This is a genomic window from Rahnella inusitata, assembly GCF_003263515.1.
Taxonomy (GTDB): Bacteria; Pseudomonadota; Gammaproteobacteria; order Enterobacterales; family Enterobacteriaceae; genus Rahnella; species Rahnella inusitata.
Window position 1 is genome coordinate 115,344 of the sequence record NZ_JYDE01000004.1, and the last position, 87,004, is coordinate 202,347.

The 87,004-nt window shown below is 53.4% G+C and carries 73 protein-coding genes, 3 tRNA genes and 1 pseudogene; 34 read left to right on the top strand and 43 right to left on the bottom strand.

Going from position 1 to position 87,004, the window contains the following annotated elements:
- Positions 1 to 366 precede the first annotated feature (366 nt).
- A complete protein-coding gene (cutC, locus tag TU92_RS02755) occupies positions 367 to 1,125 on the bottom strand; it encodes a copper homeostasis protein CutC (protein ID WP_112164432.1) in 759 nt (252 codons plus the stop codon).
- A gap of 121 nt (positions 1,126 to 1,246) precedes the next feature.
- On the opposite strand from cutC, the gene TU92_RS02760 reads away from it, so the two are divergent.
- Positions 1,247 to 2,395, top strand: coding sequence for a MalY/PatB family protein (locus TU92_RS02760; protein WP_112164433.1), 1,149 nt, complete (start codon positions 1,247 to 1,249; stop codon positions 2,393 to 2,395).
- Here TU92_RS02760 and TU92_RS02765 read toward each other — a convergent pair.
- On the bottom strand, positions 2,392 to 2,952 hold the full coding sequence (locus TU92_RS02765) for a VOC family protein (RefSeq protein ID WP_425272526.1): 561 nt from the start codon (positions 2,950 to 2,952) through the stop codon (positions 2,392 to 2,394). The genes TU92_RS02760 and TU92_RS02765 overlap by 4 nt on opposite strands.
- A 297-nt stretch (positions 2,953 to 3,249) precedes the next feature.
- Between TU92_RS02765 and argS the strand changes: the two genes are divergently transcribed.
- Positions 3,250 to 4,983 (top strand): arginine--tRNA ligase, encoded by a 1,734-nt coding sequence (argS, locus tag TU92_RS02770; protein ID WP_112164435.1) that lies wholly within the window; start codon positions 3,250 to 3,252, stop codon positions 4,981 to 4,983.
- A gap of 68 nt (positions 4,984 to 5,051) precedes the next feature.
- Here argS and murJ read toward each other — a convergent pair whose 3' ends face one another.
- The 4 genes from murJ to rimJ form a co-directional block, all read right to left on the bottom strand.
- On the bottom strand, positions 5,052 to 6,587 hold the full coding sequence (murJ, locus tag TU92_RS02775; protein WP_112164436.1) for a murein biosynthesis integral membrane protein MurJ: 1,536 nt from the start codon (positions 6,585 to 6,587) through the stop codon (positions 5,052 to 5,054).
- Between the two features lie 167 nt (positions 6,588 to 6,754).
- Positions 6,755 to 7,666 carry a Gfo/Idh/MocA family protein gene (locus TU92_RS02780; RefSeq protein WP_112164437.1) on the bottom strand — a complete coding sequence of 304 codons (912 nt, stop codon included), beginning with the start codon at positions 7,664 to 7,666 and terminating at the stop codon, positions 6,755 to 6,757.
- Positions 7,667 to 7,678: 12 nt separating this feature from the next.
- Positions 7,679 to 8,332: a DUF480 domain-containing protein gene (locus TU92_RS02785; RefSeq protein WP_112164438.1), complete on the bottom strand. Its 654-nt coding sequence runs from the start codon at positions 8,330 to 8,332 to the stop codon at positions 7,679 to 7,681.
- 10 nt (positions 8,333 to 8,342) lie between these two features.
- Positions 8,343 to 8,930 (bottom strand): ribosomal protein S5-alanine N-acetyltransferase, encoded by a 588-nt coding sequence (gene rimJ, locus TU92_RS02790; protein WP_112164439.1) that lies wholly within the window; start codon positions 8,928 to 8,930, stop codon positions 8,343 to 8,345.
- A gap of 212 nt (positions 8,931 to 9,142) precedes the next feature.
- Between rimJ and mdtH the strand changes: the two genes are divergently transcribed.
- The 3 genes from mdtH to TU92_RS02805 all read left to right on the top strand — a co-directional run bounded on the left by mdtH (position 9,143) and on the right by TU92_RS02805 (position 11,861).
- Positions 9,143 to 10,348, top strand: a complete 1,206-nt coding sequence (gene mdtH, locus TU92_RS02795) for a multidrug efflux MFS transporter MdtH (protein ID WP_112164440.1) — start codon at positions 9,143 to 9,145, stop codon at positions 10,346 to 10,348.
- Between the two features lie 155 nt (positions 10,349 to 10,503).
- Positions 10,504 to 11,151 (top strand): glutaredoxin 2, encoded by a 648-nt coding sequence (gene grxB / locus TU92_RS02800; RefSeq protein ID WP_112164441.1) that lies wholly within the window; start codon positions 10,504 to 10,506, stop codon positions 11,149 to 11,151.
- Positions 11,152 to 11,297: 146 nt separating this feature from the next.
- A complete protein-coding gene (locus TU92_RS02805) occupies positions 11,298 to 11,861 on the top strand; it encodes a lipoprotein (protein WP_112164442.1) in 564 nt (187 codons plus the stop codon).
- Positions 11,862 to 11,934: 73 nt separating this feature from the next.
- On the opposite strand, the gene TU92_RS02810 is transcribed toward TU92_RS02805, so the two are convergent.
- The 4 genes from TU92_RS02810 to TU92_RS02825 form a co-directional block, all read right to left on the bottom strand.
- The gene (locus tag TU92_RS02810; RefSeq protein ID WP_112164443.1) at positions 11,935 to 12,519 is read right to left on the bottom strand and encodes a TorD/DmsD family molecular chaperone; all 585 of its coding nucleotides are present in this window, start codon (positions 12,517 to 12,519) and stop codon (positions 11,935 to 11,937) included.
- Between the two features lie 60 nt (positions 12,520 to 12,579).
- Entirely contained in the window at positions 12,580 to 13,320 is a 741-nt protein-coding gene (locus TU92_RS02815; protein WP_112164444.1) for a phosphatase, read from the bottom strand.
- 66 nt (positions 13,321 to 13,386) lie between these two features.
- Positions 13,387 to 14,328 carry a glyoxylate/hydroxypyruvate reductase GhrA gene (gene ghrA, locus TU92_RS02820; RefSeq protein ID WP_112164445.1) on the bottom strand — a complete coding sequence of 314 codons (942 nt, stop codon included), beginning with the start codon at positions 14,326 to 14,328 and terminating at the stop codon, positions 13,387 to 13,389.
- Between the two features lie 125 nt (positions 14,329 to 14,453).
- Positions 14,454 to 15,935, bottom strand: coding sequence for a peptide MFS transporter (locus TU92_RS02825; RefSeq protein ID WP_112164446.1), 1,482 nt, complete (start codon positions 15,933 to 15,935; stop codon positions 14,454 to 14,456).
- A gap of 395 nt (positions 15,936 to 16,330) precedes the next feature.
- Between TU92_RS02825 and TU92_RS02830 the strand changes: the two genes are divergently transcribed.
- A tRNA-Ser gene (locus TU92_RS02830) sits at positions 16,331 to 16,420 on the top strand.
- Positions 16,421 to 16,481: 61 nt separating this feature from the next.
- Here the strand turns inward: TU92_RS02830 and TU92_RS02835 are convergent.
- Genes TU92_RS02835 through TU92_RS02845 form a run of 3 tightly spaced genes read right to left on the bottom strand, consistent with a single transcriptional unit; the run spans position 16,482 to position 19,533 of the window.
- Positions 16,482 to 16,784 (bottom strand): PTS sugar transporter subunit IIB, encoded by a 303-nt coding sequence (locus TU92_RS02835; RefSeq protein WP_112164447.1) that lies wholly within the window; start codon positions 16,782 to 16,784, stop codon positions 16,482 to 16,484.
- Positions 16,785 to 16,796: 12 nt separating this feature from the next.
- Positions 16,797 to 18,101 (bottom strand): PTS sugar transporter subunit IIC, encoded by a 1,305-nt coding sequence (locus tag TU92_RS02840; RefSeq protein ID WP_112164448.1) that lies wholly within the window; start codon positions 18,099 to 18,101, stop codon positions 16,797 to 16,799.
- Positions 18,102 to 18,114: 13 nt separating this feature from the next.
- The gene (locus TU92_RS02845; RefSeq protein ID WP_112164449.1) at positions 18,115 to 19,533 is read right to left on the bottom strand and encodes a glycoside hydrolase family 1 protein; all 1,419 of its coding nucleotides are present in this window, start codon (positions 19,531 to 19,533) and stop codon (positions 18,115 to 18,117) included.
- 383 nt (positions 19,534 to 19,916) lie between these two features.
- Between TU92_RS02845 and TU92_RS02850 the strand changes: the two genes are divergently transcribed.
- Positions 19,917 to 20,006, top strand: a tRNA-Ser gene (locus TU92_RS02850).
- Positions 20,007 to 20,095: 89 nt separating this feature from the next.
- Here the strand turns inward: TU92_RS02850 and astE are convergent.
- Genes astE through TU92_RS02875 form a run of 5 tightly spaced genes read right to left on the bottom strand, consistent with a single transcriptional unit; the run spans position 20,096 to position 26,246 of the window.
- On the bottom strand, positions 20,096 to 21,076 hold the full coding sequence (astE, locus tag TU92_RS02855) for a succinylglutamate desuccinylase (protein WP_112164450.1): 981 nt from the start codon (positions 21,074 to 21,076) through the stop codon (positions 20,096 to 20,098).
- A gap of 18 nt (positions 21,077 to 21,094) precedes the next feature.
- Positions 21,095 to 22,438, bottom strand: coding sequence for an N-succinylarginine dihydrolase (gene astB / locus TU92_RS02860; RefSeq protein ID WP_112164451.1), 1,344 nt, complete (start codon positions 22,436 to 22,438; stop codon positions 21,095 to 21,097).
- A 10-nt stretch (positions 22,439 to 22,448) separates the two neighbouring features.
- The gene (gene astD, locus TU92_RS02865) at positions 22,449 to 23,927 is read right to left on the bottom strand and encodes a succinylglutamate-semialdehyde dehydrogenase (RefSeq protein ID WP_112164452.1); all 1,479 of its coding nucleotides are present in this window, start codon (positions 23,925 to 23,927) and stop codon (positions 22,449 to 22,451) included.
- Positions 23,924 to 24,997, bottom strand: coding sequence for an arginine N-succinyltransferase (gene astA, locus TU92_RS02870; RefSeq protein WP_112164453.1), 1,074 nt, complete (start codon positions 24,995 to 24,997; stop codon positions 23,924 to 23,926). The genes astD and astA overlap by 4 nt, the downstream gene beginning before the upstream one ends.
- Positions 24,998 to 25,025: 28 nt before the next feature.
- A complete protein-coding gene (locus TU92_RS02875) occupies positions 25,026 to 26,246 on the bottom strand; it encodes an aspartate aminotransferase family protein (RefSeq protein WP_112164511.1) in 1,221 nt (406 codons plus the stop codon).
- Between the two features lie 776 nt (positions 26,247 to 27,022).
- Between TU92_RS02875 and TU92_RS02880 the strand changes: the two genes are divergently transcribed.
- The 6 genes from TU92_RS02880 (at position 27,023) to TU92_RS02905 (ending at position 33,915) form a co-directional block, all read left to right on the top strand.
- Positions 27,023 to 28,009 (top strand): autoinducer 2 ABC transporter substrate-binding protein, encoded by a 987-nt coding sequence (locus TU92_RS02880; RefSeq protein WP_112164454.1) that lies wholly within the window; start codon positions 27,023 to 27,025, stop codon positions 28,007 to 28,009.
- Positions 28,010 to 28,167: 158 nt separating this feature from the next.
- A complete protein-coding gene (locus TU92_RS02885) occupies positions 28,168 to 29,685 on the top strand; it encodes a sugar ABC transporter ATP-binding protein (RefSeq protein ID WP_112164455.1) in 1,518 nt (505 codons plus the stop codon).
- On the top strand, positions 29,678 to 30,667 hold the full coding sequence (locus TU92_RS02890) for an ABC transporter permease (protein ID WP_112164456.1): 990 nt from the start codon (positions 29,678 to 29,680) through the stop codon (positions 30,665 to 30,667). Before TU92_RS02885 ends, TU92_RS02890 begins: the two co-directional genes overlap by 8 nt.
- Before the next feature lies 1 nt (position 30,668).
- On the top strand, positions 30,669 to 31,622 hold the full coding sequence (locus tag TU92_RS02895; protein ID WP_112164457.1) for an ABC transporter permease: 954 nt from the start codon (positions 30,669 to 30,671) through the stop codon (positions 31,620 to 31,622).
- Positions 31,623 to 31,651: 29 nt separating this feature from the next.
- On the top strand, positions 31,652 to 33,292 hold the full coding sequence (locus TU92_RS02900; RefSeq protein WP_112164458.1) for an FGGY-family carbohydrate kinase: 1,641 nt from the start codon (positions 31,652 to 31,654) through the stop codon (positions 33,290 to 33,292).
- 14 nt (positions 33,293 to 33,306) lie between these two features.
- Complete coding sequence (locus TU92_RS02905; protein WP_112164512.1) at positions 33,307 to 33,915, top strand: KpsF/GutQ family sugar-phosphate isomerase; 609 nt, start codon at positions 33,307 to 33,309, stop codon at positions 33,913 to 33,915.
- Here the strand turns inward: TU92_RS02905 and TU92_RS02910 are convergent, their stop codons facing one another.
- A complete protein-coding gene (locus tag TU92_RS02910) occupies positions 33,916 to 35,337 on the bottom strand; it encodes an aminotransferase-like domain-containing protein (protein WP_112164459.1) in 1,422 nt (473 codons plus the stop codon).
- Positions 35,338 to 35,703: 366 nt separating this feature from the next.
- On the opposite strand from TU92_RS02910, the gene spy reads away from it, so the two are divergent.
- The 4 genes from spy to TU92_RS02930 all read left to right on the top strand — a co-directional run bounded on the left by spy (position 35,704) and on the right by TU92_RS02930 (position 39,633).
- Complete coding sequence (spy, locus tag TU92_RS02915; protein ID WP_112164460.1) at positions 35,704 to 36,213, top strand: ATP-independent periplasmic protein-refolding chaperone Spy; 510 nt, start codon at positions 35,704 to 35,706, stop codon at positions 36,211 to 36,213.
- A 309-nt stretch (positions 36,214 to 36,522) separates the two neighbouring features.
- Complete coding sequence (locus TU92_RS02920) at positions 36,523 to 38,607, top strand: carbon starvation CstA family protein (protein WP_112164461.1); 2,085 nt, start codon at positions 36,523 to 36,525, stop codon at positions 38,605 to 38,607.
- Positions 38,600 to 38,905, top strand: a complete 306-nt coding sequence (locus tag TU92_RS02925) for a YbdD/YjiX family protein (protein WP_112164462.1) — start codon at positions 38,600 to 38,602, stop codon at positions 38,903 to 38,905. The genes TU92_RS02920 and TU92_RS02925 overlap by 8 nt, the downstream gene beginning before the upstream one ends.
- A gap of 356 nt (positions 38,906 to 39,261) precedes the next feature.
- A complete protein-coding gene (locus TU92_RS02930) occupies positions 39,262 to 39,633 on the top strand; it encodes a phage holin family protein (protein WP_112164463.1) in 372 nt (123 codons plus the stop codon).
- Between the two features lie 238 nt (positions 39,634 to 39,871).
- Here TU92_RS02930 and TU92_RS02935 read toward each other — a convergent pair whose 3' ends face one another.
- The gene (locus tag TU92_RS02935) at positions 39,872 to 41,953 is read right to left on the bottom strand and encodes a glycosyl hydrolase family 18 protein (RefSeq protein ID WP_112164464.1); all 2,082 of its coding nucleotides are present in this window, start codon (positions 41,951 to 41,953) and stop codon (positions 39,872 to 39,874) included.
- 511 nt (positions 41,954 to 42,464) lie between these two features.
- Here TU92_RS02935 and TU92_RS02940 point away from each other — a divergent pair.
- From TU92_RS02940 to TU92_RS02955, 4 genes are all read left to right on the top strand, one after another.
- A complete protein-coding gene (locus tag TU92_RS02940; protein WP_112164465.1) occupies positions 42,465 to 42,905 on the top strand; it encodes a winged helix-turn-helix domain-containing protein in 441 nt (146 codons plus the stop codon).
- A gap of 19 nt (positions 42,906 to 42,924) precedes the next feature.
- The gene (locus tag TU92_RS02945) at positions 42,925 to 43,476 is read left to right on the top strand and encodes a glycoside hydrolase family 108 protein (RefSeq protein WP_112164466.1); all 552 of its coding nucleotides are present in this window, start codon (positions 42,925 to 42,927) and stop codon (positions 43,474 to 43,476) included.
- Between the two features lie 196 nt (positions 43,477 to 43,672).
- The gene (locus TU92_RS02950) at positions 43,673 to 44,617 is read left to right on the top strand and encodes a LysR family transcriptional regulator (protein WP_112164467.1); all 945 of its coding nucleotides are present in this window, start codon (positions 43,673 to 43,675) and stop codon (positions 44,615 to 44,617) included.
- 188 nt (positions 44,618 to 44,805) lie between these two features.
- Positions 44,806 to 46,593 carry a chitinase gene (locus TU92_RS02955; RefSeq protein WP_112164468.1) on the top strand — a complete coding sequence of 596 codons (1,788 nt, stop codon included), beginning with the start codon at positions 44,806 to 44,808 and terminating at the stop codon, positions 46,591 to 46,593.
- Between the two features lie 72 nt (positions 46,594 to 46,665).
- On the opposite strand, the gene nac is transcribed toward TU92_RS02955, so the two are convergent.
- Entirely contained in the window at positions 46,666 to 47,592 is a 927-nt protein-coding gene (gene nac, locus TU92_RS02960) for a nitrogen assimilation transcriptional regulator NAC (protein WP_112164469.1), read from the bottom strand.
- Positions 47,593 to 48,051: 459 nt separating this feature from the next.
- Here nac and TU92_RS02965 point away from each other — a divergent pair.
- Both TU92_RS02965 and TU92_RS02970 read left to right on the top strand, forming a co-directional pair.
- Positions 48,052 to 48,127, top strand: a tRNA-Asn gene (locus TU92_RS02965).
- A 140-nt stretch (positions 48,128 to 48,267) separates the two neighbouring features.
- Positions 48,268 to 48,966 carry an RluA family pseudouridine synthase gene (locus tag TU92_RS02970; protein ID WP_112164513.1) on the top strand — a complete coding sequence of 233 codons (699 nt, stop codon included), beginning with the start codon at positions 48,268 to 48,270 and terminating at the stop codon, positions 48,964 to 48,966.
- A 9-nt stretch (positions 48,967 to 48,975) separates the two neighbouring features.
- Here the strand turns inward: TU92_RS02970 and TU92_RS02975 are convergent, their stop codons facing one another.
- A complete protein-coding gene (locus TU92_RS02975) occupies positions 48,976 to 49,515 on the bottom strand; it encodes a DUF2058 domain-containing protein (RefSeq protein ID WP_112164470.1) in 540 nt (179 codons plus the stop codon).
- Positions 49,516 to 49,707: 192 nt separating this feature from the next.
- Here TU92_RS02975 and TU92_RS02980 point away from each other — a divergent pair, with 192 nt between their 5' ends.
- Positions 49,708 to 51,156, top strand: coding sequence for an AMP nucleosidase (locus TU92_RS02980; protein WP_112164471.1), 1,449 nt, complete (start codon positions 49,708 to 49,710; stop codon positions 51,154 to 51,156).
- A 113-nt stretch (positions 51,157 to 51,269) separates the two neighbouring features.
- Positions 51,270 to 52,700 carry an EmmdR/YeeO family multidrug/toxin efflux MATE transporter gene (locus tag TU92_RS02985; protein WP_112164472.1) on the top strand — a complete coding sequence of 477 codons (1,431 nt, stop codon included), beginning with the start codon at positions 51,270 to 51,272 and terminating at the stop codon, positions 52,698 to 52,700.
- A gap of 54 nt (positions 52,701 to 52,754) precedes the next feature.
- On the opposite strand, the gene TU92_RS02990 is transcribed toward TU92_RS02985, so the two are convergent.
- A complete protein-coding gene (locus TU92_RS02990; protein ID WP_112164473.1) occupies positions 52,755 to 53,237 on the bottom strand; it encodes a DUF805 domain-containing protein in 483 nt (160 codons plus the stop codon).
- A 51-nt stretch (positions 53,238 to 53,288) separates the two neighbouring features.
- Positions 53,289 to 54,359 (bottom strand): LacI family DNA-binding transcriptional regulator, encoded by a 1,071-nt coding sequence (locus tag TU92_RS02995; RefSeq protein ID WP_112164474.1) that lies wholly within the window; start codon positions 54,357 to 54,359, stop codon positions 53,289 to 53,291.
- 280 nt (positions 54,360 to 54,639) lie between these two features.
- Here TU92_RS02995 and TU92_RS03000 point away from each other — a divergent pair, with 280 nt between their 5' ends.
- Positions 54,640 to 55,896 (top strand): maltoporin, encoded by a 1,257-nt coding sequence (locus TU92_RS03000; protein WP_112164475.1) that lies wholly within the window; start codon positions 54,640 to 54,642, stop codon positions 55,894 to 55,896.
- Positions 55,897 to 56,165: 269 nt separating this feature from the next.
- Here TU92_RS03000 and TU92_RS03005 read toward each other — a convergent pair whose 3' ends face one another.
- The 6 genes from TU92_RS03005 to TU92_RS03030 form a co-directional block, all read right to left on the bottom strand.
- On the bottom strand, positions 56,166 to 56,483 hold the full coding sequence (locus tag TU92_RS03005) for a PTS sugar transporter subunit IIB (RefSeq protein ID WP_112164476.1): 318 nt from the start codon (positions 56,481 to 56,483) through the stop codon (positions 56,166 to 56,168).
- Between the two features lie 73 nt (positions 56,484 to 56,556).
- Entirely contained in the window at positions 56,557 to 58,620 is a 2,064-nt protein-coding gene (locus TU92_RS03010) for a beta-galactosidase (RefSeq protein ID WP_112164477.1), read from the bottom strand.
- A 67-nt stretch (positions 58,621 to 58,687) separates the two neighbouring features.
- A complete protein-coding gene (locus TU92_RS03015) occupies positions 58,688 to 59,899 on the bottom strand; it encodes a glycoside hydrolase family 53 protein (protein WP_112164514.1) in 1,212 nt (403 codons plus the stop codon).
- 5 nt (positions 59,900 to 59,904) lie between these two features.
- A complete protein-coding gene (locus TU92_RS03020; protein WP_112164478.1) occupies positions 59,905 to 60,756 on the bottom strand; it encodes a sugar ABC transporter permease in 852 nt (283 codons plus the stop codon).
- A gap of 14 nt (positions 60,757 to 60,770) precedes the next feature.
- Entirely contained in the window at positions 60,771 to 62,072 is a 1,302-nt protein-coding gene (locus TU92_RS03025) for a carbohydrate ABC transporter permease (protein ID WP_112164479.1), read from the bottom strand.
- Positions 62,073 to 62,159: 87 nt separating this feature from the next.
- Positions 62,160 to 63,386 (bottom strand): extracellular solute-binding protein, encoded by a 1,227-nt coding sequence (locus TU92_RS03030; protein WP_112164480.1) that lies wholly within the window; start codon positions 63,384 to 63,386, stop codon positions 62,160 to 62,162.
- 276 nt (positions 63,387 to 63,662) lie between these two features.
- Here TU92_RS03030 and TU92_RS03035 point away from each other — a divergent pair, with 276 nt between their 5' ends.
- Positions 63,663 to 64,766: an ABC transporter ATP-binding protein gene (locus tag TU92_RS03035; RefSeq protein WP_112164481.1), complete on the top strand. Its 1,104-nt coding sequence runs from the start codon at positions 63,663 to 63,665 to the stop codon at positions 64,764 to 64,766.
- An 80-nt stretch (positions 64,767 to 64,846) separates the two neighbouring features.
- Here the strand turns inward: TU92_RS03035 and TU92_RS03040 are convergent, their stop codons facing one another.
- Together TU92_RS03040 and TU92_RS03045 are read right to left on the bottom strand one after the other, a co-directional pair.
- Positions 64,847 to 65,179: a DUF496 family protein gene (locus TU92_RS03040; protein ID WP_112164482.1), complete on the bottom strand. Its 333-nt coding sequence runs from the start codon at positions 65,177 to 65,179 to the stop codon at positions 64,847 to 64,849.
- 169 nt (positions 65,180 to 65,348) lie between these two features.
- Entirely contained in the window at positions 65,349 to 66,446 is a 1,098-nt protein-coding gene (locus tag TU92_RS03045) for an FUSC family protein (protein ID WP_112164483.1), read from the bottom strand.
- A gap of 225 nt (positions 66,447 to 66,671) precedes the next feature.
- Here TU92_RS03045 and sbcB point away from each other — a divergent pair, with 225 nt between their 5' ends.
- Entirely contained in the window at positions 66,672 to 68,099 is a 1,428-nt protein-coding gene (gene sbcB, locus TU92_RS03050) for an exodeoxyribonuclease I (RefSeq protein ID WP_112164484.1), read from the top strand.
- Positions 68,100 to 68,236: 137 nt separating this feature from the next.
- Here the strand turns inward: sbcB and TU92_RS03055 are convergent, their stop codons facing one another.
- Together TU92_RS03055 and TU92_RS03065 are read right to left on the bottom strand one after the other, a co-directional pair.
- A complete protein-coding gene (locus TU92_RS03055) occupies positions 68,237 to 69,613 on the bottom strand; it encodes an APC family permease (RefSeq protein WP_112164485.1) in 1,377 nt (458 codons plus the stop codon).
- Between the two features lie 463 nt (positions 69,614 to 70,076).
- A complete protein-coding gene (locus tag TU92_RS03065) occupies positions 70,077 to 71,501 on the bottom strand; it encodes a glutamine synthetase family protein (protein ID WP_112164515.1) in 1,425 nt (474 codons plus the stop codon).
- A 377-nt stretch (positions 71,502 to 71,878) separates the two neighbouring features.
- Here TU92_RS03065 and puuD point away from each other — a divergent pair, with 377 nt between their 5' ends.
- From puuD to TU92_RS03080, 3 genes are read left to right on the top strand one after another with little or no spacing between them, the layout of a single operon-like run.
- Positions 71,879 to 72,682 carry a gamma-glutamyl-gamma-aminobutyrate hydrolase gene (gene puuD, locus TU92_RS03070; RefSeq protein ID WP_112164487.1) on the top strand — a complete coding sequence of 268 codons (804 nt, stop codon included), beginning with the start codon at positions 71,879 to 71,881 and terminating at the stop codon, positions 72,680 to 72,682.
- Positions 72,683 to 72,686: 4 nt separating this feature from the next.
- The gene (gene puuR, locus TU92_RS03075) at positions 72,687 to 73,244 is read left to right on the top strand and encodes an HTH-type transcriptional regulator PuuR (RefSeq protein WP_112164488.1); all 558 of its coding nucleotides are present in this window, start codon (positions 72,687 to 72,689) and stop codon (positions 73,242 to 73,244) included.
- 50 nt (positions 73,245 to 73,294) lie between these two features.
- Entirely contained in the window at positions 73,295 to 74,608 is a 1,314-nt protein-coding gene (locus TU92_RS03080) for an NAD(P)/FAD-dependent oxidoreductase (RefSeq protein ID WP_112164489.1), read from the top strand.
- A 27-nt stretch (positions 74,609 to 74,635) separates the two neighbouring features.
- On the opposite strand, the gene TU92_RS03085 is transcribed toward TU92_RS03080, so the two are convergent.
- Positions 74,636 to 74,830 carry a hypothetical protein gene (locus TU92_RS03085; RefSeq protein WP_112164490.1) on the bottom strand — a complete coding sequence of 65 codons (195 nt, stop codon included), beginning with the start codon at positions 74,828 to 74,830 and terminating at the stop codon, positions 74,636 to 74,638.
- Between the two features lie 194 nt (positions 74,831 to 75,024).
- Here TU92_RS03085 and TU92_RS03090 point away from each other — a divergent pair.
- A pseudogene (locus tag TU92_RS03090) lies at positions 75,025 to 76,751 on the top strand (potassium/proton antiporter).
- A gap of 94 nt (positions 76,752 to 76,845) precedes the next feature.
- Here TU92_RS03090 and osmE read toward each other — a convergent pair.
- Positions 76,846 to 77,178 carry an osmotically-inducible lipoprotein OsmE gene (gene osmE / locus TU92_RS03095; protein WP_112164491.1) on the bottom strand — a complete coding sequence of 111 codons (333 nt, stop codon included), beginning with the start codon at positions 77,176 to 77,178 and terminating at the stop codon, positions 76,846 to 76,848.
- 237 nt (positions 77,179 to 77,415) lie between these two features.
- Between osmE and TU92_RS03100 the strand changes: the two genes are divergently transcribed.
- The gene (locus tag TU92_RS03100; RefSeq protein ID WP_112164492.1) at positions 77,416 to 78,015 is read left to right on the top strand and encodes a cupin; all 600 of its coding nucleotides are present in this window, start codon (positions 77,416 to 77,418) and stop codon (positions 78,013 to 78,015) included.
- Positions 78,016 to 78,111: 96 nt separating this feature from the next.
- On the opposite strand, the gene TU92_RS03105 is transcribed toward TU92_RS03100, so the two are convergent.
- The 7 genes from TU92_RS03105 to TU92_RS03135 all read right to left on the bottom strand — a co-directional run bounded on the left by TU92_RS03105 (position 78,112) and on the right by TU92_RS03135 (position 85,867).
- Entirely contained in the window at positions 78,112 to 78,795 is a 684-nt protein-coding gene (locus tag TU92_RS03105; RefSeq protein WP_112164493.1) for a hypothetical protein, read from the bottom strand.
- A 425-nt stretch (positions 78,796 to 79,220) separates the two neighbouring features.
- Positions 79,221 to 79,715 carry a GNAT family N-acetyltransferase gene (locus TU92_RS03110; RefSeq protein WP_112164494.1) on the bottom strand — a complete coding sequence of 165 codons (495 nt, stop codon included), beginning with the start codon at positions 79,713 to 79,715 and terminating at the stop codon, positions 79,221 to 79,223.
- A gap of 113 nt (positions 79,716 to 79,828) precedes the next feature.
- Positions 79,829 to 80,485, bottom strand: a complete 657-nt coding sequence (locus tag TU92_RS03115; protein ID WP_112164495.1) for a hypothetical protein — start codon at positions 80,483 to 80,485, stop codon at positions 79,829 to 79,831.
- A 175-nt stretch (positions 80,486 to 80,660) separates the two neighbouring features.
- Positions 80,661 to 81,731, bottom strand: a complete 1,071-nt coding sequence (locus tag TU92_RS03120; RefSeq protein WP_112164496.1) for an ABC transporter ATP-binding protein — start codon at positions 81,729 to 81,731, stop codon at positions 80,661 to 80,663.
- On the bottom strand, positions 81,724 to 83,493 hold the full coding sequence (locus TU92_RS03125) for an ABC transporter permease (RefSeq protein ID WP_112164497.1): 1,770 nt from the start codon (positions 83,491 to 83,493) through the stop codon (positions 81,724 to 81,726). The genes TU92_RS03120 and TU92_RS03125 overlap by 8 nt, the downstream gene beginning before the upstream one ends.
- A 194-nt stretch (positions 83,494 to 83,687) precedes the next feature.
- Positions 83,688 to 84,776: an ABC transporter substrate-binding protein gene (locus tag TU92_RS03130; protein WP_112164498.1), complete on the bottom strand. Its 1,089-nt coding sequence runs from the start codon at positions 84,774 to 84,776 to the stop codon at positions 83,688 to 83,690.
- A 200-nt stretch (positions 84,777 to 84,976) separates the two neighbouring features.
- The gene (locus TU92_RS03135; RefSeq protein ID WP_112164499.1) at positions 84,977 to 85,867 is read right to left on the bottom strand and encodes an SDR family oxidoreductase; all 891 of its coding nucleotides are present in this window, start codon (positions 85,865 to 85,867) and stop codon (positions 84,977 to 84,979) included.
- 119 nt (positions 85,868 to 85,986) lie between these two features.
- Here TU92_RS03135 and TU92_RS03140 point away from each other — a divergent pair, with 119 nt between their 5' ends.
- Positions 85,987 to 86,907, top strand: a complete 921-nt coding sequence (locus TU92_RS03140) for an AraC family transcriptional regulator (protein ID WP_112164500.1) — start codon at positions 85,987 to 85,989, stop codon at positions 86,905 to 86,907.
- Positions 86,908 to 87,004 lie beyond the last annotated feature (97 nt).

Sequence of the window (87,004 nt, forward strand, 5' to 3'; positions counted from 1 at the left end):
CTTTGTGCGCGTAATTGATGGATTGATGACGGCTTTTTCGTGTATAAATTCGGCCAAACTTATTCATCAGCATCGCGATGCTTTCAGCTTCGCGGGGAAAATCATGCGCAGAAAGATCCGCTTGCTTGTAGACAGAGCCTTTATCGTTTTCGGCCTTTTTATTATGTGTCTGGTGGTGAAAGCCGGAATGTTTGGCGTTGCGTTACTGACCTGGGGTTAATGACGTTCCCCGGCTAAAAGAGTGGCGCTAAAATACTGCGCACAAAAAAAGCCCCGCCAACATGACGGGGCTTGGTACTTGCGCAGGGCGACGCAATAAGGGTCGTGAGACCCAATAAAACTGTTGGCTTAATTCAATCGGCTTAATTACGCCGTACGGGATATTTCATCGTCGAACTGCAATGTGCTTTTCATTGCGGCAACAATATCGCCGTCCACGCAATAACGACTGAATTCATCAAAATCTGTGTCAGAACTCATGGTGACACCGGCCTTGCGGTAGCGCATAGAAGATTTCACCTGGCGCCCCGCCGAGCTGTGCAATTCTGTCAGCCCGATATCCACAAACTTTTGCAGATTGGTGAGGCGTACTCCCGCGCCCGCCATAATGATAGGACCACGCGTCAGCTGATTCAGTTCCCGCAGCATCGGTAATCCGACTTCAGCGTTCTGCTGCTGGCCAGAAGTCAGAATGCGCGCCACCCCTAACTGAGTCAACTGCTCCAGCGCAACCTTTGGATTAAGGCACATATCAAAGGCTCGATGGAACGTCACTGCCATATCGCCGCACAGCGCCATAACTTCCCACATGCGCGGCATATCGATATGCCCTTCTGCATCCAGCATCCCGACCACCACGCCGGGGAACCCCATATCACGGATACAGGTGACGTCGCTTTTCAGCACGTCGAATTCACTCTGGCTATAGCAAAAGTCACCACCCCGCGGGCGAACAATAGGATGCACCGGGATCGTCACTTTTTCCCTGGCCAGTTTGAGGGTGCCATAGCTTGGTGTAATCCCCCCGTCGGCCTGACTCGCGCACAATTCGACGCGATCGGCTCCGGCCTGCTCTGCCGTAAGCGCACAATCCACGCTGTAACAACACACTTCTAACTTAGTCATGTGACCCCTCCTGATAACGGCATTATGCTACAACACTTGTTTGTAACCGGCCATGTCGCGTAGGCTCTTACAGATGAGCATCCCCGCCCAATTGCTTACTGCTTACTTAGGAAAACTAACTATGACACTCAATTTTGATTTATGGGTAGACCGCAGTCACAGTGATAGCGTTAAGTGGAATAAATACCATAATCAGGATGTCATTCCGCTTTGGGTAGCAGATACCGATTTCACCGCACCGCCGCAGGTCATTAAAGAATTACAACAGCGCGTCGCCGAAGGCGTTTTCGGTTACGGTTTTACGCCACCCGAACTGACTGAGTTAGTGGTCGCACGCATGGCTGAACGCTACGACTGGCAAATCCAACCCGACTGGATTGTCTGGTTGCCCGGCCTGGTCTGTGGCCTGAACGTCGCCGTGCGTGCAAACGTCACACCAGAGCAGACCAGCCTGATGCCCTTGCCGATGTACCCACCGTTCATTCAGGCCGCAGAATCTGAAGGACGCCAGTACAAAGCGATTGCGGTAAAACAACAGCAACAACGCTGGGTGGCCGATTTTACTTCTGCACAAAGCCAGCTCGACGGCAGAGAAAGCCTGTTAATGCTGTGCAATCCTTATAATCCGGGTGGCACGGTGTACCGCCGCGAAGAGTTGCTGGAACAACAGGCGTTCGCCAAACGCCACAATCTGGTGGTGTGCTCGGACGAAATCCACTGCGATCTGATTCTGGAGCCCGGCCTTAAACACATCCCCTTTGCGTCGCTTAATGAAGATGCCGCACAGCGTTCGATCACGCTTATTGCGCCTTCAAAAACCTTCAATCTGGCCGGTCTGGGCGCATCGATGGCGATTATCCCGAATCCGCAATTACGCCGTAAATTCCTTGAAACCAGCAAAGGCATCGTTCCGCACGTCAACATTCTGGCCTTCGTCGCTGCAACCGCAGCCTATCGCGATGGCGACGAATGGCTGAGCGCGCAGCTCGATTACCTGCGTGATAACCGCGAGCTGGTGACGCGGCGGATCAACGCCATGCCGGGGTTGAACATGGTTGCCCCGGAAGGCACCTACCTCGGCTGGATCGACGCCAGCGCTCTGCCGGTCACAGACCCTTACCGCTTCTTTGTGGATGCCGGTGTCGGGTTTACTTCAGGCGCAGAGTTTGGCGAGCCAAAGTTTGTGCGCATCAACTTTGGCTGCCAGCGTGCGCTGCTGGAAAAAGCGCTGGATCGCATGGACGTCGCCCTTCGGGCGCTTGCAGATTAATCCTGTTCCCTTTCGCTGGCGACTATCTCACGCAGGCTGTGCGGGTGGAATTTAATGGTCACCGACCCGTCGGTGATCGCCAGCGTCGGGTTAGGCAGGCGTTCGTTCTCGCCCTTAGGCGAACTTTGTTTGAGTTTGATACCCGGCATGATCAGCGCCTCATCTGCGATCAGCGCCAGTGCACGGGTATAAAGCTCTTCTTCCACACCCGGCAACACAATCTCGATGTGTTCCCAGCCCTCATGCGGATATCGCTTCTCACCCGGATACGGCAATTCAACCAAGTCGATTTGCAGAGGCCCTACCTTCAGCGGTTCGTTGAGCGTGAACAGGCAGATCGGACGCCCGTTGATCTGGGTTTCATTTAATAACGAACCCCATTTTGCCAGCCCTGCACGCCAGCGATCCGCCGTGGTATTTTGATGACAGCGCACGGAGATATGGTCAGCATGGAAATCTTCCAAAGTCACCTGCAACTTCGCGGCGAATGCCGTCAATACGCTGACAAAGCGTGGCAGATCATCGACTAAATCCTGTAACTCAGGCACATGTTTCATGACGGGCATCCTAACTCTTTTGAATTTGCAAATCTTCCGGGGCGGGTAATTTACACAGGCTTTCATCCGGTTGCCAGAGACATGCCGCAGAATCGGGTTTTCCACCCTCTGAAAGGCGCGGCGATACTGACTCCCTATGGCTGATATGATATAAACACGCATCATTTTCGGTTAATCCGCTTAAAGCGGATAATCAGTAAACAACTACATTCTTCCCCTCAATCTTTCGGATTGCATCAAGGCAGTTAACGCAGAGGCAGCACGAAGGATGACGGGGATTAAACATAAGGTAATCCGGTGAATATTCAGTCACTTCTTTCAGAAAAAGTCAGCCAGGCGCTGATCGCAGCAGGCGCATCTGCCGACAGCGAAGCGCAAGTCCGTCAGTCCGCCAAAGCACAGTTTGGCGACTATCAGGCTAACGGTGTTATGTCAGTGGCAAAAAAACTCGGTATGCCACCACGACAACTGGCAGAGAAAGTGGTTGAACTGTTGGATCTGAGCGGCATCGCAAATAAAGTCGAAATCGCCGGGCCGGGTTTTATCAATATTTTCCTTGATCCTGCCTTTGTCGGTGCGCACGTCGACAGCGCGCTGACCGCGCCTAAACTGGGCATCACGCCGGTTGAGCCACAGACCATCGTCATCGACTATTCCGCGCCAAATGTGGCAAAAGAGATGCACGTCGGCCATATCCGTTCCACCATCATTGGTGATGCGGCGGTGCGTACTAACGAATTCCTCGGCCATAAAGTGATCCGCGCGAACCATGTGGGTGACTGGGGTACGCAGTTCGGTATGCTGATCGCCTATCTCGAAAAAGTGCAGAACGAAAACGCCGGTGACATGAATCTGGCCGACCTTGAAGAGTTCTATCGCGCGGCCAAGAAAAACTACGACGAAGATGAAGATTTCGCTCTGCGTGCCCGTGGTTACGTGGTGAAACTGCAAGGCGGCGACGAATACTGCCGTCAGATGTGGCGCAAACTGGTGGATGTCACCATGGCGCAGAACCAGCTGACTTATAACCGTCTGAACGTGACGCTGACCGAAGACGACGTGATGGGTGAAAGCCTCTACAACGACATGCTGCCGGGCATCGTTTCCGATCTTCAGGCCAAAGGTCTGGCAGTGGACAGCGAAGGCGCAGTCGTCGTGTATCTGGATGAATACAAAAACAAAGATGGCGATCCGATGGGTGTTATCATCCGTAAAAAGGATGGCGGCTACCTTTACACCACCACCGATATCGCCTGTGCGAAATACCGCTATGAAACGCTGGGCGCCGATCGCGTGTTGTATTACATCGACTCCCGTCAGCATCAGCACCTGATGCAGGCGTGGACCATCGCGCGTAAAGCAGGATATGTCCCGGATTCCGTGGCGCTCGAGCACCACATGTTTGGCATGATGTTGGGCAAAGACGGCAAGCCGTTCAAAACCCGTTCAGGCGGTACGGTGAAACTGTCCGATCTGCTGGATGAAGCTATTGATCGCGCACGTAAGCTCATCACTGAGAAAAACCCTGAACTGAAAGATGCCGAAGAGCTGGATAAGCTGGTGAACGCGGTCGGTATCGGCGCTATCAAATATGCCGATCTCTCGAAAAGCCGCACCACCGACTACATCTTCGACTGGGATAACATGCTGGCGTTCGAAGGCAATACTGCGCCTTACATGCAATATGCCTACACCCGCGTGGCGTCTATCTTCAAGCGTGCCGACATCGACGTGAACAGCCTGACTCAGCCGGTTGTGCTGCGCGAAGAACGTGAAGCAGCACTGGCGACCCGCCTGTTGCAGTTCGAAGAAGTGCTGACCGTCGTCGCCCGCGAAGGCACGCCACACACCATGTGCGCGTATCTATACGACGTTGCCGGTCTATTCTCGAGCTTCTACGAACATTGCCCGATCCTCAATGCAGAAGACGAAACCAGCCGCAACAGCCGCCTGAAGCTGGCTCTGTTAACACAGCGCACGCTGAAAACCGGGCTCGATACGCTGGGTATCGAAACCGTAGAACGTATGTAATCGCGATTAAACAGAGACAATAAAAAAGGGCGCTAAGCGCCCTTTTCTGTTTCTGTCATCTCAGCCAGTTAATCCAGTCGTCGCGCAAACTCTTTCACGCGAAAACCTAACAGGCCGAGTACCGCGAAGTACGCTATCACGCCAGCAGCCACTACGGCCGCCAGACGAGCCAGACGATAAGCCATACCGCCGACGTCCCACGCGGGCATTAGCCACATCATGCCAATGAGCGCGGCAGACATCGCGATAACCGCGACAAACAGTTTAATCAGGAAGATTCTCCAGCCCGGCTGCGGCTGGAAGATATCCTGTTTACGCAACTGCCAGTAAAGCAGCGAGGCGTTGAGACAGGCGGCCAGACCGATAGACAGCGAAAGCCCGGCATGTTTCAGCGGCCCGATAAAGGCAAGGTTCATAACCTGGGTCATCAGCAGCGTAATCATGGCGATCTTCACCGGCGTTTTGATGTCCTGACGCGAATAGAAGCCAGGTGCCAGTACTTTTACCACGATAAGCCCCATCAGCCCGACGGAGTACGCCACCAGTGCGCGTTGCGTCATCGACGCATCAAAGGCGCTGAATTTACCATACTGGAACAACGCGACGGTCAGTGGTTTCGCCAGAATACCCAGCGCGACGGAGCTTGGCAGCGCCAGCAGGAAACACAGGCGCAGGCCCCAGTCCATCAGGCGGTTGTATTCAGCATGATTTCCGCTGGAGAAACTGCGCGCCAGCGATGGCAGCAAAATGGTGCCCAGCGCCACGCCCAGTACGCCGGACGGGAACTCCATCAGACGGTCGGCGTAATACATCCAGGACACTGAACCTGAGACCAGAAACGATGCAAAAATAGTGTTGATGATAAGAGAAATCTGGCTCACCGAAACGCCCAGGATCGCCGGCCCCATCTGACGCATCACACGCCACACACCGGCATCTTTCAAATTCAAACGTGGCAGCACCAGCATGCCAATTTTTTTCAGATGCGGAAGCTGATAACCCAGTTGCAGGACGCCACCGGCGACCACTGCCCAGGCCAGCGCGAGCACCGGCGGATGGAAGTAAGGTGCCGCGAACAGCGCAAAACCGATCATGCTGACGTTAAGAAACGTCGGGGCAAAGGCCGGGATCGAGAAACGGTTCCAGGTATTAAGGATCGCCCCGGCCAGCGAAGCCAGAGAAATCAGCAGGATATAAGGGAACGTAATGCGCAGCAGCGAACTGGTCAGCGCGAATTTATCCGGAGAATCGACAAAACCGGGCGCAGTAATGTAAATCACCCACGGCGCGGCAAACATGCCGAGAATGGTCACCACCGCCAGCACCAGCGTCAGCAAACCGGAGACATAGGCGATAAACGTCCGCGTGGCCTCTTCGCCCTGCTGGGTTTTGTATTCGGCAAGGATCGGCACGAAGGCCTGAGAAAAGGCGCCTTCGGCAAAAATCCGGCGCAGCAAATTGGGCAGTTTAAACGCCACAAAGAAAGCGTCGGTCACCATTCCGGCACCAAAAACGCGGGCCACGATGGCGTCGCGCGCAAAGCCTAATACACGTGAAAACATCGTCATGGAACTGACGGCTGCCAAAGATTTAAGTAGGTTCATGTCACTTTTCTTGTTTGCCGGTGTTACTTGTAAATCAACACGTTAATCATCAGAAGTCACCAGCATGGCTCGAAGATGCGCATAGTCTACGCATCCGCCATGCAATAGCCACCGGCAGTTGTTATATATTGTAACGATCAGAACAGGCGTGGTTTTGTCGCTAACACTCAGTTTTCCAGCAGTTTCTCGATAAATGCCTGCGCATAAATCGCCTGCTCGCCGCTGGTTTCAGGTGCGGTCTGATTAGTGACGCAATCGACGAAGTGCTCAATCGCACCGACAAAACCGCGCTGCGTCAGCGTACTTTGCCAGCCCGGCACCGGTGGCTGAGTCAGCACATCCTGCTGCTCTTCCCGCCAGACGCGCATGTCGTCGAGCTGATAGAACGCGCCATCGGTCACGGCCTGCACGCTCTCACGGGACGTGCCGCCGCGACGGTGCATCGAGGTCGTCACCAGTGTTTCACCGCACAGAAAATGGTGCTCGCCGTAAATCATCTGATTCGATTCATTCACCTGAATCAGTCCGCTTTCAAGACTCGCATTGCCGCCCGCCAGCCACAGCGCGGTATCGACCACGTGCAGATAATCATCTAACAGGGTAAAACGCAGCTCGTTTGGCCCGACGCTGTCGGTACGGTGTTTATCCATACGCACGGATGCCGGATTTTGCATCTGCGCTTTGAGCTGGCGATACAGCGGCGCGTAGCGGCGGTTGAAGCCGACCATCAGCGCTTTACCCGCTTTTCGTGCCTGCTCTACCAACTGTTCGGCCTGATTAAGCTCCGCAGCCAGCGGTTTATCGACGTACACATGCACACCCTGCGCCAGCAACTGGCCGACCACGTCAAAATGGCTGGCGGTGCTGCTGTGAACAAATACCGCGTCACACTGGCTGGCCAGTTCGTCGATGCGCGAGAAACAGGCCATACGATAGCTGTCGCAAACGGCCTGTGCTTTTTGCTGATTCGGCGAAAAACCGCCAACCAGCGTCCATTTATCTGCGTGGCTCAGCACCGGCAGATAGGCTTTTTGCGCGATGCCGCCCAGCCCGATAACGCCTAAACGAAGTTTACTCAAGAGAGATTCCTTTTAATCGGCCAGATGTTGCAGCAGGCTTTCCAGACGCTGTTTCAGCTCAGCAACTTCGGCCTCCAGCGTTTCAACCCGCGCTGCCAGACCTGACTCTTCGGACACGGTGGCATAGGACGGCTCTTCGGTCGCGCTGGCCACATTGCTCACTTCGCCGCTGAACAGATGCATAAACCGGCTTTCGCGTTTACCTGGCTCACGCGCCAGCCGCACGCAGAACGGGCCGTCTTCGCGGACGGTCAGTTTTGTGAGGGTTTGTTCAACGTCGGCGACGTCGGCAAAATCATGCAAACGGTTGGTGCGGGTACGCAGTTCGCCCGGCGTTTGCGCGCCACGCAGCAGCAACGTGGTCACCACGGCGACTTCCTGCGGGGAAAATTTGAGATTACCGAATTCGGAATTACAGAAACGATGCTCGTACTTCATGGTGCGCGAACCGCTCAGGGTGCGGATGATGTGTTTGCGCAGCAGCAAATCCAGCGTTTGCTGAACGTCGCTTTCGCTGAGCTCCATCACCGGTTCCCGGTTGGTTTTCTGGTTGCAGGCGGTGGTCAATCCGTTGAGAGTCATCGGATATTGCTCTGGCGTCGTGAGCTGTTTTTCCAGCAAACAGCCCACCACACGGGCCTCCCGGGCACTGAGTTCATGTTTCATCTTGCTCTCCTTATCGGGACGGGGGTGTCCATTCTCGCCAGGTTAACGCAGTCAGTACGTGATCTTGCCATTTACCGTCGATCAGTAAATAGTCTTTCGCGTACCCTTCACGCTCGAAACCGAGACGCTCCAGCAACTGACCGCTGCGTTTATTGTGCGGCATGTAATTGGCCATAATACGGTGCATTTTTTGCTGACGTTGCATATAACGGATCAGCGACTGCAAAGCCTCCAGCATCAGCCCCTGCCCCTGCCACTCCTGACCCAGCGAATAACCGAGGAAACAGGCGTGGAATGAGCCGCGTAATACATTGCTGAAATTCGCCACGCCCATTACACGATTTTCATCAGGATCGAGCAAAATAAAATAATAAGCGCTGCCCTGTTTCTGCATTTCGGTAATTAAGCTCAGACGTGCCTGCCAACCTGAAGGATAGCAATGGCTTTCGTCCCTGACCGGCTCCCAAGGTTTGAGAAATGCCCGGTTCTCCGCATAGTACTCCGCCAGCCGGTGCGCATCGCGATCGTGCACCAGTCGCAGAACCATCCGGTCAGTGGTAAGCCGTACCTTAGGCACGGCAGATTTATAGCCAAACATCCCTTCCCTCCACATCCCGCATGGGTCGATAAATAGAATTTATAGGAAACCATAAAACATGCCTAATTCTGCCAGTCAGAACGCGGCTTGACGATAAAAAAATATTATCTATAGCGCCCTATCTAAATGCCTGTTTCCGGTTCAGACTGGAACGGTCTTTTCCCCTTTCTGTATCCGCCGGACGGGATACAAATAATCGCTCATGGTGAAGCATGTCTCTGGTATCACAAGCTCGGAGCTTGGGTAAGTATTTTCTGTTATTAGACAACGCGCTGGTTATTTTAGGCTTTTTCGTAGTTTTTCCATTGATCTCGATTCGATTTGTTGATCAGCTGGGATGGGCCGCGATGATCGTCGGTCTGGCGCTGGGTGTCCGGCAGTTAACGCAACAGGGATTAGGGATATTTGGCGGTGCTATCGCCGACCGCTTCGGCGCCAAGCCCATGATCATCACCGGCATGCTGTTACGCGCTGCCGGTTTCGCCACCATGGCAATGGCCGACCAGCCGTGGATTTTAATCTGCTCGTGTATTCTCTCCGGTCTTGGCGGCACGCTGTTCGACCCGCCACGCACTGCGCTTGTCATCAAACTCACCCGCCCGCATGAACGCAGCCGCTTTTTCTCGCTGATGATGATGCAGGACAGCGCCGGTGCGGTGATTGGCGCGCTGATCGGCAGCTGGCTGCTGCAATATGATTTCCACTACGTCTGCTGGGCCGGTGCCGCCATCTTTGTTCTGGCCGCTGCCTGCAACGCCTGGTTGTTGCCCGCCTACCGGATTTCCACGATGCGTACGCCGATGCGTGAAGGCATGATGCGGGTTCTGCGCGATCGCCGTTTTCTGGCTTACGTGCTGACGCTCACCGGTTATTACATGCTAACCGTGCAGGTCATGCTGATGTTGCCGATTGCGGTAAACGACGTCGCGGGCAGTCCGTCAGCGGTGAAATGGATGTATGCCATCGAAGCCGTGCTTTCTCTGACCTTGCTCTATCCGATTGCACGCTGGAGTGAAAAACGTTTCCGCCTCGAGCAGCGCCTGATGTTTGGCCTGCTTATCATGACGCTCAGCCTGCTGCCGGTCGGGTTGGTGACGTCTATCAACCCGCTGTTGTTGCTCATCGGCTTCTTCTATATCGGCTCCGTCATCGCGGAACCGGCGCGTGAGACGCTGAGCGCATCACTGGCCGACGCCCGCGCACGCGGCAGTTATATGGGTTTCAGCCGTCTGGGGCTGGCACTCGGCGGCGTCATTGGTTATACCGGCGGAGGCTGGATGTATGACACCGGTCGCGCCCTCGAACTGCCTGAATTACCCTGGTTTTTACTCGGTGTTGTCGGGTTCATCACTCTTACCGGGTTGTACTGGCAATTTAATCTTCGCCGCATCGAACCGGCGATGCTCAGCGGCAATTAGTCTGCTTATTAAAACGGCGGTCACAGTATCGCCGTTTGATCTCGCTACCATCTATACCCATACTGGTTTTAACACATCGATAAAATCCGAACCTACATCCGGCAATTTTCACGCACCCTACAGGTCAACGCCGGCGAAAACAGGAGCTATGAAATATGAAACTTTACGTTTACGAACATTGCCCTTTTTGCGTTAAAGCACGCATGATTTTCGGTCTGAAGAACATTCCCGTTGAGATCAAAGTCCTGCTTAACGACGACGAGAAAACCCCGATTTCGATGGTGGGTAAAAAGATGGTGCCGATCCTGCAAAAACAGGATGGCAGTTTCATGCCAGAAAGTATGGATATCGTGAATTTCATCGATAAAAGTGACCGCAAACCGCTGCTGACCGGGGCAACCAACGCTGCCATTGCGACCTGGCTGCGCCACGTCTCTGAATATACCGGCCGTCTGTTACTGCCTCGCTTTGCCGCTGCGCCGCTGGAAGAGTTCGCCACACCGGAAGCGCGTAAGTATTTTTCTGATAAAAAGCAGGCAGCCAGCGGTGATTTTCAGGAGCATCTGAAACACTCCGATGGTCTGGTGAAAAAAATCAGTCAGGATTTGCGCGCCCTCGACAAACTGATCGTCGAGCCTAACGCGGTGAACGGCGAACTGTCTGAGGATGATATTCATCTGTGGCCGTTGTTGCGTTCGCTTTCTATTGTTCAGGGCATCGACTGGCCATCCCGCGTGCAGGCGTACCGGGACAATATGGCGAAACAAACCCAGGTCAATCTGTTCACCGGCATCGCCCGCTAATCCTTTCTTACTGCCGGAAGCCCGCTTCCGGCTCATTTTGCTTTTCTTCTTTGCCCTCAGCACTTAGGCTAATCAGCGTTGTCTGATTGGAGCCATGCCGTTTAGCGGTCATGCTGACAAAATAGTGTTCATGTAATGAGGGAAGAATGACAAAACGAATTCTCGGTGCCGCATTTTTGCTGTGCGCCACTCTGCTGACCGGTTGTAACCAGCTCACGCAATACACCATCAGCGAGCAGCAGGTAAATGACTACCTGCAAAAGAACAACAATTTCCAGAAGCAGCTCGGGGTGCCGGGTCTGGTCGATGCGAAAATCGTTCTGACCAACCTCAGCAGCCAGATTGGCCGCGCTGATCCGGGCGTGGTGACACTGACCGGCGATGCCAGCGTGGATATTTCCTCGCTGTTCGGCCCGCAGAAAGCCGATATGCATCTGACGCTCAAGGCCAATCCTTCGTTTGACCGCGAGAAAAGCGCCATTTTCCTCAAAGACATGCAGGTGGTGGATTACACCATCAAGCCGGAAAAAATGGACAGCGTGATGAAAGGCCTGATGCCGTATCTGAACAACTCGCTGAAAACCTACTTTGACCAGCGTCCTGCCTACGTGCTGAACGCCGATCACAGTAAAGGCGAAGCGATGGCTAAAAAACTGGCGAAAGGCCTTGAAGTGAAACCGGGGCAACTGGTGATCCCTTTCACTGACTGATTTAGCCAGACGCTGTTAAATAAAAAGCCCGGCACATCTTCATGGCCGGGCTTTTTGCATTTCAGGAGGACGATTACTGATCGTCTTCCTCGTCATCTTCCAAATCGTCCGGCAGCTGCTCTTCCAGTTCGTCACGCATCGCCTGCAAGGCTTCACGGCTGATTTCAGACAGCGTGCGGTAGAAACCGCTGGTCGCATGAGCTTCTACTTTGCCGAGGAATTTGCCGCACCACGGAAACAGGAATTCATCGAACAGCGTAATTTGTGCCGTGACTTCATCTTCCGTTGACTGGTCTTCCAGCCATGATGCGGCCAGCAGCATCGCGCCGAAATGGTCAGCAGGTCCGTCGCCCAGCGGCATTCCGCGCTGTTGCAGGAAAGTCCGCACGTCCATTTCATTCGCGCCTTCGACATAATCACTGCGAAAAGGCGAAACAGCGCATTCGGAACCGACAAACAGATGATTAAATTCAGCGGCCAGCGTTTCCGGGTTAGCGCTTTCCTGCAAACGGATCAACAACGCGCTTTGCTCCAGCGGCCAGTGCTCACGCAGCTTACCGTCCTGAATCAGGCCAAAAAGCGGAACCAGTAAAGGATCCTGCGGCTGGCGGTAAAACAACGTGCCGAGAACGCGGCAAACAATCGAAAATTCATTCATAACAGTAACCTGATCAGACGATGTAAAGGGTCAAACCCCTGCGAATTGGCGGCGACAATGTCACAGTTCGCTGAGTTCTGCAATTGGCGTACGGCCACGCTTCTCAAGAAAATCAAGGAAACGGCGCGGGCTGACGTTCAGAATACGGTCTTCAGGGAAATCAATCTCCTGCAAAATACGTTCGCAGTGCTCAAATCCCCCCAGTGAATAGGCGATATGCGAATCCGATCCCAGCGCCAGCCAGCCACCTGCCTCTTTAACTGCCAGCGCAATCGCGCGACAGTTAGGCTCACTGCCTTTACGTGAGTGAATAAACGAGGAGTTATTCAACTCCAGCGCCACGTCATATTTTGCCGCCGCGGCAGCCACGGCGGGAATATCAATCGGATATTTCGGGTTGCCGGGATGGGAAATAATATGCACCTCGCCGCCCGCCATCGCGGCAATCATTGCGGCGGTATGGGTTTCTTTATCGACCGGCTGCATCACCGGCTCATGGAAACCGGCAATGATCACATCGATTTCATCAAGCATCGGGCCGGTGCAGTCAATGTCGCCGTTGATATTTTTGATGTTCGATTCGATACCGCGCAGGATGCCTACCCCGTTCACCAGACGTGGCCAGACGCGCATATTCATAAAGTGCCAGTAATGCGGCGCATCAGCCATATCCGGGCCGTGGTCGGTAATGGCAAACAGCTTAATGCCCTTTTCGACTGCTTCATCAATGTAATCATGCAGCGTGCTGTAAGCATGCGTGCTGGCAACGGTGTGCATATGTAAATCGACCGGGTACGGCATGTGCTCTCCTTGAGAATGTTACGCTGCGGCGCAATGGCCTCAGCTTTAATAATGTTAGCAGATGAGTCAGTAACCTCGTTCAAGATCGACACGCCCTGCCGGTTCACGCCCCGCCTCCATCGCCAGAATATTCCTGACAATGCTGTCCATCGCTTCTTCCGGCAGTGTATCTGCCGCCACGTGCGGCGTAATGCTTACGCGCGGATGCGACCAGAACGGATGCATGGCCGGTAACGGTTCTTCGACGAAAACATCAAGCTGGGCGGCGGCAATTTGCCCGCTGTCCAGCGCGCGCAGTAAATCGCCTTCCACCAGATGACTGCCCCGACCGAGGTTAATCAGGTACGCATTATGCGACAGGAATGTGAACAGTTGATGATTGAGCGTCCCGGCGGTGTGCGGCGTATTGGGCAAAAGGTTAATCAATACTTTGCAGTCGGTTGCGAATGCGGCTAACTGATCGTCACCGTAAAAACTGTGCACACCCTCGATGGATTTCGGGCTACGGCTCCAGCTGCGCACGGAAAATTGCATTCCCACAAGCGCCTCGGCCACCCTGCTGCCGAGTACGCCCGCGCCGAGAATACCGATGGTGAAATCACTGCGGGAATGCGGCGTAAGCGGACGCCACTGCTTTTGCTGCTGGAACAGCTGGTATTCATCCATGCGGCGGAAATAGCGCAACACGCTGGCCACCGCATATTCCTGCATTTGCAGCGCCATGCCAGTGTCTTCAAGGCGGATCAGCGGCACTCCTGCGGGCAGTGTGCCGGGCTGACGCTGTTCCTGCGTGAGAATGGCATCGACGCCTGCTCCCAGCGCAAAAATGCCCTTAAGTTCTTTACGCGACGCCAGCATCGCATGCGGCGGACGCCAGACCAGTGCGTAGTCGGCGGGCTGATGGTCGGCGGCGTTCCAGGCACGGACATTGGCCTGCGGCAGTCTTTTTGTTATTCCATCAATCCAGAGTTTTGCATCAAATGTAGGGTGGTAGAAAATTATGTTCATCTTTGTGACCTCCGTTGTCCTGATAGATTTCCCTGAATATCATCAGGATGCAACCCTGAGGCTGAAAAAAGAACAGGCCCCGAAATTCGGAGCCTGTGAGATGGGAAATTGAGGTGAGAAATAACTCAGGCAGCAGCGGGTTCGCGGCTGATCATTTTGCGTAACAGCGGGATCAACACCAGCAGAACGACGCCGGTGGCGACAGAGCCCCAGCCCAGCGCGTTGAACACCTGGCTGTAGCCCGGATTGGTCAGTACCGGTGTGCTGCCAGCGTTCTGTGGCATCAGCCCGGAGATGTAACTCGCCAGCACCGAGGCTACGCCGGTGACCATCATCCAGCAGCCCATCATCACGCCCTGATAGCGGGCCGGAGCGAGTTTGCCTATCATCGCGTAGCCGATCGGTGAAATCAGCAGCTCGCCGATACTTTGCAGCAGATAGCTGATGGCAATCCATTTGAACGCCACCAGCCCGTCGCCGCCCGCCAGATGGATACCCAGCGGCAGCACCAGCATTCCCAGCCCCATGCAAAACAGGGAGGCGGAGAATTGTGTCGGAATATCAATGTTCCAGCCGCGCTGACGCAGGTTTTTAAACCACAACGCCATCAGCGGGCCGCCGATGACAATCACCACGGTATTAATATTTTGAATCCACTGCGGCGCAACGCGGATGCCGTAAACGTTCAGATTAATATTGTGTTCGGAAAAGAGCATCAGGCCCATCGGTGCCAACTGATACAGCGTCCAGAACACCAGTGAACCCAGTGCCAGCAGCAGATAGGCTTTCATGCGGCGGCGTTCGTCACCCTCGCGATGACGGAACGTTACCATCGCCATCAGCGCGAAGATAATCACGCCCAGCACCACGACGAAGTAGCTGCTGAACTCGGCGTGGGTCAGCAGAATGCGGATAACCGGCACCAGCACCACCAGAATCGCGATGCCGATGGCCATGCGGCGCAGCATCTGGCTGCGGCTGGCCTCTTTAAGGGGCGTGCTGATATCGGCCAGAATCGACCAGCGAGAAAGCGTCACGACAATCGCCGCCACGTTACCCAGCGTGGCAAACAGGAACAGCGCGCGATAGTTTTCGCTGAGCTGGAAATACCCGGCGACAGCAAACCCGATAAAGAAGCCGAGATTCATCCCGGCATAGTTCCACAGGAAGGCCGATTCGCGGCGGTCATCGTCCGGCGCAAAGCGCTGCGTCAGCATCATGTTCAGACAGGTGACGTTCAGCCCGCTGCCGGTGAGGAACATCGCCAGCCCCCAGTACAGGCCGGTGACGCCTTCCAGCGCAATCAGTGCGCAACCGAAGACCTGTAACACCATTCCCAGCACGAACAGATTCCGATTGCTCAGATAACGTCCGCCGAGGTAGCCGCCGAACATGTGCAGGCCGTAGTTGAATGCCCCGAAGACGCCCATAATAGCGTTGGCGTTGTCTTCGCTAAAACCGAGTTTTTTGGTGGCATACAGCACCAGCGTGGAATACAGCACCGCGAAGCCAAGCGTCGCGAATGTCTGAACGAAGAATAACGTGCCCGCACCGGCGGGGATCGCCGTACGGTGATGCGACGTGGTCGCGTTATTTGGCTGACTCAAGAATGACCCCTGTCGTGGTATGTGAAATTAACACTGCTTCGTCTGGTGACTTTTACGGTTCTATTAGGAAGCAATTTTTCAAAGGGCACTGTTATACCTCCGCCAATGCTGTTTTTCACAACATATGTTGCTATTTGTGAGTAACAAAAAGTGTTTGCGGGTAAATTGCGCTTTTATGCAGTCTGGCTAATTATTTATTCACTTTAATTAGCGCAGCTAATGACCTTGTGCAACAGTTTCCGTTTGCTCAGGCTTAAAGCATTATTTGTTCTGTAAATCATCAGATTGCTCTAAGTTTGGCTAATCGGCACGGATCCTGCAAAAGAGTGTTGACGATGGGCCCGCTTTTCCCTACATTAGCGCCGGTCAGCAGTACTGCGGTGCAGCTGATAGCTGGAGAGGTGTCTGAGTGGCTGAAGGAGCACGCCTGGAAAGTGTGTATATGAGCAATCGTATCGAGGGTTCGAACCCCTCTCTCTCCACCACATTATAAGTGAAAGGCCCGGATGAAAATCCGGGCCTTTTTCTTTTGTGTTTTTTACCCGCCTATCCCTTAAGCGCGATGGCCTGCGCCAATACCGCCGTCCCGTTCATTCGCCCGTAACTCAGCATATCAATCGCCGCGACCGGTCTGGTGCCCTGCGTTACCGTCTCCACACGCGCTTTGAGATACGCCACCTGCGGCCCAAGCAAAATCACATCCGCCTTCGGCCACTCTTCATTTAGCCTGACATCCGGGATCGCCCAAATTTCCGCTTCAATATTTTGCTCTTTAGCCGCCGCCGTCATTTTTCCCATCAGCATGCTGGTCGACATACCGGCATTACACACCAGTAAAATTTTGATCATAGTTACGTCCTTTTAAGAGTGAGCCGTCTGCGCGACGCGTTCGGCAAATTTGAGAAATGGCAGATAAAACATCACGGTCAGCGCGATCAGTACTGCCTGCAAAACGGCGGCACGCCAGTCACCGCCGGTGGCAAGAAAGCCGGAAATCAGCGGCGGCGTGGTCCACGGGATTTGCACAGTGACATGATTGATCCAGCCCCACGCGGTGGCGTAATACGCAATGGTCAGGCTGAAGACGGGCGCTAAGACAAAAGGAACGATCAGCGCCGGATTGAACACAATCGGCAGTCCAAAGATGATCGGTTCGCTGATATTGAACAGGCACGGCGCAGTGGCCATTTTGGCGATATCGCGGTAATCCTTCTTACGGCTGAAAATAAAAATGGCGATCAGTAAACCGATAGTGTTCCCCGAACCGCCCATCACGCCAAAGGTGTCTTTAAACGCCATACAGATGATGTTAGGAATGTCCTGATGCTGCGCGAATGCCAGCGTGTTTTCCTGCATAGTGTTCAGCAGGAAGGGATCCAGTACTGCCCCTGATATCACGCCCTGATGGATGCCCACCGAGAAGAAAAGATTGGCGACGGTAGTGATAAACAGAAAGCCCGGCAGGCTGGTCGTAACAGATTTCAACGGCTGCTGAATCATCGTTGCGATCAGCGTGTTGACGTCCATACCGCTCAGCGATTTGATGGCAAATGATCCGACGGCAAAGCACATCATCGTCAGCATCACCGGGATCAGCGTGTTGAACGAATTAATGACTGCAGGGGGGATCGCCCCGCCGCTGATATTCACCTGCAAACGCTGGTTGCCCGCCAGACGAATAAACAGTGAGGTAACCATCAGCCCGGTCAGAATGCCGACGAACATTCCGGCAGATCCGGTTGAGGCGAAGCTGATGCCGCCGGTAACTTCCACCGGCAGCTGTGAATCCAGCGCGGTGAGATGAAGGGTTTGCGGCATAAAAATCACCACGACAGCCACCGACAACAGCACTGGCGCAATCGCATTTTGATAGTTTTTATTTTGGCAAAGGTGATACGCCCCGGCGGCCGCAATCAGAATCGAAATAAAATTCAGTGAGCCATTAACGACAGAATTCCCGATGGCCTGTATATCGCTCAGATGCAGCGGAGTTATCAGACCGGACAATATTCCGTCCGGTTTTAATAATGTGTTATTGAGCAACACCATTAATCCCGCCAGCACAAAAAAAGGCATCAGCGAGGCAAAGGCGTCGCGCAACGAACGCAAATGTACCTGACCGCCAATATGCTGAGCGACCATAACGGCTTTATCCATCAGTTTCATGTTTATTTCCCTGTCAAAATTCGGTGTAAAATCCGTCGAATTCAAATCCATTTTCATCACTGAGTTTTTTGTAGAACTCACCGCTTAATTTAACCGTACGCTGTTGGGAATTCAGGTCTAATGCCACTAATCCGTAGCGGTTTTTATAGGCATTGATCCACGACCAGCAATCAATAAACGTCCACAAATGATAACCGTTGATATTACACCCTTCGCCAATGGCCTGATGCACATACGCCAGATGATTTTTAATATAGCCGATGCGATATATGTCCTGAACCTGCCCGTTTTGCATAAAACGTTCTTCATCCGCCACGCCCATGCCGTTCTCGGAAATAAAAGCGTCGATGTTGCCGTAGTTATCACGAATATCGATACACAGGTCATAAATCCCTTTCTCGTAAATCTCCCAGCCACGATGGGGATTAAATCGGCGTCCCGGCATGACATAACTTTCGAAAAACCATTCAGGCATAAACGGCGATTGTGGATCCACGGCAGCGGTGCGTGCTTTCACCCGCCGGGGTTCGTAATAATTCAGGCCAAGGATCTGGACGGTGTTGTCGCGAATAACCGCCAGATCCTCCGGCGTATAAGTCGGTAAATGTCCGTACTGCTTCAGGGTGTCTGTCAGTTTTTGAGGGAATGTCCCTTTCACTGACGGATCGAGGAAACTGCGGTTATAAAACAGATCGGCATATTCAGCAGCCTGTTTATCAAAGCCATTTTCACTGCGCGGATAAGTCGGGCTCAGATTAAGGATGATGCCGATTTTGCTGCCAAGTCCGTGGCGTTTAAACACTTCAATGGCTTTGGCACTCGCGAGGACGGTATTAAAAGCCACCTGCACGCCGCGTTTAAAATCCACCACATTCGGATAATGGAAATCTTCCATATACCCGCCGAGCACCGGCCCCAGCGGTTCATTGAAGGTAAACCAGTGGAAGACCAGATCGCCAAAAGCAGCAAAGCAGGTGTCAGCGAAACGCACATAGGCATCGACAACCTCGCGGCTTTCCCATCCGCCCTTTTGCATCATGCGTTCAGGCATATCGAAGTGGAAGAGATTGGCGAAAGGCTTAATGCCGTTGGCATTCATCTGGTTAAGCATATCGCGGTAAAACGCGATCGCCTCCTGGCTGACGTCGCCATCCCCCTCGGGGAAGAGCCGTGCCCATGAAATGGAAAGCCGGAAAGAATTATGTCCGGTCTCTTTCATGAGCTGAATATCTTGCGGATAGCGGTGGAAGAAATCCGTAGCGGTTTCGGTGTTCACTCCCCGGTAAAAACGATTGGGTTCTTTATCCCACGACATATCCCATTGGGTACGTCCTTTACCAGTATTTCCTTTGCCCTCTGCCTGCTCTGCTGACCAGGCACTTCCCCACCAGAATCCTTCAGGGAATTTAAGAAATTTTTTATCGTGATGCATCGCGCGGTCCTTTTATGGCAATAACTGCCGGTTATTTTTATCAATTCCATTTTTGAACAGCGCCAGCATAAAATTAAATATTGAGGAATAAAGACTTGGTTTATTGTTTAGTTTTTTTCTGTGAGCTATTTCCAGTTTCAACTTTAAGCCGCTATTTAAATTCAGGCATCACGCCTACTCTCTGTGAAATATTCAGCCCGCCGTCAAATCATCACTTTTAAATATGAACATACCGAGATTTATACAACCAAAGGATAATTGAGGCCGCTCACCTCTGAGCAGTCTGTGAGCAACCGGCGCAAAACGTCGAAATTCTGCTTGACCCTTTTCGGCAGTCTCCCTATAGTAGCGCCCCGTTGCAACGTTCGCGATGTAACGAAAACGGTGAGGTGTCTGAGTGGCTGAAGGAGCACGCCTGGAAAGTGTGTATACGAGAAATCGTATCGAGGGTTCGAACCCCTCTCTCACCGCCAAATTATAGAAAAAGGGTCCTGATGAAAATCAGGACCCTTTTTCTTTTTCCGTTCAAAAACCCGATGATCCAGATGTAACTGCTCAGAAATTACATTTTCGTCAGCATCAGTCCGGCCCTGAGTCCCATCGCCACGTTCGGGTTCGGGAACAGCACCACTTCTTCCTCCGCCTCCACCCGATAGGTTTTGCCGCTTTCCTGCGCAATCACAAACCCTTTCTTGAAAGCGGTGAAATTCAGGGCATCGCCGGGAACGAACAGCTGAAAATCCTCTTTGGAGCGGATCACGTCCTGCACTACGCGGTAATGTAACAGGGGAGAATCGGCTTCACGCTCAGGCAACGGTTCACCGCTGACCAGTGTTTCCAGCGCACGCCGCACGCCGCTAAACTGCGCGTGATCGTTGCTGCCAAACGGTGAGGCTTTACCGAGTTCGAGCGTGCAACTGTCGGCCTGAAATACCTCACTGCTGAAATGAGTAAAGGTTCCGCCGGGCGAACGGTGATGCACCAGGGCGTCCAGCCCGGCGGCGTCCAGCCATTCGAGCATCACTTTGCCCTGCTGGCGTGGCTGAAACGGCAGCAGACCGAAACGCACGTGTTGAGATCCACGGATAGCGGTGTGCAAATCATAGTGGAAGCGCTGCGTCGCGCCGGCAGCCGAAGCGCTGCGGTAAAACAGCGCCATCACCTGCTCCAGTTCCTGCGCACGGCGGGTTTCATCATTCGGCTTGTAACGGGCATGGCGGCCACCGAACATGCGGTTCATGTCGGCCTCAACATACCGTTGGTTGATGCGCATCGACGGCGGATTCCCCAGCAGCACCAGCAGCCGGACAGTCAGCGGACGCGCGCCAGACAACAGATCGTCAACCAGCTGGTTTAGCAGCTCTATCGGCGCCGTTTCATTGCCGTGAACACCGGCGGAAATAACCACTGCCGTTTCGCAGGGCTGACGCGGCGACAGCTCAAGAATGCCTTCACCGCGCCACTGCCAGTCCAGCGTTTCCGTTTGCCCGCAAGGCTCGGCAACCGGATCGCCGGAAAGTGTCATCGCCAGTAAATCAAACATGGTTCACTCCTTTGAAGCTCAGCGCTGGAACGGATAAATCGGACCGAGACCGAGAATATTGGTCAGCTCGTCGAGCGCGGTACGCACTTCGGTGAGCAATTGCGGATCGGCCAGATCTTTCGCCTGCATGCGGTCGCGGTAGTGTTTATCCACCCAGTTATTGAGACTGATAAACTGCGTATCGCTCATCAGCGAACCGACGTTGACCGCATTCAGTTCGTTACGGTTTAACGCCACGCGCAGGCGCAAACACGCCGGGCCGCCGCCGTTGCGCATACTTTCGCGCAGATCAAACACTTCAATCTGATTGACTGGGCCACCGCTTTCCACCAGGGCCGACAAATATGCCCAGACGCCGACGTGCTGACGGGATTCTTCCGGTACCACCAGCAACATTTTACCGTCGGATTTGGTCAGCAACTGGCTGTTAAACAGATAAGTCGCCACGGCATCATCGAGAGAGACGCTGGCCTGCGGCACTTCTATTGGCTGGAAATCCAGTTCAAGCGCCGCCATTTTGCGGCGAATTTCATCAAGTCCAGTGGCGGAATTCACAAACGCCTGCTGATGATGGAACAACACGTTGCCGTTGCTGACAGAAATGACGTCGTTGTGGAATACGCCGCTGTCGATGGCCTGCGGGTTTTGCTGAATAAACACCGTACGCTTTTCGTCGAGCTGATGCAGACGCGCAACGGCATCGCTGGCTAAACGGGTCTGACGCGCCGGATACCGCACCGGTTCATTATCACCGGTCACCAGCCCGTCGCGGCCATAGACAAACACCTGCACGCCGGGCTTATCGTATTCCCCGCACAGCCGGTTATGGTTAGCTGCGCCTTCATCACCCAGCGCCCCCACCTGCGGCAACGCCGCGTGGTGGGCAAAGTAGCGATCCGCATGAAACGTCGCGCGCAAAATCGCTGATGTTGTATCGGCTTCGATGGCGCGATGAAATTTATTATTCAGGTTAGCGACGGTGAAATGCACCCGCCCGTCCGCGCTGTCGGCGGAAGGCGACACCGTGGCCGCATTCGCCACCCACATGGATGACGCTGAACTCAGCGACGACAGCAAACGCGGGGAATAAGCCTGCGCTTTTGTCAGCACTTCGCGGTCGCTGCCGCCAAAACCCATCTGCCGTAAGGTGCTGAGATGCGGGCGTTCGTGCGGTGGCAAAATGCCCTGCGCAAACCCCAAATCCGCCAGCGCTTTCATTTTCAGCAGGCCCTGCTTCGCTGCCAGACGCGGGTTCGCCACCGCATTCTGGTTTTTAGTCGAGGCTTCGTTGCCAAACGACAGCCCCGCATAATGGTGCGTCGGCCCGACCAGTCCGTCGAAATTTGCTTCACATCCAGACATGCCTGTCTCCTCAGGTTGTGCGGAAATCAATACCCGGCGACAGCGTCGCGGGGAGTTCCAGCTTGTCTGTTTCCAGCGAGGCCATCGGCCACGCGCAGTAATCCGCCGCATAATAAGCGCTCGGACGATGATTGCCCGACGCACCGATGCCACCAAATGGCGCATTGCTCGAGGCGCCGGTCAGCGGTTTGTTCCAGTTCACAATGCCTGCCCGTGCTTCCAATAATAGCTGCTCAAACTGAACCCGCTCAGCGGAAATCAGGCCGGTCGCCAACCCGAAGCGGGTCTGATTGGCCAGAGCGATGGCGCTGTCAAAGTCGCTGTAGCGATAAATACTCAGCAGCGGTCCGAAATACTCTTCATCAGGAACGCCTGCCACGCCGGTAAGATCGATAATCCCCGGCGTCAGCACGGTGTTAAGGGGATCCGGGCGGGTCATTAACAGCAGCGGTTTACCGCCCAGCGCCATCAGACTGTCCTGTGCTTTCAACATGTTGCGAGCCGCCGCGTCAGAAATCACGCCGCCGATAAAAGGCTGCGGTTCGTCATTCCAGCCGCCGGTGCGGATCTGCATCGTGACATCCAGCAAACGTGCGATAAATGCATCGCCCGCCGCGCCCTCTCTGACCAGCAAACGACGCGCACAGGTGCAGCGCTGTCCCGCAGAAATAAATGCCGACTGAATGGTCAGGTTCACCGCAGCATCAATGTCTTCCACCGGCTCGACGATCAGCGCATTGTTCCCGCCCATCTCCAGCGCCAGAATTTTTTCCGGCTGACCGGCCAGCTGGCGATGCAGCTGGTAGCCGGTGCCTGCGCTGCCGGTAAACAGCAGGCCATCAATAGCCGCACAGGCCGCCAGCGCTTCGCCGGTCGCACGCCCGCCCTGCACCAGATTCAGCACGCCTTCCGGCAAACCGGCCTGCTCCCACAGTTTCACGGTTTCTTCAGCCGTTTTCGGCGTCAGTTCGCTCGGTTTGAAAACGATCGTATTGCCTGCCAGTAATGCCGGAACAATGTGCCCGTTCGGCAGATGGCCGGGGAAGTTATATGGGCCGAATACCGCCAGCACGCCGTGCGGACGATGGCGCAGCACCGCTTCACCATCGGGCATTGCGGTGTGTTTTTCACCGGTACGGTGCTGATTGGCTTCCAGTGAAATCGCCACTTTGCCAATCATCGCCTGAATTTCTGTCAGCGTTTCCCAGCGTGGTTTGCTGGTTTCCTGGCTGATGACCTCTGCCAGCCGGGCTTTATGTTCGGTGAGTAATTCGGCGAAACGGGTAATGACTTCCGCGCGTTCGGCCACGGTTTTGCGCGCCCAGACAGGAAATGCTGTACGGGCGGCGAGGCAGGCCATATCGACATCTTCCGCATTGGCGCTGAGCGCGGACCACAGCATTGTGTTATCCGCCGGATTGGTTTTGTTCAGCTGCGCGCCCTGTCCGCTACGCCACTGGCCCTGAATAAAGAGTGCGGGTTGCATCATGCGAGTGTTTCCTTTTTAAGAGATTGCGGAGCGGGATTGGGATCTTTGCCTGGAAAGAGCGCCACGGCACGCAGGTTATCGCCTTCGCGCAGGCCAAGAATTTCAGCCTCAGTGGCGCTGAGCGTCAGAGATTCTGGCGTTTCTCCGCCGGTAATCAGTAACGCGCGGAAATTCTGGTACTGTTCGTTCGCCACCAGATACAACGGCTCGTCGGCCCCTTCACTGTGCTCTGCGAGCCGGACCGGCATCAGGCGGCTCTCTTTGACGGCGCGCAGCTGATCAATTTCGCCCTCCAGCGTCGGGCCCGCGTCGAAAATATCTACATATCCTTGATAACTCAGACCTTCGCCTTCCAGCACCGCGCGCGCTGGTGCGGTTTGCGGATGCACTTCGCCAATCACCGCCCTGGCGTCGTGACTAAGCAGTTCGGTGTACAGCGGATGTTTGGGCATCAGTTCGGCAATAAAGGATTTCTGTCCCATCCCGGTCAGCCGGTCGGCTTCGGCGAATTCCATCCCGAAGAAATGCCGTCCGACGCTGTCCCAGAACGGTGAGTGACCGGTGTCATCAGACACGCCGCGCATTTCGGCGATCACCTTGCGGGAGAAGTATTGGCGGAACGCCGCCAGAAACAGAAAACGGACTTTCGCCAGCAACTGACCGTTTTTGCCGTTGCGATAATCATTGTCGAGAAAGAGCGTGCAAAGCTCGGTGTAACCGGTGTGATCGTTGCTGAGAAACAGCGTCGGCACCGGCTTATAAATGTTCAGACTTTTGGACGCGTGCACCAGCGTGCCGAGGCGGAAGTTGTACCAGGGCTCACTCAGGCCGACCGCCACTTCGATGGCGCTCACGCCCACGACTTTCTGCTGCTCCGTGTCTTCGAGCACAAACAGATAGCCCTGATCGGCTTTCTCCAGACTGCCTTCCCAGGTCGCCACAGAACGTTCAATGCGCGCACGCAGATGCACTTCATCCTTGGGCAAAGACGTTAAACCGATGCCGGTTTTGCCTGACAACTGCAGGATATCGGCGAGATCGCCGGGCCGCACAGGTCTAATCAACATCATAATGCTTTACCTCATTCATACAGAGAAATCACACGCACAGGCGTGCAACAGCGCGTTCCAGCCGGTTTAGCCCTTCTTCGATATCTGCGCCCGGAATAATCAGCGATGGCGCGAAACGCAGAACGTTTGGCCCGGCAATCAGGGCGATCAGCCCCTCTTCTGCCGCCAGCGTATTGAGCTGTTTCGCCTGATCTTTATAGCGTTCGCTCATCACTGCGCCGAGTAACAGGCCCTGACCGCGTACCTGACTGAAGACGTGATAACGGTCGTTGATGCGCTTAAGACCGGCGATAAACCACTCATGACGTTTGCTGACACCAGATAACACCTCTGCCGTGTTGATCATCTCGAACACTTTGCCCGCCACCGCGGTCGCCAGCGGGTTGCCGCCATAGGTCGTGCCGTGAGTACCCGGCTGGAACAGCACGGCGTAACGGTCGGTGGTCAGCATCGCGCCTATCGGGAAACCGCCGCCGAGCGCCTTGGCACTGGTCAAAATATCCGGCACCACGCCATAGTGCTGATAGGCATACAGCTCGCCAGTGCGGCCCACGCCGGTCTGCACTTCATCAAAAATCAGCACGGCCTGATGCTTGTCGCACAGTTCGCGCAAGCCTTGCAGGAATTCGGCGTCTGCAGGCACCACGCCGCCCTCGCCCTGAATGGGCTCGACGATCACCGCGCAGGTGCGGGAGGAAATCTGGCTGGCCACGGCGGCCAGATCGTTAAACGGCAGATGAGTAATGGCCGGTGGCAACGGCGCGAAATCTTCCGAATATTTCGGCTGACCGCCCGCGGTAACGGTAAACAGCGTGCGGCCATGGAAGGCGTTTTTGAAGGCGATGATTTCATTCTTTTCGCCGCCGGCTTTATGGCCATAGAGTCGCGCCAGCTTCAGCGCCGCTTCGTTGGCTTCTGCACCGGAGTTACAGAAAAAGACTTTGTCGGCGAACGTCGCGTCAATCAGTTGCTTCGCCAGGCGCAATACCGGCTCGTTGGTATAACCGTTGCCCAGATGCCAGACCTTATCGGCCTGCTCATGCAGCGTTTTACGAATTTCAGGATGCGCATGTCCCAGCGCGTTCACCGCAATCCCCCCCGCAAAATCCACGTAGTCTTTTCCCGCCTGATCCCATAACCAGGAGCCTTCGCCGCGCACCGGAATAAACGCGGCAGGGGCATATACCGGCACCATCCAGTCATCAAAGTTCTGGCGGCTGACGTTTTGCGGTTGCTGTTGGTGTTCCATATAAACCTCTTTATTGAATGCCAGTGACTGGCTGAATTCAGGGTGCAGGTTTCCGCCCCCCAAACTGGCGGGAATTCTGGTTATTGTTTTGTTATCTAAAAGTTAATGAATAATCTCACTCAGTCTCATCATAGAGTGCAGTCTTCGTGCCAGCAAAGGATAAAAGTGAATAAAACGGGCGAGGGATAGAAAAAACAATCACTTAAAAGCGGCCATTATTCATTTAAATTGCATAAAAAATGAATAAGCAAAAAAATCCCCTTTCGTAGCAACGAGGGGCAGAGAATGAGTATGCAGCGAATTATTTTCATTTCAGCTGACAGATATTGTGCAGGATTGTGATCCGGCGCGTGTCCGCACTCCCGCTTCGTGGTGCAACGCCCGATAACGGTGCGACTCCGCACTTTTTTGGCGCAATCACGCTCCGTGACCGCCTTCACACTCTGCGTAAATAAAAACCAGCCACTCCAGTTTTCCCGCGCCCGTCGGCCTTCACTTAGCAAATACGATGCACAAATGTTAATGAATTGTTTATTTATTGTGTGAATGTTATCGGTAACTTCAGCCGACCTTGGTCTTCCCTGCACTTTTCATGGTTTTAAATAACCTAAAATTAACAAATAAAATCACAAAAATTAACATTTTCGGGTGCTGATCACATTTCATTCACGACTGCGCGAAAACGGCTTTCCCGTTAAGTTAATCTCTGAGTGTGGAATAAATAACCACCGCCCGTCCCCTACACCAGAACAGAACATCATAAGAAAGGTACAGACATGAAATTTAACCTCGCATTAGTCAATGCATGTGTGGTTTCAGCATGCATGTTATTCACCACTCCAACGTTCGCCGCCAAGCCTTACGATATCGCCGTGGTCGCGAAAGTGACCGGTATTCCCTGGTTCACCCGCATGGAAGTCGGCGTAAAAGAAGCCGCGCAGAAACTCAATGTCAATGCCTATCAGGTCGGTGGTTCAACGCCGGATCCGGCTCAGCAGGTAAAAGTGATTGAAGACCTGATCGCTAAAAAAGTGGACGCCATTATCGTGGTGCCAAACGACGCCAAAGTATTAGAACCAGTACTGAAAAAAGCCCGTGAACAAGGCATCGTCGTGCTGACCCATGAATCTCCGGACCAACAAATCGGTCAGTGGGATATCGAAACCATTGATAGTCAGAAATATGCTGAAGCCAATATGGATGAGCTGGCCAAAGACATGGGCAGTAAAGGCGGATATGCAATTTACGTCGGTTCACTGACCGTGCCATTGCACAACGCGTGGGCGGATGCGGCTATCAAATATCAGAAACAAAAATATCCGGATATGCATGAAGTCACGTCACGTTTGCCGGTGGCAGAAAATATCGACAAGTCTTACTCCACTACGCTCGATTTGATGAAAACCTATCCTGACCTGAAAGGGATCATCGGATTCGGTTCACTCGGCCCGATCGGTGCGGGTCAGGCAGTTCAGCAGAAACGTGCGAAAAATAAACTCGCCGTCGTCGGTATCGCCATGCCTGCACAGGCTGCGCCATACCTGATGCGTGGTGATATCAAGAAAGTCCTGTTGTGGGATCCGAAAGATGCTGGCTTTGCGCTGGTGAGCGTCGCCGATCAGCTGTTACAGGGTAAAGAAGTGACTAAAGATCTGAGCATTGAAGGGCTGGGTAAAGCCGATGTCGATATGGATAAGCACGTTATCCGCTTTAATAAAATTCTCGAAGTGACGTCTGAAAATGCAAAATCTCTTGGTTTCTAAAATAACGATACACGTTTAATTTTTACCGGGAATATTTTTATTCCCAACGCCATCACCAGGCAAATAGGAACAGGTACGGCGTAGTTTGTGGTGCCGTATCTGCTTTTCTATAAGACATATCAAAAATATAAAACAATGAACGCAGAAAGGATAATGTGATGAATGTTCTCACGCCCGCCGTTCCTGCTGAGGCGTTTATCAGCCTCGAGAAAATCAGTAAAAAATTCCCCGGCGTTTTGGCGCTGGATAATGTCAGCCTGACGTTGAATAAAGGCGAAGTGCACTGTCTGGCCGGTCAGAATGGCTGCGGTAAAAGCACCATTATTAAAGTTATTTCCGGCGTCTACCAGCCGGAAAAAGGCGCAAATATTACGCTCGACGGGAAATTATTTCACACATTAACGCCGCAACTTTCTTCTTATTACGGCATTCAGGTTATTTATCAGGATTTGTCTTTATTCCCTAATTTATCGGTCGCCGAAAATATTGCCGTTCACCGCTATTTGCCGGGCGGCGATTTTTGGGTACACCGCGAGGCGATGCGTAAAAAAGCGATTGCCGCCATGCAACGGGTCGGCGTTTCTCTCGACCCGGATCGTAAAGTCGAAAAATTATCCATCGCTGACCGCCAGCTGGTGGCCATTTGCCGCGCCATCGCCGCCGACGCCAGTCTGGTTATTATGGATGAACCGACCGCGTCGCTGACCCGTACCGAAGTCAACGGCCTGCTGCGGGTGGTGAATGAGCTGAAGGCCGCGGGCATTTGCGTCGTTTTCGTCAGCCACCGATTGGATGAGGTGATGGAAGTCGCCGACCGCATCAGCGTGATGCGCGATGGCAAACTGGTCGGCACCTATCCGGCCAGCAGTCTCGACAGCAACGAACTGGCGTTCCTGATGACCGGACAGCGTTTCAGCTACAGCCATCTGCCGCACCGCGCACCCGCAGAAGCCACCCCGCTGCTGGAAGTCAGCCATCTCAGCCGCCAGGGCCAGTATCAGGATATCTCTCTGTCACTTCGTCAGGGGGAAATCACCTCGATTATCGGCCTGCTCGGTTCCGGGCGTACCGAACTGTGCCTGAGCCTGTTCGGCATGAGTAAGCCGGACAGTGGGGAAATCCGCGTCAATGGCAAAGTGGTGAAATTTCACAGCAACCGTGACGCTATCCGTCAGGGGATCGCTTATGTGTCCGAAGACCGTCTGACGCAGGGGCTGATCATGGAACAATCCATTTATGACAACACGCTGGTGTCGATTTTCGGCAAGCTGCAAACCCGCACCGGCCTGATGGATCATCGCAAAGCGGCATCGGTGGTCAAAGACCTGATCCGCGACCTCAACATTAAAGTCTCCGACAGTGGTCTGCCGGTGAAAACGCTCTCCGGCGGTAATGCACAACGTATCGCCATCGCCAAATGGGTGGCGACGCAGCCACATATTCTGATCCTTGATTCGCCGACCGTCGGCGTGGATATCGCCAATAAAGAAGGCATCTACCGCATTGCGCGGGATCTGGCGGAATCCGGCATGGCGGTACTGATGATTTGCGATGAAATTCCTGAAGCCTATTACAACAGTCACCGCGTGCTGGTGATGCGCAAAGGTGAACTGGTGGCCGAGTTCGCCCCGCATCAGAGCAGCGAAGCGCAGATTGCGGAGGCGATCAATGGATAACAAAAACCTCTCGAAGTTGATTTCTCAACACGAATTCTGGCTGGGACTACTGGTGCTGGCGTTGGTGATTGGCCTGAGCATAAGCACTCAGGAATTCATGACGCTCGGCAACCTGACCGACGTCGCCACCAGTTACGCCATTCTCGGCATTCTGGCCTGTGGCCTGTTTGTGGTGCTGATTGCCGGCGGGATTGATATCTCCTTCCCTGCCGTCACCTCCATCGGGCAGTACGTGATGGCGAGTTACATCATTCACCACGGCGGCAGTTTCCCGCTGGCGTTTGCGATGTCGATGGGCACCGGTTTATTGCTCGGGCTGGTCAACGGTTTTCTGGTCTACTGGCTGCGCGTTCCGGCCATCATCATTACTATCGCCACGCTGAACCTGTTCTACGGTTTGCTGGTGTATCTCACCAATGGCACCTGGCTGTACGGATTCCCCGACTGGTTTATGAACGGCATCAGCTGGTTCAAATTTACCGCCGCCGATGGCTACGACTATGGACTTACGCTGCCGCTGCTCAGCCTGCTGGGCGTAATTATCGCCACCGGCGTACTGATGAACCGTACCCGCGTTGGCCGCCAGATTTACGCGATGGGCAGCAACCGCGACGCCGCCTCGCGCCTCGGCCTGAACATTCTGCGCCTGCATTTTTACGTCTACGGCTTTATGGGATTACTGGCGGGGATCGCCGCCGTGGTTCAGGCGCAAATCACCCAGTCGGTCGCACCGAATTCCCTGCTCGGCTACGAGCTGACGGTGCTGGCCGCGGTGGTTCTTGGCGGCACCAGCATGACCGGCGGACGCGGTTCGCTGACCGGCACCATTCTCGGCGTCATGCTGCTGGCATTTTTGCAAAACGGACTGACGCTGCTGAGTATTTCCTCTTACTGGCATCAGGTTTTCAGCGGCGTGATCATTTTGATCAGCATCAGCAGCACCGCGTGGAACGAAAAACGCAAACTGGCGAAGGGGATGTGACATGAGCACCTTAAACCGATTTTTCCCCGGCGACCGCATCATCCGTTTGCAGTTGCTGATCATCGTCGCCGTGGCCGTGTTGTTCTCGTTCACGCTGGGTGGCAGTTTTTACAGCGTCGGTAATTTCCAGTCGATCTCCTCGCAGCTGCCGATTCTGGGCATGCTGGCGCTGGGGATGGGTATCACCATGCTTACCGGCGGGATTAACCTGTCGGTGATTGCCGGGGCCAACGCCTGTTCTCTGGCAATGGCGGCAATTATGGTCGCGCACCCCGGCCAGCCGGAATATTTCGCGCTGGCCTTGCTGGCCGGACTGGCGGTTGCCGTGGTGATTGGCGTGCTAAACGGTGCGCTGATCGCTTACATCGGTGTATCGCCGATTCTGGCGACCCTCGGCACCATGACGCTGATCGCCGGGCTGAATATTCTGCTCACCAACGGCGCGGTGATTTCCGGTTTCCCACCGGCGATTCAGTATCTCAGCAACGGCAGCGTGCTCGGTATCCCGGTCGCCCTGCTGCTGTTTCTGCTGGTCGCGCTGCTGTTGTGGGTGTTACTCGAACACACCACGCTGGGCCGCAGCCTGTATCTGATGGGCTCCAACGAACAGGCCACGCGCTTTAGCGGCGTCAACACCCACAAAGTCACCATCGCGGTGTACGTCCTTTCCGCCCTGCTCGGCTGGGGCGCGGCGTTGCTGATGATGTCCAAATTTAACTCGGCGAAAGCGGGCTATGGCGACTCTTATCTGCTGGTCACCATTCTCGCGTCCGTGCTCGGCGGGATCAATCCCGACGGCGGGTTCGGACGGGTCATCGGGCTGGTGCTGGCGCTGATCGTCCTGCAAATGCTGGAAAGCGGCCTGAACCTGATGGGCGTCAGCAGTTACCTGACGATGGCACTCTGGGGCGGCGTCCTGATCCTGTTTATCGCCTTACAAAATCGACAATCTTAAGCTCACGCTTTTTACAGAAGGGAACGAACATGGCGAGTTATTTTATTGGAGTAGACGTAGGAACCGGCAGCGCCCGCGCGGGCGTCTTCGACATGACCGGCCGCATGGTCGGCCAGGCCAGCCGTGAGATCACGCTGTACCGCCCGAAAGCCGATTTCGTCGAGCAGTCTTCAGACGAGATCTGGCAATCCGTCTGCAACGCCGTCAAAGATGCGGTGAATCAGGCCGATATCAACCCGATTCAGGTCAAAGGCATCGGCTTCGATGCCACCTGTTCGCTGGTGGTGCTGGATAAAGAAGGCAAACCGCTGACCGTCAGCCCGTCAGGGCGCAGCGAGCAAAACATCATTGTGTGGATGGATCACCGTGCCATCACGCAGGCCGAACGCATCAACGCCACCGGCCATCGCGTGCTGGAATTTGTCGGCGGAATTATTTCACCGGAGATGCAAACACCGAAACTTTTGTGGCTGAAACAGCATATGCCAACGACATGGAACAACGTCGGGCATCTGTTTGATCTGCCGGATTTCCTGACCTGGCGCGCCACGCAGAGCACCACCCGTTCGCTGTGTTCTACGGTGTGTAAATGGACCTACATCGGCCACGAAGACCGCTGGGATCCGAGCTATTTCCGCCAGATCGGGCTGGAAGATTTGCTGGAAAACAACGCGGCGAAAATCGGCAGCGAGGTCAAAACCATGGGCGAACCGCTGGGGCATGGCCTGACGCAGCGCGCCGCCGCCGAAATGGGTCTGATGGCGGGCACGGCGGTCAGCGTGTCGATTATCGATGCCCACGCAGGCAGCCTTGGCATTCTCGGCGCCAGCGGAGCCTCCGGCGAATCGGCAGATTTCGACAACCGTATCGCGCTGATCGGCGGCACCTCGACGGCGCACATGGCGATGTCGCGCAGCGCCCGCTATATCGGCGGGATCTGGGGGCCGTACTTTTCCGCCATCCTGCCGGACTACTGGCTGAACGAAGGCGGCCAGTCCACTACCGGCGCGCTGATCGACCACGTCATTCAGTCACACCCTTGTTATCAGGACTTGCTTAAACAGGGCAAAGACAGCGGCAAAACCATCTATGAAGTGCTGAACGGCATTTTGCGCAAAATGGCCGGGGAGCCGGAGGATATTGCCTTCCTGACCAAAGACATTCATATGCTGCCCTATTTCCACGGTAACCGTTCGCCGCGCGCCAACCCGACACTCACCGGAACGCTGACCGGACTGAAGCTCTCGCGCACCCCGGAAGATATGGCGCTGCATTATCTGGCCACCATTCAGGCGCTGGCGCTCGGCACCCGTCATATTATTGAAACCATGAATCAGAGCGGTTACCGCATTGATACCATGATGGCCAGCGGCGGCGGCACCAAAAATCCGGTATTTGTCCAGGAGCACTCCAACGCCACCGGTTGTGCAATGTTACTGCCGGAAGAGAGCGAAGCGATGCTGCTCGGCAGCGCCATGATGGGCACGGTCGCGGCGGGCGCGTACGATTCTCTGCCGGAGGCGATGGCCGCCATGAGCCGTATCGGCAAAACCGTCACTCCGCAGACCAACAAAATCAAAGAATATTACGACCGTAAATACCGCGTATTCCATGAGATGTACCACGACAGCATGAAGTACCGCCGCCTGATGCAGGGGGAAACCGAGTGAATACAGAACAAAAATTGACGGCCGAACAGGAGTTTTTGCAAGCGTGTCAGGGCTGGCAGACCTACAGCCAGGAGCTGCTGGCGTTGCAAAACAATCTCAACGCCGATACGTGGCAACAGCTGCTGATACTCGTGACCGGCTGCACGGGCAAAATCGCCGTCACTGGCGTCGGCACCTCGGGCATTGCGGCGCGGAAGATCGCGCATATGCTGGCGTGTGTTGAGCAGCCTGCGGTGTATCTCAGCGCCACCGATGCCGCTCACGGCGATCTGGGTTTTCTGCGCAGCGATGACCTGATGATACTGATTTCGCGCGGCGGCAATTCCGAAGAGCTGACACGCCTGTTACCGACGCTGAAAGCCAAAGGCGTGGCTGTTATAAGCGTCACCGAGAATCTGGATTCCGCCATCGCCCGCGCGGCGACGCTGGTGGTGAAGACGCATATTCAACGGGAAATCGATCCCTTAAATATGCTGGCCACGACCTCCATCGTGCTGGTGCTGGCAGTGTTCGACGCGCTGTGCGGCAACATCATGCGCCGCAACGGGTTCGATCAGCAGCGGCTGCTGAAAGTCCATCCGGGGGGAAACGTCGGGAAAACATTGCGGGAGCAGGACGTGTGATCACCCCCTGATTTCCTCCCCGACCAGCGCCGCCAGCACTGAAATAGCGCGGGCAGTGTGCGGCCCCCATTCGAACGAGGTGTTGATGCGGATGCAGTGGCGGAAACGTTCGTCGGCGGAAAACATGGTGCCCGGCGCAATGCTGACGCCTTTCGCCAGCGCGAGCTGGTAGATACGCGCCGCATCAACGTTTTCGCCAAGATCCAGCCACAAGAAATAACCACCTTTGGGCTGGCTGACCGAGACCTGTGCAGGAAATTCTTTGATGATGGCGTGGTGCATCGCCATCTGTCGCTGTTCGAGGACGCGGCGCAGCCGACGCAGATGGGTATCGTAACCGCCCTGCTGTAAATAATCCGCCAGCGCCAGTTGTACCGGAACGCTGGCCGATAATGTGCTCATCAGCTGTAACCGCTGAATACGCTCGGCATAAGCCCCCGCCGCCACCCAGCCGACGCGAAAACCCGGTGCCAGACATTTTGAAAATGACGAACAGTGCAGAATTTCGCTGCGGTAGGAGGTGGCTTTCAGCGGCACGGCGCGTTCACTGCCAAAATAAAGTTCGCTGTAAACGTCGTCTTCTATAATAGCGACCTGATGCGCCTGTAAAATTTCCACCAGCCGCACTTTGTTCTCAGGCGGCAACGTGCAGCCCAGTGGGTTCTGAAAACTGGACATCAGCCAGCAGGCTTTGATCGGGTAAGTGTCCAGCGCTTTTTCCAGCGCATCCGGATCCATGCCAAAACGCACATCCGTCGGTATCGCCACGGCTTTTAGTTTGCGCCGTTCAATAGCCTGCAAAACCCCGTAAAAGGCCGGAGACTCAATCGCCACCCAGTCACCCGGTTCGGTCACCATCTGCAAACTCAGCCCCAGCGATTCCATTGCGCCAGAGGTAATGACGATTTCATCCGGCGCGACTTGAATGCCGTTTTGCGCGTAGCGCTGCGCGATACTGCGGCGAAGTTCTTCGTTGCCCGGCGGTAAATTGGCGGTGGCGCTGTGCGGTGACATCCGGCGAACGGCGCTGGCAAGGGAGCGTGCCAGACGTGGCTGCGGGAATAAGGTCGGGTCGGGAAACGCCGAGCCGAGTGGCACGACAGCCGGATCCTGTCCGGCTTTGAGGATATCGAAAATCGCGTCGTTGACGTCTATCTGTTCGGCGGCGTGCAACCGCTCATCCGGCTGATGACGCACCGGACGCTGCAATCCTGCCGCGACGTAATAGCCGGATTGCGGTCTGGCGACGATCACGCCCTGACTTTCCAGTAGCTGGTAAGCCTGCAAAACCGTCATCAGGCTCAGACCGGACTGTTTACAGGTATCGCGCAGCGAAGGCAGGCGATCGCCGGGCAGCCAGACCTGCATCTCGATTTGTTTGCGCAGCGTGCGCGCCAGTGTAGCGTAGCGGGATTCAGTCATCGTCCGGGTCACTGTTACAGGGAGTGTTAATGGAATGAAAACTATTATGCCTGTTTAGGGCGATCACCGCTAAGTAAACCCTGAGTAAACTTCTGGCATTCTTTACACGCGGGCTATAGCGGCGAAACATTCAGCATGTTAATGTGTGAACTCACTGCATTACTCGGATTTATCTGAACATCCATTCACGTCTGTTCGCCTAACCTTACGCTTTCTAAACATTTTCTCCATGATTGCCGGAAAAATGACACTTCGCCTTTCACTCTTTTACATCATCATCGCATTACTATTCATTGGATTCAGTAGACTTGCTTTCGTCGAAACAAAACGGGCGACGTGCCTGAATCTCCAATGAGGAATTTAATTATGCGTAAACTTACCGCAATGATTGTGGCTTCAACTCTGGCTCTGAGCTCTGCTTCTTTCGCGTTTGCTGCTGAGACGACTGCAACACCAGCGCCTGACGCACCGGCCGCGACACACGGAAAAATGCTGCACCATAAAGGTCCGCAACATATGAATCCGTTCGCAGGCCTGAATCTGACTGAGCAGCAAAAAACTCAGATGAAAGACATTATGAAAGACAGCGGCGCACGTCCGGATCGCGCAGCAATGAAAGCGCAGATGGATCAGATGCACAACCTGGTGGCTTCCGACAGTTTTGACGAAGCGAAAGTGAAATCACAGATTGATACCATCACCAAAGCGCAGTCCGACCGTATGCTCGACCGCGCCCGTGCTGAAAACAAGATGTACAACCTGCTGACGCCAGAGCAGAAAAAACAGTTCAACGAGAACTATCAGAAGCGTGCTGAGAAAATGGAACAGATGCGTGACCACAAACCAGGTCAGCCAAAACCAGCGACTGCTGAATAAGTTCTGATACCGTAACTCACAGGTTTTACCCACAGACCGGCCTTCTCCAGGCCGGTTTTTTTTGTGCTTTTATCCCCGCGCCGCCACAACTTTGATGTCATCCGACCAGCCGTCTCGGTGCAAACCGTCAACCGCATCACATTTTCATCTTTAACTTCAAACTTTTCTGTTCAAAAACATTATTTTCATCCAGTAATTTAACAAAGTCGTAACGTGCAAATCTGCCGACGACCCTTACCTACCTACATTACACTCTCGCAAAAAAAAGTGGCCAGCCCTGCGCCGGACCACTCACAAGGAGTTGTTATCATGAAAAGCGTCAAGTCCGGGATAACCTGGCTGGTGGTGGCGTTAATCGGAGCCTTTGCTTTTTGCATGCTGGCTTTAAGCCGTGGTGAACACGTCAACGCCCTCTGGCTGGTGGTTGCCGCCATCGCCTGTTACAGCATTGCTTACCGTTTTTACAGCCTGTTTATCGCTGAAAAAGTCTTTGAACTCGATGATAAACGCATGACCCCCGCCGAACGACACAACGACGGGCTCGATTACGTGCCGACCAATAAATGGGTGTTGTTCGGCCACCACTTTGCGGCGATTGCCGGTGCCGGGCCGCTGGTCGGTCCGATCCTCGCCGCGCAGATGGGGTTCCTGCCGGGCACCATCTGGATTTTGGTCGGCGTTATGCTGGCCGGTGCGGTGCAGGATTTCCTGATTCTGTTCATTTCCACCCGCCGCGACGGGCGCTCGCTGGGTGAAATGGCCAAACAGGAACTGGGCAACTTTGCCGGCGTGGTCACCATGCTCGGCGCGCTGGGCGTGATGATCATCATTCTGTCGGCACTGGCGCTGGTGGTGGTGAAAGCGCTGGCCGACAGCCCGTGGGGTCTGTTCACCATTGCCGCGACCATTCCGATCGCCCTGTTTATGGGCGTTTACATGCGTTTTCTTCGTCCGGGGAAAATCGCCGAAGTCTCGGTGATTGGCTTCGTGCTGATGATGCTGGCGATTATCTACGGCGGCAACGTCGCGGCGGATCCTTACTGGGGACCGTTCTTTACCTTGCACGGTACGACGCTGACCTGGGTCCTAGTGATTTACGGCTTTATCGCATCGGTTCTGCCCGTCTGGCTGTTGCTGGCACCGCGTGATTATCTCTCAACCTTCCTGAAAATTGGCGTCATCGCCGGGCTGGCGGTGGGGATCGTCTTTGCCATGCCGGAAATGAAAATGCCAGCGGTGTCGCGCTTTATTGACGGCAGCGGTCCGGTCTTCTCCGGCAGTTTGTTCCCGTTCCTGTTTATCACTATCGCCTGCGGATCCATCTCGGGTTTCCATGCGCTGGTTTCCAGCGGCACCACGCCGAAGCTGATTGAACGTGAAAGTCACATCCGCTTTATCGGTTACGGCGCAATGCTGATGGAATCTTTCGTCGCCATCATGGCGCTGATTTGCGCATCGGTTATCGATCCCGGCGTGTACTTTGCGATGAACTCACCGGCGGCGCTGATTGGCACCACGGTGGAAAGTGCGTCGCAGGTAATTAATGGCTGGGGCTTTGTCATCACGCCGGACATCTTGACGCAAATCGCCAAAGACGTCGGCGAGCAGTCGATTCTCTCCCGCGCCGGTGGTGCCCCGACCTTCGCCGTCGGCATGGCGCACATCATCACCGAGGTGTTTAACAGCCGCGCGATGATGGCGTTCTGGTACCACTTCGCCATCTTGTTCGAAGCGCTGTTTATCCTGACCGCCGTCGATGCCGGGACCCGCGCCTGCCGCTTTATGGTGCAGGATTTGGTGGGCGTTGCAGTGCCCTCTCTGGCGAACAACCGCTCGTGGCTCGGCACTTTTGCCGGCACAACCGTGGCGGTCGCGGGCTGGGGCTTCTTCGTTTATCAGGGGGTCGTCGACCCGCTGGGCGGTATCAACACTCTGTGGCCACTGTTCGGCATCGGTAACCAGATGCTGGCCTCGATGGCGCTGATTCTGGGCACCGTGGTGCTGTTCAAAATGAAGAAACAGCGTTATGCGTGGGTGACGATTTTGCCGACCGTCTGGCTGTTCATCACCTCTATGACCGCCGGCTGGCAGAAGATTTTCCACGAGAAACCGTCGATTGGTTTCCTGGCGCAGGCGAAGAAATTCTCTGCGGGGATCGACAGCGGAGAAATCATCAAACCGGCGAAAACGCTGGCGGATATGCACACCATCGTACTGAACAATCAGATTAACGCCGTGCTGTGCGGATTCTTCATGCTGGTGGCAGTGACGATGCTGGTGTCGTCGTTCTTCGTCATCCGCCGCGCGTTGAAATCCGCCACACCGACGGTGCATGAAACCGCCGTGGTAAATCGCCGCGAAGGCCGTCCGGCACGTGAGGTGCGCCATGTCTGATTCGCGCGCTCTGTTCAAAACGCCCCGGTTCGCAGCACTGCACATCATCCGTTGCCAGCCGCTGTTTATCGTCGAACCTAAGCCGCATAACGTGGCCGACTGGCTGAAACTGGCGATCAGGCGCACTGCCCAAAGCTTCCGGCTGATGGTGGGGGTTCAGGATTACCAGAATTACGTGCAACATATGAAAGTGCGACATCCGGGTGCCGAGCCCATGACCGAGCGGGAATTTCACCGCCGGTGTCTGGAGGCGAGATTCCCGAGCGAAGGCGGCAAGATGGGGAAATGCCCGTGTTAACGCCTGAGTGATCGGTCCCCCCGCTCTGCCCGTCTCCTGCGACGGGCAGAGCGTCTTCTCCTGCGAACAAAAATGTCACCACCGCTATCTGACTGAAATCCATTACCTATTATTTTTTTAAATTCTTTCGTCTGGTTTTTTTTAACGATGTCCGGCGCGCCCTAAGCCCCTCAGTTAAAGGACAAACTCCCTGCCGCCCTGCCACTCACTCGTCAATTTCTCACTTTCAGCCTGCTGACCGGCTAAAAATGGTCACGTCAAAATGTGTTGTGTTGTGATTTTCGCCCCACTTTTTATGCTGATATTTTAACCGCACCCTTTATTACCGTTTCATTCTTACTTATGAGGACAACACTATGATTGGTGCAACACATGCCAGAGATATCGTGTTAATGGACAGAGATATCGTCATGGCTATTATCGGTATGTCAGCGTGGGGAGGTATCGTCCGCTACATTATGCTCAGGCAGAAAAAACCTATTATGGAAGAGATCCGGGCCTGTCTCTTACAGGTCATCGTTTCCTGTTTCAGCGGTATGTTGTTAAGCATTTTCGTTCTTGCACATGATGCCAACGATGACAGGTTACTGGTCATCGCCGGTCTGGGAGGCGTATTTGCCGGACCGATCATCACGTTGCTCGGCAGGAAATTCGCAGCGATTATTGAGAATTTCTCTCCCGGCGGGAAGGAAGCTGAAACCGCTCAAACTTTAAAGACATCTGAATAACCATACCCCCTGCGAGAGACATCTCAACGGGGGATTTTTTTGCCTGATGTCACACCCGAAATATTCCCCTTAACCCGAGTACATCCCCCGCGCTGAGCCAGTCTGTGAAGGCCAGCCCGCCACAATCTGCGCGCTCTTATCCTTTCATCAACGCAAAAAAAGCGGGACACCAGAGAGTGTCCCGCTTTGCCGTTTCAATATCATGAAGCCGGAGCCTCAGGGATATTGCCCCGAACTGTCAGAGTAATTTCCACTGCGACCATTCGCCGGTGAACTGTGGATCGCCTGGCTCGTTACCCTGAGTCCAGTAGTTCGCGACATAGTCCTTCCCTTTATTACTCACTTTGTCGCCGGTGTTGTACACCTTATTGGTATCCCACTGGGCGTATTTGCCGACAGGATCAACAACCGGGTCAACAACAGGATCGACAACCGGATCCACGACCGGATCAACTACAGGGTCCACAACCGGGTCGACGACAGGATCGACAACCGGTTCCACCACTTCTTCACCAAACACCACCAGCGTGTACTGCTTGGCAACAGAAGACGCAGCCTTGGAATCCGTGACCGTCAGAGAGAACAGGAACTCTGCACGGCTGACCACGGTCGGCGCGATGAAAGTAATGGTTGATGTGGTAGTGCTGCTCGGAGAAATTCCTGCCGGAACGCTCCATTTGTACGTCAGCGCATCGTTGTCAGCATCGCTGGAGGCGGCACCGCTCAGACGCACTTTCGAACCACTGATAACCTGCAACTGAATATCGGCAACCGGCGTGGTATTCGTCGCAGGCTTATCGTCATCCGGTACTTCGCCACCGATGTTCACGCCGTCGAAATAGAACGGTGCCATATCGATAACCTGATTGGTGACGGTGCAGCCCAGACCTTCACGCGCGGCATTGACCAGCACGCCGTTGTCCTGATCGATAGTCCAGGTAAACAGTGCGCCGAGGCCTTTTTTCGCCACATATTGCCCTTTCGCACGCACACTGCGTGGCGTATCAAGAGACATGAACAACTTGGTGTCTTTGTTGTAAAGGTAATCGGCATCTGCCACCTGGTCGGTGTAAACGCTGAAGCCGTTACGGCCTTTCTGATTTTCCAGATCAAGGTAGTTATTGATCAGGTCATACCATTCGCTGCAACCACTTTCGAATGTCCCGGTCGTATTTGCATTCGCGGTCGGGGTGTAGGTGCCTTTCAGCGGAGAGAAACTTTCCAGTACCGCATTCTGACCGTTGCGTGAATAACCGGCATAACCCACGTTGATGCGATCGGCCGGGAAACCTTTCGACAGCAGATAATCGACGATAGTGTCCACACCCCAGCCGCCTTCTACCAGCGCATGCAGGTTAGTGTGGTGATCGAGTTTCTCTGCCCATGGCGTACCGTAGAAGTCATAAGTCATGACATTGATGCTGTACAGACCGTTATTGAGCAGGGTTGAGACATCGGATTTTTCCAGAATGGCCACCACGGCGGAGCTGGCGATACTGATTTTGACATCGGTACGCTTAATTGCTTTCAGCTCTTTGGTGATTTCAGCCAGCAACAGCGCGTAGTTTGCGCCATCCGTATCGCTGTAGGCGTTGTTGTTACCGGCGTTGCCCGGATATTCCCAGTCGATATCTACTTCAGAGAACATCGGGAAGCGGGTGAACAGTTTCGCTACGCCCTTCGCAAAGGTGCTGCGACCAGCGGGGGTTTGAGACATGTTGTGAAAACCACTGCTCATGGTCCAGCCACCGATACTCATTGAGAGTGCCAGCGTATGGCCCAGCGTTTTGGCTTTTGCCTGCAAATCACGCAAGCCGCCAACGATACCTTTTACCGTCGCCTGGGTGGCAGAATTCACATCCATTTCCACCCAGTCGGCATTTTTCAGACCAACGTTGTTGCTGGTCTGGAAGTCGCCCCACGGATCAAGGAAGGTCGGTTCGTTAGTGACTTTATTCAGGTTCCTTGCAGCGCGGGCAATTACCTCGGCTTTTTCACCGGTAGTGTCACCGACGATGCCCAGGAAGCCGAGAATGATTTTGTCGTACGCCGTCGGGCTGACGTTGGCTAAATCATATCCACGGCCACGGTTCTCTGGCGTATCATCACCGTCGGTCTCGCGGCTGTCGTACTGGGACCAGTCGGTGTAGTAACCGAAGACTTTCGGTTTGTTGGTGGTGTCATACTTGTTGTATACCGGTTTAGCGACGCGTGCAGAGGTATAACTGTATTTCACTGTATCTTTAGACGCGTCAAAACCGTCTGCTGCATAAGATTTATCAGTCAGAGAATCAGTTTGGATCAATTTATTGGTAGTCATATTAGTTTCCTGAATAAAAAGTTAAGGGCCTAACAGCGTCGTGCTGTTGGGTCTATAATTGAAGAGGTTGTTATTTCTCTCAAATCATCATTCAGCAAAAATATTTATGACGGTAATGATGCGCGGTATATGAGCATCAATTCTGATTCTGAGATCCCTGAAAAGAGAGAACGAGTGGAACGAACACCGAAGCTGCCTGTTAAATCATCAATATAGAGAATCATACAGACTAAGACTATAATTACGCTTTGATGACACAAATGATGCCGATAAAACACACAACTTAACGTGAATTATTCCATTTTTTATTATTTCCATGTTGAGAAAAACTCAAAAGTTTTTTTACTCTCCTTCAAAATGGGCATCAGTTTTTATAACAGATCACAACTTATCTAAAATTACTCATAATAATTTGATTGAGTATGGTGAATTTTAAAAAACCAGATACGATAATTCCTATCGAAAAGTGAATTTCTGATATTCCAATCACCGTTCCGGAGAGAGTCGAAAGATGAGTGTTTATCTTATTAATGGTCAGTACGTATTCAATGAAGGAACAAAGGAACTCAAGACTCTAAATAACGACATGAATATTAAACTGACAACCATGAGATCCCGCTGCCTCAGTTTTATCATTGAACATGCTAAAGATGAAGTCATTGAGAAGTCGGCGATATCTTATGCGTTATGGGGAGCGAGAAGTACTTTTACCAGCGATGCCAGCCTGACCCAAACGCTCTATTTAATTCGTCGTGACCTTAAAACCTTAGGATTGGATGAATTATTTATTACCGTGCCTAAATCGGGAATTCGGGTAAATACTTCAGTAAGTATCGATGTTATTCAGGAAAAGATCCCCAAACGTAAACTATCTTATAAACCCCTGTTGTTAAGCCTGATCGTGTCACTGCTTTTAATTGGCGTGGGTACGTATCTGGCTCTGACAATCTGACGCCACAGAGGGCCTCACCATGTCTCTTAATCCCGTGATCGTTGCTGTACTTGAAAATGAAGGTGCTTATGTTAATCATCCCGACGATCCCGGCGGCCCAACCCACTGGGGGATAACTGAAAAAACCGCGAGGGATTATGGCTATACCGGCGATATGAAAGAATTTACCCGCGATCAGGCTTACGCCATTCTTGAGAAAAATTACTGGTATCAACCCGGATTTGACAAAGTCTATGCCATATCTCCGGCACTGGCACTCGAGCTATGTGACACAGGCACCAATATGGGGCCATCCGTTGGTGTTAAGTGGTTACAGCGCTGGCTCAACGCCTACAATCAACAAGGACGATATTATCCTGACGTTAACGTAGACGGCAAAATAGGGCCGATGACACTGGATGCCTTATCTGCCTTCCTGAAAGAACGAGGCCAGGAAGGCGATGCAGTGCTTGTTACCTCACTTAATTGCAGCCAGGGACAACGCTATCTGGATTTAGCCGAGAGTAAAGCCAGTAATGAATCTTTTATCTATGGCTGGATGAAGGGTCGGGTTCGTCTGAGCAACACATAAACATAAGAATCTCTTATATTAATAAACGCAGTCGCAGACATTCACTTGTGATGTTGAAATATTTTCATCTGCTAATTAATCATTCAAAATAGCCGTCGATTTACAGAAACACCTAAAATTAAGATATTTTTTACTTTATTTGTAGCGTCACAATGTGAATGATGCTGGCTCCCTGTCTGTGTTCTGGAGAAAAGTAATGAATGAACGAAAGATAAATGAATTTGATTATAATCTTATCAAAATAATGAATGAGGTGATTGTTTCAGGCAGCCTTTCCCGCGCTGCGGACAAACTGGAACTGTCGGTTTCTGCGGTGAGTCTTTCCATTAATAAGCTGCAGCGTTACATAGGCGTAGAACTGTTTATCCGTACGGCTCAGGGGATGAAACCCACACAAACTGCATTGGATATTCATGACTCTTTTTCACATGCCATGTGCATTATTGATGATGTGGTGCACAAGGCTAAAAATCACGAAAAATCAGTCTCTACCGTCAGAGTAATGTGTTCCGATTTGGTCGAAAGTTTTTATTTTCAACGTTTGCATCAGCGTGATGATTTACAGGAAACACTGTTCGTTTTCACCAACGCGACCCTGTTTAATCATGATGAGTGCGTGAGAAACCTTTTGCAGTCAGGTAATGATATTGTTCTGAGCAATTTCCCACTGAATCACAGCAGTATTACTTCGGTCGAAATTGACTCCGTCGATAATTTCGTCGTGGTGTGCAGCGATACCAGTTTACTCGCGTCACAAAAAGCCTTTACACTTTCACATTATTATACCTTACCTCATGCCGTCTATTGCCACAGCGAAGGTCAGGTAAAGAAACTGATTTCAGTCAATAACCAGCATGTGCCAAATAATAAATCGAATATGAGGAAAGTGGTTTATAACTCCTCCTCCCTCAATGGCATCATTGCCGCCATTGAACGAAGTGATATGATCGCAATATTTCCCACCAAAGTCGCCGAGTATTTTATTGATAAACGTCACAGCAAATTAGCAACCTTCTCCTTACCTGATGACATCCATCACGAGACATTGAAAACATACGCAAATTTTGTCACCCGCACCACCAAGATTCGCGGTATTAATCATATTATTTCTTCATTTAAAGCCGTAGAAAACTGCCAATAATAATGAAATATGTAATTAGCTGTATAGGCAACATCACACAATATTTGTGATGAAATAAGTTCTGATTTTAATAGTGATACAATCAGGTGAACACTAGTCTTTATAAGTCAGCTTCCGACTGACATATAACTCACCCACTCTTAAAGAGTCGTGTTTCAGTTTTTTGCAACGCATAAAGGGTATTAACTATGCACAGATTAAAGTCCCAGCTTTGCCTCAATTTCATTACGCTGTCTTGCCTTCTGGCAGGCTCTTCAATGGCTATTGCAGACGATACTGCCGCCGCCACCGAACCCTATGTCATTAAAGAGAGTGACCTGGTAAAAAAAGAAGCCTCACTGACGCAAAATCCGCTTATGCAGGCAGTGAAGGCATCCATCCGCACGCTCGATAACGACTCGGTTGAAAAAATTGCGCCGGGGCGCGCTGCTAACCCCGACAACGTCAAACGCGTTGAAAAAAACCTCAGCAAAGAGCAATGGGAATATATCTTCCCACTGCGCGCGCCGGAATACAGCTACGAAAACTTCCTGAAGGCGATAGGTAAATTCCCGGCAGTGTGCGGCACTTACACCGACGGGCGTGATTCCGACGCTATTTGTCGCAAAGCGCTGGCGACCATGTTTGCGCACTTCGCGCAGGAAACCGGCGGGCATGAAAGCTGGCGTCCTGAAGCAGAATGGCGGCAGGGGCTGGTGTGGCTGCGGGAAATGGGCTGGGTTGAAGGCCAGAAAGGCGGGTATAACGGCGAATGTAATCCGGACGTCTGGCAGGGGCAAACATGGCCTTGTGGCAAAGATGCGCAGGGTGATTTTGTCAGCTACTTTGGCCGTGGCGCGAAACAACTTTCCTACAACTACAATTACGGCCCGTTCTCAGATGCGATGTTTGGCACCGTCAGAACTCTGCTCGATAAACCGGAGCTGGTAGCGGACACCTGGCTAAACCTCGCCAGTGCGGTGTTCTTCTTTGTCACCCCGCAGGCACCTAAGCCAAGCATGCTGCACGTGATCGATGGTACCTGGGTGCCGAACGATCACGATAAAGCCAACGGTCTGGTGCCGGGCTTCGGCGTCACCATTCAGATCATCAACGGCGGTGTGGAATGCGGCGGCCCGACTGAGATTGCTCAGGGCGAAAACCGTATCTCCTACTACAAAAGTGAAGCGGATTATTTGAAGGTGCCGGTCGCTGCTGATGAAGTGCTGGGCTGTAAGAACATGAAACAGTTCGACGAAGGCGGCTCCGGCGCCCTGCCGCAGTACTGGGAACAGGACTGGGGATGGGATCCGACCACGCCGACAGGCTCGACGTATTCCTGTCAGTTAGTCGGTTATCAGACGCCGTTCTCCTCATTCAAAGAGGGCGACTATAAACGCTGCGTCCAGCACTTCTTCAACGTGACGATTGTCGATGATTCAGGTAAGGCCGAGCCGGTGACACCAACGCCGGATCCGACACCAACGCCAACACCGACACCAGCCCCGACCGACACCAATGCCGCGCCCGTCGCGGTACTGACCGGGCCGATTGGTGAAGTCGAAAGTCAGGCGAACGTAACCCTTAACGCCTCGGCGTCGAGTGATGCGAACGGTGACAAACTGTCTTACACCTGGCTCCTGCCCAACGGCACCGCGCTGGAAGGCACCGATCGCGACAGCATCAGTTTTGTTGCCCCGACAGTGACCGTGAAGAAAAGTTACACCTTCAACCTGACGGTATCTGACGGCAAAAAAAGCAACGTAGCTTCGTATACGCTGACCGTCACACCGCAGGTTCAGCCGCTGCCGGATACTGGCTCGGGCAAAACGTGTGCGAATAACTGGGATGCACAGAAAATCTATTACGGTGGTGAAAGCGTTGTGTGGAAAGGCAAGGAGTATCTGGCTAACTATTGGACACAAAACAATGAACCTGGTAACCCGGAGTTCACTGGTGAGTGGTCACAATGGAAGGAAATTAAAGCCTGTAAGTAGTCTTTGTTATTATGGTCACTCCTGACCGGGGAAAATCAAATGGGCGATCGATGATCGCCCATTTTTTCCGTGTCAGCTCGCCGCCAGCATCGGTTCTAGTACCGGTACCGTTTGCTCCGCAACCAGCCCCAGCAGGATTTTCTTCACCGCCATCGCCTCCTGAGACAGCGCCAGCGTTTCTGATACGCATAAGGATAACGGCACCTGAATCGCCGGGCTGCTGATACACGACATCCAGGCTTTCGCCGGGCCTGTCATCGCCCGCGCGGCGGATTCCGGCAAGATAGTCGCACCCAGACCACTGGCCACTGCGGCGGTGAGTGTCGCAGAGGATTCGATTTCACCAATGACGTTGGCGCTCAGCCGGCGTATCGCCATCGCATCATCCACCAGACGGCGCATCACATTATAAGATCGCGGCATGAACAGATTCAGCTTAGCCACATCGCTCAAATCAACGTATTTTCCCGGATTCGGTACGGCGTGTGTGCCGACCAGATAAAGATCTTCTTTCATCAGCGGCTGACTGCACAGCCCGATTTCAGGACGTGCACCGTACAGCACCGCCATGTCCATGCGGCCATCCAGTACCAGTTCGCCGAGCGCCGTGCCGAAGTTTTCATTGAGATACAACAGAATGCCCGGATGCTGCTCGCGCACGGCTTGCAACAATGGCAATGCCAGCTGCGAGGCGGCCGTCCCCGGCGCAAGGCCGACGGATACCTGCCCGCTCAGCGACTGCCCTGCACTGCTTACCGCACAATGGGCCTGCTCGCACTGGCGCAAAATCGCCTGGGCGTGCGAATAAAGAATATTACCGGCTTCGGTAGGCGTCACGCCGCGCTTGGTGCGAATCAGCAATTGTTGCTGCAACTCACCTTCCAGCGTCGCCAGTTGCTGGCTCAGTGCCGGTTGGGCGATATGCAGAACCTCAGCGGCCTGCGTCAGGCTGCCAATATCGACGATTTTCACAAAGTACTTTAAACGTCTGAGATTCATCTCTGCCTCCATCTTGCGCGGTAAGGGGTACCCTGAACTGAATTTATGTACGTACAGCGTATTTATTAGCAGGTCTGATAAAAGCAAGATCTGCGCCAATCTCGGGTGCGCAGAGGAAAAACCCTGCCTGACCGCGCCAATGCCACAGAACATAAGAGAAAACTATCGCAGGAGGAAGTGAGAAAAGCCCGCTTCGGCAGAAATCAAACCGGCATGCCCCCGTATTTTCGCGCCTGCTGCACCAACATAATGCATTCTTATGGGTCAGCCTTATCAATTAGCAGGGTTAATAACACCCCTCTGAAGAGTGGCCTGGCTTGCGCCGCCAATGGGAAAAAACCGCCTTTTTGACTCTATTCTCAACAACTTGACCAAAGTATCAGCAAACGCACACATTTATGCAGTTTCCCCTTTGACATGCTCAGGGGCAGTCGCTATTATTCGCCCCGTTCCAACGATTCCTCTGTAGTTCAGTCGGTAGAACGGCGGACTGTTAATCCGTATGTCACTGGTTCGAGTCCAGTCAGAGGAGCCATATTAGAAAAGCCCGCTTAGGAAACTAAGCGGGCTTTTTGCTTTTGTGGATTGTCTGATGGCGGGCTGTGCCAGACCGGATTCGTCACCCGGCGTAAAATTCGTTATCATCCGCCACCCACTTTCCTTCCGGCCAGTCTGATGTCAGCAATTATCGATACTTTTATTGCCCCGCCGTGCCATGACCAGATAGACATTCTTTATCAGGACGATCACCTGTTGCTTATCAACAAGCCCTCCGGGCTGCTCAGCCTTTCAGGGAAGAATCCGCAAAACCTCGATTCGGTGCATCACCGGCTGGTAAAGCTGTTCCCCGGCTGTACGCTTGTCCACCGTCTTGATTTCGGCACGTCCGGATTAATGGTGATTGCCCGCAACAAAGCGATAAATGCCGCACTCTGCCAGCAGTTCAGCAACCGCACGGTGACCAAAATGTACAGCGCCCTGCTGTGCGGACATCTGGATGACGACGAAGGAATAATAGACGCGCCGATTGCCAAAGACCCGGCGCTGTTTCCGCTGATGTCGATTTGCGCAATCCACGGCAAACCCGCCCGCTCCCGGTATCGGGTCGCTGAGCGGATTTATCATGAGCGGGAAGACGGGACGTTACTGCCATTGACGCGGGTAGAACTCACCCCGGAAACCGGACGCACGCACCAGCTGCGCATCCATTGCCAGCAACTCGGCCACCCTATTTTAGGCTGTGACCTGTACGGCGGTCTCCTGCTGCCGGGGACGGAGCGGACACCGCGGCTGATGCTGCATGCCAGTGAGCTGCATTTTGTGCATCCGGTCAGCGATGAGCCGGTCGTTGCCCGTAATGACAGCCCGTTCTGAAAACGTTGATTACCACATCAAATCATCAGGCACTTTAAAGTCAGCATACGGATCTTCTTCATCCTGCTCTTCCTGACTCAGCGCACTGTTCAATACAATGCTGTTTGCATCGCGCTGGGCAATTTTATCCGCGACGCTGGCGGGGATAATCGCGTACTGACTCTCGCCGCTGCTTTCAACCACCAGACGGGCGATAGCCAGACGGCCACTGATCAGCTGCGCCTGAGTTGTCTTATCCACAAAGATTTTTTTGATTAAATTGCCGTCTGTGAAGTTAAAGCCAATATCGCCTTTTGAAATATCGACTCTGTTCATTTCAATCAGCTGCTTCACCTGCGCTTTATATTCTTTCGATAAGGCCGCTTGTTTTTGTTGTTCGCTCAGCTGCTTATCACGCTCAAGCTGCGCCTTCTTATTTTCTTCCACCGCCTCTCTGGCCTCACGGGCCTGAACGCGTGATTTCTTCGCCGTTCGCTGAACTTTGTCCATTTTCTTGCTGGACACTAATCCCGCTTTTAGCAGTTGCTCTTGTAAAGTCAGTTTTGTCATGTTCGTTTCTAAATCCGTTGAATAATGTGCAGGATTATACCTGTAATTTTTGATGCTATGCCAGATTGCAGGGGCTGAATACCGCGCAGCGTAATTTTCACCGCTTCAGCATCAATTAAACATTGGCGTCACCGGCCAGACCCGCCATATTTAGAGTGACCTGATGATGAACGAAGAAAAAAGGAAAAGCGTATGGATAACAAGTCACTTACCGCTGTAGAGGCGATTGATAAACTCGAAGAGATGTACAATAACTCGGTCGCGGCACTGCGGGATGCGATTAAGGATTTCATCGTTCAGGGCACACTGCCGGACGTGGCTGCGCGCGCAGCGGGATTGTTCGTTTACCCGGAACTGCGTGTGAGCTGGGACGGCGTGACGCCCGCTAAAAATCCGACCCGCGCCTATGGCCGCTTTTCTCACCCCGGACGTTATGCCACTACCATCACCCACCCCGAGCTGTTCCACCGTTATCTCATCGAGCAGCTTTCTTTGCTCGAGGAAGAATACAATGCGGTGATTGAGGTCGTGCCGTCGCAGCAGGAGATCCCTTATTCCTACGTCATCGACGGTTCGGATTTGATGCTCGACCGCTCAATGAGTGCTGGGCTGGCAAAACATTTCCCCACCACAGAGCTTTCGCAAATTGGCGATGAAACCGCCGACGGGTTGTATTATCCCGGCGATACCTTTCCGCTTTCACATTTTAACGCGCTGCGCGCTGATTTCTCCCTCGCACGTCTGCGCCACTACACCGGCACGCTAATCGAGCATTTCCAGCCATACGTGCTGTTCACCAACTACACCCGCTATGTGGATGAGTTTGTCAGCTGGGCGTGCGCACAGATTGCCGATCCCGACAGCCCGTACGAAGCGCTGGCCTGTGCGGGCAGCGTATTTATTACCGCCGACACGCTCTATCCGGAACAGGCCGTTTCAGACCTGGCGTGGAAAAAACATCAGATGCCAGCCTATCATCTGATTGCACGCGACGGGGCCGGGATAACACTCGTGAACATCGGTGTCGGCCCGGCGAATGCCAAAACCATTTGCGATCATCTGGCCGTATTACGTCCGCACGTCTGGCTGATGATTGGTCACTGCGGCGGATTACGCGAAACTCAATCCATCGGCGATTACGTTCTGGCCCACGCTTATCTGCGTGACGATCACGTTCTTGATGCCGTCCTGCCGCCGGATATCCCTATCCCAAGCATTGCCGAAGTGCAGCGCGCGCTCTATGACGCCACCAAAAAGATGAGCGGCATGCCGGGTGAAGAAGTGAAACAACGCCTGCGCACCGGAACGGTGGTGACGACCGATGACCGTAACTGGGAGCTGCGCTACGCCGCCTCGGAGCTGCGTTTTAATCTCAGCCGCGCCGTGGCCGTGGATATGGAGAGTGCGACCATCGCCGCACAGGGTTATCGCTTTCGCGTGCCGTACGGCACTTTACTCTGCGTCTCTGATAAACCTCTGCACGGCGAAATCAAACTGCCGGGTCAGGCCAACAAGTTCTATGAAGGGGCAATCTCGGAGCATTTGCAAATCGGTATCTGTGCCATCGATCTGCTGCGCGCCGAGGGCGATCATCTGCATTCACGCAAATTACGTACCTTTAACGAACCCCCTTTCCGATAATTGTTTTTTAACACTTTAATTACCCCGCTTCTTAAAAAAGACTTTGCATAATGCAGAGTCTTTTACCATCATAAATTAAAACGCTGTTCTACTTTCTGCCATCTGGAATTCTCTTGCAAAACGTCATCGTCTCTTTGCGCAAAGCCATCGAGCGCACGCCCTGGTATCCGAAACGGCGTTCTTACCGCACCCTGTTCTGGCGTGAAATCACGCCCCTCGCTGTGCCTATTTTCTTCGAGAATGCCTGCGTTCTGCTGATGGGCGTCCTGAGTACGTTTCTGGTCAGCTGGCTGGGCAAAGAAGCGATGGCGGGCGTTGGGCTGGCAGACAGTTTTAACATGGTGATCATTTCGTTCTTCGCCGCTGTCGATCTCGGTACGACAGTGGTGGTCGCCTTCAGTCTGGGTAAACTCGATCACGAACGTGCCCGCGCTGCGGCGCGTCAGTCGCTGGCGATCATGACCGTCTTTGCGGTGCTGCTGGCGATCTTACTCCAGTTTTCCGGCCATGTGATTATCGACATGATCGCCGGTAACGCCGAACCGCAAGTCAAAGAGATGGCGCTATCTTATCTGCAAATGAGTAGCTGGAGTTATCCGGCGGCAGCCATTGCGCTGATTGGCTCAGGTGCGCTGCGCGGTGCCGGTAATACCAAAATTCCGATGCTGCTGAACGGCGGCATGAACATCCTCAATCTGGTTATCAGCAGCGTGCTGATTTACGGTTGTTTCGGCTGGAACGGTCTGGGCTTTATCGGCGCAGGTCTCGGCCTGACCATTGCCCGATACATCGGTGCGATAGCGGTTATCGCGGTGCTGATGGTCGGCTTTAATCCCTCACTCAAAATCTCGCTGAAAAGTTACTTCCTGCCGCTCAATACCAATATTCTGCGCGAAGTACTCGGTATCGGCATTCCCGCCAGTATTGAATCCGTGCTGTTCAACGGCGGAAAATTACTGACGCAAGTTTTCGTCGCCGGAATGGGCACCAACGTCATTGCTGGTAACTTTATCGCCTTCTCCATAGCGGCCTTAATCAACCTGCCGGGAAACGCCCTGGGCTCGGCGTCGACCATTATCGTCGGTACGCGGCTGGGCAAAGGACAAATCGCCCAGTCCGAACGCCAGCTGCGCCACATCTTCTGGCTGTCGACCTTTGGACTGTGCGTACTGGCGTTTCTGTCTGTGCCCTTCGCTGGCCTGCTGGCGCGCTTTTACACCAATGAAGAAGACGTGATTGACGTGGTCAAAATCCTTATCTGGCTGAATGCCGCATTTATGCCGTTTTGGGCAGCATCCTGGGTTCTGCCCGCCGGTTTGAAAGGCGCGCGCGACGCCCGTTTCACCATGTACGTGTCGATGGTGGGCATGTGGGGATGTCGTATTGTGGTCGGCTATTTCCTCGGGATCGTACTTGGCTTTGGCGTCGTAGGTATCTGGCTTGGGATGTTCCTCGACTGGATCGTGCGCGGAGTGTTCTTCTACTGGCGCATGGCCAGCGGCCGCTGGCTGTGGAAGTATCCAAAGTCGAAGAGGACGCAATAGTAAAGATGAGGAGTTTGCCGCGAACACCGCCGCAAACTCCCGTTTCAGGAAGGCTTATTCAGCAATAACCGGCTTTTGCAAATCCACCGACGTTTTAGATTTCTGGCAGCAAAGGTAAATAATCCCCAGCAGCGGGATCCAGCCAAGGATAATGCCCAGCACCACGTTCATCACGGCGTAAGTTTCGGGCGAGGCATACTGGACAAGGATCATATTCAGCATCCGCGAGATGACGCCCGCCAGATAGACGCCGCCAAACCACCACCCGGAGCGGCCAATATCGTGCATACGGCGGATACCGACGGCGAGAAGAGGCAGCGCCAGTACCAGCGCGAAAAGGCTGTACGCCATTCCGGCGTAGAGCACGCCGATGTAAGGATCGCCCGCCATGGAGAAGAAAGAGATGGTGCCCATCACCAGCAAAATCATCAACACGATATTACCCAGCGTGAAGACCCAAAATTCCTTTCTGGTCGCCCTGCCCGCAAATTTCACATAGCCTTTCCAGCCCTGCAAATAACACTGCCATAAGGTCATTCCTTCATTTCCTTTTGTCTTTTTAAAAGTCTGAGGGATTTAAACCGTTTCCTACTGGCCGCGCAACTGCGAAGCGAGTTTATCCAGCTGATCGGCGATCTGGTTCAGATCTTTGTCCTGCCCACCCGGCGCGCGGGTGGAATTACGCACAACCAGCTTTGCCGGTAAGACTTTGGAGACCGTAACGTCATTCTTCGTGGCCAGCAGCCGTTCAACCGCCTCTTTGCTTTGCAAATCCAGATCCAGCGACACCGTGGTGAGCGCCGGATGGAAGAACGCGCTGTCATAGGTGTCATCGTAGCCAACGATCGACACCTGCTGCGGGATAGCGACGTTGTGCTGATGCAGCGCACTGGTAACGCCCAGCGCCATCTGGTCATTCCCCACCAGCATCGCGGTAAACTGTGGCGTCTCACGCAGCATGTGCAGCGCATTGTAATAGCCACTTTTCGCGCTCCAGTCGCCATGAATAACCGTCACCGGCTGTAACCCGTTCTCCGTCAGCGTCTCCTGCCAGCTCCTGAGGCGCAGGCGCGATGATACCGAATCCTCCGGCCCGGCCAGCAGTGCGAACTCCCGGTGACCTAACTCCAGCAGATATTCGACGCTGGCGCGCGAACCGTCCGCCGGGTTAAAGCAGACGTTAAACACCGTGCTTGTCGGGTCGACATCAAGGAACAGGCACAAAATATCGCGATTGTTCTCGTAGATAAGCTCCGCTTCGGCGCTTTCCAGCGGGATGTTGATAATCACGCGATCTACCCGCTGGGATTTCAGCTCGTTGATGGAGTCCTGAATGCTTTGATTGACGTCTTCGTCAATCATCGAAATCAGCACCTGATAACCGGCCTGATGCGCGTATTTTTTGACGGAGGCGGCTATCTGCGAAGGCGCGTGCAGTGCCAGCGACGTGGTCACCAGCCCCAACGTGAAACTCTGTTTGCCGACCAGCTGCTGTGCCAGACGGTTAGGTACATAACGCAGGACTTCAATTGCCTGCTCGACTTTCAGACGGGTGGCGTCAGAGACGTTGGCGGACTTGTTCAAAACCCGCGAAACGGTCTGATAAGACACGCCGGCGTAGCGGGCAACATCTTCTAATGTCGAACTTTTCGATTTCATTCTCTTTCCCTGCCTGGAACCTGTGAACGTAGCTTACCCCCACATCAATCGACTCAAACTACGGGATCTCATCTAAAAGTTCAATCTGGCGAGTCAGGCACTGCATAAGTTATACGTTAACATTGCATAATCTTGTGATTTAAATCACTACCCGTTTATTTATACACCACAAGTTATGGATCTAAATCACAATTCAGGATGTGTAAAATTGATCATTATTGTTTCTGGGTATCTTATAGATTCCGTAAATGTGAACGTCATACAATCATAAGGAAAAAGAATGAAACACAACTTACGCACTCTGGCTGTGGCGGTTTCCCTCGCCATCACGGCAGGCCCTGCAGTGGCAAACGATATTGATTTTCATGGCTATCTGCGTTCAGGGCTGGGTGTTTCCGGCAGTGGCAGCTTAGAACAGTTCCAAAAAAATAAAGTCGGTCGTCTGGGCAACGAAGACGACACCTACGGTGAAGTCGAACTGGGCAGTGAAGTCTACAAAAAGGACGATGTGAGTTTTTATGTCGACTCCATGGTCAGCATGGTTTCCGACGGCTCAAATGATGATGAAAGCACCGTTAACGACGACGCGCAGTTCGGCCTGCGTCAGCTGAATCTGCAAATCAAAGGGCTGGTGCCGTGGGATAAAGATGCGGTGATCTGGGGCGGGAAACGCTACTACCAGCGCCACGACTTGCACATCATCGACACCAAATACTGGAACATCTCCGGTGCCGGGGCCGGGGTGGAAAACCTGAAGCTGGGCGAAGGTGCGCTGTCCGTGGCGTGGATCCGTGGCGATGCCAATGACGTGGATTACCGCGTCGACGGCGATAATGACGTTAACATCAACTACATCGACGTACGTTATGCCGGAATCAAACCGTGGAACGGCGCGTGGATGGAAATTGGTGCTGACTACGCCATGCCGAACCTGACGCACGATCAGAAAGAGTACGGCGGCCTGTATGACGCGGATAATGGCGTGATGCTGACCGGCGAAATCAGTCAGGACATGTGGGGCGGCTATAACAAACTGGTTTTACAGTACGCGGACAAAGGTCTGGCCCAGAACATGATCTCCCAGGGCGGCGGCTGGTATGACATGTGGAACTACACCAATGACGCCACCGGTTATCGCGGCATCATCACCGGTCTGATTCCAATCACCAGCAAATTCAGCCTCAACCACGTGCTGACCTACGGCCACGCGGATAACATTACGGCTTACACCGACACTACCGAACTGGTCTCGCTGGTTGGCCGCGCGCAGTATCAGTGGACAGATTACGTGCGTACCATCGGTGAAGTCGGTACTTTCTATCAGAAAGATGATTACAAGAACGGCTCTAACTACAAACAGGGCGGCCAGAAATACACCCTGGCGATGGGTCTGGCAGCAGGTCCTGAGTTTATGTCCCGTCCTGAACTGCGCGTATTTGCGTCGTATCTGAATGACTCAGAGCATGGCGATACGTTTGAAGATCACACCAAATCCGACACCTGGAACTTTGGGGTTCAGGTTGAAGCCTGGTGGTAAGTTGTTTGTTCATGAAGTAAACGTTATGCCTGAAATACCGTATTAAAATAAATCTGTGTCTGATGATATTAAGAAATAACCTCATTGTTATAAATGCTCAGGGTTTAACGCATTTTCTCTTGTAGGGGATCGTGACGTTTTTTGTACCCGCACAGCAGCATCGTTATTATTACTAAAGTGTCAAAGTAAATAAAAAAGGCAGCCAAATTATCTGGCTGCCTTTTTATTATTTCAGTGTGCTTTTAATTTAACTTAAAATTTAAATAAGCTTAATTACTCTGTAAGCCAAACTTCTCAGTCATCAGTTTCTTCAGGCTGTCGGACTGCTTGCCGAATATCGCATGCACTTCCTGGCCGATAATGACCACCCCAATCGCGCCGGTCTGCTGGATAGCGCCTGAGTTAACGCGCTTTAACTCTCTGACCTTCACGCGCAGACGGGTAATACAAGCATCGACATTGATAATGTTATCGTGCCCGCCAAGCGCCTCAATTAATAACGCGACGTCGGTGGACGGCGGCACTTCATCTTTCAGATTTTTATTCTTCGCCGAGAACACATGCATAAAGTCTTTAATATTGACCATGATTAATCCTCTCTTGCAGAAATGAAAAAACGTGCCGCAGGGAATATTCCCCACGGCACGTCAGGAGTAAAACTTATTGTGTGATTTTACGCGTCAGGATCTGGCAGCCAAATGCCGGTAACGTCAGTTTGCGCGGCAGGTTCCCGCCGTGAACGATATCCTGATAATCCTGCGGCAACGCAACGGTCTGGCTGTCCGCATTGTAGTTTTGCAGGAAGATAAACTCGCTTTCACCATCGGTACGGCGCGCGGCAGTCACACCTTCCGGCAGCGGCGTATTGATGGCGCGCGGCAACTTCATCTCCTTCGCCAGCGCGGTAAAGAAATCGGCATGGAACTGCTGATCGTTACGCGACGCCACGTAGTACGCCTGCCCTTTGCCGTACAGATTCACGGTCACGGCCGGATTACCGGCATAGAAATCGTCGCCGTAGGTGGCCAGTGCTGCCGCCCCTTCCAGATGGATCACTTCGCACAGCTGCGAGGCGCGATACGGGCCGCTGAGCCCCAGCGCGTTGCCCTCCACACCGGCGACGCTGTTGTGCTGTTCATCGGTCAGGCTGTCTATCTCTTCCGCCCAGATGCCCAACACCGGTCGCAGCGGTCCGGGGAATCCGTTGAGGAAGCACAAATCGGTTTCGTTGACGATCCCGCTCCAGTAGGTCGCGACAAAGCGTCCGCCAGCCTGAACAAAGGCGCTGATGCGCTCACCGACGCCCTCGCGCACCATGTACAGCATCGGGGCAATCACCAGATCGTAGCCCTGCAAATCGCAGTCTGCGTTAATCACGTCCACCGCAATTCCCTGCGCCCAGAGCGCGCGGTAATGATCGGCGACGGTATTTTCGTAATGCAGCCCGGCGTTACGCGGCCCCATCGCATCATCCATCGCCCAGCGGCTTTCCCAGTCGAAGATGATGGCAACTTTGGCTTCCACACGGCTGCCCGCCACCGGCGCTAATGCCGATAAAATCGAGCCAAGCTCTGCGACTTCGCGCCCGACGCGGGTGTCGATGTGCCCGACGTGATCGACCACTGCACCGTGGAATTTCTCGCAAGAACCACGGCTTTTACGCCACTGGAAATACTGCACGGAATCCGCTCCGTGGGCGACCGCCTGCAAGGAAGAGAGAATGTGCATTCCCGGCTTTTTCAGTTTGCTGGTCGGCTGCCAGTTGGTGAAACTCGGCGTCGATTCCATCAGCACAAAAGGCTTGCCCTGCTTGAGGGTACGCATAAGGTCATGATACATCGCGGTATACGCCGCGAGACCGATATCATCCTGACGGGTGTGCCACATCGGGTAGCTGTCCCAGGAAATGAAATCCAGCACGCCGGCAAGTTTCCAGTAATCGTAATCGTAGAAATATTCCATGAAGTTAGTGGTCGCTGGTAACGCCGGATTTTCGGCTTTCAGCGGCCGGATTTCTTCGCTGCAAAAACGCGTAACCTGATCGGTATTAAAACGCCGCCAGTCAAGATTCAGGCCGTGAACCCCATTTTCGCCCTGCGGTGATGGCGATTCGAGCTGCGACCAGTCGGTGTAAGTGTGGCTCCAGAAGGTGCTCCACCAGGCTTTGTTCAGCGCATCAAGCGTGACATAACGGGCTTTCAGCCAGTCGCGAAACTGCCCCTGACAGGTGTCGCAATGGCATTCACCGCCGTATTCATTGGAGATGTGCCAGCCAATCACCGCCGGATGGTTCGCGTAACGCTTCGCCAGCTGGCCGTTCATCAGCTGCACTTTTTCGCGGTAAACCGGCGAGCTCATGCAATGATTATGACGCCCGCCGTGCAGCGCGGGAACGCGGTCGCGCCCGACGCGCAGTACCTGCGGATATTTTTGCGACATCCATGCCGGACGCGCGCCGCTGGGTGTCGCGAGAAACACCGAAATACCGTTTTCATGCAGGCGGTTTAGCACCTGATCCATCCAGTCAAAGGTGTAGCGGCCTTCTTCAGGTTCCAGCGCTGACCAGCTGAAAATCCCCACTGACATCACGTTGCAGCGTGCTTCTTTCATCATTTCGACATCGCGCACCAGCACGTCGGGGTGATCCAGCCATTGCTCGGGGTTGTAATCCGCGCCGTGTAACAGACCGGAAATCTTACTGCTCAGAAGAGGGAATTTCGTCATGCTTAATCCTTTAAATCCGTAAGAAATAGACAGTGCTCCCCGGCCAAGGCTGCCGGGGAAAAGGGAATCAGTTGAAGACTTTGATGGAAGGTAAAACCTGACCGTCACAGCTGAACAGCGCCTGATTTTCGCGGGCGTTGCCCTCTTTCCAGTGGTCATTGATGTAGGTCATTCCAGCCGGTGTCGCCCAGCCCGCGCCATTAACCGGGATCCAGGTCGGCTCCCAGTAGAACAAGCCTTTGCCGCGGTTTTCGGGCACAGCCACCAGACTTTTGATCATATCGCTGAGGAAATCGGCCTGACCCTGCACGGTGCCCGGATAGCCGCCGTCTTTGGCTTCTTTCTCGTTGAAGCTGTTCTCGGCGGCATCGCAGTTTTGGGTGCTGTAGCCATACGCCACTTCAACGACGATCACGTCTTTGTTGTAGCGTTTACTGATGTCGTCCATGTTCGTTTGCAGCGCGGAGATCGGCCCGTTCCAGTAGGTATAAAACGACAGGCCAATCACGTCGTAAGGGACGTTGCGCTGATTGATTTCATCGAACCACCAGCGGAAGGTGTCATTCTTCGTGCCTTCGGCCAGATGCAGCATGATTTTGATTTTCGACGGGTCTTTCTCATCCGCCCGCACGCCGGAAATCGCCGCATTCAGCAGTCCGGCCAGACGGTCAAACTCACCGCCGCCCTCGCCCCAGCTTTTGCCTTCCGGCCACAAAATCCCGCCGTTCATTTCATTGCCGACCTGCACCATGTCCGGCACCACGCCCTGCTGGCGGAACTGCGCGATCACCTCACGGCTGTAATCATGAATGGCAGTTTTCAGCTGCGGATAATCCATCTTCGCCCAGCTTTTCGGCTTGAACTGTTTTCCCGGATCGGTCCAGAAATCGCTGTAATGGAAGTCGAGCAGGATTTTGAAGCCCTGCGCTTTGGCGCGCTTCGCCAGTTCCAGCGTGGTCGCCAGGTCGTTATTGCCGCCGCCGTAAGGTTTGCCCGCCGCATCTTTCGGATCAACCCACAAACGCAGGCGCACGTAGTTAAAACCGTTTTGTTTAAGGATCACCATCGCGTCCTGCTGCTTGTGGTTCTGATCAAAAAACTTGCCGCCGTGCTTTTCAACATCAATCAGCGTGGAAATGTCCGCGCCTTTAATGAAATCTGCCGGAACGTTGGCGACCTTTTTGATACTGACGTTTTCTGCTGCACAGGAAAATGACATCGCCAGAAACAGGCAGGCAACCGTACTTTTAGTGAAAATCTTTGTATTCAGGAAAGTCATGATGATCATCCTTTAGTGCTGCCGGCGGTCAGGCCGGAGACGAAGTATTTTTGTAAGGCGAGATAGAAAATGGCGACCGGTACCGCGATCAGCACCGCCCCGGCGGCGTACATGGTGTAGTTCGCTCCCATTTTTTGGGCGACCAGGTTATAGAGGCCGATCGGCAGCGTGTATTTATCCGGCGTGCGCAAAATGGTGCTGGAGAGAATGAAATCCCCCAGCGGCCCGGTGAAGGAAAACAGCGCAATTACCGCCAGAATAGGCTTCGACAACGGCATGATGATTTCAATAAAGATGCGGAAGTTACCCGCACCGTCCATCCGCGCTGATTCATCCAGATCTTTCGGAATAGCGTCCAGATAACCTTTCATCAGATAGGTATTCATCGGAATCATGCCGCCGACGTAAATCAGCACCAGCGCCAGATGGCTGTTAATCAGCCCCAGAAGTTGCGCCAGCACGAAGATGGCGATCAGCGCCGAAAACTGCGGGATCATCTGTAATAAAAGAAACAGCATCAGCCCGTCTTTGCGGCCCTTAAAGCGAAAGCGCGAGAAGGAATAGGCGGTGAAACTGACGCAAATCAGCGTCAGCACCATGGTCAGGAAACTAATTTTCATCGAATTCCAGTACCAGCCGACGTAATTCACGTCACCGTTAAACAGGTCTTTGTAATGTTGGAAAGAGACGTTCTCCGGAATAATCGACGTACTGAGCAGGCTGTTACCGGCGTTCAGCGAGGCGCCGACGGTCCAGATCAGCGGATAAATAATAATAACCGCCACGATCAGCAACAGAAAATAACTCAGCGACAGGCGGATAAACTTACTTCTTTTAATACTGCTGTTTTTACTCATTACCCGGCTCCCGCTTACGCCATATCATCTTGTTTAAATGAATTGGTTGAACGGAATTGCCACAGTGCAATACCGACAACAAATATTGACAGCAAAATCGTAATGGTCGCGGCAATGGCATATTGCGATGACGACATGGTGAGTTTATATATCCATGACACCAGAATATCCGTTCCGCCTGCATTCGATCCGGCCACTGCCGGGCCACCGTTATTAAACAGGTAGATAATATTGAAGTTATTAAAGTTGAAGGTGTATTGCGTAATAATGATCGGCGCAATGGAATACAGCACCAGCGGCAGCGTAATAGTTTTTAATTTCTTCCAGGTGCTCGCACCGTCCATCGTCGCCGCTTCGTATAAATCATTCGGGATCGCCTGCAATACGCCGGTGGTCATCGCGAAGACAAACGGGAAGCCCAGCCAGGTCTGCATCATGATCAGCGCCGTTTTGGTCCAGAACGGATCGGTCATCCACGCTTTCGGCTCAATCCCTAACGCCGCCAGAATGCCGTTGTTGATGACGCCAAAGGAATCGTTAAACATCCCGGCGAACACCAGAATAGTCACGAAGCCAGGCACCGCCCACGGCAAAATCAGGACGGTGCGGATCAGCGCCTTGAAACGTAAATCTTTCTGATTCACCAGAATCGCCAGCATCACGCCGACGGTACATTGCAGCGTGGTCGCCAGCACGGTCCAGACTACCGTCCACTGTAAAACGTCCAGCAGCGTTGAACGCCAGATGTTCAGCGTGAAGATATTAATAAAGTTTTTGAACCCGACCCAGTCGACTAATTTCGCCGGTGGCGTGTGGTAAAGATTGTAATTCGTAAACGCGATGGAGAAGCCAAAAATAATCGGAAATACCACCACAAATACCAGCAAAATAAAGCCCGGCGTTATCATCAAATAAGGAAAGCCTTCGCGCAGCAGTAAATGATACTGCTTTCTGACGCCGGGTAATTCCATCCCCAAATCACGTCTTTTGCCGTTCAGCCACGCATCGCGCAGGCTCCAGTAATAAAAGCCAACGCCAAAGGCGGCGATCAGGACGCTGATAATCCCTTTAGCCAGCAGGAAGATGGAATTATCGCGCGGAACTTCTTCGCCCAGCGTATATAACCCCCACAAGCCCTGTTGCAGGAAATCATAAAATACACCGGCGAAGCAAAACAGAATGATAAAAAAGATGATTCCCTTGGCCCATTGTCGGTTATAGAACTGACCAAAACCGGGGATCAGCGCCGCAGCCAGTGCCACCGGCGCGTGGTGGCTGGCGGAGTGTGGCACGTGGTTTTCCTCGTCAAGACGCATAGACACAAAGATATTCCTTTCACTGGTGAGGGAGTGAAATCACTCCCTCCTTTCAGACGTACAGGGGTTAGTGAATAATTCAGCGAATTACTCGTTGCTGGCTTTTGCCGCTTCGATTTGCATCTGGATGTTTTTCACGGCGTCATTAAGCGCGGCCTGCACCGGCTGCTTGCCGGTCACGCCGAGCTGGATGCCGTTGTTAGCCGGTCCCCAGACTTCCTGCATTTCCGGTACGCCCGGCATGGCGGTCGCGTGGGTGGACTGCAACGCCACCGCGTTGGCTTTTTCATCGTTCTTGATCATCGGATCATTGACCAGCGCAGTCAGTGCCGGGATTTCCTTGGTCACTTCGTAACGCACCTTGGCGTACTTAGGCTGGTTGATGAAAGTGATGAATTTCTCCGCCAGCGGTTTCTGTTTACTGTAGGTCGATACCGCATACCCTTTCACGCCGAGGAAAGAACTCATCGGTTTGCCATTGGGCAACAGCGGTAACGGTTTCACGCCGTAATTGATGCCCGCCGCTTCATACGGCTGGAACGCCCACGGGCCGGTGATCACCGCCGCCGCTTTCTTCTCGGTAAACAGGGAATCGATGGCGTTCAGGCCGTTATCGCCGGTAATTCCCGCCGGGAATAAACCGTCGGCATAGAATTTTTTCAGGTAAGTCACGGCTTCGACGCTACCCGGTTTATTCAGGCCGATGTCTTCGACGTTTAGCTCACCTTTGGCGTCTTTGCCAAAGATATAGCCACCCATAGACGAGATCGCGCCGTAGGCGTAATACACCTCATCGAACTTGGCGAGCAGACCGTATTTGCCTTTCGCCCTTTCCTCTTTGGAGAAGGCGTAATACTCATCGAGGGTATCCGGCGCTTTTGGCAGCAGGTCTTTGTTGTAGATGAGCACCAGCGTTTCGACCGCTTTTGGCACACCGTAGGTTTGCCCTTTCTGCTGGAACGCGTTGATGGCCGACGGCGTAAAGCTGTCAGTGAACGCTTTGTCGAGCGTAAGCGGAGCCAGTAATCCCTGAACCACGGCGGTGCCCAGCTGGTCATTGGGGATCACCACCACGTCAGGACCAATTCCCGCCGGGCCATCCAGACGCAATTTTTCGGTTTGCTGCGCGTAAGGCGTTTCCTGCACCACAACTTTGACGTTGTTCTCTTTTTCAAAGTCTTTAACAGCGTCGGCAATACCTGAAGATTTCTTAATATCTTCCCAGACAAGTAACTGACCCTCGGCTGCCCGGACGGCCTGGCTGCTAAGGCTTAATGACATCAGTACCAAGGCAGTAAGGTGTGTAATTTTCATTGTTGCTCCTGGATGTGAAGGTATAACATTTTTATGTGGAACCTGACGACATCCAATCAACAACCCATGCTAATAAACCCTTTAAAACCTGAATGCACGGTGATTAATGTCGTTTCTCAATTCGTGTTATACGTTAAACTTTGAATAACAAAATCACTACCAAAAGATGTGTATTGTGTGATCTCCTCTCCAAAATTCGAACCGCCCTGTGCAAACGTTTACACAAGGTGGTTATAGTCCGAAATATCAGCGGTATGAATCTTTAAGAGGTCAAAAATGTCCAGCATCAGACTCAAAAATGTGGTGAAGCGTTTCGATAAAACCGTGACGCTGCATAACATCAATATTGATATTGAAGACGGTGAATTCACGGTGTTCGTCGGACCGTCCGGCTGCGGGAAATCCACATTGCTGCGCATGATTGCCGGGCTGGAAGAGATTACGGAAGGTGATGTGTATATCGGTGAGCAGCGGGTGAACGACGTCGATCCTTCCCGCCGCGGCGTGGCGATGGTGTTTCAGTCGTATGCACTTTATCCGCACATGACGATTGCCGAGAACATGGGTTACGGGCTGAAAGTGAACGGCGTGCCGAAAGAGGAAATTCGTCATCAGGTGGAAATGGTCGCCAAAACCTTACAGCTTTCCCATCTGCTGGACCGAAAACCGAAACAACTTTCCGGCGGACAGCGCCAACGCACCGCCATTGGCCGCGCGATTGTGCGCAATCCGCAGGTTTTTATGTTTGATGAACCCCTTTCCAACCTGGATGCCGAACTGCGCGTGGACATGCGTCTGCACATTTCGAAACTGCATCAGGAATTGAAAACCACCATGGTGTATGTCACCCACGATCAGACCGAGGCAATGACGCTGGCGGATAAAATTGTGGTGATGAATTACGGAAAAGTGGAACAGATGGGCGCGCCGATGGATCTCTACTACAACCCGGTGAATAAATTCGTCGCCGGTTTCATTGGGTCGCCGAAGATGAATTTCCTGCCCGCCGAGGTGATAAGCTGGCAGCCTGATCGGCTGGAAGTGCGTCTGACGCCCGAGAAAACCCTGACGCTGGCTCTGAGCACCCGCGAACTGGCCACCGGTGATGCCATTACGCTCGGCATCCGCCCGGAGCACTTATTGTCGAAAGAGACGGAAAATCAGCTGGAGTTTAACTGCGAAGTGGTCGAGCGACTGGGCAACAGCACGTACCTGTTCGGCCAGTGCTACGGCACCGACGGTTTCAAAATGCTGCTGCCGGGCGACATGGCGTTCAATCCGTACCAGAGCCTGACCACGTGGTTTGACGCCGAGCGCTGCATGGTGTTCGACGACGCCGGTCTGCGGATCAGCGCAGCGAGTTTGTCTCATCTGCACTGACCGCCACATCCGCTCCTGCAAAATTTGGGCATAAAAAAACCGGGCATAAACCCGGTTTTTACTTTTTGGCGGCAACGAAATTATTTGGTTTCGTTAGCTTTGATTTCGCCCATCGCTTTCAGCTTTTTGGACATCTCACGACGCTCTTTCGACAGGTCTGCATTGCGGATGATGTAGTCATCAACACGATCTTCATAGTCGCCGCGCATGCTGGCAATGATCGCCTGAATTTCGTCGATGCTCATGCCTGGCTTGATGTAATCGCTCAGGTTGTCGAGCAGCAGAACACGCTTCTGGTTGTCGCGGATTTTCTTTTCGTTGTCAGCAATTTCACGTTGTAATTTGTTTTTACGACGGAAAATACGCACGAACTCCAGAACGTTCTGGAAGCTAGGCTTATTGATATTGTCCATTTTAACACCTTCGATTAAGTTACACAGATTCAGTGACTGATTTGTCGCAACCGCTTTGCCTACAAAGAATAACAACTTAGCAAAAAGCGTAGCAAAATTCGTGCTGCGCGCTCAGATAATCGTCCAATAACGCCATCTTACCCGTTTTAGGCCGCAGACAAAAATCCCTTCACGCTTTCGACGTTTTAACGCTGCTTATTTGAGCTTCTTCTTTCTGCATCACCATGGTGATCAGGTCGCCCATGGATTTCAGTTGCTCCGCCACCTGGGCACTCAGCCAGACATAGCCATACACCTGTGCTTCCAGGTGGTTGGCCGCATTCATTTCGGTCATCAGCGCTTTCAGCTCCTCCGCCGATTCATTGAGCTCATTGGAAATGTTCAGTTCATCGCCGCGTGTACCGTTAAGCAGCATCAGGCTCAGCTTTTCCAGCGTATCGAGCATCAGCAGCTGCGCGCTGCGCAACGTGCGGGCATTGAGCATCAGAAAATGACTTTCGCGTGAACTCCAGTAGGCATCGGCCAGCAGCTCCAGCGTGCATAACAGATTACGGCTCAGTGTCTGGATGGCGTCAAACGCCTCGCGAGGAACACGGGTTTCTTTACTCGAAGGCGCAAACAGTGAGCGCATCTTGACCATCTGGCTCATGGCACCTTTCAGCTTACGATCCAGATGCGGGCGATCCAGCAGGTTCGGCGACAGCCACGCGCTGTAGATTTTATTCAGCGACATCAGATAATCCGCCATCTGCATGCGCCAGTGAATAAAGGCGCGTTGCGGATAAATACTGGCAAACAACAGCGCCAGCAGGGATCCGAAAATGACATCACCGGAACGCCACAGCGCCATTTCCATATCTCCCGGCCCTGCACCGCACACCACCGCCAGCGTAATGCCGATCAGTAGCGCCATATAAGGCCGTTTGCCAAGGGTCAGATACCCGCTGACAAACATCACGACTGCGCACCAGACCAGCATCACCGGCAGCGAATAAAGCTCGAGCCACAGGGCAATCAACCCGGACGCCGCCCCCAGCACCGTGCCGGTCACGCGCTCCATCACCCGCTGAACCACGTTTCCCCAGAATGAAATCGGCCCCATCACCACCACCAGCGTGATCAGCGGCCAGGTGCCTTCAGGAATATGGGTCAGGCGCACGATAAGGAACGTCAGGATAAACGCCAGCGCGATACGCAGCGCATGGGTAATCCGATAGTTGCGGTAGATAACGTTATCCAGCGGAGAAATTTTCTTATCGAGACGCACGTTTAGCCAGCCGTAGGCGAAAGTTAAATGATGGCGCTAGTTTAGCTGAGTTAATAAAGCGGATCACCCCGGTTTGGTCAGGGTTTTGAGGGATGGTTACGGAAAAAGCCGACGTTTTTAGCGCTGTCTTCCAGAGCAGAGGATTTTGTCATGACATCACGGCGACGGATGGTATCCTATCCGGAGTTTCGTCCCCATTCCCGCAGTGATAAGGTTATCTTCGTAATGTCAGACAAGCCGCAAAAAACCTTTTATTTCCACGATTACGAGACATTCGGTAAAAATCCGGCGCTGGATCGTCCGGCACAATTTGCCGGGGTAAGAACTGACGAAGATTTCAATATCATCGAAGAACCGTTAGTGATCTATTGCCGCCCGTCTGACGATTATCTGCCCGAGCCGGAAGCCGTGATGATCACCGGCATTACGCCGCAAATCGCGCTCGAACGCGGCCTGAACGAAGCGGAGTTTACCGCGCAAATCCATCAGGCTTTCAGCGTGCCTGGCACCTGTATCGTCGGGTATAACAACATCCGTTTCGACGATGAAGTCAGCCGCAACATTCTGTATCGCAACTTTTACGATCCGTACGCCTACAGCTGGCAGAACGGCAATTCCCGTTGGGATTTACTCGACGTGATGCGCGCCTGCTACGCGCTGCGCCCGGAAGGCATCAACTGGCCGGAAAATGACGAGGGTTTCCCGAGTTTCCGCCTTGAGCACCTGACCAAAGCCAACGGCATCGAACACGAAAATGCTCATGACGCGATGGCCGATGTTTACGCCACCATTGCCATGGCGAAACTGGTCAAACAGGCGCAGCCGCGTCTGTTCAGCTTTCTGCTGGAGCATCGCAGTAAGCACAAACTCAACCAGCTTATCGACATCCCTTCTATGGCACCGCTGGTGCACGTCTCCGGTATGTTCGGTGCCGCGCGCGGCAATACCGCGTGGGTCGCGCCGCTGGCGTGGCATCCTGAGAATAAAAATGCCGTGATCATGTGCGACCTGGCCGGTGATATGTCGACGCTGCTGGATCTCGATCCGGATCAGATGCGTGAACGCCTGTACAGCCGCCGTGATTCGCTGGAACCCGGTCAGTCTCCTCTGCCTGTCAAACTGGTGCACATCAATAAATGTCCGGTGCTTGCCCCGGCCAAAACGCTGTTGCCGGAAAACGCCGAGCGCTTAGGCATTGATCGTCAGCGTTGTCTGGAGAACCTGCAACTGCTGCGTCAGAATCCGCAGGTGCGCGATAAGGTGGTAACCATGTTCGCCGAAGCCGAGCCCTTTGTCGCTTCCGAGGACGTTGATGCCCGCCTGTACGACGGTTTCTTCAGTGACGCCGATCGCGCCGCGATGCGCATTCTCCTGGAAACTCGCCCCGAGAACCTTCCGGCACTGGATCTGACGTTTAACGATTCGCGCATCGAACCCCTGCTGTTTCGCTTCAGAGCGAGAAATTATCCTGAGACCCTGACGGATGCCGAACAGAAACGATGGATGGCGCACCGACAGACCAAGCTGACCGATGAGCGTTTCCAGAATTATGCCTTAGAGCTGGAGGCGCTCTATAACTTGCATGAGGGGGATGCTGAGAAGATAGCGCTTCTCAAAGCGCTGTTTGAATATGGGAAACGGTTAGCGTCGTAGGGTGCAGAAGCCGCTGCAATGGCGGCTTTTTAAATCTGCCAGGCTCATTTTGCAAGCCGAGGCAGCCTCGGAAAGCTCCTCCCCCTTCGCAGGGGGGGAGCAAAACGGGTTTTCGGCCCTTTCCAAAGGGCCATCCATCACGCCTCGGGGGCGATTTCACCGCTCATCTGCGGTGGCTGCTTCCTGAAAGCATTGGTAATAAACGCCAGATATCCTAACCCGATTGCGCCCCAGACCAGACCCAGCGTCATTGAACTCGATTCCAGATTCAGCCACAGGGCACCGACGGTCAGCGCGCCAATCACCGGCAGGATCAGATAATGGAAGTGATCCTTGAAGGTGCGGTTGCGCTTCTCACGGATGTAGAACTGCGAAATCACCGACAGGTTCACGAAGGTGAAAGCCACCAGCGCACCGAAGTTGATTAGCGCCGTCGCGGTCACCAGATCAAATGTTATCGCAGACATCGCCACAACCCCCACCAGCACGACGTTGAACGTCGGGGTGCGCCATTTAGGATGCACATAACCGAAGACTTTTTCCGGGAAGACGCCGTCGCGGCCCATCACGTACAACAAACGTGACACGCCCGCATGAGCGGCCATACCGGAGGCCAGAACGGTCACACAGCTAAAGCACAGAATGACGGACTGGAAGAACTTACCGGCCACGTACAACATGATTTCAGGCTGAGAAGCGTCCGGATCTTTGAAGCGCGAAATATCCGGGAAGTACAGCTGCAGGAAGTAAGACACCACCACAAAGATGATGCCGCCAATCAGCGCCGTCAGGAAAATCGCTTTCGGAATGACTTTACCCGCGTTAGGCGTTTCTTCAGACAACGAACTGATACCGTCGAAGCCGAGGAATGAGAAGCACAGGATAGTCGCACCGGTAATCATTGGCACCACATGCGCATTTTCGCTGAAGAACGGCTTGGTGGTCGCCAGCGTTCCCATACCTTCGCCCATATACACGCCATGCACCAGCAGCCCGAGGAACACCACCATGATCGCCACCTGAACGACCACGATAATGCTGTTGAGGTTCGCGACAACTTTAATGCCGCGCAGGTTGAACGCGGTCATTAGCGCGACCAGCGCGGTGACAAAGATCCACGACGGCACACCGGGGAAGATGGCTTCCAGGTAAATTTTTGCCAGCAGGATGTTGATCATCGGCATGAACAGATAGTCCAGCAGGGATGACCAGCCCACCATAAAGCCGACGTGAGGGCTGATCGCCTTCTGTGCGTAAGTGTAGGCAGAACCGGCGGACGGGAAACGACGCACCAGTTTGCCGTAACTCACGGCGGTAAACAGAACGGCAATCAGCGCAAAGATGTACGCAGTCGCGACGTGACCATCGGTCAGGCCGGAAACGATACCGAACGTATCGAAAATGGTCATCGGTTGCAGATAGGCCAGACCCATCATGACAACCTGAACCAGCGTCAGGGTTTTACGCAGCTGTGCGCGCTGAGGTGCCGGAGAGGCGGAAACATTAGCAGACATGGCTCAGCCCTCCCTGGATTGCAGACACCGGGCGCTTAAACGCCTCTGAACGCAACGTACAGGGAAAACTTCGTGAGTTATTACCAGTAAACGGGGGATTGATCTTCACATCGCTGAACATGGAAGTGAAGGCTGAGCGAAGGTGGCCGCAGCTGAAAGAAGCACCGGCGGGCACCGGTACAGGTTTGAAGTATTGCCCCATTTTACATTTCCTCATAGTGGCGACCGTTTTGAATTTGGGATCGCACACGAACCTTGTTATCTATCCGGATCTGGGTCCGGCCTCTGTTAAATTAGTTTGGGTACTGCACATGCAAAAAAAATAACCGGCGCCTTTAAGCGTCGGTTATCTGCAGTGCGGCGTATTTTGCACAAATCACGCATGAATGACAACAATCAGTGGCGTCCGGTTACAATTTCTTTTCCAGTTTTGAACATCATGTGCATGTCTGTTAACCATTCACTAAGCGTTACGCAGCATCCAGTCGATTTCTGTTTCCGTCACACGACGTTCAAACTGCAATAACTCATCTGACTTACAGGCGTGATAAACCTGTGAAAAACGCTCGCCGAGGTATTTTTTCAGCGCCGGTTGTTCATCAAAATCGTACAAAGCATCGCTCTGACGAATAGGCAGCGGAATACCCTCCTGTTCCAGACCGTTCCCCGTCACCGGTTCCGGCAGCGGTAAATCGTTATCAAGTCCGTACAGCATCCCCGCCAGCACGGTGGCGACCACCAGATACGGGTTGGCATCAGCACCGGCCACGCGATACTCCACGCGATGGTCAGCCACGCCGCCGCACGGCACGCGCAGCGCAACGGTGCGATTGTTATGGCCCCACGATGCCTGTGTCGGCACGTACATGCCTGGCTGGAAGCGACGGAACGCATTCACGTTCGGCGCTAACACGGCCATCGACGCGGGCATCAGGGCAATCATGCCGGCCAGTGACCGTTTCATTAATTCGGAGTCATCGCCATTGGCGTTGGAAAACAGGTTTTTGCCATTGTCGTCGAGCACGCTCAGGTGGATGTGCATCCCGCTGCCCGCATACTCGTCATAAGGTTTCGCCATAAAAGTGGCGTCCATTTCGTGATTTTCCGCCACCAGACGCACCAGACGTTTGAGCATCAGAGCGTAGTCGCAGGCGCGCAGAATATTTTCGCTGTGCTGCAAATTGATTTCAAACTGACCCGGAGAGGACTCCGCCACCGCGCCAGAAGCCGGTAAGCCCTGAATATGCGCCAGACGGTCGATGTCACTCAGCACATCAGCAAAATGATCGAGATTATCTACAGAATAGACCTGCGTATGCATACTGCGCTCTTGCGTGCCGGGGGTACACGGCGGCTGGATATAGCCTTCGGCGTCGCGCTGCCTGTCGAGCAGATAGAACTCCAGCTCTACCGCTACCACCGGGAACAGGCCCCGCTGGCGCAATGTTTGCCAGATATGATTGAGCACATTGCGGGGTTCAACGTTAAAGGGAGTGCCATCTTCGTCAAGCATGGTCAGCAGCAGTTGCCCGGTGTGCTCAGGGTCAGAGGCTGAAGGCGTTAAGGTGCCGGGAACGGGAATACAGTTGCGATCGGGTTCGCCAAGTTCCTGGCCAAGACCCGCTTCTTCCACGACATTACCGAGAATGTCCATGGCGAAAACCGACGCCGGGAAGTAACAGCCTTTTTCGAGTTTACGTAATGAAGTGACGGGAACGCGTTTGCCGCGGAAGGAACCATTGAGATCGGTGAGCAGGACGTCGACGTGAAGGGTAAGTGGGTGACGCTCCAGGTATTGAGTTACTTCATCCTGGAACGCGCTACTTCGCTCTTCAATGTGCTTAGCAAGAGGTTCGTTCTCGCTAATCTCTTTCTTAATTTCATTCATCAGTTGAGTCGCTTGCATAGGTTTTCCGCCATTTGCTGGTTTCCGGCGTCAACGGCACCACCATGATGCCTGCCGGCTAAGCCTTACCGTTTGATTGCTCTGTTCAACGCAGTCTTCTCATGTGTCTTCATTCTCGGTTATCAGGGTGATTCGTTTATCCGCCCGACCATGCTCAAAATATAGGCCATATGATTAACCCTAGCCTTAACATTAATTTTTTGCAACACCTACAATTTGATAACAACTCAGTTTGAAATGCCATCAATGCGCTGCTAAATTGGTCAGAAGAAGGCCAGAATCATTGAAATAATTCCCAACAGCCGCGTGAGGAGAGACGCCCGCTGTCAATACATTCATCCACTCAACGAGGCGGTATTATGGGCAATATATTTTCCACGGCATCCGCTGGAAAACAGACCAGCTACAGACCGATCATTGGGGTAGTAATGTGTGAAAACACCGTTGATGAAAACCCTGCTCTCACCGTCCACGAAAAATATCTGGACGCCATCTTTAATGCAGACGCCCTGCCCGTCTGTCTGCCGCATGAACTGGCGGCGCGCGAAGGTGCAATAGATCAGATCCTGCGCGGTCTTGACGGCATCTTCCTCACCGGCAGCCCCAGCAATATTGAGCCACATCAGTACGGTGAAGAGGGTATTGAAGAACTCGCCGATCCGGGGCGCGACCGCCTGAGTCTGCAACTTATCCGTGCGACGCTGGATAAAAAGATCCCTTTATTTGCCGCCTGCCGCGGTTTGCAGGAGCTGGTGGTGGCAACTGGTGGCAGTTTGTACCGCAAGGTGCAGGAGGTGCCGGGCTATATGGATCACCGCGAAGACACCAGTCTGCCCCATGACGATCAATATAACGTCGTGCATCCGGTACATATCGAACCGGGCGGATTACTTTCAGAATTGTTACACGATTATCAGCAGTTTCAGGTGAACTCCCTGCACGGTCAGGGGGCAAAAACGCTGGGCGCGGAACTGAATGTGGAAGCCCGAGCGCCGGATAATCTGGTGGAGGCCGTGAGCGTTCGCGACCATCCGTTTGCTCTGGGGGTGCAATGGCACCCTGAATGGCACAGCCTGACGGACCCGGTGTCTCGTCAGTTGTTCAACGCATTTATCAATGCCTGCCGCAAAGGCCATCAGGCCCGGAGCGCTCGCGAGGAATAGACGGATGAGCGAAGTCAGTCTGGCGCCTGGTCGCCGGCTTTCTGAAATTCGTCAGCAACTCGGCATGTCACAACGCAAAGCCGCCGAATTGTCTGGCCTGACCCACAGCGCCATCAGCACCATCGAACAGGATAAAGTCAGCCCCGCCGTCAGTACGTTGCAAAAACTGTTGCGGGTGTACGGGCTGTCGTTATCCGAATTTTTTGCCGAAGCGCACGAAAGTGATAAACCGAAAATTGTTATCAATTCGGCAGACTTGATTGAAATCGGCAGCCGCGGCGTATCCATGAAAATGGTGCACAACGGCACGCCAAACCACGCGGTCGCCATGCTGCTGGAAACGTATCAGCCGGGCAGCACCACCGGCGACAAAATCAAACATCAGGGAGAGGAAGTCGGCACCCTGTTAGAAGGGGAGATTATTTTAACCGTCAACGGTCAGAGTTATCCGCTGCGTGCCGGGCAGAGTTATGCCATTAATACCGCCAACCCACACAGCTTCAGTAATATTTCTACGCGAATTTGCAGGATAGTTAGCGCACATACCCCTAATACCTTCTAGTTGTCGCAGGATCTGGGCCTGACAACGGGAACCAAAAGAAGGATGTCACTATGAGTACTCACACGCGAAGTCCCGACGCTGCCGGCGTGCCCCACACCGACAGCTACTATGCCAGCTCCGTCAATGCGCACGCGCCATGGCCGGAGCTGACGGATAATATTGAGTGCGATGTCTGTATTGTCGGCGCCGGGTACACCGGCATCTCTTCTGCTTTATATCTCTGTGAAGCCGGTTACGACGTCGTGGTGCTGGAAGCCGCCCGCGTCGGCTGGGGCGCCAGCGGGCGCAACGGCGGTCAGGTGGTCAATTCCTACAGCCGTGATATTGATGTCATTGAAGACCGCTACGGTCGTCAGACCGCCGATATGCTCGGCAGTATGATGTTTGAAGGCGCGAACATTATCCGCCAGCGTATCGACCAATATGCCATCGACTGTGACTATCGGCCTGGCTGCGTGTTTGCCGCGCTGAGTGCGCGCCAGCTTACGAAGCTGCGTGACCAGCAAAAGCTGTGGAACCGTTACGGGCATACCGATCTCACCCTGCTGGACGAAAGTGCTATTCGCCGCGAGATAGCCACTGACCGCTACGTCGGCGGGCTCCTTGATAAGCATGGCGGGCATATTCACCCGCTGAATCTGGTGCTGGGCGAGGCCGAAGCTATACGCCGTCACGGCGGACGCATTTTTGAAGGCTCGGCGGTCACGCGCATTGAACATGGCGATCCGGCTCGTGTACATACCGCGAAGGGTCAGGTGAAAGCGAAGTATGTGATTCTGGCAGGCAACGCTTATCTCAGCCAGCAACTCGCGCCGCGCCTCACGCGTCTGAGTATGCCGTGCGGTTCGCAAATCATCGCCACTGAACCACTGTCGGAAGACATGGCGCTGTCGTTATTGCCGAATAATTACTGCGTGGAAGACTGCAACTATCTGCTCGACTACTTCCGTCTTACCGCGGATAACCGGATGCTGTACGGCGGCGGCGTCACCTATGGAGGGAAAAATCCGCCGAATATCGATTCGGTGATCCTGCCCAAGCTTAACCGCACCTTCCCGCAGCTGAAAGGCGTGAAAATCGATTATCGCTGGGGCGGCAATTTCCTGCTGACACTTTCACGCCTGCCGCAGTTCGGGCGGCTGGAGAACAACATCTACTATATGCAGGGCGACAGCGGACATGGCGTGACGCTGACGCATCTGGCGGGGAAACTGATCACCGAAGTGCTGCGCGGCGACGCCGAGCGTTTTGACGCATTCGCCCGCCTGCCGCACATGCCATTCTTCGGTGGCCGCAACTTCCAGGTGCCTTTCACCATGCTCGGCGCGGCCTATTATTCCTTGCGTGACCGTCTGGGCGTGTAACCGATCCCCGCAGGTTCTCTGCGGGGTTTAGCCTTTGCCCGACACCGGAAATTCATGATCAGTGCCCACTTCGGGCAACTCATCGAGTTCCGGCTGGATCCCTTGCGAAATGTAATCTTTCGCAGCGATTGCCTGCTCTTTGCCCGCTGCATCGCGGATAACCACATGTTTGATGCTGCCATCTTCAAGCACTTCACGGTGTACGCCGGTAAATTCACTCATTTGCTGATCCTTTTTTATCATTGCCAGGAGACATCACTCATCATTAAGCATAGTTTTATATTCTTAAGTGCAACTAATAAAAATCCGAAATGACCTCAGCAAGGGGCTCATTTTCCTGATAAATTAGACACCTCGTCATTGATGATGAAACCGCTTTTCCCCCGCCATACTCACGCTCTACAAGGAGAACGCTCTTGGACGCCAGCACGATCAACACACTTTTCTTTATTGGCGCCCTGTTAGTCGCAGCGAGCATTTTGCTCAGTTCGTTCTCTTCTAAGCTCGGCATCCCTATTTTGGTCATTTTCCTCGCCATCGGCATGCTGGCGGGCGTCGACGGGATCGGCGGTATTGCGTTCGATAATTACCCGGCGGCCTATCTGGTCAGCAACCTCGCACTGGCCGTTATTCTGCTCGACGGCGGGATGCGCACCCGGGCGTCCTCTTTCCGCGTGGCGCTGTGGCCTGCACTGTCGCTGGCGACGGTTGGCGTGCTTATAACTGCCGGACTGACCGGCATGGCGGCGGCGTGGCTGTTCCATATCGACCTGATGCAGGGCCTGCTGATTGGCGCAATTATCGGCTCGACCGATGCGGCGGCGGTGTTCTCGCTGATTGGCGGCAAAGGGCTGAACGAACGCGTGAGCGCGACGCTGGAAATTGAATCTGGTAGCAACGACCCGATGGCAGTGTTTCTGACCATTACGCTCATCGACATGATCTCCAAAGGCGAACACGGGCTGAGCCTGATGTTTGTGGTCGACGTGGTGCGCCAGTTTGGCCTCGGTATTGTGTTTGGCGTCGGTGGTGGCTGGCTGCTGCACAAACTCATCAACAAAATTACGCTGGCGGCCGGTTTATATCCGCTGCTGGCCTTTAGCGGCGGCCTGCTGGTGTACGCCGCCACCATGTCGCTCGAAGGCAGTGGCATTCTGGCCGTTTACCTGTGCGGGCTGATGCTCGGCAACATGCCGATCCGCAACCGCCACGGGATTATGCAAACCTTCGACGGGCTGGCGTGGCTGAGCCAGATTGGCATGTTCCTGGTGCTCGGCCTGCTGCTGACGCCCAGCGATCTGCTGCCGATTGCCGTTGCAGCGCTGGCGCTGTCCCTGTGGATGATCCTGCTGGCGCGCCCGCTGTCGGTGTTCGTGAGCCTTATCCCGTTCAAAAACTTCACCCTGCGCGAGCGGTTCTTTATCTCGTGGGTGGGCCTGCGCGGCGCGGTACCGATCATTCTGGCAGTCTTCCCAATGATGGCCGGGCTGCCTAACGCCACCCTGTTTTTCAACGTTGCGTTCTTTATCGTGCTGGTGTCGCTGCTGGTTCAGGGCACGTCGCTGGGTTTCGCGGCCAAAAAAGCCAGGGTGCTGGTACCACCGCAGCCGACCCCCATCTCCCGCGTCGGATTGGATATCGATGTGTATAACGACTGGGAGCAGTTTATCTACCAGCTGGGTTCGGAGAATGGTGCGTCGGCGCAGCGCTGCGTGACTTACAGATGCCGCAGGAAACGCGCATTGCCGCCCTGTTCCGTGGCAAAGAGATGCTGCACCCGACCGGCAGTACGCGGCTGAAGGAAGGCGATATTCTGTGTGTGATCGGTCAGGAAAAACACCTACCGGAGCTGGGCAAGCTGTTCAGCGACAGCAATAAAGTGGTGCTCGACGACCGCTTCTTCGGTGATTTCATCTTGCAGGCCGATGCGCCGCTGGATGCCATTTCACAGCTTTACGGCCTGAATCTGGAAGATACCGTCGATCAGTCGCAGTCACTGGGGCATTTCGTTATCCGGTTGCTGGGCGGTGAACCGGTTATCGGTGACCATATCGAATGGGACGGCCTGACGTGGACGATTGCTGAGATGGATGGCAACCGGGTCAGTAAAGTCGGTGTGAGGATTGTGACGGAGAAGGCCTGATTCTGCCCGGCGTAAATCGCAATAAAAAATGCCTGTTCGTTTAACACGACAGGCATTTTTTTTATGCTGACTTAACCTTCAGACGCGGTTGCTGTTACTGAGCAGCTTGCGGGTCTTTGTCGTAGTCTGAACAGGACTGATAGCCTTTGTTCATGACATGACCGGTGTCGTTATAGCTGACAAAGTAAGTCTGTGCTTTACCATCACGCGGAGCCACAGCATACGTCTGGCAAGTGCCTTTCGCATGGATAAGCGTCGCTTCTGTAGACGGTGGGCCTGCAATAGCGCGAACCTGAGATTTTGTCATACCGACTTTAACATCGCTGACCACTGGCTCTTTTACGTAGCTCGCTGCGCGGTCATAAGTCTGACAACCTGCCAGTACAGAAACTGCTGTAGCAACCACAAGTAACATTTTCTTATTCATAACATCTCCTCCTGAGGCCATTTTCTATTTTTGTATAAGCCACTTAAGCATAGAAGACATAAGGCATTTATCCAGTGAACAGGCCTTCTATTTGTTGAATGCTACAGTTTTTAAGTTTTATCTGAGAAGCCTGTCGATTGTTTAACCCGTTTAAAACAGTCTGTAGAAAGATGATTTTCAGGCATTTTTGTTCTATACATGAATGAGGTAAGTCATTGAAATAAGGAGCACGGCCTGATGCCTGTGGATCGACGTCAGTTTGTTACGTTACTGGGGGTCATCGCGCTGATGCCACTGCCCCGCGCTGGTTTTGCTACCCCCAGAGAGGTCGCGATGGAAACCCTGCTGATTGATAAACCTTCGGGTGGCGTGCCTAATAACAAACTCCCGGTCATGATTTATCACCGCGTTATCCCGCCTAACGTCGTCGATAATGCCGACTATCTCGAGCATCTTTTCCGTTCTAATGGCTGGCCACCGCAGTGGCGCTATCCGGTGTACACCTTTACCCATTTCCATTCGAATACTCATGAAGCCCTGGGCGTGTTTGCCGGAACGGCGAGATTACAGCTCGGTGGCGAGAACGGGAAAATCATTGAAGTAAAGGTGGGAGATGTTCTGCTCTTACCGGCGGGCATCGGGCATAAACAAATTTCCGCCGACGAAGAATTTATGCTGGTGGGTGCATATCCGCCTGAAATGAAAGCCGATCTTTGTCATGACGAACCCGCGCAACTGGCGGCGCGAACCAAAGCGGTCATCGCCGTGCCGCTGCCTGACACTGATCCGGTAACCGGACACAGTGAAGGCAGCATGCTGGCGTGGCATAAGAAGTAAAAAACGAGGGTATTACCACGGCAATTGCATTACCTCCTCCCCTTGATACGTCCTGACTGAACAATATCAGTGAGGGGGGGGCATCGCATGAAATGACTATTTTCGAGTAATGATTATCTGTGCTAAGACTTGAGCCCCGCGATAAGTGTTTTGTATTTTAGAATTAATATCCATTAGTGAAAATTGTTTATTGACTTTGAAAAGACCAATATTTGGATCAAGATAATATATCTCTTCGGGTGCCAGGCTTATTGTGGCTACAGCATGCATGCCACCTTCAGGGCCAGGCACAGCGACACCAAAAATAGCGCCACTGGGTTTTCCTGAATACTTGACACCTTTAGCAGAAAGTAAATTATTCAATTCATGATAAGAATAAACCAGCCCTGGGACGCCATTTATAATTTCTAATTCTCGCTGTCTATTGTTTTTATAATTAACAGTAAACTCAGCGGGTGAAACCTTACCACCAGAATGGCCCTCCTTAATCAACAATCTTCCATTAGCACGCGTTTCATAATTTACATGCCGCCGCATGACTCTTTCCAGGAAATTTTGAAACTCCTGTTTTTCAACAGGAATTCGCGCATGCATTTGTGGAGGCGTTGAAGTGAACCATGCTGGGAGCCAGGTTTGTAGGAAATTTTTTTGTATTGTTACCGGACGGTCTTTTAAAACATCGCCAAGCCAGGTCAGACAAAAACCCATACAGAAACCTCTGGAATTATGCGTCTCAATAAACTTCTGATATTGCGTTTCAAATGAAATGATTAACTCCATTTTATCGTTCCTTTACCTGGTGAAATTCAATTTTTTTTAATCAACCACCCACTGCATATTGCCTATCCTTGTAAGCTCACAGATGAACGGGGTTGCAGAATAATTTTTCTTATCAAAAAAAACAATGAATAAACTGAAAGTAGTAATAATAAAACTCATTTAATACATTAGTTAAATGAACAGACCGTAATATATACATAATACTTCATTTATATGATTTATTAATCATCACTCATGCCTTCTCAAAATCCACACGTGCTACTCAGAACCGGCAACACCAGATGAAAATCCAGCACTCGTAGATCACGAAATTATCTCCTCATCTCTCCTGAGCGGTTCCCCGCTACCAGTAAATGAAAGAAATATGACGGGACGGCCTGACAGCCGTCCGTTAATACAGGGATTTTTTTAGAAGGCTTGTCACGTTAAATCAATGGACGCTGCATAATACTGACCCACTCGCCGTTGACTTCGCGGCGCTCGGCTTCCAGCCAGCCAAGACGGCCATATAATCCTTGCTGATCGGGCGTATACAGCCACAGCGTATCAATACCGGCCGCACGTGAACGCTCGATACAGGCTTTGACCAGCGCCGAACCGATCCCCTTTCCGCGCAGATGATGGCAGGTGAACACTTCACCCAGCCAGTATTTGCGCTCGGCGACATCACTAAGCTCATAGCGCATCACGCCAGCGGTTCCCACCACCTGCTCGTTTTCATCCAGTGCGATTAACACGCACTGGCGGCCACGGCTGAGGAGGCGTTGTTCAAGTCGTTGACGAATAAAATCTTTTTGTGCCCAGTGGGCGAAATCAGACCATTCACCGTGCAGATATTCGGTGACCGTCTCAAGGTATTGCGGGACATCAGCCAGACTGGCGATTTTTACGGTATCAGTGGGAGAGGTGTTTTGAGTCATGGAAAAACCGTTTTAAACAATCAGGGGGAACCAATTTGCGGATTCCCCCTGCGAGTGTCAAGCCGCAGACTCACATTCACTCGCTATCAGGCATCGATAGTCAAAATGGTGGGCTACTTGCGGCTGATAATGATCTGATCTGCTATACGCGGATTTTCATAGGTCGCCAGTACATTCTCGGCTATCTCCAGCGCAATATTTGCACTATCGACTTTAAATAGCCCAAGATTGGGATCAAGAAAATAGGTCTCTCTGGGTGACAGACTAATTACAGCAATAGCATGGGCAGTATTTCTTTTAGGAAACCACATTGTAATAATCGTGCCTTGCGCACGCCCTGTAAAATCCAACCCCTGCGTCGCGAATAAATTATCAAACTCCCGATAAGTATATTTCAGCCCCGGATTTCCACTTTTCTCTTCCAAAAAAAGTTGACGCTGATTCTTTTTATTGACCAGTATCGCTGTGCGTGCCTGATAATGATAGGGATCGTGGTTTTCACTTTTAAGCAGATAGCTTTTCTGTCGTTTCAAAGCGCGCTGAAACAGCGCTTCTAACGCCACCTGGTCGAAAGGGATATGTGCAATTGAACTGGGTGAAGAAAGCCAGGAGGGTGTCCACCTTGCCGCAAACCCAGCTTGTGCCGGGTCCGGCCTGTTTTTCAATATATCGCCCAACCAGACCAGACACAAACCCATGCATATACCATTACTTTTATATCTGCGTATAAACGCCGCATATTGCTCTTTAAAATTAACCACTAACTCCATGTTTTATTATCCTTTGAAACCCACCCATAAACGGCTGAGAAGAATAAATTTTAAAATCCGAAAGGACAATAAAAAAAATCAAAAAAAAGCATACTAAAATAGATTAAATAAATACAGTGAATAATAAAATATAACCCATATAAACATTGTATTCATATGGGTTATTTAACCGCATTTATCCTTTCGGGAAAATCCACACGTGCTGTTCCGGCAATGCCAGATGGCAGTGCTGAGGATCCCGTACATCCGTACCATAGGCGCGGATGACAAAATCATCACCGGCGGTGCGGAACAGGTATTCCCAGCGGTCACCGAGGTACATGCTGGTCAGCAGCGGTAATTCCAGCTGATTGTCGCCCGGTCCGTCGGCCAGCACCACGCGCTCGACGCGGATCACCGCCGTGCCCTCCTGCCCGCTCTGTACGCCCTCACCCGCCTGCCCCCACAGCGCCCAGTCTTTGCCTTCAATGCGCGCTTTGCCGTCGCGCACGTCGGTGACTTTGCCGTGCAGCCGGTTGTTACTGCCCATAAATTCGGCGGTAAACAGCGTTTTCGGCGAACCGTACATTTCCTGCGGCGTACCCTGCTGTTCGATTTTGCCGTTATTGAGTAACAGGATACGGTCAGAAATCGCCATCGCTTCGTTCTGATCGTGCGTCACCATCAGCGCCGACAGGCCGAGTTTAATGATCAGTTCGCGCAGGAACACACGCGCTTCTTCACGCAGCTTGGCATCGAGGTTAGACAGCGGCTCATCAAGTAATATCACCGGCGGGTTATACACCAGCGCACGGCCAATCGCTACGCGCTGTTGCTGACCACCGGAAAGCTGATGCGGATGGCGTTTGCCCAGATGCCCCAGCCCGAGCTGATCCAGCACCGCCTGCACTCTTTGCGTGATTTCACCCGACGCCACCTTGCGCAGTTTTAGCGGGTACGCGACGTTTTCGAAAACGGTTTTGTGCGGCCAAAGCGCATAGGACTGAAAGACCAGCCCGAGATTACGCTCCTCGGCGGGAATTTCGCTGCGCGGTGTGCCGTCGTAGACTTTGTTTTTGCCGATAATGATCGTGCCCTGCGTCGGCTTTTCCAGCCCGGCGACGGCGCGCAGCAAGGTGGTTTTGCCACTGCCGGAAGGCCCGAGTAAGGACACCACTTCGCCACGCTTCAGATCCATTGACACGCCTTTCAGCACCGGATTGTCGCCGTAGGTTAAGTGCAGATTCTCGACCGATAATTCAATCATGTAATTTGACTCCAAAACGAAGGGCAATACCCAGACCTAACACCACCAGCAGGATGTTAATAAAGGAGAGCGCGGCGACGATATCTATCGCTCCTGCCGCCCACAGGGAAACCAGCATCGAACCAATGGTTTCCGTGCCGGGTGAAAGCAGATACACACCGGTGGAATATTCGCGTTCGAAAATCAGGAACATCAGCAGCCAGGATCCAATCAGGCCGTAGCGTGACAGCGGAATGGTGACGTGACGGGTGATTTGCCCGCGTGTCGCACCGGCACTGCGCGCCGCCTCTTCCAGCTCCGGCCCGACCTGCAACAGCGTCGAGGAGATCAGCCGCAGACCGTACGCCATCCACACCACGGTATACGCCAGCCAGACGCTGAAAATCGTACTGCGCAGCGATCGCAACCAGACCACCAGGTTATCGCGCAGCCACTGCGACCAGGGCATCCCCGAAAGCCAGCCGGATTTGAGCGCATTGTCCAGCCACATCGGCAGAAAGAGGAATACCCACAGGAAAGCCAGACCGGCCAGCAACCCCGGAACGGCACGTGGCACCAGCACGCTGTAATCGAGAAAACGCGTCACGCCGTCTGGTTTACGGTGCATGGCAATGCCGATAAACAGATAACAGGCGACGGCCAGCGCACCGCCGATCACGCCAATAGCCATCGAGTTGACGATGGCGCGAAGCAGATTAGGCTGCTCCCAGATGGTGCGGAAGGTATTGAGTGACAGTTCATCCCACAAAGATACACCGACGCCCCAGTTGGAAATGAACGCTCGCAGCACCACGCCCAGCAGTGGTACGCCGATGGTCACGGTCAGCCAGAAAGCCACCACCGCGCCCGCCACCCAGCGCCATTTACCCAGCGGTAACGCCCGCGCCTGCGATGCTTTGCCCTTTACGGTGACAAAGCGGTTAGCGGTGCGCATCAGGCGGCGCTGCAACATCACCAGCGGGATGGTGATACAAATCAGCACCACGGCGACGGCGGCCATCAGGTGATAAGACGGCGTACCTAGTTTGTTGGTCAGTTGATAGAGATAAGTCGCCAGTACCATGTTGCCTTCGGGGTCGCCGAGCACCAGCATCAGGCCGAACACTTCCAGCCCGAGGAAGAACAGCAACACCGTCGCGTACAAAATGGACGGGCGAACCATTGGCAGACTGACGGCGGTCATCACCTGTAACGGCGAAGCACCGGCGGTACGCGCGGCCTCTTCGACGTCAGAACCTACGCTGCGCAGCGCCGAAGAAATATAGAGATAGGCGTGGGGAACGTGGGTCAGACCGGCGATTACCACGATGCTCGACATGTCGTAGATATTCCAGGGTACAAACCCGAAGATGGCCTGCGCCCACAGCGAGAAGAAGCCCACCGGCCCGGCAGCGACCACATAACCAAACCCCAGCACCATCGGCGAGACGAAAATCGGCACCAGAATCAGCGGCTCGATGAGACGCCTGCCGGGCAAATCGGTGCGTACCATCAGGAACGCCAGAATTCCGCCCAGCGGGATGGCGATCACCACCAACCCGAACGCCAGAATAAAGCCACTTTTCAGCGCCTTGTAGAAATCCGGATCGGTGAAAATAAATTCAAACGACTCCAGGCTCCACTCCTTCGAGGGGGAGAAGAAAGGTGCGGAGAGAAAACTTTGTATCACGATGAACGACAACGGAATGTAGATAACCAGCGCGGTTATCAGCACCACCATGCCACGCGGCAAACTTTGCCACTTTCTGCGCAATGCATTCATGTTACTTCCCTTAGGTCAGGAACCCTGAACGACGGAATCAGGTAAACAAGGGAGGCTTACGCCTCCGTTTACCCAAAATCATTCGAGTTGCAGGATGGCGGCAATCGACCGGATCCCGATGAACTTACTCAGGTAAGTGATTCGGGTGAGCGAGTGCAGCCAACGCATCTGCAGCGTGAAGAATGACGGGTAAATTATTTTGATGCGGCGGTACGCCACTGTTTAATGTAATCCAGACGTTTTTTCTGTTGCAGATATTCCAGCAGGGTTTCGTCGACCGGAATCGGCTTGAGGGCGTTTCCTAACATTTTGGTCAGGCCGTCGATGTCATTTTTACCTTCGATATCGTTACGGATTGACGGGATATCGGCCTGATTCGCCAAAATGCTTTGGCCTTTTTCAGACAGCACGTAATCCAGCCACAGTCTGGCGGCATTGCTGTTTTTCGATTCCTGACTGATGAAGGAGACGCGGGAAAGCACCAGGGTGTAATCCTTCGGATAGGAAATGCCGAGCGACGGATCGGTTTTGGCGCGGGCTTCGGCATAGGAGCCGAGGATGTTAAAGCCGATCAGGTTTTCGCCAGACGAGACCCTCTCCATCATGGTACCGGTGGAGGACTGTACCGCTAAGCCACCTTTGGCGACGTCAGCCAGCGTTTTGAAATAATTGGGATCGGCTTTGAAATCCTGTACCGACAGCATGAAACCGAGACCCGATTTCTCGATGTCATAGGTGGTGACTTTTTTGCTGAATTTGTCGGTCTGGCTGGCGATCAGTTTTGCCAGCGCCGCATGGGAATCAGGGACGTCGCCCGCGGGGATCAGCCTTTTGTTATAGATGAAGACCACTGGCTCGTAGGTGGTGCCGTAGGCTTTGTCTTTCCACACAGCCCATTTCGGCAACTGGCTCTGCTCCGGCGATTTGTATTCCTGAGCGTAATCGGTCGCCAGCTTCAGCGCGGTGTCCATCGAGGAACTCCAGACCACATCGCCGCTGGTGCCGCCCGCGGCCTGCTCACTGATATAACGGTTGTACAGCTCGGTACTGTTCATGTCGTTATATTCGACTTTGATACCCGGATACGTTGCCTCAAACCCCTGAATCAGCGGGCCTGCAGCTTTAGTGTCCGTAGTGGAGTACACCACCACTTTGCCTTCTTTGGTCGCGGCATCGACGATTTTTTGATAATCGGCCGGATACCCTTGAGGTAATGCTGACATTGCAGAGGAAGACATCAGTACAGCGGAAGCAATCAGAGAGATACGTAATTTATTCGACATTATTGTTAACCTCTAGTTACATTTGAGAAACTAAAAATCAACATAGCGCATAACATCTGACAGGCAATGGGGTAAATTTTTTATCTTCCCGAAGTGTGATTCGGGGCGTTTTTTAGGCAATTAACACCATTAAAACCACGGAGAAAAGTGTTCATCAGGCCACCGGAATGGCCTGATGAAGGGAGAGAAGGCAGGGCCGGTTAATTAAAATATCCGGCGGTGTCGATATCCTTCAGCAATCCCTGATGTTCCGGCTTCCAGCCCAGCGTCTCACGGGTAAACGCGCTGGACGTCGGGTTATCCAGCGCGGCAAAGTGCGTGAACCAGCCGAAATGCGCGTCGGCACTTTCCGCCGTTTTACTTTCCACTGGCAGATTCAGATGTTTGCCAATCAGCCCGGCAATCTCTTTAAATGCCACCCCCTGCTCGGCAGTGGCGTGATAAACAGCATTGCTTGCACCCTTTTCCAGCGCCAACCGGAACACTCGCGCCGCATCCAGACGATGCACCGCGGGCCAGACATTTTCACCCTTGCCGGTGTAGGCAGAAACGCCCTTATCACGCGCCATCGCGATGAGCATCGGCACAAATCCGTAATCGCCTGCACCATGTACCGAAGGGGGTAAACGCACCACTGATACGTGAACGCCCTGTTTTGCCAGCGCCGCAGCCGCCAGTTCGGAGGCGATACGCGGGTTCATTCCCTGCGGGTCTGGCAGATCCTGTTCCGTCGCCGGACGCTGGTTACTCACCAGCGCGGTCGCGGAGGTGATAATCAGCGGTTTTTCCGTGCCCGCCAGCGCCGAGCCCAGGGCGCCGATTGCCAGCCGGTCTTTTTCGCAGTTCTCCAGAAACTTCGAAAAATCATGAATAAACGCGGTATGAATCACGCCGTCGGCGTGCGCTGCACCACGTTTAAGACTCTCGAGATCTTCAATGCTGCCACGATGCACTTCTGCACCCGCAGCCACCAGCGCATCTGCCCCCGCGTCTGAACGCGCCAGGCCAAGCACCTGATGCCCTGCCTTGAGTAAATCCTCCACCACCGCAGAGCCGATAAAACCTGTCGCACCTGTCACGAATACACGCATTGTGAAATCCTCTGTTATTTACCGGAAAGGCTACCCTTTGGGAACGACTATATGCGCTGGTGGAAAGACGATCTATGCGCTAAAGTCCGCATTATCTTTGCAATCGTCCGGAGTTAATGATGGATCCTCTTTCCGATGTGTTATCGCTGCTCAAACCCCGCAGTACGATGTCAGCGGGTTTTAAAGCGGGCGGCGACTGGTCGATAAAATTTCCCGATCATTATCAGTCGATAAAATGTAATGCGGTTATCCGCGGCGAGTGCTGGCTGTCGGTGGATTCAGTTCCGGGCGCGGTACATTTACAGGCAGGCGACTGTTTTGTTTTACCCAGCGGCAGACCTTTTCGCCTCGCCAGCGATCTCAGGCTTCCCTCTGCGGATGCCACGCCAATTCTTACCCAGACGCGCGAAAACGGCACCGTGACTTACAACGGCGGCGAGGATTTCTATCTCACCGGCAGCCGTTTTTACGTCAGCGGCAGCAATGCCCCGGCACTTCTGGCGATGTTGCCGCCGGTGGTGCACATCTCGAAGGAATCCGATAAAGACATTTTGCGCTGGGCAGTTGACCGGATGATTCAGGAACAGCACGACCCGCAGCCGGGCGGATTGCTTATCGCTCAGCATATGGCACACGTGATACTGGTGCAGGCGTTGCGGATGTACGTTGGCAGCCAGCTGCCGGGAGTGGAAAGCGGATGGTTTACGGCGCTGGCGGATAAACAGTTATCCAGGGCGCTGAATGCGATGCATGAAAAACCGGCCCACCGCTGGACCGTTCAGGCGCTGGCAGAATGCGCGGGGATGTCGCGCTCGGTATTCTCACTGAAATTTAAACAGACCGTCGGCAGCGCACCGCTGGAATATCTCACCCGCTGGCGTATGTTGCTGGCCGCAGACCGGCTGACTCAGGGTAAAGAGCCGGTTTCTGCCGTGGCGCTGGCGCTAGGCTATGAATCAGAAAGCGCGTTCAGCACGGCATTTAAGCGCACGTTAGGCTGTTCTCCGCGGCAGTACGGACAGAAAGAAGGGACTTTTTAGTCAGGGATGGATTTCAGATCCAAAGAATGCGGGAATTTCAGGCACAAAAAAAGCCGCTAATTGCTTAGCAGCTTTGATGTGTTGTTTATGGCGGAGG

What these genes read in the sequence shown, in the direction of transcription:
- cutC (WP_112164432.1), bottom strand. Translation starts at nt 1,125, where the DNA reads ATGACTAAGTTAGAAGTGTGTTGTTACAGCGTGGATTGTGCGCTTACG.
- TU92_RS02760 (WP_112164433.1), top strand. Translation starts at nt 1,247, where the DNA reads ATGACACTCAATTTTGATTTATGGGTAGACCGCAGTCACAGTGATAGC.
- TU92_RS02765 (WP_425272526.1), bottom strand. Translation starts at nt 2,952, where the DNA reads ATGAAACATGTGCCTGAGTTACAGGATTTAGTCGATGATCTGCCACGC.
- murJ (WP_112164436.1), bottom strand. Translation starts at nt 6,587, where the DNA reads ATGAACCTACTTAAATCTTTGGCAGCCGTCAGTTCCATGACGATGTTT.
- TU92_RS02785 (WP_112164438.1), bottom strand. Translation starts at nt 8,332, where the DNA reads ATGAAACATGAACTCAGTGCCCGGGAGGCCCGTGTGGTGGGCTGTTTG.
- rimJ (WP_112164439.1), bottom strand. Translation starts at nt 8,930, where the DNA reads ATGTTTGGCTATAAATCTGCCGTGCCTAAGGTACGGCTTACCACTGAC.
- mdtH (WP_112164440.1), top strand. Translation starts at nt 9,143, where the DNA reads ATGTCTCTGGTATCACAAGCTCGGAGCTTGGGTAAGTATTTTCTGTTA.
- grxB (WP_112164441.1), top strand. Translation starts at nt 10,504, where the DNA reads ATGAAACTTTACGTTTACGAACATTGCCCTTTTTGCGTTAAAGCACGC.
- TU92_RS02805 (WP_112164442.1), top strand. Translation starts at nt 11,298, where the DNA reads ATGACAAAACGAATTCTCGGTGCCGCATTTTTGCTGTGCGCCACTCTG.
- TU92_RS02810 (WP_112164443.1), bottom strand. Translation starts at nt 12,519, where the DNA reads ATGAATGAATTTTCGATTGTTTGCCGCGTTCTCGGCACGTTGTTTTAC.
- TU92_RS02815 (WP_112164444.1), bottom strand. Translation starts at nt 13,320, where the DNA reads ATGCCGTACCCGGTCGATTTACATATGCACACCGTTGCCAGCACGCAT.
- ghrA (WP_112164445.1), bottom strand. Translation starts at nt 14,328, where the DNA reads ATGAACATAATTTTCTACCACCCTACATTTGATGCAAAACTCTGGATT.
- TU92_RS02835 (WP_112164447.1), bottom strand. Translation starts at nt 16,784, where the DNA reads ATGATCAAAATTTTACTGGTGTGTAATGCCGGTATGTCGACCAGCATG.
- TU92_RS02840 (WP_112164448.1), bottom strand. Translation starts at nt 18,101, where the DNA reads ATGAAACTGATGGATAAAGCCGTTATGGTCGCTCAGCATATTGGCGGT.
- TU92_RS02845 (WP_112164449.1), bottom strand. Translation starts at nt 19,533, where the DNA reads ATGCATCACGATAAAAAATTTCTTAAATTCCCTGAAGGATTCTGGTGG.
- astE (WP_112164450.1), bottom strand. Translation starts at nt 21,076, where the DNA reads ATGTTTGATTTACTGGCGATGACACTTTCCGGCGATCCGGTTGCCGAG.
- astB (WP_112164451.1), bottom strand. Translation starts at nt 22,438, where the DNA reads ATGTCTGGATGTGAAGCAAATTTCGACGGACTGGTCGGGCCGACGCAC.
- astD (WP_112164452.1), bottom strand. Translation starts at nt 23,927, where the DNA reads ATGATGCAACCCGCACTCTTTATTCAGGGCCAGTGGCGTAGCGGACAG.
- astA (WP_112164453.1), bottom strand. Translation starts at nt 24,997, where the DNA reads ATGATGTTGATTAGACCTGTGCGGCCCGGCGATCTCGCCGATATCCTG.
- TU92_RS02875 (WP_112164511.1), bottom strand. Translation starts at nt 26,246, where the DNA reads ATGGAACACCAACAGCAACCGCAAAACGTCAGCCGCCAGAACTTTGAT.
- TU92_RS02880 (WP_112164454.1), top strand. Translation starts at nt 27,023, where the DNA reads ATGAAATTTAACCTCGCATTAGTCAATGCATGTGTGGTTTCAGCATGC.
- TU92_RS02885 (WP_112164455.1), top strand. Translation starts at nt 28,168, where the DNA reads ATGAATGTTCTCACGCCCGCCGTTCCTGCTGAGGCGTTTATCAGCCTC.
- TU92_RS02890 (WP_112164456.1), top strand. Translation starts at nt 29,678, where the DNA reads ATGGATAACAAAAACCTCTCGAAGTTGATTTCTCAACACGAATTCTGG.
- TU92_RS02895 (WP_112164457.1), top strand. Translation starts at nt 30,669, where the DNA reads ATGAGCACCTTAAACCGATTTTTCCCCGGCGACCGCATCATCCGTTTG.
- TU92_RS02900 (WP_112164458.1), top strand. Translation starts at nt 31,652, where the DNA reads ATGGCGAGTTATTTTATTGGAGTAGACGTAGGAACCGGCAGCGCCCGC.
- TU92_RS02910 (WP_112164459.1), bottom strand. Translation starts at nt 35,337, where the DNA reads ATGACTGAATCCCGCTACGCTACACTGGCGCGCACGCTGCGCAAACAA.
- spy (WP_112164460.1), top strand. Translation starts at nt 35,704, where the DNA reads ATGCGTAAACTTACCGCAATGATTGTGGCTTCAACTCTGGCTCTGAGC.
- TU92_RS02920 (WP_112164461.1), top strand. Translation starts at nt 36,523, where the DNA reads ATGAAAAGCGTCAAGTCCGGGATAACCTGGCTGGTGGTGGCGTTAATC.
- TU92_RS02925 (WP_112164462.1), top strand. Translation starts at nt 38,600, where the DNA reads ATGTCTGATTCGCGCGCTCTGTTCAAAACGCCCCGGTTCGCAGCACTG.
- TU92_RS02930 (WP_112164463.1), top strand. Translation starts at nt 39,262, where the DNA reads ATGATTGGTGCAACACATGCCAGAGATATCGTGTTAATGGACAGAGAT.
- TU92_RS02935 (WP_112164464.1), bottom strand. Translation starts at nt 41,953, where the DNA reads ATGACTACCAATAAATTGATCCAAACTGATTCTCTGACTGATAAATCT.
- TU92_RS02940 (WP_112164465.1), top strand. Translation starts at nt 42,465, where the DNA reads ATGAGTGTTTATCTTATTAATGGTCAGTACGTATTCAATGAAGGAACA.
- TU92_RS02945 (WP_112164466.1), top strand. Translation starts at nt 42,925, where the DNA reads ATGTCTCTTAATCCCGTGATCGTTGCTGTACTTGAAAATGAAGGTGCT.
- TU92_RS02950 (WP_112164467.1), top strand. Translation starts at nt 43,673, where the DNA reads ATGAATGAACGAAAGATAAATGAATTTGATTATAATCTTATCAAAATA.
- TU92_RS02955 (WP_112164468.1), top strand. Translation starts at nt 44,806, where the DNA reads ATGCACAGATTAAAGTCCCAGCTTTGCCTCAATTTCATTACGCTGTCT.
- nac (WP_112164469.1), bottom strand. Translation starts at nt 47,592, where the DNA reads ATGAATCTCAGACGTTTAAAGTACTTTGTGAAAATCGTCGATATTGGC.
- TU92_RS02970 (WP_112164513.1), top strand. Translation starts at nt 48,268, where the DNA reads ATGTCAGCAATTATCGATACTTTTATTGCCCCGCCGTGCCATGACCAG.
- TU92_RS02975 (WP_112164470.1), bottom strand. Translation starts at nt 49,515, where the DNA reads ATGACAAAACTGACTTTACAAGAGCAACTGCTAAAAGCGGGATTAGTG.
- TU92_RS02980 (WP_112164471.1), top strand. Translation starts at nt 49,708, where the DNA reads ATGGATAACAAGTCACTTACCGCTGTAGAGGCGATTGATAAACTCGAA.
- TU92_RS02990 (WP_112164473.1), bottom strand. Translation starts at nt 53,237, where the DNA reads ATGACCTTATGGCAGTGTTATTTGCAGGGCTGGAAAGGCTATGTGAAA.
- TU92_RS02995 (WP_112164474.1), bottom strand. Translation starts at nt 54,359, where the DNA reads ATGAAATCGAAAAGTTCGACATTAGAAGATGTTGCCCGCTACGCCGGC.
- TU92_RS03000 (WP_112164475.1), top strand. Translation starts at nt 54,640, where the DNA reads ATGAAACACAACTTACGCACTCTGGCTGTGGCGGTTTCCCTCGCCATC.
- TU92_RS03005 (WP_112164476.1), bottom strand. Translation starts at nt 56,483, where the DNA reads ATGGTCAATATTAAAGACTTTATGCATGTGTTCTCGGCGAAGAATAAA.
- TU92_RS03010 (WP_112164477.1), bottom strand. Translation starts at nt 58,620, where the DNA reads ATGACGAAATTCCCTCTTCTGAGCAGTAAGATTTCCGGTCTGTTACAC.
- TU92_RS03015 (WP_112164514.1), bottom strand. Translation starts at nt 59,899, where the DNA reads ATGACTTTCCTGAATACAAAGATTTTCACTAAAAGTACGGTTGCCTGC.
- TU92_RS03020 (WP_112164478.1), bottom strand. Translation starts at nt 60,756, where the DNA reads ATGAGTAAAAACAGCAGTATTAAAAGAAGTAAGTTTATCCGCCTGTCG.
- TU92_RS03025 (WP_112164479.1), bottom strand. Translation starts at nt 62,072, where the DNA reads ATGCGTCTTGACGAGGAAAACCACGTGCCACACTCCGCCAGCCACCAC.
- TU92_RS03030 (WP_112164480.1), bottom strand. Translation starts at nt 63,386, where the DNA reads ATGAAAATTACACACCTTACTGCCTTGGTACTGATGTCATTAAGCCTT.
- TU92_RS03035 (WP_112164481.1), top strand. Translation starts at nt 63,663, where the DNA reads ATGTCCAGCATCAGACTCAAAAATGTGGTGAAGCGTTTCGATAAAACC.
- TU92_RS03040 (WP_112164482.1), bottom strand. Translation starts at nt 65,179, where the DNA reads ATGGACAATATCAATAAGCCTAGCTTCCAGAACGTTCTGGAGTTCGTG.
- sbcB (WP_112164484.1), top strand. Translation starts at nt 66,672, where the DNA reads ATGTCAGACAAGCCGCAAAAAACCTTTTATTTCCACGATTACGAGACA.
- TU92_RS03055 (WP_112164485.1), bottom strand. Translation starts at nt 69,613, where the DNA reads ATGTCTGCTAATGTTTCCGCCTCTCCGGCACCTCAGCGCGCACAGCTG.
- TU92_RS03065 (WP_112164515.1), bottom strand. Translation starts at nt 71,501, where the DNA reads ATGAATGAAATTAAGAAAGAGATTAGCGAGAACGAACCTCTTGCTAAG.
- puuD (WP_112164487.1), top strand. Translation starts at nt 71,879, where the DNA reads ATGGGCAATATATTTTCCACGGCATCCGCTGGAAAACAGACCAGCTAC.
- puuR (WP_112164488.1), top strand. Translation starts at nt 72,687, where the DNA reads ATGAGCGAAGTCAGTCTGGCGCCTGGTCGCCGGCTTTCTGAAATTCGT.
- TU92_RS03080 (WP_112164489.1), top strand. Translation starts at nt 73,295, where the DNA reads ATGAGTACTCACACGCGAAGTCCCGACGCTGCCGGCGTGCCCCACACC.
- TU92_RS03085 (WP_112164490.1), bottom strand. Translation starts at nt 74,830, where the DNA reads ATGAGTGAATTTACCGGCGTACACCGTGAAGTGCTTGAAGATGGCAGC.
- osmE (WP_112164491.1), bottom strand. Translation starts at nt 77,178, where the DNA reads ATGAATAAGAAAATGTTACTTGTGGTTGCTACAGCAGTTTCTGTACTG.
- TU92_RS03100 (WP_112164492.1), top strand. Translation starts at nt 77,416, where the DNA reads ATGCCTGTGGATCGACGTCAGTTTGTTACGTTACTGGGGGTCATCGCG.
- TU92_RS03105 (WP_112164493.1), bottom strand. Translation starts at nt 78,795, where the DNA reads ATGGAGTTAATCATTTCATTTGAAACGCAATATCAGAAGTTTATTGAG.
- TU92_RS03110 (WP_112164494.1), bottom strand. Translation starts at nt 79,715, where the DNA reads ATGACTCAAAACACCTCTCCCACTGATACCGTAAAAATCGCCAGTCTG.
- TU92_RS03115 (WP_112164495.1), bottom strand. Translation starts at nt 80,485, where the DNA reads ATGGAGTTAGTGGTTAATTTTAAAGAGCAATATGCGGCGTTTATACGC.
- TU92_RS03120 (WP_112164496.1), bottom strand. Translation starts at nt 81,731, where the DNA reads ATGATTGAATTATCGGTCGAGAATCTGCACTTAACCTACGGCGACAAT.
- TU92_RS03125 (WP_112164497.1), bottom strand. Translation starts at nt 83,493, where the DNA reads ATGAATGCATTGCGCAGAAAGTGGCAAAGTTTGCCGCGTGGCATGGTG.
- TU92_RS03130 (WP_112164498.1), bottom strand. Translation starts at nt 84,776, where the DNA reads ATGTCGAATAAATTACGTATCTCTCTGATTGCTTCCGCTGTACTGATG.
- TU92_RS03135 (WP_112164499.1), bottom strand. Translation starts at nt 85,867, where the DNA reads ATGCGTGTATTCGTGACAGGTGCGACAGGTTTTATCGGCTCTGCGGTG.
- TU92_RS03140 (WP_112164500.1), top strand. Translation starts at nt 85,987, where the DNA reads ATGGATCCTCTTTCCGATGTGTTATCGCTGCTCAAACCCCGCAGTACG.